The organism is Stakelama sediminis (genome assembly GCF_014199335.1).
GTDB lineage: Bacteria > Pseudomonadota > Alphaproteobacteria > Sphingomonadales > Sphingomonadaceae > Sphingomonas > Sphingomonas sediminis.
Genome location: NZ_JACIJI010000004.1, coordinates 56,984 through 167,586, shown reverse-complemented (window position 1 = coordinate 167,586; position 110,603 = coordinate 56,984). Strand labels below are relative to the sequence as shown.

The following is a 110,603-nucleotide window of genomic DNA, read 5'->3' as shown; positions in this document are numbered from 1 at the left end:
GGGCTGACCTGCGTCGAATATCTGCATGGCCATTCAAAGGCGATGCGGATCGTCGTGCTGACCGGCTATGCCAGTATCGCCACCGCTGTCGAAGCGATCAAGCTGGGCGCGTCGCATTATCTGGTAAAACCGTCGAACACCGACGATATCGAACAGGCGTTCGAGCGCGAAAAGGGCGATACCGACACCCCTCTTGCCGCCCGCACCACGTCGATCAAGACGCTGGAATGGGAACGCATTCACGAAACCCTGATCGCCACCAATTTCAATATTTCGGAAGCCGCGCGCAGGCTGGGCATGCATCGACGGACACTGGCCCGTAAGCTGGAAAAGCAACAGATTCCCTGAACTGTCGGCGCGTCTGCACCGGATCTGCACAGCATTTGCGCATATTATCCTGTGGGTAGAGCCCACCAACTCGACACCATCAAGCGACAAGCACCCCGACACTGAACGGGGAGTTTGCATGCAATTGTCACGACAGAGCGCGGGACGCGGTACCTTTTTGATGCGGATTGCAGGGGCCGCATTGCTGGTCGCATTGGCCGACTGGTTCTTTTATGGCGCGTGGGCAGGTGCAACGCTGGGCGGGTTCGCCTTTGCATGGATTGCCGCGATGCTGTTGCTCAATCCGGCGGTGCGGCGGCAGCGGCAACCCCGGATCGCGATCGGTGGGGCACTGCTGTTCGCAGGGGTTCTGGTCGATGCGCCCGGCCTGTTGAGCTGGGCCTTGTTCTGGACGGCGCTGGCATGTGCGGTGCTGCTGGTCCGGCATCGTTTCGACAATGCCGCCGACTGGATGATCCGGCTGTTTCTCCATGTCGTCACCGGATTGGTCAGCCCGATCCGCGACCTGATCCGGATCGGGCCGGTGCAGCGCCGTGCCGGAGCACCGCAGTTGGTCGCGATCCTGTCGGTGCTTGCCCTTCCACTGTTGGGTGGCGCGTTGTTTATAGCCCTGTTCGCAGGCGCCAATCCGCTGATCGCCCATGCACTTTCGGCAATCCGGTTACCGGGACTGGACACGGCCCTGTATCATCTGATGTTCTGGGCGCTAATCGCGGTGATGGTCTGGCCCAGCCTGCGTTCGTCACGGCTGGCGACCGGGATCGCACGTTGGCATTGGCCCTTCGCCGGTGCACGCATCACCACCGTTCCGGCGGGCAGCGTGCTGCTCTCGCTCATCACCTTTAACGGGCTGTTCGCGGTCGAGAATATCCTCGACATCGTCTTTCTGTGGAGCGGTGCGCCTTTGCCGGGCAATGTGACGATGGCAGATTACGCCCATCGCGGCGCCTATTCACTGATCGCCACCGCGCTGCTGGCCGCCTTGTTCGTGCTGGTCGCCCTGCGTCCGGGCAGCGAGAGCGCCCGTACTCCGCTGATCCGACGTCTGGTCGTGTTGTGGATTGCCCAGAACCTGCTGCTGGTCGCATCCAGCATCCTGCGAACCCTGGATTATGTCACCGCTTACGGCATGACCGAGTGGCGGATTGCGGCATTGCTATGGATGGGACTGGTCGCCACCGGACTGATCCTGATCTGCCGGCGACTGATCGCGGGGCTGTCCACGCGCTGGCTGATCAACGCCAATGTACTTGCGGCCGTAATCGTGCTGTCCGGCAGCAGTATCGTCAGCCTTGGCGGCATTGCCGCAGCGTGGAATGTCCGCCACAGCCGGATCGGCGGCACCGGCAGCACCCCTATCGACCTGTGTTACATGCACCGGCTCGGCGCGGCGGCGCTGATCCCGCTCATCCGGCTGGAACCGCGCGTAAAGGACGCCGCCATGCGTGACCGCATCACCTATCTGCGTAGCGATATCATGCAGCAACTGCGTGCGACACAGGCAGACTGGCACCAATGGACGTGGCGTGATGCACGACGGCTGAGCACCGCGGAAAAGCTGCTGGGTACACGTCCCGCCATGGCTGCGACAGCACCAGACGGGCGCGATTGCGACGCCACGATCCGCAAGCCGCAAGTGCCCGAACCTGTCGTCCAGGCCGCATCCCCATTGACGAACGGGAGCGGACAATGATCCTATGCCCCATGCCGCGCACCATATTGGTCGTCGATGACGATCCTCATATCCGCCAGCTTCTAATCTTCGCGCTTGCGAAAGCGGGGTTCGACACGCTGGAGGCAGAGGATGGCGAACAGGCGTTGTCCAGAGCGGACGAACATCATCCCGACCTGATCGTCCTCGACATCAATATGCCCAAAATGGACGGGCTGGAGGTATGCCGCCGCCTGCGGGCGAACAGCAGCGTGCCGATCTTCTTCCTGTCGTCGCGCGATGAGGAGATCGACCGGGTTCTCGGCATCGAACTGGGCGCGGACGATTATGTCGTAAAGCCCTTTTCCCCGCGCGAAGTGGTGGCGCGGATCACCGCGATCCTGCGCCGCGCGTCCGCCCCGCCGCCGCCCGATGTGCATGCATCCTCCATCGTCCGGCACGGTAAACTGCTGCTCGATCTCGACGGCTGGCGGGCCGAATGGGCGGGCTGCGAAGTGGTGCTGACCGTCACTGAAATTTCGATCCTGCGCACGCTGGCGGCAATGCCGTCAAAAGTGTTCAGCCGCGACGCGATCATCGACCGGTTGCGCGGCCCCGGCTTTGCGCTCACCGACCGCACCATCGACAGCCATGTCCGCAACCTGCGCTCGAAATTCGCGGCAGTCGGCGGCGATGACGTGATCGAAACCCGCACCGGCATCGGCTATCGCCTCGGTACGTGTTCGGGCGAATGATCCGCGTGCTCAAGGAGCGGGTCAAGCGCCACTGGCCACGGCTCCGGCTGCGTACCATTCTGTTCGCGACGCTGTTCCTCGTCGCCGCCCTTCCCGGTATCGGCGCGGTCTTCCTGCGCGTCTATGAAAACACGCTGGTCCGCCAGACAGAGGCCGAACTGGTGGCACAGGGCGCGGCACTGGCGGCAACTGCGCAGGCGATATGGCCCGGTGCACCGCCGATGACGATGCCGGCACGTGATGCCTTTCATCCCGAACCGCCCACTATCGACCTCAGCGAAACACCGATCCTGCCCGAACGGCCCGCGCCGGTAGCGACCGGCACGGCTCCCTCCCCCGACGCCGTTGCAGCCTATGCGAAGCTGCGCCCGATATCGGCGCGAACGCGACAAACGACGCTGGCGGCCATTATGCTGCTCGACGGTCAGGGCCGCGTCCTCACCGGGCCGGATGCCGGACGCAGCTATGCCGCCCTGCCCGAGATACGCGCCGCCCTTGCCGGACATCCCGAAACCGTGCTTCGCCGCAACGGCGCCTATCACGCCGTCTATCGCTTCGAATGGCTGTCGCGCGCCGCCGCGATCCGCGTGCATTATGCCCGGCCCGTCATCGTCAACGGCAAGGTGGTCGGCGTGATGCTGCTGTCGCGTTCGGCACGTGCGCTGTTCAAGGGGTTGTATGAGGATCGCGGCAAGATCGCGCTGGGCGTGCTGACCATATTTGCCATTCTGGTGGTACTCAGTGGCGTGCTGTCACGCGGCATTTCCCGGCCCATCGAGGCGTTGGCGCGCGCCACACGATCGGTAGCGGCCGGACGCGGCAATGTCCCCGAAGCGCCCCCCACCGCCGCGGTCGAGATTCAGGCGCTCTATGCCGATTTCGCGGCGATGGCGGCGGCAATCGAGCGGCGCTCGCATTATCTGCGCGATATGGCGCATGCCGTCAGCCATGAGTTCAAGACGCCGCTTGCCGGGATACGCGGTGCCATCGAACTGTTGCAGGATCACGATGCGACCATGGCACCGGAGGAGCGCCGACGCTTCCTCGCCAATGCCGATGCCGACGCTCAGCGCCTGTCGCTGCTGGTGACGCGACTGCTCGACCTCGCCCGTGCCGACATGGCGGAAGGGATGGAAGACGCGACAGGCAATGTCGCGGCGGTCGTTGCGCGACTGGCGGGATCAGCGCGCGATCATTTCGCCTCGGTCGACCTCGACATCCCCGATACGCTACCGATCGTCGCCGTTCCCGATGCAACGCTGGAAGCCGCGCTTTCGACGCTGCTCGATAACAGCCGAAAGGCAGGTGCGACCGCCGTGAAGATCACCGCGCGCGCCGATAAGGACGCCGTCACACTATGCGTCTCCGACAACGGCCCCGGCATCGCAGCGGGCGACCGTGCACGGATTTTCGAACCCTTTTTCACCACCCGGCGCAACAGCGGCGGCACCGGCCTGGGGCTGCCGATCATCGCCTCACTGCTGCATGCCAGCGGCGCGACCATCGCACTCACCGAAGCAGCGCAAGGTACCGCATTTGAACTACGGCTTCCGCTGCGCGACTGATCCAGGCACTAGGCCGTAAACCCATAAACGGCAGCATCGAGGTTTGAGTCAAAATGGCGTGGTGCAAGGAGGAAAGGCGCAGGAATATGTCAATATTTCCAGACTTTTCGACGCCGCACCAGGCCATTTTGGCCAAATCCCGCAGGGACGTCCAAATGGCTTCCATCTCGAACCGAACACCGCTTGCAAAGGCAAAGAGCCTTTGCCGCGCGGCGTTCGGCCCGATCTGTTCGCCATTTGGGCGCCTCGACGGTGCCGTTTATGGGTTTACGGCCTAGCCGGCGGCGGTCCAGTGCTGGGTTTTGCAGAAAAAGGCGATGCAGCCCTTTACCTTCAGGCCATTCTGCCCGTCGCGTTCAAGGATCGAGCGATAGGTTTTGCCCTCCTCCGGACTGTAGATGCGCCCCTTCCACTCATCGCCATCCTCGCTGAACCCGGTCAGGATCATCAGCCCTTCCAGCGGACGGTCGCGCAGTTTCGGATCGGGATTGTTGGTATCTTTCGGGTTCGGGCCGCGATCGGATTTCAGAATCTGCGTGATCTTGCCGCAAATCTGACTGCCGCAATGGCCGATGGTGACGATCGCCTTCCCGTCCTCGGTCTTCCACTTGCCGGTCACGGGCTGGGCAGCAAAAGCGGCGGCAGGCAGCATTGCCGTAGCGGCAGCCACCATCAGGGCACGAAAACGCATCATACTCTCCTCACTATATTTCTGGCGAATATGATGCGTTTCAACGTGTTATGCCACCTAAAAAGCATGACCCGTCTTCAACCGCCGCCCGGTCCCTTGCCCTCCATCGGTGCGCGGGTGGGCATAAGCTGCTCCTCGGCTCGCGGCCCGCTGGTCCAGTCGATACGATACAGATCGAACCGCCGGTCGGTCAGGTTACGCACCGTCCCTTCCGCACGCGCCCAGGTAAGGTCGGCCAGATTGACGTCGGCAATGGTCAGCGCCTCGATATTCTCGCTCGCCTCCGCCGCGATGCCGTCGCGCGCAAAGGGGAAGTCGCACGGTGTCAGGATCGCGCTCTGGGCATATTGAATATCCATATTCTCGACACCGGGCAGGTTGCCGACATTGCCGCTCATCACCACGAAACACTGGTTTTCGACTGCGCGGGCCTGCGCGCAATAGCGCACCCGCATATAGCCCTGCCGGTTGTCGGTGCAGAACGGCACGAAGATGATCCGCGCACCCTCATCCACCAGCTTGCGGGCCAGTTCGGGGAATTCGCTGTCGTAACAGATCAGCACGCCGACAGGTCCGATATCGGTCTGGATCACATCAACGCTGTCACCGCCCTTGATCTTCCACCAATAGGCTTCGTTTGGCGTCGGGTGCAGCTTCTCCTGCGCATGAACGGACCCGTCGCGCAGGCAGACATAAGCGACATTCTGAATATCGCCGTCATCGGTGCGCGTCGGGTGCGATCCGCCGACAATGTTGATGTTATAGCTGAGCGCAAGGTGGCTGAGTTGCTCGACCAGCGGCTGGCGCCATTCGGTCAGCCGGTCGATCGCCTCCGCAGGCGATAGTTTTTTCTTTTCGAACGACAGCAGCGACAGCGTGAACAGTTCGGGAAAGACGATGAAATCGCATTCATAACTCGACGCGACATCGATGAAATATTCCACATTATGAATGAATTCGTCGAAGTTCTTCACAGCGCGCGCCTGCAACTGACAGGTGGCGAGCCGCACGCTTTCGATATCGCGCGGCACGCGATGCGTCGGCGGCTCGTTCGGATCGACATATGGGTTGCGCCACACCATATGCGCGGCGAACGCCATCGACTGCTTATCCTCCGGCAGATAGTTTTCGAGGATGCCGATCGGCTCGAACCCGTTGGAAAGCTGAAACCCGATCACCGGGTCTTTGATCTTGCCCTCGCGCACCTGCTCGACATAATCGGCCGGGCCGTCAACCTTTGCACGGTTGCGACGATAATTGGGCATTCGTCCGGCAAAGACGATCCCCTTCAGTTCCAGCCGCTCGGCGAGCGCGCGCCGCGCCTCGTACAGCCGTTTGCCGATACGCAGGCCCCGCTGATTCTTGTCGACCGCAAGCTCGAACCCATACAGCCAGTCACCCGTCGGGTCGTGGCGGCTGCCGAAACCGTTGCCGGTAATCCCTTCCCAGTCATGCGGGGCAAGTGCGACATGTTCGTCGATGCGTGAAGAGGCGCAATATCCGACGACCTGTCCTTCATACAGCGCGACGAACTGGCCATCGGGAAAGTTGTTGATCTGACCCCGGATCATGCCCGGCGTGTAATTCTCCACCCCCGAATAGACCGCATAGACCCGCCCGATCAGCGCCAGAATGCCGGGAATATCGCCGGGTTTCGCAGTCCGCACTTCCAGCTTCGCCGGTGTTCGTCTCGACATAATGCTCCTCTTCGTGATTGCGCGTCACCAACATAAGCGCATGGGCGGCATTTGCGATCCGCCGACTCGGAATCAGGCGGGTTCGAGCAGTCGTTCCGCCTGTGCGCGCGCCTCATCGGTGATTTCCGCACCCGACAGCATGCGGGCGATTTCCTCGCGCCGGGCGTCCGCATCCAGCGGAGTGACACCGGTGCGCGTGACGACGCCGTCATTGCTTTTGGCGATCAGCAGGTGGCGGCGTCCCCGCGCAGCGACTTGCGGGCTGTGGGTCACAACCAGCACCTGATTGTCGCTGGCAAGGCGCGCCAGCCGCTCGCCGATGGCGCTGGCGACCGCACCGCCGACACCGCGATCGATTTCATCGAAGATCAGCGTGCGTGCGCCGCCCTTTTCGGCAAGCGCCACTTTCAGGGCGAGGATGAAACGCGACAATTCGCCGCCGGATGCGATCTTGATCAGCGGTGCGAAAGGGGCACCCGGATTGGTCGAAATCTCGAACGCCACCCGGTCGCTGCCCGATGCCGTCCATTGTTCTTCGGGCAACGTCTCGATGGTCGTCCGGAAACGCGCCGCATCCAGCTTCAGCGGTTTGAGTTCGGCAGCCACCGCCGTGTCCAGTCGTTCGGCAGCCGTAACCCGCGCCTTATGCAACGCTTCCGCCTGTGCGCGATAGTCAGCGTGCGCGGTCTCCGCCGCCTGCTGCAAGATATCGAGCGCGCCCTCCCCGCCTTCCAGCTCCGCCAGACGCCTCGTCAGATCCTCGGTTAGTGCCGGCAAGGCATCGGGTTGCACCTGATGCTTGCGTGCCAGCCCGCGCAACGCGAACAACCGCTCCTCATCCGCTTCCAGTTGCGCGGGATCGAAAGCCAGCGCTTCGGCGGCCTCGTCGACACGTTCCTGCGCGCTCACCCCCTCGATAATCGCGCGATCGATCGCGGCCAGCGCCTCGGTCAGTGCTGGATGATCGTCTGAAACGCGCTCCAATATCCGCGCCGCCTGACGCAGGCGTGCCAGCCCGCCATCCGATCCTTCGAGCAGGTCGGCAATGCCCTGCAAATCGCCGGCAATTTTTTCCCCGCGCTGCATCGCCGCGCGCCGCTCGGCCAGTTCCGCTTCCTCACCCTCTACCGGGGCAAGCGTGTTCAGTTCCCCGACCGCATGTTCCAGCCATTCGCGGTCCCGCTCCGCTTCCGCCTGACGCGCCCGCGCCTCGGCCAATGCCTGCTCCGCCGCCTGCCAGCTACGCCAGGCACCCGCAACAGCCCTGCCGTCGATGCGGCCATAGGTATCGAGCAAGGCGCGGTGCCCGCGCGCATTGAGCAGGCCGCGCTCGTCATGCTGGCCGTGAATTTCGACGAGATACTGGGCGAGGTCGCGCAGAAGCCCGGCGGAAGCGGGCTGATCGTTGACGAAGGCACGACTGCCGCCATCCGCCTTCACCACCCGGCGAATCATCAGCGGCTCGCCCGGTTCCTGCACGATGCCGTTGTCGTTCAGCCGCTCCGCCAGCACACCATCGGCCGCAGGGGGAACGAAGCTGGCAGTCACCACCGCCTGCTCCGCGCCATGGCGGACGAGTCCCGAATCGCCGCGCCCACCCAGCGCCAGCCCCAGCGCATCGAGCAGGATCGACTTGCCCGCCCCCGTCTCGCCGGTCAGCACGCCCAGTCCTTCGCTGAAATCGAGGTCCAGCGCCTCAATCAGCACCACGTCACGGATGGAAAGCGCGGTCAGCATCGCCGTCCCGCCCAAAAGCCGAATGCCTGTTCAGGCACCCTTGCCGTCGGCGGCATTCGCCGTCTCGGCAGGAGCATGTTCGCGAATCAGCTTATAGGCACGCTGATACCAACTGCTGCCGGGGTAGTTGGCGCCCAGCACCGCAGCGGCACGACGCGCCTGCTGCTTCATTCCGAGCGCCAGATAGGTTTCGGTCAGCCGCATCAGCGCCTCGGGCACCTGGGTGGTGGTCTGATAATTTTCGACCACCTTGCGAAAGCGCATCGAGGCGGCGATCCAGTCGCCCTGCTGCTCGTAAAAACGGCCGACTTCCATATCCTTGCCGGCCAGATGGTCGCGCACGAGATCGAGTTTCAGCCGCGCATCGGCGGAATAACGCGAATCGGGATAGCGGCGAATCAGTTCGCCGAACGCGGCTTCCGCCATCTGGGTGTTCTTCTGATCCCGGTCGACGTCGGGGATCTGTTCATAATAGCAAAGGGCAATCAGATAATAGGCATAGGGTGCATCCTGGCTGCCCGCATGCGCAGCGAGGAAACGCTGCGCCGACTGAACCGACTTCGTATAGTCACGGCCCATATAATAGCTGAAAGCGCTCATAATCTGCGCACGACGCGCCCAGACCGAGAAGGGGTGCTGGCGCTCCACTTCATCGAACAGCGCGGCGGCAAGGGCGTAGCGCCCCTGATCCAGCCGTTCCTTGGCGGCGGTATACAGGGTGCCGACATCGCGAGCGACATAGGGAAGATCGGCTGGGCCGGTCTTGCGTCCGGCACAACCGGCGGTGAACATGGCGCCGGCCAGTACGAGACCGAGGGCAAGTGAACGGGACGAAGTCATACGCATGGCGCGGACATTAGCCGAGGCCGGTCGTTTCGAACAATGGTTTTCGTACCCCTTTTTCACACAAGTTTTCCGGGGTCGCCGACAACACGATAAAAAGCTATTTTCGTTTCGAAACCCCTCACTCATTGCGGAGGATCGTTTGACCGCCACACTGCTTACCACGTACCGGGTCGAAAAACCGTGGGGCCGCCATCAGTTATGGCCGGGTTTCGCTGCCCCGGAAGCCGGTTCCGCACCAGTCGGGGAAATCTGGTTTCAGGAACCGGGTGAGGCAACGCAGGAACTGCTCGTCAAATATCTGTTCACCAGCCAGAAGCTGTCGGTGCAGGTCCATCCCGACGACGATGCCGCACGCGCGGCAGGCTATCCATGGGGAAAGGATGAGGCATGGCTGATCCTCGACGCCGCCCCTGATTCGACGATTGCGCTCGGCACGCTGACGCCGATGACATCGGAGGAACTTCGCGCCGCCGCGCTGGACGGGTCGATCGAGCACAAGCTCGACTGGAAACCGGTCCGGGCGGGCGATTTCATCTATTCCCCGGCGGGCACCGTCCATGCCATCGGCGCAGGCATCACGCTAATCGAGATTCAGCAGAATGTCGATCTGACCTATCGCCTGTACGATTATGGCCGCCCGCGCGAACTCCACCTCGATGCGGGCGTCGCGGTGTCCGATCCACGCCCGTTCACACCCGCCCCGTCGCCCGGCAAAATCGCACCGGGACGGACATTGCTATGCGAAGGCCCGAAATTCGTGGTCGAACGCTGGGCGGGGGGCAAACGACGCATCGCCCTGCCCGATGCGATGACGGGTTGGCTGGTACCGGTACGCGGCGCGGGTACGCTGGGCGGCATCCCATGGAAGGGCGGGGAATGCCTGTCGGTCACCGGTACGACCATATTGCATGCCGATGCAGGCAGCGATCTGCTGTTCGCCTATCCCGGCAACACCCGCCTGCCCGGCTGAAGGTCAGAACAGGAAGCCACCCATCCACAACCGGATCACCGCGATCACCAGCACGAACAGGTTGAGATTGCGTCCGCCGTTACTGCCCGACAGGGTTCCGATCCCCGCCCCCAGAACGGCGGCGGGGATAACAATATAGTTGAGCCAGCCGAGCAGCGGCACCAGCGCCACCAGACCCAATGCCAGGGCCACCAGCCCGACCAGTGCGGATACAAGATTGAACATGGGAAGATTGTAGTCCGTGTGTATTATTCATTCAATACACCAATATGGGATGCTTCGACGCATTAACCATGCCTCTCGCAGGGATATTTACCTGCCATGCAGCACAAGCGCCCTGACAAGACGGGGAGCACACCGGGGAATGACCCGAATCATCGCTATTATCGTGACAATCGCCGGGGCGCTGGCGCTGACGGGATGCGACGGCGCCAGCCATCGTGCCTCGTCCGGCAGCGCCAGCATTACCGTCGCCGAAACCGCCCTGACCGATAATCCGGGCATTGCGGCGGCGCTTCAGAACCCGGTGATGACCGATTCGAGCCTTTCCGATAAAAGCAACGACACCGCCATTCGCCCCCCCGACCGGCCCCGCGCCGATACCGTGCCCGCTGACCGCGCTGCGCCAGGACCGGAGGCGACCATCGACACCGCGCAGCTGATGAAAGCCCCTCCGCCGGTTACCTCGGGCACCTGTCACCAATGTCAGGTCGCCCGCAATTCGCTGACGCTGGGCGCGCTGGCTGCGCAGCAACCCGATGAGCGCGCCGCCGGTTGCGCGGCCGACCTTCGCTATTCGGCAAGCTGGACCCTGCACCTGCCGAAAGGCGCGCCGTTATTTCCAGATGCGCGCGTGACCGAAGCGGCGGGCACGGACAAGGGCGTCTGCGCGCTTCGGGTGGCAAGTTTCTGGACTGCCACGCCGATGAAAACCGTGCTCGACTGGTATTATACGCGTGCGAAAAATGCGGGTTATAACGCTGAACATCGGGCGATCGGGCAGGAACATATTCTCAGCGGCATGCGCAAAGGCGACGATAGCAGCTATGCCCTGTTCCTGAAGCCGCGCAGCGGCGGCGGGACCGAGATCGATCTGGTGGCCAGCGGCGGAAGCTGAACCTGAACCCCGAGCTTTTTCGGTTCAATTTTTCGTAAAGCTGCGCTAACCGGCAGGCCATGCCGAATTTTATCTATGTCATGCTGGGCGGCGCGTTCGGAGCGGCCGGTCGTTACGGAATCGGAGTGCTGATGGGCCGCCTGCTGCCGGGCTATCCCTGGGGCACGCTGGTCGCCAATCTTCTCGGCGGCTTCCTGATGGGTGCGCTGATCGGCATATTGGCGCGGATGAGCGGCGGGCAGGAAACACTGCGCCTGTTGCTCGCCATCGGTTTTCTGGGCGGCTTCACCACCTTCTCCTCCTTTGCGCTGGACAGCGTCACGATGATTGATCGGGGCGCCTGGGGAGCGATGATGCTCTATGTCGCGGTATCGGTCACCGGATCGATCCTTGCGGTGATTGCCGGGATGGCGGTTACGCGCCTTTCCGCATGACAGATCCAACCTCCGATGTCCGCCAGTTCACGGTCAGAGCGGAGGATGACGGCATCCGGCTGGACCGCTGGTTCAAGCGCCATCTGCCCGAGGCGAATTTCAACACCGTTTCGCGCTGGGCACGCACCGGTCAGTTGCGCCTCGACGGTGCGCGCGCCAAACCCGGCGACCATATTGCCGCCGGACAGGTCATCCGCGTACCGCCGGCCGAACCGGTAAAGAACCCCCGCCCGAAACGCGAACGCCCGGCGCTGAGCGCGGAGCAGGTCGAATTTGCGCAAAGCATGGTCCTGCACCACGATGCCGAAGCGCTGGTGCTCAACAAGCCGCCGGGGCTGGCAACGCAAGGCGGCACCAAGACGACCGAGCATGTCGACGGCCTGCTCGATGCACTGACCTTCGACCGCGACGACAGGCCCAAGCTGGTGCACCGGCTCGACAAGGATACCTCCGGCGCATTGCTGGTTGCCCGCACCCCGCGCGCAGCCGCGTTCTTCTCGAAACATTTCTCCGGGCGCAGCGCCAAGAAGATTTACTGGGCGCTGGTCGTCGGGATGCCGGAAATCGATGACGGCATGATCGACCTGCCGCTCGCCAAGCAACCCGGCACCGGCGGCGAGAAAATGCATGTCGATGAGGAAAACGGCCAGTCGGCGAAATCGCGCTATCGTGTGATCGAACGGGCGGGCAATCGCGCCGCCTGGGTCGCGCTGCAACCGCTGACGGGACGCACGCACCAGCTTCGCGCGCATATGGCGGCTATCGGCCACCCGATCGTCGGCGACGGCAAATATGGCGGGCAGGCGGCATTTCTGACCGGCGGTGTCAGCCGCAAGATGCACCTCCATGCGCGCCGCATCCGCATCGACCATCCCGATGGCGGCAAGCTGGATGTAACGGCACCCCTGCCCGACCATTTCGCCGAGACGATGGACACGCTGGGCTTCGACCCCGCGCTGGGCGATCCGGTCGATTTCACCGACGCCCCGCCGCCCGCCGGTCGCGAGCAAAAGAAGGCAAAAGCCCGTGCCCATGCCAAGGCAGTGCGCAAGGAACGTCGGGGCGAACGCCGCAGCCGCGGACGCGGATAGTGCATCCCAATCAAGCCTTTCACTGGCAGGATCGCGATGCCATCCGGGCCTTTGTGGAGGAGGTCGGATTCGGCACGCTGTTCGCCGCCACCCCGGACGGCCCGCGCGTCGTCCATGTTCCGATGGTGTGGGACGGGCCGGATGCGCTGGCTTTCCACATCGCACGCGGCAATGCGCTGGCCCGCCATCTCGAGGGCATCAGCGCGCTGTTCGTCGTCAACGGGCCGGACGCTTATGTCAGCCCTGACTGGTATAAAGCGGGGCCGAACGAAGTACCGACATGGAATTATGTCGCGGCGGAACTGGAAGGACAGGTCCGTCGTCTCGACCGCGAAGCACTGATTGCGCAGATCGACCGGCTGACCGCGCGCGAAGAAGCGCGGCTGAACAAGCAGCCTTGGACTCGCGCGAAGATGGAGCACCGGCGCTTCGATGCGATGCTGGACGCAATCATCGGCTTTCGCCTGGATATTCAGGCATGGCGCGGCACCATAAAACTGAATCAGAACAAGCCCGAAGCCGCACGACTTGCGGCGGCAAACACGCTTGAACAGCATGGCCGACGCGCCATCAGCCACTGGATGCGAACCCTGCCATGACCACCAAACTCGCCCTTTTCGATTGCGACGGGACGCTGGTCGACAGCCAGGCAAACATCTGCATCGCGATGGAGGCCGCGTTCGGCGATGCGGGCCTGCCCTGCCCCGACCGCGCCGTCATTCGCAGGATCGTCGGGCTGAGTCTGGTCGAGGCGGTGGCGCAATTGCTGCCCGATGCCGATACCGCGCTGCACACGGCCATCGCCGGGGAATATAAAAACCAGTTCGTAAAGCTGCGCAGCACCGGCGGGATGCTGGCCGAACCGCTTTACGACGGAATTGCCGACACATTGACCGCGCTGGAAGATCAGGGCTGGCTGCTGGGCGTTGCGACCGGCAAGTCGGATCGCGGGCTGAACATCATTCTCGACCATCATGGGCTGAAATCGCGGTTCGTGACGTTGCAGACCGCCGACCGCCACCCCTCCAAGCCGCATCCGTCGATGATCGAAACCGCGATGGCCGATGCCGGTGCCTCACCCGAAACCACGGTGATGATCGGCGACACCAGTTTCGACATGATCATGGCAGTGGCGGCGGGCGTGCACCCGCTGGGCGTTGCATGGGGCTACCACGCGCCTGACGAACTGGCCGAAGCGGGCGCGCGTCACGTCGCAGGCCATGCGCGGGAAATTGCCCCGCATCTGGAGGCCTTGTGAGCAACGATACCCGCAAGGCGCGCAACCGCTTTCTGGTCATCACGCTGGTACGTGTCGCCGGAACCGCAGGCGCGTTGTTCGGCCTGCTGCTGTTCGCACGCGCGCACGTTGTTGTAGACAAGGTGCTGGGCATCGCGATCGTACTGGCAGGGCTGTACATGATCGCCGTCGTCCCGCGCGCGCTGGCGCACAAATGGCGCAGCCCGCCCGAACCATGAAGCGCTTCTGGAAAAGCGTCACGATCACCCAGGTCGAAGGCAGCGGATACGGCATCGCGCTGGACGAGCGCCCGGTACGCACACCGGGCCGGGCGCTGCTGCACGTCCCCGCTCCCGCTCTGGCCGACGCGATTGCCGAAGAATGGCGCGCGGTAGCGGACGAACTCGATCCACGCGCGATGATCCTGACCGGGCTGTCCAATGCCGCGATCGACCGGGTCGCACCCGATCCTGCGACTTTCGCCGCAGGGCTTGCCGTCTATGGCGAGAGCGACCTGCTTTGCTATCGCGCGGACTCCCCCGATGAACTGGTGGCGCGTCAGCAGGCACTATGGGAACCGCATCTGGAATGGGCGCGCACCCGCTATGACGTGCATTTCGCCCGCGCGACCGGCATCATGCACGTCGCTCAGCCTGACGAAACGGTGACGCGCCTGGCCGAAGCAGTAATCGCGCGCAATTCCTTCACACTGGCCGCGCTGTCGCCGATCGTCTCGCTGACCGGATCGCTCGTCCTCGCGCTGGCATTGGCGGAAGGTGCCGCCGATGCCGATACGATCTGGACCGCCGCCAGTCTGGACGAGGAATTTCAGGCCGGACAATGGGGCCGTGACACGCTTGCCGAACAGGCCCGCGCCGACAAGCGCATTCAGTTCGACGCCGCCGTGCGCTTTCTGAAGCTGCTCGATCCGGATCGGTCCTAAGGTCAGGCTGCCTGCGGATGCGGCAGGCGTGCGGCCGCATATTCGCTGTCGACCAGCCCGATCAATTTCCGGTCGTCATGGTTCCACGGATGGAAGCCGGGCAGGAAGAAGGACAGCCACGCACCCAGAATCTTGCGCGCCATGCCGGGGTTGCCAAAGGCATAGCGGAACAGGCGCCATTTCACGCGCGCACCGGTCAGCCCGTCCTGCGCCAGCAGGTCCAGCATCCCTTCGGTCCGCTTGCGCAGGAAGCGCAGCGTGACCATCAGCATCACCAGCGACTTCACTTTCCATCGCTTCCACCGGCTCCAGTCGCGCGTAGCGTGCAGCCAGGTGTCATAGGCGACGCCCTTATGCTCAATCTCCTCGATCGCGTGCCAGCGCCACAGCTTTGCGGCTTCCGGGTCGGCACCCGCCAGGTGGCGCGGATTGTCGATCAGTTCATGCGCCAATATCGCGGTAAAATGTTCCAGACACATGGTCGCGGCCAGACTGCCGATGGCAGGGCGCGACCGGCTGTCCGCGATATCCTCTTCGACGCGCGCTTCCAGCCGGGAAATATCATAGCCCTGATCGGTGACATGCCGGTTAAAGGCGACATGCTCGCGCGTGTGCATCACTTCCTGTTTGATGAAAGCGGCGATTTCGCGGTCGAGCCGCGGCGGAGTGCCTTCCCGGAACCTGCGCACGCTGTCGATAAAAAAGCCCTCGCCGCGCGGAAAGGTCACCGACAAGGCGTTGTAGAACGCAGTGGCGACCGGATCGTCGTTCAGCCACCAGCGGCGATAGGCACCGTCCCGCCCGAACCGGCGATCCCGCGGCGTGATCGTCAGATCCGCAGGAGTCTTTGCGTTCGCCACCAATTTCCTCCAATAGGTAAAATACACTATCAGCAGCGCTGTAGATAAGATTACTTACATCAATGTCAATAGTACGCAAACGCCTCAGCCCGGAAGAATCGCGCATCGCCGCACTGGAGGCCGCGCGCGCGCTGTTGATAGAGGAAGGACCGCAGGCGCTGACCCTGAAGGCGGTGGCCGCCCGTATCGGGCGCACCCATGCCAATCTGCTCCACCATTTCGGCTCTGCCGCCGGACTGCAAAAGGCGCTGATCGCCAGCATGGCTGATTCTATCACCGCGAAGATCGGCGCGGCCGCGCTCAAGGCGAAACAGGAGGATCAGAACCCGCGAGAGGTCGTTGACCTGACCTTCGACGCTTTCGACAAGGAAGGCGCAGGCGCGCTGGCGAGCTGGATGATCCTGTCGGGCAATCACGATGCGCTCGACCCCATATTGGAGGCGATCCACCGGCTGGTCGACGATCTGGCCGACGAACATTCGGACCGAAAGATGCCGCTCCACGAAGAAACGCTGCAACTGGTGCTGATGGCGCTGGGCGATGCGTTGCTGGGCGCCCCGATGGCGCGTGCGCTGGGGCTGCCGCGCGACAAGGCGCGCGACCTTGCCTGCGCCTCGCTGTTCGCCTCCCGCCAGACGGAAACTCTCGGATAAGCGCGTACAGCACTGGCGAAATCGTCAGCGGTTGCTAGATAGCCCTCATGCATTTTCTCGATCAGGCCAAAATTTACGTGCGATCCGGGACCGGCGGCCCCGGTGCTGTGAGTTTCCGGCGCGAAAAATATATCGAATATGGCGGCCCCGACGGCGGTGACGGCGGCAAGGGCGGCGATATCGTGTTCGAAGCCGTGCCCGGCCTCAATACCCTGATCGACTTTCGCTATACTCAGCACTTCCGCGCCCAGCGCGGCAAGGGTGGCGCGGGTCAGAACAAGACCGGTGCCGGCGGCGACGATCTGGTCATCAAGGTGCCGGTGGGCACGCAGATACTGAGTGAGGACAAGGAACATGTCCTGCTCGACTTCACCAAAGCGGGCGAGCGCAAGATATTCATGCGCGGCGGCGACGGCGGACGCGGCAATCTGAGCTATAAAAGCTCGACCAACCGCGCGCCGCGTCAGCACGGCACCGGCTGGCCGGGGGATGAGGCATGGGTGTGGCTGAGGCTGAAGCTGCTGGCCGATGCCGGGCTGGTCGGCCTTCCCAATGCGGGCAAATCGACCTTCATCAACGCCGTCACCAATGCCAAGGCAAAGGTCGGTGCCTATGCCTTCACCACCACCCGGCCCCAATTGGGCGTGGTCCGGCACAAGAGCCGCGAATTCGTGCTGGCCGATATTCCCGGCCTGATCGAAGGCGCGGCCGATGGCGCGGGGATCGGCGACCGGTTTCTGGGTCATATCGAGCGCTGTCAGGTGTTGCTCCATCTGGTCGATGCGGAAGGGACGGACCCCGCAGCGGCTTATCGCGTTGTTCGCGATGAGCTGGAAGCCTATGGCGCAGGTTTAACCGACAAGGTCGAAATCGTCGCGCTGAACAAGGCGGACCTGCTTGACGACGAACTCACCGCCGCGCTGGGCGCCGAACTGTCGGCCGCAAGCGGTGCGGAAGTGTTTCCGATTTCCGGCGCCACCGGTCAGGGCGTCGATGCGGTGCTCGACCGGCTGATCGAGGCCATAGAGCCGCCGGAACAACTGAACGAAGACGACGATGGCGACACGCTGGAATGGTCGCCCGTCTGATATGGATTTGAACACAATAAAAGGAGGCCCGGTTTGAACGAAGCGGACCGCTTTTCGCCCGAACGCTGTCCCCGGCTGATTATCAAGGTCGGATCGGCCCTACTGGTCGGCAAGGACGGTGAAGTACGACGCGACTGGCTGCGCACGCTGGCTGCCGATATCGGCGAACGCAAGCGTGCAGGACAGGAAATCGTCATCGTCAGCTCCGGCTCGATCGCTATCGGCGCGCGTCGGCTTGGCCTGCCCGGCGGCGGGCGCAACAGCCTGGAAGATGCGCAGGCTTCTGCCGCGCGCGGCCAGATCGCACTGGCGCAGGTCTGGGCGGGCGTGCTTGACGAAGAGGCGCTGGATGCCGCGCAGGTGCTGGTGACGCTGGGCGATCTGGAGGATCGCAGGCGCTATCTGAACGCCTCGGCAACGCTCAATCGCCTGCTGTCGCTCGACGTCATTCCCATTGTCAACGAAAACGATACCGTCGCCACCGAACGCATCCGCTTCGGCGATAATGACCGGCTCGCCGCGCGCGTGGCGCAGGCCTGTGGCGCCGACGGGGTGATTCTGTTGTCCGATGTCGACGGTCTGTATGACAAGAACCCCACCCATTATGACGATGCAAAGCTGATCCCCGTCGTTCGCGAAATCGACGGCGAGATTGAGGATATGGCCGACACCCGCTCCGCGTCCGGCATGGGGTCCGGCGGCATGGTATCGAAGATCGAGGCGGCGCGCATCGCCACCACCGTCGGTGCTGACCTTGCCATCGTTTCCGGTAAGGCGATGAACGCGCTGCAACAGTTCGAACAGTCGGGGCACGGTACCGTATTCATCGGCGAAGGCACCGCGACGGCGCGCAAGGCGTGGCTGGCGGGCGGCCTGACCGATGAAGGCGTGATCGTCATCGATCAGGGCGCGGTCAAGGCGCTGGAACATGGCAACAGCCTGCTGCCTGCCGGGTGTCTGCGCATCGAGGGCGAATTTACCCGCGGCGACATGGTGTCGATCGTCGATTCGAAGCACAACAAGATCGCCCGCGGGCTGGTCGAATATGATTCCGATGACGCGATTCAGATCGTCGGTCGGCGCAGCGAGGATATTCCCCGCATTCTGGGCTATGCCCCGCGTTCCGCGCTCGTCCATCGCAGTCATATGGCGGTGCTGTGACAGGCATTGCGATGACGGGCGGCACCGGCTTTGTCGGCAGCCGTCTGATCGCACTGGCAAGACAGGCGGGATACACGGTCCGCGCCCTCACCCGGCGCCCTCAGCCCCCTCGCGTCGGGGTCGAATGGATCGACGGCTCGCTGGAGGACGCCCCTGCCCTCGCCCGGCTGACGGAGGGTGCGGACGCGGTGATACACGTTGCCGGCGTCGTCAATGCGCCCGACCGTGCGGGCTTCGAGCAAGGCAATATCGAAGGCACGCGTGCCATGCTGACCGCGGCGCACGAAACGGGTGTGCACCGCTATATTCAGGTGTCGTCGCTGGCCACGCGCGAGCCCGGCCTGTCCCGATATGGCTGGTCGAAGCACGAAGCGGACAAGCTGGTACAGGCATCCGGCCTGAACTGGACGATCGTTCGCCCGCCCGCAATCTATGGCCCCGGCGACCATGAACTGCTGGAGATTTTCCGGCTGGCCAAGCACCGGCTTGCACTGCTGCCTCCCACAGGGCGGCTGTCGGTCATTCATGTCGACGATTTGTGCCGCCTGTTTCTGACGCTGGTCGAAAGCGACCCCGGCCAGGTGATTTTCGAGCCCGATGACGGTGTTGCCAACGGATGGTCGCACAAGGCTTTCGCGCGGGCGGTTGGCAGAGCGCAGAACAAACGCGTGCTGACGCTTTCCCTGCCCAGATCCGCGATGCTGGCGGGCGCCGGGATCGACCGCATGATCCGGGGAAAGCAGGCGAAGCTGACCCGTGACCGGGTTTCCTATTTCTGCCACCCCGACTGGGTGAGCGCGCCTGCACGCCATCCCCCGCAAAGACTGTGGCAGCCCAAAATCGACACGCCGCAGGGGCTTGCGGACACGGCACGATGGTATCAGGACAACGGACTGCTATAGAGCGGTCGAAAAGCCGCCGCATTTGCTTGGCATCGGCGAACGACGCAATCGAAGAAGGACAGTTATGAGCGACCGGCAGGAAGTTTTCGACAAGGTCAAAGGCCTGATCGAACCGTTCAACAAAAAGGGCGTGGATCTGACGGAATCGACCAGTTTTGCGGGCGATCTGGAATGGGACAGCCTGACGGTGATGGATTTCGTCGCCGCCATTGAAGACGAATTCGACATCATCATCACCATGAACATGCAGGCCGAAATCGAAAATATCGGCCAGTTGGTCGATGCGGTAGAAAAACTCAAGGACGCCTGATGACCGAAGCCGGACAGACTGCCGACGCCCTCCCCATGGATTCGCAGGCCGTAGCCCCCGAACGCGACCTGATGAGCAAGTTCGACTCGCTGATCGCCGAACGGCAGGCGCTGCTCGATTCAGGCGTCACCGATCCTTTTTCGATCGTCATGGATCAGGTGAAGTCGCCCACCGTTGCGGTGATCAAGGGCAAGGAAACCATCCTGCTCGGCACCTATAATTATATGGGCATGACCTTCGACCCCGACGTTATTCAGGCGGGCAAGGATGCGCTGGAGCAGTTCGGATCGGGCACCAATGGCAGCCGGATGCTCAACGGCACCTTCCATGATCATATGGAAGTGGAACAGGCGTTGCGCGATTTTTACGGCATGTCAGGCGCGATCGTATTCTCGACCGGCTATATGGCCAATCTGGGGATGATCTCCACACTGGCGGGCAAGGGCGAATATGTCATCCTAGACGCCGACAGCCATGCCTCGATCTATGACGGTTGCAAGCAGGGCGTCGCCGACATCGTGCGTTTCCGCCACAATGACGTGAACGACCTCGACAAGCGGCTGGGACGCCTTCCCGCCGATGCGGGCAAGCTGGTGGTGCTGGAAGGCGTCTATTCGATGCTCGGCGACATCGCGCCGTTGAAGGAAATGGTCGCGGTCGCGAAAAAACACGGCTGCATGGTACTGGTCGACGAAGCGCATTCGATGGGCTTTTTCGGCCCCAACGGCCGCGGCGTCTATGAAGATCAGGGACTGGAAGGCCAGGTCGATTTCGTCGTCGGCACCTTTTCCAAATCGGTCGGCACCGTCGGCGGTTTCTGCGTGTCGAACCATCCTAAGTTCGAAGCGATCCGCCTCGCCTGTCGCCCCTATATCTTCACCGCCAGCCTGCCGCCCAGCGTCGTCGCGACCGCCGCGACCTCGATCCGCAAGCTGATGCACGCGCATAACAAGCGCCGGCATCTGTGGGAAAATGCCCGGCGTCTGCATGGCGGGCTGACGGAAATGGGCTTCCGCCTCGGAACCGAAACGCCGGACAGCGCCATCGTCGCGGTCATGCTCGACGATCAGGAGCAGGCCGCAGCGATGTGGCAGGCGCTGCTCAACGGCGGGCTGTACGTGAATATGGCACGACCGCCTGCAACACCGGCGGGTACCTTCCTGCTGCGTTGCTCCCTTTGCGCAGAACACAGCAGTGAGCAGGTCGACACCGTTCTCGGCATGTTCCGCGCAGCCGGGGAGGCAGTCGGAGTTATCCGGTAACACCCCATCTTTCCACGAGTCGCCGCTTGACGTAGAATTATCGGTGTAATGTTCGGACAAGCCGCATCACCAAGTGAATCCGATAAATGGCGCACCATCCTGATGGTGATGGTGGCCGTGCTCGGGGTGGCAGTGCTGGTCGGGCTGATCCTGATCCTGCGAGAGGCCGACCGGCAGCGCGATCGCGCACTTGCCTGGCAATCGCACAGCTATGAAGTGATGGTGCTTGCGCGATCGCTGTCGGAAACGACGGCGCAGGCCGAAGCGTCGCTGGGGCGCTATGTCATCAGCGGTGAACGGAGCATGGGCCAGATTTATTCGCAAGAATGGCAAAAGGCGGGCTTCCAGATCGACCGGCTGGCCATTGCGACCGATGACAATGCGAGACAGGAACACAAAGTCGGGTTGCTGCGCGACGCATTCACGCTACGCGGTCAGGAACTCGCCCGCGTTGCATGGTACACGTTGCACGGCAAAAATCGCGAAGCCTATGCTTTTTTCAACAGCGCCCGCGACACACCCGCGCTGCACGAACTGACCAAACGCCTCAACGACTTTATCACGGGCGAGAGAGAGCTGCTTCGCGAACGCAGCGACAAAGCCAATGCGGCGGTGGCGCAGTCGACGGAGATTGCAGGGGTGCTGGGTCTGTTCGGCCTTGCCCTCATCTTCGCGGCAATCGCACTTGCCTGGGGTATAGCCCGCGCACGCGCAGATCAGGCCATCGCTACCGCCGAAGCCGATGTCGAAAGAGCACGTGCGGAAACCCTGTCGGAAGCGGTTAAAGAGGCCACCCAGAAACTGCATGCGGAGGCACGCGAGCGCGTAGCCGCAGAGGCGCGCCTGCGACAGGCGCAGAAAATGGAGGCAGTGGGACAGCTTACAGGCGGCATCGCGCATGATTTCAACAACATGCTGGCGGTCGTTCTGGGCGGCCTTGACCTCGCCAAAAGACAGATGGATCGCGGCACCGGCGATCCGCGCCGCCACCTCGACAACGCCATGGAGGGCGCCAGCCGCGCCGCCGCACTGACCCGTCGTCTGCTTGCCTTTTCGCGTGCCGATGCGCTGACCCCGGAGGCGGTGGAGCCGAACGGCGTGATCGACGGCATGTTCGACCTGCTGGAACGCACGCTGGGCGAACAAATTGCCATTCATAAGCAGGTTCATGCCTGTGACTGGCAGATCTGGGCCGATCGCAACCAGCTCGAGAATGCGCTGGTGAATCTGGCCGTCAATGCGCGCGATGCGATGAACGGCTGCGGAACCCTTCGTTTCACGACCGATTGCGTGGTCTTGCAATCGGGAGAAGTCGGACAATGCCCGGCGGGCGAATATGTCTCGATCGCAGTGACCGATACCGGCTGCGGCATGACTCCGGAAGTTCTGGAGCGCGTGTACGAGCCGTTTTTCACCACCAAGCCGGTGGGCAAGGGAACCGGGCTTGGCCTCAGCCAGGTCTTTGGGTTCGTTCGTCAGTCTCAGGGGGAGGTCGCGATCCGTTCCGCGCCCGGCGAAGGTACGTGCGTGACCCTGTACCTGCCGCGTCACATCCCTATGGCGGCGGACCAGCAACCTCCTGCGTCGGCGATAAAGGCAATATCTCCGAAGCCGGGCGAAGATCTGGATATTCTGGTCGTGGAGGATGACCCCCGCGTTTTGACGGCAACGGTCGATGCGCTTACTGAACTGGGTCACCATCCCGTCGCCTGCATCGATCCGCTGAAGGCGCAGGAAATTGCCGCCACCATGCCGAAGCTCGATTGCATCGTCTCCGACGTGCTGATGCCGGGCAGAACCGGCCCGGAAATGGTGGAGGAAATGAAGAATATCTATCCCCGCGCCGCCGTGGTGTTCGTGACGGGCTATGCCGGAGAGGAGGCCGACCGGCTGAGCCTCGCCGGGCATATCGTGGTGCGTAAACCGTTTACGATGACGGCGCTTGCCGACGCCGTACAGGATGCGGTCCACAGCCCTCCGCGCTCTCCCGATCGCATGGCGGCTTCCGCCTGATGCCGACAGGGGCTGACGGCGCCGAATGAGGGCGGTATAGGGGCGTAACCCGGTCGCACGAACGGGCCAGTCATACGTCAAACAAGGCACGTTTTTCCGGATCATGAAGTCGATCGATCGCTATATGGCCCGGCTGATCGCAGTGCCGTTGATTTCGACGCTGCTGATTGCGGCAATGCTGCTGGTCCTCGACAGGATGCGCATCCTGTTCGACTTCGTGGCAACCGAAGGCGGACCGATCAGCGCGGTATTCCGGATGCTGGCCAATCTGCTTCCCGAATATCTCGGTCTGGGTATTCCCATCGGCCTGTTGCTCGGTACGCTGCTTGCCTTTCGCAAGCTTGCCACCTCCTCCGAACTCGATGTGATGCGCGCAGTGGGGATGAGCTATGGACGGCTGCTGTTCATCCCCTATTGCTTCGCTGTAGTGCTGGCGCTCGCCAATCTGGCGATTGTCGGTTTTGTGCAGCCGCGTGCGCGCTACGGTTATGAACAGCTTCGCTATGAATTGCGTTCAGGCGCATTGGGCGCGTCGATCAAGGTCGGCGAATTCACCAGTTTCGGCAAAAAAATCACGCTGCGCATCGAACGCAGCCAGAATGGCGGGCGCGATCTCAGCGGTATTTTCGTCTATACGACGCCCAAACCCGGCAACTGGGTCGCGGTAACGGCGGAAAAGGGCGAATTTCTTGCCACCGACGATCCCGACACCATCATCTTCCGCCTGACCAACGGGACGCTGGTGCATTACGCGCCCGGTTTCGTCGTACCGCGCGTGTTGAGCTTCACCCACCACGACCTGCCGATCCCGTTGCCCAAACTCTCCAGTTTCCGAAAACGCGGTGACCGCAATCTGGAACTGACACTGCCCGAACTGGTGCGTGTCGGCCATGACCCCCATGCGTCGGAGGAACTGCGCGATTCCAGTCGGGCCAATTTCCATTTCCGGCTGGTCGAGGCGGCGACGATCTTCCTGCTACCGATGCTGGCGCTGGCGCTGGGCGTGCCGCCGAAACGATCCACCTCCGCGCTGGGCGTGTTCCTCGCGCTGGTGATGATCATCACCTATCACAAGATCAACGAATATGCGGAATCGATCGGCAGTCTGGGCAGAATTAACCCGATCCTTGCCTTATGGGGCCCGTTCGTGCTGTTCGCGGGGCTGGTGTTCTGGATGTACTATACGATCGCCTATGTCCCCGGCGGCCAGCCGATCAGCGCGCTCGAACGCTGGTTCGCCAAACTGGGCAAGATGATCGGCAAGCTGATCCCCAAACGGAAGCGCGCGACATGAGGATTCCGAACTTCTTTCCCTCGCGCACCGTAGCTTTCTACATGGGGCGGATGTTCCTGATCCGCACCTTCGCGATTGTCGCGGGTCTGGTACTGATTCTGCAAACGCTCGACCTGTTGAGTGAATCGGGCCGGATCCTGGCCTATCCCGGCAATGGCGATCCGGAAGTCTGGCGCTATGTCAGTTTGCGCACGCCGCAGATCATTGCCTTCGTGCTGCCCTTTTCGACACTGCTGGGCACGATCATCACCCTGTCGACGCTGAACCAGAATAGCGAGATTGTGGCCTTGCGGTCTTCGGGCCTGTCCGCGCATCAGGTGCTGGCCCCGCTATTGCTGGCAGCGCTTGGCGTATCGGCGCTGTCCTTTACCTTCAACGACCGCATCGTCACGCGCGCAACCGCCACGCTGGATCAGTGGAAGGACGTCGATTACGGGCCGATTCCGATCGATCGCGGCGACCGGACCAATGTCTGGGTGCGCGACGGCAACGATTTGGTTGAGGCCGCACAGGTCCACGGCAAGGGCGATGCCGTGCAGTTGCATGGTATTACCATTTATCAGCGTCAGGGCGGGTCGTTGCACTCGATCGTCATGGCGGACAGCGGCAAACGCACCGGCAACGCCTGGACGCTGACCGATGCGCGTCAGTTCGACGTGGGCAGCGACAAAGCGCAAAAGATCGGAACCATTCGCTTTGGTGCGAACATCCGGCCCGACCAGTTCACGCTTGCCAATGTCGATGCCGCGGGCATGTCGTTCGGCGGGCTGTCGCAGGCGATCGGAGAGCTGGAAAGCGCAGGCAGACCGACGGGGTCGCTGAAGGCCGAACTATGGCACAAGATATCCGATCCGCTATCGGCACTGCTGATGCCGTTGCTGGGTGCCGTCGCGGCGTTCGGCGTGGCGCGATCGGGCAAGCTGTTCGTTCGCGCGGTCATCGGCATGATGCTGGGCTTTGCCTATTTCGTCGCAGATAATTTCGCGCTGGCAATGGGGGACATGGGTGCCTATCCGCCCTTTCTGGCGGCATGGGCACCGTTTCTACTGTTCCTGCTGATCGGCGAATCGGTGCTGTTCCGTACGGAGGAATAGACGTCCGCGGCTCGATTGATCACCGGTGCTGAACGGACACGTCCTGTTTCAGCCCCTGAAGAGCGACCACCTTGCCCGCCTTGCAGACCGCAACCGCCGCCAGCCGCATCCAACGGAACTGGCCTCGCACCGTTTCGATTTCCGCATCCATCGTAAACCCGCGACGATGACGAATGGCGTGCGCGCGCAGTTGCTCCATGATGTCCCGGTCCCCGGATCGGTACAGCCCGACAATATCTCTGCGATCAATCGGGCTGCCGCGCTCCAGTCCGAAAAGATCGTAAACCGCATCCGACCAAACCAGCCGGTTATCGCGCAGATCGCAGGACCATGTCCCGATCACGCGCCCTGACGGCATACTATCCGCAGCCTGATGATGCGCATTAAGCCGCACACCGCTCTCGGTCATCGGCCAGCTATGATATAGCGCCAGCGGCTCCGGTAAATTCAACGGCACGGCCCTTTTCAAAAAGCCGTTTCGCAATATCGCCGATCCGTTAAAAACCAATAACCCGATACATAGCTGCTACGGAGTTCATTGCTTCCGGCTGTTGCGCGCCGCATTGCCCAGAATACGCCGTGCCACGACCGACAACCCGGCATGGTTCGCACCGTGATAGGCCGAATCCGGCTCCAGCGCCGCCATCAGGCGACGATGCGCTTCGCCCAGTGAATGATAGGGCACGCTCGGCAGCAGATGATGCAATGCGTGGTAACGCAGTCCCACCGGCGCCCAGAGGAAGGGCAGCAGGCTGGGCGGCGGCACATTGACCGAGTCGAGATATTGCGCGGTCACGCTCATCGGCTCGCCGTCCTCGTCCCATTCATTTTCCCACAGATGTGCGGCCAGCGTGCGCACCTGATTGATGACGGCCACGCCCGCCGACACTGCCAGCAGGATGGCAAAGACGCGCAACGGCATCACACCGGTCGCAACCATTGTCAGCAACGCAATCGCCCAGATACTCGCGGCGGCCTCTTGCCAGTGCCAGATGCGCCGCAGGTCGCCTTCGGGTGCGCGGCGACGGAATTTCGGATTGACCGCCAGCCCCGAATAGGCCGCGACGACATGCGCGCGCAGCTTCGGAAATACCAGCGACAGCGGAGCCAATATGCCGAACCGGATCAGCAGGCCGAGCGGCGCCAGTGCGGAAATCAGGATGAACCCGACCGTCGATCCCGGCTTCATATGCGACAGCGGCAGATATTCGGGGTCCTGCACGGTGCCATAGCGCGTGCGGGCATGGTGCAGGTTATGGACACCTTCATACATGAAGGACGGCACCAGCAGCGGTATCCCCACCAGCAGGTTCCAGCCCATGCGGAACCCCGGCATGGTCGAATGCTTCATGTGCGTCAGTTCATGAATGAACAGCTCGGCACGATACAGCGCCAGCACCGCAATGACCGCCGACAATATCGCCCAGCCCGTCGGCAACAGGATCGCGCCGACCAGCCCGGCATAGCCGACCGTCGCCGAAGCGATCATGTCCGGCCAGTAAATTTCCGGCCGTGCCTTGTGCAGGTCGCGTGACTGTTCCGCCGCCAGCCGTAACATCGCCTTGTCATCGGCAATGGTCTGCAACCGCTGCGGAGCCGCGGCAGGTGCCTTGCCATCGGCCCGGCGCCGGTCAAAGGAAAGGGTGGTATCCATGTGCGAAGCCATTGCCTAAAGATAGTGGCATTATGGTGGCATACCAGAGGCGGTTTTGTCACATACCGCCACTTGACATCGCCCCGCCAAGGGAGGACGGAAATGCCTCCCTCCCCCAAGGCAGCAAGGTCGCAACCGCCCGTGTCCAATCCCCCGACCATCACCATCCGCCCGGTCGCCAGCAAGAGCGATCGCAAGAAATTCGTCGACCTTGCCTATCGCCTGAACAGCGGCGACCCGAACTGGGTGCCGCCGCTCAAGAGCGAGGCGATGGAGGCCATCGATCCGAAAAAGAACGGCTGGTTCAGCCATGCCGAGGCGCAATTGTTCCTCGCCGAGCGCGATGGACAGGTGGCGGGCCGGATTTCGGCGCATCTCGACACACTGGCGCTGACCATGCCGCCCGAACAGGGGTTCGGTCCCGGCGTCGGATTCTGGGGACTGTTCGACGCCGAAGATGCCACGATCGGTGCGATGCTGATCGCTCAGGCCGAGGACTGGCTGCGCGGCAAGGGCATGACACGTGCGCTGGGTCCGGTCAGCATGTCGATCTGGGAAGAGCCGGGCCTGCTGATTCAGGGCTATGACCATTCGCCGACGATCATGATGGGCCATCATCGCCCCGAACTGCGCGGCTGGATCGAGGGCGCGAACTATCAGCCGGTCAAGCAGTTGCTGACCTATGAACTGGACATCACCCAGGAATTTCCGCCGATCGTGCAGCGCATCGTCGCTGCCGGAGAGCGCAACAAGCGGATCAATATCCGCAAGGTCAACAAGTCGAAATTCGACGAAGAGGCGGCGATCATCCTCGCCATCCTGAACGATGCATGGTCGGATAACTGGGGCTTCGTGCCGCTGACCCAGCCGGAAATCGACGATGTCGGCAAGAAGCTGAAACCCATTGTATTCGAAGATCTGATCCGCATCGCCGAACTGGACGGCGAACCGGTCGCCTTCATGATCACGCTGCCCGACCTCAATGAAGCGATCAAGCCGCTCAACGGGTCGCTGATGCCGTTCGGCTGGGCCAGGCTGCTCTGGTGGCTGCGCAAGCCCAAATGCACGACCATGCGCGTGCCGCTGATGGGCGTGGTGAAACGGCTGCAATCGTCGCGTATGGCAAGCCAGCTTGCCTTTATGATGATCGAATATATCCGCCGCGCCGCCACCACGCGCTATCATGCCACGCGTGGCGAAATCGGCTGGATCCTCGACGACAACCAGGGGATGGTCGCCATTGCAGATGCCATCGAGAGCAAGGTCAATCGCGTCTATCAGGTGTACAAAAAGACGCTTTAGGACCAATCGCCATTCAGCCCTGATGGCCTGCAAATGGCGTCTTTGCGTGCTTCCAGTGCTCACGTACTGAAAGTACGCTGCGCGCCGGGTCACGAAAATCCACCATTTTCGTCACATCATCTTCTGAATGGTGATTGGTCCTAAGCCAGCGCCCCATCCTCCCCTTGAAGGGGAGGTGGCAGGCCACAGGCCTGACGGAAGGGTGTCGCGTCATGCGATGGCGCGATTCCTCTCAACTGGCAACATCCCCCGGTGCCTTGTGCCACCTCCCCTTACTGGGAAGGGTTGCTTATTTTAATCTGACCCAGGTGGGGGCGTGGTCGCTCGCCTTTTCCTTGCCGCGATAGGCTTTATCGACACCGGCATCGACGAAACGATCCGCCGCCTGCGGGCTGAGCAGCAGATGGTCGATGCGGAACCCTGCGTCCCGTTGCCAGGCACCTGCCTGATAGTCCCAGAAGGTCCATACGCCGCCCGCCGGAAACCGTGTACGCAGGCTGTCGGTCCAGCCCTGACTGACCAGCGCGCGATAGGCGGCACGCGATTGCGGCTGCATCAGCGCATCGGACGCCATCGCTTTCACTGAAAACACGTCATCGTCATTGGGAATGACATTATAATCGCCCGCCAGCACCACCGGCTTTTCCTCGGCAAGCACATGCTCCGCGCGTTCGGCCAGCCGCTCGAACCATGCAAGCTTATAGTCGAATTTCGGTCCCGGCACGGGATTGCCGTTGGGCAGATAGATGGACGCGACGATCAGGCCCTCGACTTCCGCCTCCAGATAGCGGCTGTGCGTATCGTCGGGATCACCATCCAGCCCGCGCTGCCGCTCGACCGGATTGGTGCCCCTGGCCAGCACGGCAACGCCGTTAAACCCCTTTTGACCGTGCCAGATCGCCCCATAGCCGGCATCACGAATTTCCTTTTCAGGAAAAGTGTCGTCGGAGGATTTCAGTTCCTGAAGACAGACGATATCGGGCTGTTCGGCATCCAGATACTCGATCAGGCGCGGCAGGCGCGCCTTGATCCCGTTGACATTATAGCTGACGATTTTGGGCATGGGGGCGGGTTTTATACGGCGAAGCTGGAACCGCAACCACATCCGGCGGCTGCGTTCGGATTATCGACACGAAACGCTGCGCCCCCCAGCGATTCGACGAAATCGACCGAACAACCGCGTACAAGATCAAGGCTGACCGGATCGACCACCAGCGTCACGCCGTCGGTTTCTGCCAGACTGTCGTCCGGTTCCGGCGCATCGGCCAGTCCGAACTGATATTGAAATCCCGAACAGCCCCCGCCTTCGACCGAAAGGCGAAGGATTGCGGGCTTGCCCTGCCGTTCGGCAATCGCGGCAACGCGTGCGGCCGCCGCAGGGGTCAGGCGGATATCGGATAGGGTGGTTTCAGCCATGATCCATACATAAGAAAAGCGGGCGTCGACAACAAGCCGCGCCCGCTCCCTCGCCTATACGGAGTAATCCGCGCCGACCTGACCCATCCGAATCAATCGGCGGCAGTGTCGCCCTTGCCGGGGCCACCCATTGCAAGCTGGCGGTTCTTTTCCGCGCGCGCCTGCACCGCAGCCAGATAGCTTGTGTCTTCGAGATAAGGTTTCGGGTTGACCGCATGGCCGTCAATCCGCACCTCATAATGCAGATGCGGCCCCGTCGAACGCCCCGTCGATCCCATCAGACCGATCAGTTCGCCGCGGTGAACCCGCGTATGATCCTTGACCAACACCTTCGACAAATGGCCGTACCGGGTCTCGATCCCGCGTCCATGGTTGATTTCCACCATATTCCCATATCCGCCCGCACGACCGGCACGATCGACCATGCCGTCGGCGGTGGCGTAGACGGGGGTACCCACGGCACCGGGAATATCCACGCCCGGATGCAGCGCTTTGGTGCCGGTGAACGGATCGGTGCGGACCCCGAAATTGCTGCTGAAGGTCACATGCTTGACCGGCTCGCTCGACGGAATGGAGATCACCGCCTGTTCCAGCGAGTCGAGCTTTTTCCATGCCTGAAACAGCTTACGGAACTGAACGCCTGCGGCTGCCTGCGCCTTTTCTTCCTTGATGCTGACCGGTTCATAGGGACCGCCCATCGCCGGAACCAGCCGGTTCGGGGACAGGCCCAGCTTTTTCAGATTGGCCGCCGTCTTGCTGTACCGTGCTTCGGCCTGCTGCCGCGCTTTGATCGCAAAGTTGACCTGACGGCTCTCGACGGCGTGAAACGGCGCCACTACGCTTCTGGCATCGCTGTTGGCCAATGCCAGCGGCCGTTCCTCGGAAATCTTTGCAAGCTGTTCGGGATTGCCGCGACCGGAAAGGACCGCTGCGATCATCGCCTGACGCTGCTCCACCTGAACGGCGTGTGCTGCCGCGGCCTTGCGCACGGCGGCAACGTCGGCCTGCATCGTTTTCACGCGTGAATGCATACGGGCAAGCTGCGCCTCGGGCGACTGGTCGCCGACCAGACCGCTTGCTGCGATCACACCTGCCGTCGCGGTTGCCGCGCCATAGGCGGAAAAACACAGCGTAATTCCCGCCACTCCGGTCATCAGCATCTGCGCCCCTCCGCTGATGCTGAACCGCCGAAGATCGCGACCGTCATGAAAGATAAAATCACGAGTTTTGAAAAAAGAACGGAACCCGGAAAGCCCCGATGCGTTAAGTGTCGAAATTGCGTTGCTGCTCATTATACCTCAGCGACCAATTTTTTGTTCGCAGCCGTCGTGTTCGTGCAGCTGCTTTCCGAACGAAAATGGACGCGCCCCCCGCGCCATTGAATGAACCCCCTTTGTGTTGACCGAATCCCTATTGGGCAAGCGCCTGATAGTATTCGCGCGTTAAACCGGCAGTCTGACGGGCTGAGTCGTTGAAGGGTGGCTTCAATTTTCCGCGGAAATACGTACTGACGAGGTATTGCCAATGGGGCTGCGGCACTTGGCAAGCGATGCTGCAACCGGATTCGAACCAGCGCGTACCGATTCCGACATGGCGAATCTCGTCCGTATAAATACGATTCAAAATAGCTGCCGTGGCGTGGTCTCCAGCATCCAGTACGCGCGCGACCGTGGCCGGAGTTACATCCAGTCCGCGCGCCTCCAGCACCATCGGCACTACCGCAAGCCGGGCCAGCGCATCGTGCGCGGTTGCCTCCGCTGCCTCCCATAATCCCGCATGGGCAGGCAGCGCGCCATAGCCGCTTCCCAGCGCCCGCAGCCGCCGGTCGAGCAGCGCGAAATGCATTGCCTCATCCCCCGCCACGGATAGCCAGTCATCGACGAACGCGCGGGGATATTCTCCGCCAAATCGCCCCGCCATGTCGAACGCCAGATCGATGGCGACGAACTCGATATGCGCGAGTGCGTGCAGCAACGCTATTCTGGCACGTTCCGACCCCGCCCGCCCGCGCTTGGGCATCCGGTTCGGCGGCAGCAATTCGGGGCGGTCGGGCCATGCCGGGCGATCGGGCATCGGCACATCGAACCGCCAGGCAAGGCGCCCCTGCCGCCACGCGCGCACCGTCTTGCGCGCTGCCATCACCTTTTCGAATGGCTCGGCGGTCAGCAGCACGTCGCGGATCGCCACCGCGACGCTTGGCGCTTCGGTCACAACGCCTTCACCGCCTCCAGCACGGTCTCAACATGCCCCGGCACGCGCACCTTGCGCCAGCTCCGGATCAGTTTGCCGTCCGCGCCGAACAGAAATGTCGACCGCTCGACGCCCATATATTTGCGCCCGTACATCGACTTTTCGACCCACACGCCGAACGCCTCCATCACCGCGCCCTCGGCATCGGTCGCAAGCGGCACGGTGAGGTCGTGCTTGGCGATGAACTTCTGATGTTTGGCAGGGGAGTCTTTCGAAATCCCAAGCACTTGCGCGCCTGCTTTCGTAAACTGGTCGAGCGCCGCACTGAACTCCTGCGCCTCGCGCGTGCATCCCGACGTATCATCCTTGGGGTAAAAATAGAGCACGAAAGGCTTGCCCGCATATCCGGTCAGGTTCGCTTTCGAACCGTCAGGCAGTTCGACCTCGATATCGGGGATCGCATCCCCTTCGGCGATTGCCATGATCGCTACTCCTCTTCTGCTTGCCGGACCGCGTTCCAGCATCGGCTGACCTCCTGCCGGGTGGCATCGAAAGACGCAAGCACTGCATCCCAGTCCGGCTGGTTCAGCGCGGCGGCAACCAGCCCGCGACTGGCCTCTGCCGGCGGCTGCGCATCGGGTGCGACCAGCCGCAATGTCACCAGCATCCGGGTAAGAAAGGCATATGCCTCACATAGCGTGGAAGGCAACAGATCGGCTGCGGTGAGCAGTTCGATCGCCTTGCCCAGATTGGGATCAAAGCCGGTGCGATACCGCAATTGCTGTACATGCACCGCAAATTCCAGATCGACCAGCCCGCCGTCGAGCAGCTTTGCATCCAGCGGCCCAACAGCCGGTTTATGGGCCCGCATCTCATCGCGCATCGTCACCGCATCCGCCGCGATGTCGCGATCCGGACGTGCTCCCGCCAGCACCGCATCGACGATTGCCCGGATCGCCTCACGCGCGGCATCGGACCCGAACACCGGCCGCGCACGTGTCAACGCCATATGCTCCCACGTCCAGGCGCTTTCCTGCTGATATTTGCGAAACCCCTCCAGCGACACCGCAAGCGGCCCCTGTGCCCCCGAAGGACGCAGCCGGGTATCGACCGGATAGAGCGGCCCCGCCGCCGTCGCGACCGACAAAGCGCCGCTGATACGTTGTGCCAGCCGATTATAATAAAGCACTGCACCAAGTGGCTTTTTGCCATCGGACTCGGCCATATGATCGCCGGTAAACAGGAAGATCAGGTCAAGGTCGGAGGCATGGGTCAGGACTCCGCCGCCCATCCTGCCCAGCGCCAGAACCACCAGTTCGCTGTCCGGCACCCTGCCGTGCGCACGCGCAAATTCGGCAATGGTGGCATCCGCGATCACCTGAATCGCGGCCTCCGCCACACGGGCATATCCGGCCGCGACAATCAGCGGGTCGCTGGCCGCCGCAATGATCTGCGCACCAAGCGCGAACCGCTTCTCACCGACCAGCTTGCGCACCCGGTCCAGCACAGCCTGATAATCGTCGCCTGCCTCTCCTTCTCTCATTTCCGCAATCAGCGCGGGAATGCCGGGCATCGGCTTCAGCGCGGTTGCGTCGATCAGCCCGTCGAGCAACTCGACCCGGCGCCCGAGCACATCGGCAAGCGTCGGCGCATGGCACAAAATGGCACTCAGCAGGTCCGCCAGACCGGGCTGCGCTTCGAGCAGACGAAAGAAGTTGATCGCACTGGGCAGCCGCGCCAGCAGCGTGTCGAGACGCCGCAATGCGGCCTGTGGGTCGGCGGACTGGCCGAACGCCTTCACCAGCCCCGGTAGCGCCGCCTCCAGTGCCGACTGGGCGGCGGCACTGCGCAGCGCGGGATAGCGTTGCGCGCGCCACTTTTCGATCAGCCGCACCGCCTGATCGGGCTCGGCAAAGGCCGCATCGGTCAGCTTTTCGGTCAGCCGGTCGGCATCCTGCGGCAGCGCAGCGCCGCCTTCGGGGTCGAGCGCGTCGTAAATCGTCCCTACCCGCTCGACCCGCGGCGCCAGAAGGTCCAGCAACGCCTTGCCGTCCTCCAGTCCATGAAGTTGCGCGACATTGTCGAGTGCTTCGGATTTTTCCGGCAAGATATGCGTCTGACGGTCATCGACCATCTGGGTGCGGTGCTCGATGGTCCGCAACAGGCGATAAATGTCTGCAAGGCTTTTGGCATCATCGCGATCGATCCACTGCGCATCGGCCAGCGCCGCCAGTGCATCCAGAGTTGCAGGCACCCGCAAATCCGGCTCGCGCCCGCCGTGGATCAACTGATGCACCTGCGCGAAAAATTCAATCTCGCGAATGCCGCCGCGCCCGCGTTTCAGGTCATAGCCCGGCCCGAACCTCTGCCCTTCGCTATGGTGATCGCGAATGCGCCGGGTGATCGAGCGAATTTCTCCGATGGTCCCGAAATCGAGCGACCGACGCCAGACAAAGGGACGAATGGCCGTCAGAAACTCTTCGCCCAGCCTCAGGTCACCGGCAGCCGCGCGAGCGCGAATAAAGGCAGCGCGTTCCCAGGGCAGCGCCTGCGATTCATAATAGGAAATGGCGGCCGAAACGGGCAGTGCGGGCGGTGTCGCTTCCGGCGAAGGACGCAGCCGCAAATCGACGCGCAGGACATAGCCTTCGCCGTCGCGGGTCTGCAAAATCTGGACGACACGCTGCGCGATCCGTCGCGCCGAATCCTCGACAGCTTCGCCTTCGCGGTGCGGCAGGGTATCCGGATCGTACAGCAGGATGGGATCGATGTCGGAAGAGTAATTGAGTTCGCGACTGCCTTGCTTGCCCAGCGCAATGGCGGTGAAGCCGCGCGGCTCGGCATCCGGCACCCGTTCCAGTATCGCCGTACGGATCGCGATATCCAGTGCGCGGTCGGCAAAATCGCTGAGTGTCGTGACGACGCGTTCGAACGGATAGCGCCCCGACAGATCGCCGAGCGCGACCAGCAGCGCAAGGCGACGACGCTCGATCCGCAACTGAAGAACCGGTGATTCCAACGCTTCCGGTGGACGGCACGCCTCCAGCGGATCGACAAGCGCATCGTCCAGCCGCTCGATCAGCGGCGCTTCCCGTACGATCAGATTGGCTAGAAACGGCGCGTGTTTTCGGGCGCGATCCAGTGCCGTTTCAAGGTCGTGCATGGTGCCTCTTTATTTCCGAAATTCACAACGCGCTCACTATTCATCAAAATGCGCAGGCAACAAATTCGGTTCTGGACCGTTCTATACTGCATGACAAAGATGTCATCTTCTCATGGCGACCACGCCCCCGGCAGCCCCGTATCGGTGGAAACTCCACGGGTCTATGACGGGCTGGGCAGCGCGTTGAGAGATGCCTATCGCCGGGACAAGGGGCTACCAAACGACATGATGGACTGCCTTGCCAGACTCGACGCTGCGTCGGGACATACTAAACTGTCCTGAACGTTTTTTACCTGTCGCGGCTCAGGTCGTCGACTTCGCCCATGATTGAATCCAGTGCACTCTTTTCGTCGGAGGGGCTCTCGCTCCTTGGGGCAAGTTGTCCGTCAGACAGTATATTATCGAGCGCCACCCGCCCGCGCGCCACGCGACTTTTAATCGTGCCAACGGCAACGCCGCAAATTTCGGCGGCCTCCTCATAGGCAAAACCACCCGCGCCCACGAGAATCAGTGCTTCGCGTTGCGGCTGGGGCAGGTGCAGCAGTGCACGCTGCATATCCGACAATTCGATATGCCGGTCCTGACTGGCAGGGGCCGCCAGAATGCGATCGGCAACCAGATCGTCCCACTCTCCACGGAAGCGCGCACGCCGCATCTGGGAAAGATAGAGGTTGCGCAAGATGATGAACGTCCATGCGCGCATATTGGTGCCCGCCTGAAACCGCTTACGCGCCGCCCAAGCCTTTAACAGCGTTTCCTGAACCAGATCGTCGGCAAGATCACGGCTGCCCGACAACGAACGGCCGAAAGCGCGCAGATGCGGAATGACCTGCGCCAGTTGTTGTTTGAACTCCGAATCCGGCAACGCGACATGTTCCCGGTCCCTGTCCTCACCGGACTGGCCAGCATCCCCCTGTTGCTCCGCGTTCTTCATGCCATCCCGTTCAAAAAATATACAAATCCGGCCTGCCATGCACACTGCGCCACGGCATCACATAGGACACCCCCGGCGAATTTGCCATAGATGCAGGTTCAGAAAACAAAAACGATGAAAAAATATGCGATCACGACGAGGACCAGCGATATCGCAAGGATATTGCGGGTCATGTGCGGGGTTGCCCCCGCACGCGCATCGTCGGTTTTCAGATGGATCGGTTCTTTGTCGTCCTCTGCCATACAGGTGTAACGATCCAGATCCGTTTTGGGTCCGTATCGAAATCCGGACCCGTCGCCTACCCCGCCGGAACCGTCGATTCGTCAAAGAACAGGGCCTGGCTGATCGCCGCCTTCACTGTCGAACGCTGGAACGGCTTGGTGATCAGGAACGTCGGTTCCGGCCGTTCGCCGGTCAGCAGACGTTCGGGGAAAGCGGTGATGAAAATAACCGGCACGTTGAACTGGGCCAGAATATCCTTCACCGCATCGATGCCCGAACTGTCGTCGGCAAGCTGAATATCGGCGAGCACCAGACCGGGACGATCCTCCATCGCCAGCGCCACGGCTTCATCACGCGTTACCGCCACACCGGTCACGTCATGACCCAGGTCACGCACGATCGTTTCGATATCCATCGCGATAATCGGCTCGTCCTCGATAATGAGGACGCGCGCACGCGTCTGCTTTTCGATTTCGCCCAGCGCTTCTTCCACCAGCCGCTCGACCGTGTCCGGCGATTCATCGATCAGATACGCCGTATCCTCAATCGTAAAACCTTCCATCGCGGTCAGCAGCAGCGCCTGTCGCGATGTCGGCGCCAGCCGCGCCAGCCGCGCGCGGGCAATCGCCTCGCCATCCTCAGCACTTTCAGCCTCACGCTTTTCCCATTCATCGGGATGGGTCGAACTCCAGATCCCCTGGAACATCCGATAAAGCCCCAGCCGGGGATCGACGTTTTTCGGGAATTCTTCCGGCGCAGCCACGATCGCCTCCAGCGCGGCGCGGACATAGCGATCGCCTTCCGACTGACTACCGGTGAGAGCGCGCCCATAGCGCCGAAGAAAAGGGAGATGGGGTGCGAGCTGCTGTCCTAACGACATGAGTTATTGTGTCTCCTCCGTGGATCGGGAACGCATCATACGGCCGATCCAGATGCATCTAAATAGCTGTTGGCGCCGATGGAAGAATGCCCTCCCCTCTTTTTGCACCATGCATGGAACCATCGAGGCGCTTTTTTGTTTCATTCTCTCTACAGGATTGGGATACAGCGCCACGAGAGCCGCCCGAACCTGATGTGTCTGGGCATGAATATTCGGTGACGATACCGATGGGTAAGGGGAATACAGTGCGATCGGACAACGATCGAAACGAGACAAAGCCAACGGTTGACGGCGACAACTCTGCGAAAAAGGATCGTAATGTCGGCGACGCCCTGCGTGCCGTATATCGCGAGGCGGTTGCTGAAGACGTGCCGGATGAAATGCTCGATCTGCTGAAGAAACTCGGCTAGTCCGCCGACATGGCCGAATCGGAAACACCGCGAACCGGGACGTCGTTCCGGGATAGTAGGCTGGCGCGGTTGCACACCGGTACAAAAGTCTTCCTGATCATTTCCGCCGCACTGTTGCCGCTGGCGCTGATCGCTCTTTTCGCAACGCTTCAGACTACGCGTATCGTCGATGTCGAATCGCGCGCGCGCCTGCGTGTTGCGGCATCCGAAGGCGCGCGATCGCTCGCCAACGAACTGGTGGGCGATATGACGGCTCTGCGCGTAGCGCTCGATACGCTGGAAGACGATCCCGATAATCGTCCCGGTTGCGCACGCGTTCAGGGCGTGTTTGCTCAGCAATATGCCGCCGGAACCCAGTTTGCCGTTCATGGTGTCGGCGGCAAATTACTGTGCGGAAACGCAATTCCCTATCCAATGCCCGTCCGACACCAGAATCAGCGATTTGGCGTTTCCATTATCGATGGAAAGGGCCTGCTGCTCTCCGTCCGCGGCACGCGTCCCGGCGCCTATGCGCTCGCCTTTTTCCCCACCGATTTTCTGGCGCGCGTTGCCCGTCCTTCCGGGTTCATGCCTCCGTATGCCGCGATGATCGAATATGATCATAGTCAGTTACATCTGGCCACCCTCACGCAGCGCGGACCGCTCGATCGGCGCGAGCAACTTGCCCTGCCGCTGGGCTTTGACGGCGTGAAGCTGAATATGGCGGTACGCTCGGCACCGATTACATCGCCGATGCTGGTATCCATGCTGCTGCCGTTACTGATGTGGGCGGCTGCGGCGGGCATTGCCTGGTTCGTCGTCGACCGGCTGCTGATCCGCCCCCTGCGAAAGCTGGGCCGAACGGTCAGCGCCTATCGGCCGGGCGAGGTCATCGAACTGCCGCTGGGCGCGCTCCCCGCAAAGGAAATTCGCGAGCTGAGCCTCAGCTTTCAGGATCTTACCCGTACAGTGCAGGCGCATGAATCCGACCTTGCGGAGGGTCTGGTACGGCAAACGCGATTGACCCGCGAGGTCCATCATCGCGTGAAGAACAACCTGCAGGTGATCGCCAGCCTGATCAATTTTCATGCCCGCAGCGCAAAAAACGGTCAGGTGACCCAAGCCTATGCAACGATCCAGCGGCGCGTGGACGCACTGGCGGTCGTCCATCGCTATCATTATGCGGAGATGGAGGATCATCGCGGGCTGGAGCTACGATCCGTCATCGGCGAACTGGCCTCCAACCTGCGTGCCACCGCCCCGACAGAAGCATCCAAGCTCGGCATCATGCTCGATCTCGACCCCTATCTGGTGTCGCAGGACACGGCCGTCGCAGTCGCATTCCTGCTTACCGAGCTGGTCGAACTGGCCATGCAGTGCAATCCGGCGGCAATCGTCAATATTTCCCTGAAACCCGGCGACCATGACAAGCAGGCGATGTTGCGCGTCAGTTCCGGTGCGCTGACCCCCGGCCCCGTCTTTGATGAAATGGAGGCAACGCGCTATGGCCGCGTATTGACCGGCCTCGCCCGACAGTTGCGGGCAAAACTCCATCGCGACCCGCTTGTAGGCAGTTACGAAATACCGATTGCCGTCAAAGGTCTCGCCTGAAGAAAAAACTTCAAATTATTTGGAACCACTGCCGTTGAGTGACGTTCTGAAGATCGGATAGTGACCTTTTGCCCCCCCGCTCTCGCTATCCACGACATGGGCCCGGAAGCGTCAACCCCTCCCCCCCGGTGACGCTTTCGGGCCTAAATCTTTCCGTCTAGTTCAAAATGCCCGCCGCAAGTTCAGGGAACGGGATGGCCGCCCATGCATTTAGTTTTTACCGAATAAGGATCGGCGGAGGATATTATGCGAAAAATTATGGCTGCAGCGATGATTGCCGGAACGTTGTTGGTTGCCGCGTGCAATACTGTCGAAGGTATGGGCAAGGATGTTTCCTCGGCTGGCGACACCGTGGCGAACACCGCCGATTCAGCAAAGTAACCACAAACAGAATTTCACACGGAAAGCGGGCCAGACGCTATCGCGTCTCGGCCCGTTTTTATGCGGCAGAGGCGTCGCTTGCTTCCCGGCGTTTCTTTTCCGTGAACCAGATGCCGATCATGCCGAGTTCGTAAAGCAGGATCAGTGGCACCGCGAGCAGGAATTGGGAGCCGATATCCGGCGGCGTCAGAATGGCTGACACCGCGAAGATTCCGACAATCGCATAGCGCCGTGCCGACACGAACTGAGCGCGCGTCACAAGGCCGGCGCGTTCCACCAGCATCATGAATATGGGCAGCAGGAACGCCAGTCCGAAAGCGAACAGGAACTGCATCACGAAGCTGAGATAATTGCCCACCGAAGGCAATGCATCCTGCTCGATCCCCCCCATATTGCCCTGATAGCTGAGCAGGAACTTCAAGGAGAGCGGGACGGCGACGAAATAGGCCATTGCCGCGCCCAGCAGGAACAGGATCGGCGTCGCGAACAGAAACGGCAGCAGCGCGCGCTTTTCCTTGCGATACAACCCCGGCGCGACGAACTTCCACAACTGGTTGGCGATGATCGGGAACGACACCATCAGCCCGGCGAAGAACGCCACCTTAACTCGCACGAAAAAAGCTTCGAAAATCTGGGTGAAGATAATCCGCTTCTGCCCGGCATGGACCAGCGGCTGCACCAGAAACGCAAAAATCTCTTCCGCAAAGAAATAGCAGATGATGAATGCCGCCACGACCGTCAGCACGGAAAACAGCAACCGCCGACGCAATTCGATCAGATGCTCGAGCAGCGGTGCCTTGCTGTCGTCAATTTCGTTGTCATCGCTCATTCGGTAGAACCGGGCTTGTCGCGTTCCGGCGTCGAAGATGGCGAGCGCTCGACGTCTGTACCCCCGTTGCCATTTTCCGACGTCGGCGCATCGGCATCCCGGATTACGGGCTGGGTAACCAGGTCCGGCCCCTTGTCGGCATCCGGCCCCTCCTGCGCCTGCGGCCTGGCATCTTCGTCCGTATCATGATCGGGTGCAGGCAGGGACGGCGACGGATGTTCGCGCATGATGCGCTCATTTTCCTGCGCCCATTTCTTTTCCATCTCGGCCAGTTCGGCCTCCCGCACCATCTCATCGAAACCGGCGCGGAACTGGCGGGTGACGGAACGGGCACGTCCCACCCAATAGCCGACCACGCGCATCGCCTTTGGCAGGTCCTTGGGACCGATAATCAGCAAAGCCACTATCGCCACGACCAGCAGTTCGGGCGATCCGATATCAAACATGCATTGCCCTGCCTTGGAACGCGCCGTGATGCGCGGTCAGCGGATCAGCGCTCTTCGCGCGTGCGTTCACTCTCACGATCAAAGCGTGCCTCGGACGTCGGCCGGTTTTCGATCCGCGACGGTTCACGCTTCTGCTCTTCCTCGTCGGACATGCCCTTTTTGAAGTTCTTGATGCCCTGCGCAACGTCGCCCATCATGTTGGAAAAGCGACCGCCACCCAGCAACAGCACTGCGACGACGGCGATAATGATAACTTGCCAAATACCCGGACTCATACCGAATCTCCTAGAAACACCCCCTATCTAGTCCTCTTCATCGTCATTTTCTAGCACGACCTGCTCCATCGCCAGATCAACGGGATCGAGCAGACCGGCCGCGCGCAAATCCTCCAGCCCCGGCAGGTCACGGCGGCTCGCCAGACCGAAATGAGCAAGAAACGAAGGGGTTGTGGCATAGGTGAGCGGACGCCCCGGCACTTCCCGCCGTCCGGCCGGACGGATCCAGCCCGCCTCCATGAGCACATCAAGCGTCCCTTTCGAAATCTGCACTCCGCGGATCGATTCGATTTCGGCACGCGTAACCGGCTCGTGATAGGCGATGATCGCCAGCGTCTCGGTCGCCGCTCGACTCAGCTTGCGGGGCTCTTCACGTTCGCGGCGCAGGAAATGAGCAAGGTCGCCCGCCGTCTCGAAATGCCAGCGCTCCCCGCGCCGGACCAGCGCGATGCCGCGTCCGGCATAGTCCTCTATTAGCCGGTCGAGCGCCGCGCGGACATCGCACTCGCCGACATGGGCGCGAATTTCCCCGACGGTCAGCGGCGCGTCGGCGGCGAACAGCACCGCCTCCACCGCACGCGTGACTTCATCCGCCGGTGTCATGCCCTGCCCTTCAGGTAGAGCGGCGCAAAGGCCGTTTTCTGGCGCAACTCGACCTTGCCCTGCCGCGCCAGTTCCAGCGCCGCCAGAAAGCTCGATGCCAGCGCCGACTTGCGATAGCCCGGATCGGCTCCATCGGGCAGAAACGTCTCGATGGTCGCCCAGTCGATTTGTTCGCCCAGCATCGCGGACACCCGTGCAATTGCGGTTTCCAGCGTCATCACCGGGCGCTGGCGCACGACATGCATCACCGGCCGCGTCCGCGCACTGACCCGGCCATAGGCGGCGATCAGGTCATAGATTTCCGCCTGCCACTGCACCTCGCGCACCGTCCGCAACCCCTCCGGCGCGCCGCGCGGAAACACATCGCGGCCCAGCCGGTCCCGCGCCATCAGCCGCGCCCCCGCCTCCCGCATCGCATTCAGCCGCTCAAGCCGCAGTTGCAGGCGCAGTGCCAATTCTTCGGGGCTTGGCTCGACTTCCGGATCGCGCGGCAGCAGCAGTGCCGATTTCAGATAGGCCAGCCACGCCGCCATGACGAGATAATCGGCCGCAAGCTCCAGCTTCAGCGCATGCGCGCCTTCGATATAGGAAAGATATTGCTCGACCAGTTCGAGGATCGAAATCTGTTTGAGGTCGACCTTTTGCGTCCGGGCAAGCGCCAGCAACAGATCGAGCGGCCCTTCCCAGCCGTCAATCTCCAGCGTCAGCGTATCGCTTTCCCCGTGCCCCTCATCCATCGGCCAAGGTTAAGCAGCCGTCAGGCGTGGCGGCAAGCCCGCGCGACACGACGCGCAACGAAAAAGGGCGCAGGAAGCATCCTTCCCACGCCCTCAATCTCAAAAAACGCGCGCTTATTCAGCAGCAGCGGTTTCCTTTGCCGGACGGGTGTCGCGGCGCTCGGCGATACGTGCCGACTTACCGGTACGACCACGCAGATAATAAAGCTTGGCGCGACGAACGACGCCCCTGCGTACCACGGTGATCGAATCGACGTTGGGCGAATAGAGCGGGAAGACGCGTTCCACACCTTCGCCAAACGAAATCTTGCGCACGGTGAACGACGATCCCATGCCCTTGTTCGCACGCGCGATGCACACGCCTTCGAAATTCTGGACGCGGGTGCGTTCGCCTTCGACGACCTTCACGCCGACGCGCAGCGTGTCGCCGGGACGGAATTCGGGAATCTGCTTCGCCTCGTTAAACTTGGCGATCTGCTCTGCTTCGAGCGTCTGGATGAGGTTCATTGACCTATTCCTCAATCTTTTGCCGCGCACCAGAGGGCGACAGGACCGGATCGCCACCATAGCGTTCCCACAAGTCCGGCCGCCTTAGCCGTGTATCTTCTTCCGCCCGTGCTTTTCGCCAGGCGTCGATTTTCGCATGATCCCCCGATCGCAGCACTTCAGGGATCGTGCGCCCTTCCCATGTAACAGGCCGGGTATATTGCGGATATTCGAGCAGCCCCGTTTCGAAGCTCTCATCCTCTCCGCTTGAAGCCGCGCCCATTACGCCGGGAAGCAGGCGAATGCAAGCGTCAAGTAGCACGAACGCGCCGATTTCTCCGCCCGACAGCACATAATCGCCGATCGAAACGGGTTCGATGGCACGGCCTTCGAAAATCCGCTCGTCAAAGCCTTCGAACCGGCCGCACAGCACTGCCACACCCGGCCCCGCCGCCAGTTCACGCACCCGTGCCTGGGTCAGCGGCTTACCCCGCGGCGTCATGGCAAGGACGGGAACGTCGCCGGAAACGCTGTCCACCGCCGCTGCCAGCACATCCGGCTTCAACACCATGCCCGCGCCGCCACCGGCGGGAGTGTCGTCGACGCTGCGATGCCTGTCGATCGCAAAATCGCGAATCTGCACGGTATCGAGCGACCAGCGCCCCTCGGCCAGCGCCCTGCCCGCCAGCGATATGCCCAGCGGCCCCGGAAACATCTCCGGGTACAAAGTGAGGACGGTGGCGGCGAAGGTCATTGTGTCCAGTTCTCTACCTTCAGCCTCGGCACATCATCGAAGTCGCGCTCGTTATTCGTCACCAGCGTCAGTCCCAGCGCCAGTGCATGCGCAGCGATCAACCGATCGAACCGCCCGCGCTGAAACGGAATGCGGCGATAGGCAAGCGCTTCCGCACGACCGAAGTCCAGAACCGGCACAATTGCGAAAAATGCTTCCAGCATCGCTGCCTCATCATCTTTGCGCAGACCGCGATATAATTCAGCGCAGGCAATCGACGAAATGACCGCCGTTCCGGGAACGCACTCCTCCAGCCGACGCGTGGCCGGACTTTCCGCATCCGCCAGAATGTAGATGCAGATATTCGTGTCGAGCAGGAAGCGTGGCTCAGTCACCTTTGAGCGATTTTCCTTCCCAATCGAGTTCCCGCGGTTCCATGATCCGCTGTTCCGGTGTCAGTGGTTTCAACCAGGGCATCGACCCTGCTACACCTGTCAGATTGATCCGCTTGTCCGTTCCAGCCACCGGTTCCACGATGTAGCGGCCATGCTCCTCGCGCACCGTCACCTCTACGCCCGCCGCGATACCTAAGGCCTTAGGCAGTCGTACCGCGACCGAATTTCCCGATTTGAAGGTTCGTGTGTGCCGCTCTTCGCCCATGCCATGCCTTTCGTATATACATCTCGTATATACTAGGTAATAAAGTCCGCAACAAGCACCAGCCGCGTTTCATCCCATTCGGGCACGGCATCCGCCGTCATCGGCACCATGAAACGTTTGCCGTCGGGGCGTTCGATCTCGATCACGTCGCCCGCGCCGAAATTATCGACCGCGACGACCATACCGACCACCGCCCCGTCCGGCGTTTCCACCGGCAGGTCGAGCAGGTCGACATGATAATATTCGCCCGCCTCCAGCGGCGGAAGTGCCGAACGCGGCACCGTCAGTTCGGTGCCGCGCAGTTTTTCAGCCGCCGTGCGATCGGTGACTTCGGCAAAGCGCGCAATCGCGCCGTTGCTGCCGTCACGTACCGATTTGAGCGTCAACGCACCGTCGTTAAACGCGCGATGACTGCGCAGATCGTCGGCAAAGACCTTCAGCCGGACTTCCCCCGTCACACCATGCGCGCCGGTGATGACGGCCAGCGTGACGGGTTTGTCCGTGGTCAAGGGATCAGCCCTCGGCCTTTTCCTCGGTCGCAGGGGTTTCCTCGGCGGTCGCCTCGGCAACCTGCTCGGCTTCGGCGGTCGGCTCTTCGGTCGCAGCCTCAACCTCGGCGGCCATGACCGCTTCGGCTTCGGCTTCCTGCTGCGCCTTCAGCTTTTCTGCACGCTCTTCAGCGCGTTCTTTGGCCTTTTCGCCCGGTTCTGCCTTGTTCGGGTTGTTGCGCGCTGCACGCTCACGGATGCCAGCGGCATCGAGGAAGCGGGCGACGCGATCGGTCGGCTGCGCACCGACGCTCAGCCAGTGCTTCGCACGGTCGCCGTCGAGCTGAACGCGCTTTTCGTCATCCTTGGCGAGCAGCGGGTTGTAGCTGCCGATCTTTTCGATGAAGCGACCATCGCGCGGGCTGCGACCATCGGCCACGACGATCCGGTAATAAGGACGCTTCTTGGAGCCGCCCCGCGACAAACGCATGCTGAGTGCCATAGTATCAATCTTCCTTCTTAAACGTCACCCCAGCGCAAGCCGGGATCTCTATCCATTCACCCGCCGCCAGCGATGCCAGCCTTTGCTGGCATGACGGACAGGGCCAACCGTCACTTCTTCTTGTTCAACATATTCTCGAAACCGGGGGGCAGCTTCGGCATCCCGCCACCGGGGCCGCCCAGACCGGGCAGATTGTCCATCTGCCCCATCGCCTCACCGACCTGCTGACCGCCCAGCGCATTGCCCAGACCGCCCATGCCGCCGCCGGGACCGCCCTTGCCGAGCATTGCCATCATGCCTTTGATACCGCCCATTTTCTTGAGCTTCTTCATCGCCTTCTGCATTTCCAGATGCATTTTCAGCAGGCGATTGACGTCCTGCACCGTTGTGCCGGAACCCTTGGCCACGCGGATCTTGCGCTTGGCGTTGAGCAGCGCGGGCTTTTCGCGCTCCTTGGGCGTCATCGACGTAATCATCGCATCCATGCGCAGCAGCAGCCGTTCATCGACCGCGCCCGACGCCATTGCCGCCTGCGCTTTCTTCAGACCCGGAATCATGCCCGCGATGCCGCCAAGACCGCCCATTTTGCGCATCTGCTGCAACTGGGCGCGCAGGTCGTTCATGTCGAACTGGCCTTTGGCGAGCCGGGTCGCCATGCGCTCGGCATCTTCCTGCTCGATCGCGGCAGCCGCCTTTTCGACCAGGCTGACGACGTCGCCCATGCCCAGGATGCGGCCCGCGACGCGCTTCGGGTGAAACGGCTCGATGGCATCGAGCTTTTCGCCCATGCCCGCAAACTTGATCGGCTTGCCGGTGACGGCCCGCATCGACAGCGCCGCACCGCCGCGCGCATCGCCGTCCATCCGCGTCAGGATCACGCCGGTCAGCGGCACCTGTTCGGAGAAACTCGACGCAACGTTGACCGCGTCCTGCCCCGTCAGCGAGTCGACGACGAGCAGGATTTCCGCCGGGTTCGCGACGTCGGCAATCGCCTTCATCTCGTCCATCAGCGCCTGATCGACATGCAGGCGGCCCGCGGTGTCCAGCATCAGTACGTCATGGCCCTGCAGCTTCGCCGACTGCATCGCGCGCCGCGCGATATCGACCGGCTGCTGCCCCTCGACGATGGGAAGCGTCGCCACCTCCGCCTGCGTGCCGAGTACCGCCAACTGCTCCTGTGCAGCAGGGCGATTGACGTCCAGCGACGCCATCAGCACCTTCTTGCCGTCGGTCTTCGACAACCGCTTGGCGAGCTTGGCGGTGGTGGTCGTCTTACCCGACCCCTGCAACCCGACCAGCATGATGACAGCGGGCGGCGTGACGTCGATTTCCAGCTCGGCAGTATCGGGGCCGAGCATGTCGATCAGGGCGTCGTTGACGATCTTGACGACCTGCTGCCCCGGCGTGACCGAACGCAGGACGTTCTGCCCGACCGCCTGTTCCGTCACCTTTTCGACGAACTGGCGGGCGACGGGCAGCGCGACATCGGCTTCGAGCAGCGCCACGCGCACTTCGCGCATCGCCGTGCGCACGTCCGCCTCGGTCAGTGCCCCGCGCCCGCGAAGCCGGTCGAATACGCCGCCTAATCTGTCGCTCAAGCTATCGAACATCTGCACTCCAATCCGTAGCATCCCTGCAAACGCAAAACACGCCGGCGGACGAAACCTCGTCGGCCGGCGTCGTCCCGTGGGACGGCATGTTTTCGTTTGCATTCGCTAACGTTGCGCTGCGCCATAGCCGCAATGCCGGTCAAAGGCAAGATGCAGCGGTTTAACCCCTTCTATACCGATATCGTGCGAAATGCCTCAATGCGGGTAATGTGGGGACCACGACCATGATGAGGGATGGAAATCGGACGGCGTTGCAGGACGACGCGGTTCCGGATGCATCGAGCCAGTTACTGAGCGGCGCCGTCAGCGTTGCCGCCATCCTGCTGTTCGTCGGCACTGGCAGTTCCGTGCTGTCCGCGACGATCAATCACTATTTCCGCGGCGGCGCAGCGGTCGATCAGACGATCATGATCGCCCTCATGCTCAATATCGCGCTGATCCTGTTCGGCTGGCGCCGTCACGGCCATCTTGCCCGCCGCATCGAAATCCACACCGCCGCCGAAGCCCGCGCGCAGCAGCTTGCCGCACGCGACCCGCTGACCGGCTTCCTCAACCGCCGCAGCCTTTCCGAAGAAGGAGCTGCGCTGCTCGCGCAGGCGCGCAAACGCGACAAGTCGATGGCGCTGATGCTACTCGACCTGGATCATTTCAAGACCGTCAACGACATGCACGGCCACGCCGTCGGCGACGCGCTGCTGCGTACCGTCGCGGTGGAGATTACACAGATCATGCCCGGCGGCGCGCTGACCGCACGGCTGGGCGGCGACGAGTTTGCCTGCGCCCTGCTGTTCGATGCCGACCATCCCGATACGATCGAGCGAATTGCCGAACGCCTGATCGCGCGCATGGCACAGGCCTTTGAAGCCGATACAGTGCGCTGCCATATTTCCTGTTCGCTCGGGATTGCGCGCTCGGATCGCGATTGCAGCAATATCGAAGCGCTGATGCGCTGCGCCGACATTGCCATGTATGCGGCAAAGAAGGCGGGTCGCAATCGCTTCACCTGGTTCGACCATTCGATGGAACGCGAACTGAAGGCGCGCAACGATCTGGAAAACGGTCTTCGCAGCGCCATCCCGCGCGGCGAGATCGTGCCCTATTTCGAACAGCAGGTCGATCTGGAGAGCGGCAGGCTGGAGGGGTTCGAGGTGCTGGCACGCTGGGACCACCCCACGCGTGGGCTGATCCTGCCCGAAGTCTTTATTCCGATTGCCGAGGAAACCGGCCTGATTGCCGACCTGTCGCTGTCGCTGATGCGGCAGGCGTTCACGGTGGCGCGCGACTGGGACGATTCGCTGCGGCTGGCGGTCAATATTTCGCCCTGGCAATTGCGCGATGCCTGGCTCGCACAGAAAATCATCAAGCTGCTGACCGAAACCGGTTTTCCGGCCCGGCGACTGGAAATCGAAATCACCGAAAGCGCGCTGTTCGAAAATCTCGAACTGGCGCAGTCCATTATCGGCAATCTGAAAAATCAGGGTACGACGGTCGCGCTGGACGATTTCGGCACCGGTTACAGCTCACTTGCCCATCTGCGTGCGCTGCCCTTCGACCGGATCAAGATCGACAAGAGCTTCGTCACGTCGATGAACGAAAGCCCCGACAGCGCCGCCATCGTCACCGCCATTGCCCGGCTCGGCGAGAGTCTGAACCTTCCTGTCACGGCTGAGGGTGTGGAGGATGAGGCACTCGATATCCGCCTGCGCGAAATCGGCTGCGCCCGCGCACAGGGCTGGTTCTACGGCAAGCCGCTATCGGTAATCGGCGCGCGGCGCCTGCTTGCCGAAAAAGGGTTGTTGCGCAGCAGACCAGCCGAAACGGTATCCGCCCCGCAGGACAATCTTACCAGTCAACGGCTGACCGGCTGAGCCAGGCGCTTTCGGCCGGCGTGGATTCCCGGCCCAGCGCGGCATTACGCCCCGGAAAACGCCCGAATTCGGTAATTACCGACGCATGCTGACGGGCAAAGTCCAGCGACTGTTCCAGTCCCGGTTCGGCAAAGCGTTTCAGGCTTTGCGCCTGCATGTCCGCGCGCTCCGAATGCATCAGCGGCATATAGAGAAAGGCGCGGCGGTCGGGCGGCAGCGCCTTGTCCCAGCCACGCTCGATCGCACGCTGCGTCAGATCCAGCGCCAGCGGATCCGCGGCAAAGGCCTCTGCTTCGCCGCGATGGATATTGCGCGAAAACTGGTCGAGCAGGATGACCGCAGCCAGCAGCGTTTCGGGGTCGTCGCGCCAGCCCGCCGCTTCTTCCGACAGCACGGCATCGCGCAAGCCCGAAAACCGCCGGACAATTTCGGTATCGAGCGTGTCGTCTTTGCCGAAATGCTGTTCGGGCGCGCATTCCTCGAACCAGAACGCCAATATCGCCCGCGCCTGTTCCCGCGCATCCTGTTTCGTCATGATTTGCTCCGATCCGCCATCCGCCCGCTGGTTTCTCCGTGGCGGCACTGGCATATGGGGAAGCATCCGCCTGAAAGCCAAGGGATACGCCATGCCGATCGATGCCACCCTGCCCTATGACGACGACAATATCTTCGCCAAGATCCTGCGCGGCGAAATTCCGTCGAAGAAAGTCTATGAAGACGATCATGCCTATGCCTTTCACGACATCAACCCGCAGGCGCCGCACCATATTCTGGTGATTCCGAAGGGGCGTTACGTGTCCTGGGACGATTTTTCGGTGAAAGCCTCCGACACCGAAATCGCCGGGTTCGTGCGGGCGGTGGGCAAGGTCGCGCGCGATGCGGGCTTTGTCGAACCCGGCTATCGCCTGCTCGCCAACACGGGACCGGATTCGCATCAGGAGGTTCCGCACCTGCACGTCCATATCTTTGCCGGAAAACCGCTGGGGCCGATGCTCACTCGATAAAGGGATTGCGCGCACGCGATTTGCGGTTAGGCTCCGGCCAATCGCAAATTTGCGGCATTCTGCCGCCCGCAATCTCCGGGGGTTTTCCTATATGGACTGGCGCGTAAAGCCATTAGACGCAATCCTAGCGACCGCAGAGAAGAAATCGCTCAAGCGAACACTCGGCGCCTTCCAACTGATGCTGTTCGGCATCGGTTGCATCATCGGCACCGGCATTTTCGTATTGACCGCCGCCGGCGCGCAAAAGGCCGGTCCCGGCCTGATGCTCGCATTCGTGATCGCGGGCGCGGTCTGCGTCGTCGCGGCGCTGTGCTATGCGGAAATCGCGGCCATGATCCCTGTCGCCGGGTCCGCCTATACCTATAGCTATGCCTCGGTCGGCGAATTTCTCGCCTGGACCGTCGGCTGGGCGCTGATCCTCGAATATGCGGTTGCTGCAAGCGCGGTTTCGGTCGGATGGTCGGGCTATTTCTCCGGCACCTTCCTGAACGAATTTTTCGGCGTCCATCTGCCACCCTGGCTGGCCGCGGGGCCGCTGGCGCTGGGCGGCGAAGCAGGCGGTTTCATCAACCTGCCCGCACTGGTGATCGCTCTGCTCGTCACCTGGCTGCTGATGATCGGCACCAGCGAGAGCGCGAAGGTCAACGCCATTCTCGTCGCGATCAAGGTCGTCGCACTGACGGTGTTCGTCGGCCTGACGCTCACCAGCCCCGATTTCAGCCCGGAAAAGTTCAACCCGTTCCTGCCCGCCGGCGTATTCGGCGGCATCGGCACCGGACTCGGCGCGGTTGGCGCAGCGGCAACGATCTTCTTCGCCTATGTCGGTTTCGACGCGGTATCGACCGCTGCTGAGGAAACGAAAAATCCGCAGCGCAACGTGCCCATCGGCCTGATCGGATCGCTGTTGTTCTGCACCGTCTTTTATGTGCTGGTGGCGGCAGGCGCGATCGGCACCATCGGCGGCCAGCCGATCATGGGACCGAACGGCATCCCCTTCCCCGCCGGGTCGGAAGAACTGGCGCGCCAGTGTGCGATGCCCGCCCATGCGCAGGCACTCGTCTGCTCCAAGGAAGCGCTGGCCCATGTGCTGCGTGAAATCGGCTTCTCCTGGTTCGGTAACGCCATGGGCGTCGCCGCCTTCCTGGCCCTGCCTTCGGTTATCCTCGTGCTGATCTTTGCGCAGACCCGCATTTTCTTCGTGATGAGCCGCGATGGCCTGTTGCCGAAGAAGCTGAGCACGATTCACCCGAAATGGCGCACTCCGCACATCATGACCGCCATCACCGGCGTCGTGGTCGCGATCGCCGCCGCGTTCCTGCCGGTCGGCATTCTGGCCGACTATGCCAATGCCGGTACGCTCTATGCGTTCATGATGGTCGCGGTGGCGCTGCTGGTGCTGCGGGTCAAGGATCCTCAGCGCAAGCGCAGCTTCTTCCTGAAGGGAGCGTGGGTGATCGCACCGCTGACGATCGCGGGCTGCATCTTCCTGTATGTCAACCTGCCGATCGAAGCGATTCTGGTGCTGCCCGGCTGGGGCATTATCGGCTTGCTCGTCTATTTCGGCTATAGCTATCATCGCAGCCATCTGGGCCGCGGCATCGTTGAGGTTGTCGACGATATCGAAGGCGATGAGGCGATGGTTCCGATCAAAGACTGATCGAACGATCCAATAAAAAGAAAGGCCGGAGGATCGCTCCTCCGGCCTTTTTTGTTGCCGCGTCGGGCGCTTGGCTCAGCCGAGCTTTTCAGCCATCAGCTTTTTCAGATCGACCTCTGGCCGTGCGCCATAGTGCGAAATGATTTCGGCCGCGCAGATCGCCCCCATGCGCAGCGAGTCCTCCACCGAATGCCCATGCGCCTGCCCGTGCAGGAAGCCTGCGGCGAACAGGTCGCCCGCCCCCGTGGTGTCGACCACCGCTTCGATCGGCTCGGCGGCGACCTGCGCACGCTCGCCATCCTTGATCGCGATCGCGCCCTTTTCGCTGCGGGTCACGACCAGCAGCGGAACCTGCGCTGCGATCTTCGCGACCGCCGCCTCGAAATCCTCGCTTTCGGCCAGTGCGTAAAGCTCATTTTCGTTGGCGAAGAGAATATCGACCTGCCCGTCGGCAATCAGCTTGCGAAAATCGTCGCCATGGCGCGAAATGCAGAACACGTCCGACAGGGTGAAGGCCACGCGCCGCCCCGCCTCGCGGGCAATCTCGATCGCCTTGCGCATTGCCGCGCGCGGTTCTTCGGGATCCCACAAATAGCCTTCGAGATAGAGGATTGCGCCGTCCTCGATCAGCTTCGGGTCCAGCGCTTCGGGCGGCAGGAACTGCGACGCACCCAGAAAGGTGTTCATCGTGCGCTGACCGTCCGGCGTCACGAAGATCAGACAGCGTGCCGTGGTCGGCGCGCCTTCGCGGGCGGGCGTGTCGAAATGGATGCCGACCGAACGAATGTCGTGCGCGAAAATCTCGCCCAGCTCATCCTGCGCCACCTGGCCGATAAAGCCGCACTGACCGCCCAGCGCTGCGATGCCCGCAATCGTGTTTGCCGCCGATCCGCCGCTGACTTCGCGGCCCGGTCCCATCTTGGCATAGAGCGCGTCCGCCTCTTCGGGCGAAAAGACGAGCTGCATCGAACCCTTGGCCATGCCTTCATCGACGATGAACTGGTCATCCGCCTGGGCAAGCACATCGACAATCGCGTTGCCGATCGCAACGACATCGTAACGGGGGGTGGTCACATGTTTCTCCTGAAATTCCGATGGACGGCCCCTAAGGGCGGCGGCGGCACGGCGCAAGCGCCGGTCGGTGGGCCGGACAGGCTGACCGGATGGACTTGGCCCTTGCGGACGCTGCCCCGCCATGCTGGAACGCAGTACGAAAAAAAATGCGATATCCGGGGTCAATGCGATGAAAGGGATTATTACCGCCTGTTGCGCCGGCATTCTGGTTGCAGGTTGCAGCAGCGGAAATATTATCCCGCCGCGCGCCGAACAGCCGCCGCCGCGTCAGACATACAGCACCGCCGGGCTGGAGCGGGTCATGGGCAAGGATGCCGATCAACTGGAGCGGTTGTTCGGCAGGCCCATTGCCGACGTCACCGAGGGTTATGGCCGCAAGCTGCAATTCGGCAGCGCGATCTGCGTGCTCGACGCCTATCTCTACCCCCCGGACGGCGGGCACGGACAGCCGACGGTGCGCTATATCGACACGCGTCAGCGCGACGGCAGTCCCATCGACCGTGCCAGTTGCGTGGCGGCCCTCACCCACAGCAAGGGCAGGCGCTAGGACGGATCGACATTCAGCCCTGATGGCCTGCAAAAGGCGGCTTTCCGCGCTTCCGGTGCTCACGTACTGAAAGTACGCTGCGCGCCGGGTCTCGAAAATCCACCATTTTCGCCACATCATCTTCTGAATGTCGATCCGCCCTACCATCAGAGGCGCATGGATGCCCAGCGTGCGGCGTCGGCGACGACCGGGTCGGCATCTTCACACAAGGCGACCACCTGCTCGCGAAATGCCGGGTCGCCGCTGTTTCCCGCCGCGATCAGGCAGTTGCGCACCATCCGGTTGCGCCCGATCCGCTTGATCGGGGAACCGCGAAACCGCTCGCGAAACGCCGCGTTGTCGAGCGCCAGCAGCTCCGCCAGTTTCGGTGCCGCCATGCCTTCCCTCGCTGCAAAGGCCTGATTGGCTGCGCTTTGTTGCGCAAACTTGTTCCACGGACACACCGCCAGACAATCGTCGCAGCCATAGATGCGGTTGCCGATCGCCTCACGAAACTCATCCGGTATCGGTCCGGCATGTTCGATCGTCAGATAAGAGATGCAGCGCCGGGCATCGAGCCGATAGGGCGCGGGAAAGGCATCGGTCGGGCACGCCTGCTGACATGCCGAACAGGAACCGCACCGGTCCCGTCCCGGCGCATCGGGCATCAGATCAAGGGTGGTGTAGATCGCGCCCAGGAACAGCCAGCTTCCATGCTCGCGGCTGACCAGGTTGCTATGCTTGCCCTGCCAGCCCAGCCCGGCGGCCTCCGCCAGCGGCTTTTCCATCACCGGCGCGGTATCAACAAATACCTTCAGCTCGCATCCGGCCTCCGCCACCAACCAGCGCGCCAGTGCCTTCAGCGCCTTTTTGACGACATCGTGATAATCCTTGCCCTGCGCATAGACGGAAATGCGCCCGACCTCCCCATCGTCCGCCAGCGCCAGCGGATCGCCTGTCGGGGCGTAGCTCATTCCCAGCGCAATGACGGAGCGCACATCGGGCCATAGCCCGGCCGGGCTTGCGCGATGATGCGCCCGTTCCTCCATCCAGATCATGTCGCCATGGCGCCCTTCGGCAAGCCATTGGTGCAGGCGCTCCCCCGCTTTCGGAGCAGCATCGGCGCGTGCGATGCCGCTGGCGACGAACCCCAGTTCCGCCGCCTTATCCTTGATCCGCGATTCCAATGGCTTGTGTTCACCCATCCCTCCCCGCTACCACAGGCGGGCGCGATTTGCGCGGCAGCTTTTTCCGGATGCCGCGACACGCAACAGGAGGGCATGTGGGGGATCAATACGCGCTCGAAGCGCACGGACTGGTCAAGATTTTCAGCGGCCAGCGGGTCGTGCAGGGCGTCGATATCGCCGTGCCGAAGGGCGCGATTTACGGCGTGCTCGGCCCCAATGGGGCGGGCAAGACGACGACCCTGCGGATGCTGCTGGGGATCATCGAACCGGACGGCGGCACACGGACCCTTCTTGGGAACGCCTATCCGCGCGATATCAGCGACCGGGTCGGCTATTTGCCCGAAGAACGCGGGCTGTATCCCGGCATGAAAGCGAAAGAGGCAATCGCATTCATGGGCGCGTTGCGCGGTCTCGACTGGAAAACCGGGCGCGAGCGCGCGGCGGTGATGCTGGAAGAGGCCGGACTGGGCCATGCCATCGATTCCAAGATCAAGAAACTGTCCAAGGGGATGGCGCAATTCGTCCAGCTCCTCGGTTCAGTCGTACATGAACCCGAATTTCTGGTCCTCGACGAACCTTTTTCCGGGCTGGACCCGGTCAATCAGGAACGGCTGGAAGCGCTGGTGATCAAGGAACGCGATCGCGGCGCGACGATCCTGTTCTCGACCCATGTCATGGCCCATGCCGAACGGTTGTGCGACCGGCTGGCGATCATCGCGGGCGGCAGGCGACGATTCGAAGGCACGGTTGCCGACGCCCGCGCGCTGCTGCCCATGCAGGTGCACTATACGCCGCATCACGACGGCGCGGGGCTGAAGGCACTGCTGCCAGCCGACGCGCAGCGCGAAGGCGAGGAATGGCGTTTCACCATGCCCGATGAAGGCGTGGAAACGCTGCTGGTCCGCCTGATCGAGGCTGGTCACGGCATTTCCGGTCTGTCGATCGAGCGCCCCTCGCTGCACGATGCCTTCGTCAAGATTGTCGGCCGCGAAGCCGCGGAGGAAATGGAATGAGCAACCTTACCCGAATGGTGCGCGACACCGCGACCGTCGCCCGTCGCGACTTCTTCGCCATGGTCGGTACGCCGACCTTCCTCCTGTTCCTGCTCGCGCCGCTGCTGATGATCGGGTTCGGCGCGGTCGGCGGCGTCGGCGGTGCGATGGTCGGCAAGAGCGCCGATGCCAAGGAGCGTATCTACGCGATTGTCGACGGCGCGACAGCGCAACGTTTCATGGCCGTCGACAAGCAGTTGCGCCCCTTATTCTCCGGCGACGCCAGGCCGCCGGAGCTGGAAATCGAATCCCCGGCCGCCGATCCCGCCGCACAGGCGAAAACGCTGCTGAAGCAGGACAAGCATGACGTTCCGGCGGTGCTCTATGGCTCGCTGGCGCAGCCGCAAATCCTGCAACGCAACAAGACCTCGCGCAGCGCGCGCTATCTCGCGCAGATCGCTGAACAGGTGGTGCGCGAACAAACCGACGGGCTGACCGGCCCGCTGAGCAAGCCCGACTTCGTGCAGATTGCACGGCAAGGCAGCTCGATCGGCGGTAAATCCGCCACCGGCTTCTTCGCCGTGACCGCGCTGTTCGTCCTCACCCTGATGCTGTCGGGCCAGACGGTCGGCACCATGGCGGAGGAACGGTCGAACAAGGTCATCGAAATCCTCGCCGCCTCGGTCCGGCTGGAAAGCGTGTTTCTGGGCAAGCTGATCGGCATGTACGGCGTAGCGATGGTATTCATCGCCTTTTGGGGCACGCTTGCGCTGCTGGTCGGATCGTTTCTGCCGCCCGATACCTTGGCAAGGATGGCGGCGATGCGTCCTGCCATCGGGTTGCCCGCCTTTTTCGCGCTGTTCTTCCTCTATTTCACCATGGCCTATCTGCTGCTCGGCACCGTATTTCTGGGCGTCGGCGCACAAGCCTCCACCCCGCGCGAAATCCAGATGCTGTCGCTGCCGATCACCATTTTCCAGATGGCGATGCTGGGGCTGGCATCCGCATCGGTGGCGGTTCCCGATCAGCCGGTGGCGCTGATCGCCGAAATCTTCCCGTTCAGTTCGCCCTTCGCGATGCTGGCCTATGGCGCACGGTCCGCCTCCTGGTGGCCGCATCTGCTGGCGATCGGGTGGCAGCTTTTGTGGGTAGCGCTTTCGATCACCATCGGCGCGCGGCTGTTCCGGCGCGGTGTATTGCAGTCGGCAGGCCCCAAATTCCGCTGGAAAGCACTGCTGGGCCGTACCTGACCGAACGACGTATTGACATTAGTGTCAATACGTCGTCTCCTCTTCGCAAATATACCGGAGAGGAACCATGGCAACTTCCGTGGACGCGCCAGCATCGCCTGCGGCCGTCGATCCGCTCGACGTCAGCCGCCCCGAATTGTATCGCGACGATTGCTGGCAGGAACCCTTTGCCCGCCTGCGTGCCGAAGCGCCGGTCTATCGCTGCGAGCATAGCGATTTCGGCCCGTACTGGTCCGTCTCGACCTATCGTCCGATTGTCGAGATCGAATCGCTTCCCGACATCTATTCCTCCGAAGCGGGCGGCATCGTGCTCGCCGATGTCGAGCCGGAAGCGGATGTCAAACTGCCGATGTTCATCGCCATGGACCGGCCAAAGCATACCGGCCAGCGCCGTACCGTAGCGCCTGCCTTCACACCTAGCGAAATGGCGCGGATGAGCGCCGACATCCGCCGCCGCACCGCCGAGATTCTCGACGAGCTGCCCGTCGGCAAGGGATTCGACTGGGTCGACCGGGTATCGATCGAGCTGACCACCCAGATGCTCGCCATCCTGTTCGATTTTCCCTGGGAGGACCGGCGCAAGCTGACCTTCTGGTCCGACTGGGCGGGCGATATCGAACTGGTGAAGACCCCCGAACTGCGCCAGCAGCGGCTGGAACATATGTTCGAATGCGGCGCCTATTTCCAGAATCTGTGGAACCGGAAAATCGGCAAGGAGCCGACCCCCGATCTGATCAGCATGATGATCCATTCCAACGCGATGAGCCACATGGATCAGTATGAATTCCTCGGCAATCTGATCCTGCTGATCGTCGGCGGCAACGATACCACGCGCAATTCCATGTCCGCCTATGCCTGGGGCCTGAACCAGTATCCCGACGAACGCGCAAAGCTGGAGGCAAACCCCGATCTCATCCCCAATGCGGTGAGTGAGATCATCCGCTGGCAGACGCCGCTTGCCCATATGCGCCGCACCGCGACGCAAGATGCCGAACTGATGGGACAGCATATCCGCGAAGGCGACAAGCTGGCGCTTTGGTATATCTCCGCCAATCGCGATGAGAGCGTGTTCGGGCCGGATGCCGACCGGATCGTCGTCGATCGCCCCAACGCACGACGGCATCTGTCCTTCGGCCACGGCATCCATCGCTGCGTCGGTGCGCGGCTGGCGGAACTACAGGTCGGCATTCTGCTGGAGGAAATGGCGAAGCGGCGATTGCGCGTGAACGTCACCGGCGAACCGACCCGCGTCGCGGCCTGTTTCGTCCACGGCTATCGCAGCCTGCCGGCGGAACTCAGTCGCTATTGACGGAAAAACTGCACAGCAGGTGCAACTTTTTACGGGTTTCGTTCGAATCTTGCGCAGGAGTATCTTTCAGTCGGGACCATCGCCATGCACAGCAATCGTCGCCAGTTTCTCGCCTATAGCGCCATCGGTACCGCCATGCTCGCCACCGGATTCGGCAGCACCGCCGCAAGCGCCAGAAAGCGCTATCCCGTCGCCCTGACCGATGCGCAATGGAAGAAACGGCTGACCGCCGAGCAATATTACATTCTGCGCAAGGCCGGGACGGAGCGTCCCTTTTCCAGCCCGCTCGACAAAAATTATGCAAAAGGCACCTATTTCTGCGCCGGGTGCCATCAGCCGCTCTATTCGTCAAAAACCAAATATGACAGCCACACCGGCTGGCCGAGTTTCTGGGCGCATCTGAACGGCGCGGTGCTGACCGGGCGCGACACCTCGCTCGGCATGGTGCGTACCGAGGCGCATTGCAGCCGCTGCGGCGGGCATCTGGGCCATGTATTCAACGACGGCCCGCCGCCGACCGGCAAACGCTGGTGCATGAACGGGGCGGCTATGCTCTTCAAAAAGACGTGAAACGCAAAAGGGCCGCTTCCCTCATGATCGGGAAACGGCCCTTCGGTCTTTCATGCACTGCTGCCAATGGGGCGGCGGCAATGCCGTATATCAGTCGTGAAACGCCATGGCGTGTTCGCGGTCCAGCCCGTTATCCAGAACCGGCTTGTCGGCATAGTTCGTGCCGTCGGCCACCTGCTGTGAATCGGGGCCCGCATCCGGATAGATGAAACCGTTGACCGGATAGGTGGTCGAACCCAGCGCGTCGATCGGGCCGTACCAGACCTTTACTTCGCTCCAGTCGTTGTCCGGCGATACGTCGACGGCGCGGACATTATATTCGATCTTGCCGCGCACCGACCAGTTGGCGTGCGTCAGGCGGACTTCGCGGTTGGAGACGATTTCGGAAACGACCGCGACATGGCCCAGCTTCATCTTGCCGACCGGCGCGAAGGACATGACCGCACCGACTTCCGGAGCATCACCGCGCTGATACAGGCCCTTGGCCTTGTTCCACCAGGTCAGCGCGTTTCCGTGGATATCGACACCGGAAACTTCACGCGCGAACGGAACACACTGCCAGAACTTGGCTTGGGCCGGCACGATGGTGGCCAGGCAAAGCGATCCCACCAGCGCGAAACGCGCTGCAAAACGTCCAAAATTCATGAACCCCCCACGGCTCTGAAATTATCTGATGCCCCCTGCTAAGCAGACTGCGCCGTGGGTTGGAACCCCTGCACACCGTTCATCGGAACCTTTTACGACGAAATGTGTTTCGCAGACGATGACTAGTCCGTAACGGCTTTCCAATCGAGGATCTGATCCACCGTTCCGGACGTTACAGAATGGTATCCGGGACGCGCCTTGGCATAAATTTGCCGCGCAATCCGATTCCCCCACGCGCCCTGATCGGCGAGTTCCCGGAAAAGCGGTGCCACGAATTTGCGCCTTCCCTGAGATGTCAGGAACTGCTGCGCCGACGCCACCGCAGGCTGATAGCGATTGCCGAGTGCGAGCATCAGCCATGCAAAGCGCACTTCGCTGTTACCGGTTTGCGAAAAATGAAACCGGCCATCCAGCGCCTGTAGCCGTTCGTGCGGCAGCATGCGCGGCAACTGGTTCAGGAAGCGCACGCGTTCCTGCGTGGTCACATCGTCGGGCACCGATGCAATCAGGCCGCCGTTGGCGAAATCCTGCGCCGCCATATCCATCGCCTTGAACGCCTGGGAATGGACATGCACGGCATTCGCCGGAATGCCCGGCTGATACGCCCATTGATCCAGCCCGATCCGGCTCGCCGTTTCCGGATCATCCTTGAAAAGATGGGCGCGAATATCCTTCAGGAAACCGGCAGTCGTCTGCGGCTCGAATGCATGGCGGTCGAAATAGCCGCGCAGATAGCGGTCGAACCGCTCCCGCCCCACCGCCGCCTCGATCGTGCGCAGGAAGGTCGCCCCCTTGTCATAGGCGATGCCGCTCATCCCGTCGTCCGGGTCGACATCGGGACCAAGGTTCAGGTGCAGTTGTGTCATCGGCGACTGCGGACCGCCTGCTTCATTCACTGCCTGCATCATGTCCGACCAGGCAAGGTCCGCCTCCATCGCCGCGCGCTCGCGGCCATAGAGTTTTTCCATGATCCGGTTCTCAAAATAACTGGTGAAGCCTTCATTGAGCCAGAAATCATTCCATGTCGCATTGGTGACCAGATTACCCGACCAGCTATGCGCCAGTTCATGCGCGATCAGGCTGACCAGACTGCGGTCGCCCGCAATCGCGGTCGGCGTGACGAAAGTCAGACGCGGATTTTCCATCCCGCCAAAGGGGAAGCTGGGCGGCAGCACCAGCAGGTCATAGCGGCCCCAGCGATAGGGGCCGTACAGGCTTTCCGCCGCATCGACGAATTTCTCCAGCCCCGCAAACTCATAGGCCGCCTTGTCGAGCATCGCCGGTTCAGTCCAGATACCGGTGCGCGGCCCCGTCGCCTGAAATTTCAGGTCGCCGACCGCAAGCGCGATCAGATACGGTGCGACCGGCTTGTCCATACGAAAGCGGAAACGGCGGCGATTGCCCGCCACAGCCTCCCCCTCCGGCGTCAGCATCTCCGCGCTCATCACTGCGGTCAGCGGTTCGGGTACGGTAATCGACGCATCCCAGGTCTGGCGAATGCCGGGGCTGTCCTGGGTCGGTATCCAGCTACGGTTGAGGATCGGCTCTCCCTGACTGAACAGATAGGGATATTGTTTTCCCGCAGTCTGTTCGGGGGTCAGCCATTGCAGCGCCACCGCGCCGGGCGACGTCTGATAGGTGATCCGTACCTGCCGCGTATTGTCGAGCGCGACCGTCAGCGGCGCGCCATGCATACTGTCCTGTGCGCCGAGCTTCCACGGCAGCACCTTACCATGCCCGTCAGTCACCGACGCGATCTGCAAGTCCTTCGTATCGAGAACGATCCGCCGCGCGCCCTGCGCTGCCTGCACGTCCAGCGTCGCCGTTCCGCGCAACACATGGGCGCTGAAATCCGCCGCCAGATCCAGCGCGACATGCGTGACCCGCGCCTGTGACGGCACGGCATAGCTGTGCACGTCCTCCGCATCCTGTGTTTCCAGCACCGGCGAAACGGCCGGTGCGGACTCGTCGGTCTGTTCCGAAATGGACTGCTGACTCGACGCGCCGGAACACGCCGCCAGCGCGCCCGCCAGCATAGCGGCGCTGATCTTTTTCACTGTCATGAACGTTAACTACCTGAAAACCCCTGAACCATGGATGGATGGTAGCCAGATCCCGCCGCATCGGTAAAGGCATCTCGTCAAATCCCCGTTGCTTCCCTAGAAGTGGGGTATGCGCATCCTGTTTCCCGCACTTTTGCTGCTGCTTTCCGCCTGCAACAATGTTCAGCCGATCGGCAACGATACCGACACCGTTCAGGGTAATTTCGCCGACACCACCCTGTCGCCCGGCACGCGACCGATACGCATCGGCGAAAACGGCCCCGGCTTTGCCGCCTGCGCGATCAACGGTACCGTTGCGACCCTGCCCGACAACGGCACGTTGCCGCTGCGCACCGCGCCGTTCAGCGACGCAAAGCAGATCGCCGTGCTGCAACCGGGCCGCAAACTGTTCATCTGCACCCGCTCGATGGATCAGCGCTGGCTGGGTGTCGTCGTCCGCCCCGCAACAGGAGAACCGGATCAGGATTGCGGCGTTTCGGCACGACTGGACAGCCCGCGCGACTATGCCGGCCCCTGCGCCTCCGGCTGGGTCGCCAATGCCTTTGTGCAGTTCACGGCGGATTAGGCCCGGCAGTTACAGCCGAAACCAACTGTTGCGCAAAAACCGCGCACCACTATCGGATTGATGCGCCTCACTCGGTTCATCGCAACCTTTGTTGCATCGCAGCACCTTTTATGGTCCGATGTTGAATGCCGGACGACGGACGGTTCAGCATTCTGTTAACCAGTTTCGTCCATAGTATCCGGCAGGCTATACCGGGGGGTGGAGCAGGTTATGAGTTCTCGAATGAAACCAGCGGAAGGCGCCATGACGCTTGCTGAAATGAAGGAGTTTGCAAGCTTCAGCGCAGCGACCCAGCGCTATATCCGCAGGTCGCTCGATATCGGTCTGGATCGCGACGATGCGCTGGAACGCTGGTCGCGCGACGTGGTGGAAGCGGCCAGCATCCGTGCTCAGGCCCGCATCTATGACCGCCTTCCCGATCTGCGCGCGATCATTCCCGACGACAGCGGCCTGGATGCCATCGAGCCGTTCATGGCGCCGCTGATCACCGTTTCCGCATTCGATCTGGGACAGGGTCGGTTAACCACCTTTTCGGCCTATCGCTTTCTGTATGAGCGGCTGGTCGGGGCAGAGGTCCGGCCATGGCTTCCTGCGGCGTTCTGCGCGGCGGCGGCTTTACCGCACCTTCATCCGGACCTGCGGCGCAAGTTGCTGCAATCGATCAGCGAAGCCGCCGCGACGGCGGCAGGCTGGTCGGGTCGGCAACCCGCCTTCTTCCCTGCCTGGGTGGAGAAGGTCGATGCCAACGCCTTGCCGAACTAGAGCGGTTTAGGGCAAGCCAGTCCTGAGAGTCTGTTTGGAAGTTCGCATTTCAGGCGAATTTCCATGTACGGTATCGGGCCGGTGCCGGTTTCTCAGATGAACTCTAACGACATACACGACCACCAAACGCTCCGCGTCTGGCCTGATCGAGGTGGAGGTGATCGTGATGCGCCCGATTATAGTCGGGCGACAGCACGGTCGAAAACAGGCCGCATGCCCCGTCGCGCACGGTGTGCAGAAATTGTGCCTTCACGCCCTTCCCGCCCCAGTCACCCGTGACCGTGATCCGCGTGCCGTCCTTCAGCACGAACCCCGCCACGTCGATCGCATCGGCGGTGGCATGTTTGCTCCACGGGCCGGTGGCGCGGCCATAGAGACGACGGCAGCTATAGGTTCCATAGTGAAGCATGCGCCCGACCGGACTGCCGAAATAGCGTTGCGCGGCTGGTTGCAGCACATTCCATTGCCACATCAGCAATCCGGCTGCGACCGGGCAGGACATCCGCGCTTCGGATGGTGAAAGGGCGATAGCATCCGGGCCACCGGGATGCAGGCGCACGCCGTCCGCATAGCTGCATCCTCCCTTACCCGCAGGGGAAAGGGCAGAGTAGCGGACACCCGCCTTGTCCAGCAGCGCCCGACATTCGGCGAAATCCGTATCCAGCGCCGCCAGTTTCCGACCGGTGAACAATCCGGTATGCTGGCCAAGGTCGAGCGGCGTCCATGGTACGTCCTGCGGCCGATTGCGTAGGAACGCGTACAACGCGAACCCGATCGCCAGCAACATCAGTATCCCCGCCAGTCCCTTGATCGCCCTGCGCAGGAGGATCATCCGCGCCGCACCCGCTCCAGCCGCTCGGCCGTTACCGGATAGCCAAGATCGTCGGGAATGCAGAGATAGGCGCCGTCCTCCCGGCTTTCCTGCCAGGGCGTGATCGTGCGCACCGGATGGGCATGGGCGTCCGCAACCGCATCGGCGTGGCTGTCGAACAAAGCCAGCCGTTCCAGATTGCGGCGGGTCGGATAAATAACCGAAAGCTGTTTCCGATCCGCCGCCGCCAGTGCATCTTTTGCGCTGGTCCAGAACAGCCGGACCGTCTCACTGCCATCCGCTTGCGGATTTTGTGCCGTCTCGCCTGGCAATTTGGTAATGAAGAAATGCGTATCGAAAACCCGGCTTAGCTCAAGGTCGGGACGCCAGCGTGCAAACGGCGTCAGCGCCGAAAGGTCGATATGGGCATCGTGCGCAAGCACTTCGCCCAGCGGTGCACCATCAAGGAGTTTTGCCCGCATCCCGGCAATTTCACCCTGCGAGAGCAACGGCGTTATCGCAGGGGCAAGCCCCGCTTCCTCAATCGTCTCGCGGATAGCGGCGATACGTGCAGCCGCATCGGACATTTGCGGCGCGAGAATTTCCGCCAGCGCATGATCGCCCGGATCGATACGCCCGCCCGGAAACACCGCAGCACCCGCGGCAAACGCCATGGTCCGGGCCCGCTCCACCATCAGCAGGTGCGGCGGCGCCTGCCCCCGCTCCCGCATAAGGATCAGGGTTGCAGCCGGTATCGCGTTGTCGGTCATAGCTATTGTGGAAAAGCGCTTACCCCGGCAAGGTTCCGGGCTTACTTCGCCTTGTTCGCCGTCTTCGCCACGGTGTTTCCGGCCGAAGCGACATCCTTGCCGACTCCTTCCACGGTGTTGCAGGCCGCCAGCGCAAAGGCGCCGGTGAGCAGTATGACGGTAAGGACGCGCATTCCTTCATTCTCCATCTGAAACGACCCGCCTTCTCTACCTGTTGACGGGAGCGAGGCAAGGCGGATTTATCCAACGCAGGCAGCGCTGAAACAATGCTGAAAACTAAGGGAATGGTGGAGCCGAGGGGAGTCGAACCCCTGACCTCTGCAGTGCGATTGCAGCGCTCTCCCAACTGAGCTACGGCCCCATCCGGTTCCCGGACCTGGCCGGGGATCGCTCCATTACCCACAGTTTCGGGCCGATGCAACCATGATTGCGTCAGGCCCGCGGCCTGTCGCGCCGGGCGGTTCAGATATCGCCGGAGAAGGTGTCGCAGGCGCGCGGATCGCCCCTGTTCAGCCCGGTACGCAGCCATTTCATCCGCTGCTGCGAGGTGCCGTGGGTAAAGCTGTCGGGCATCACCCTGCCCTGCGCCTCACGCTGCAGGGTGTCGTCACCGATGGCGTTGGCCGCACGCATCCCCTCTTCGACATCGCCGGGATCGAGCCGGTCGCGATTCTGCGCCGCCCATACCCCGGCATAGCAATCCGCTTGTAATTCCAGTCGTACCGACAACCGGTTGCCCTGCACCGCGTTCAGCCGTTGCTGCTCATCATGCACCTGACCCGAAGTGCCCAGCAAATCCTGAACGTGATGGCCCATTTCGTGCGCGATGACATAAGCCTGCGCAAAATCGCCGCCCGCGCCATAGCGCGATTTGAGTTCGTCGAAAAAGCTGGTGTCGAGATATACGCCGTCATCGGCAGGACAATAAAACGGCCCCATTGCCGATTGCGCGGCGCCACAACCCGACTGCGCGCCGCCGCGATAGAAATTGATCGTCGCGGGCGTATAGCGCGGCCAGCCCGGTTCCTTTGCGAACAACGCTTCCCACGTCATGTCCGTCGATTGCATCACGCGGCAGGCGAACAGTTCTTCCGCCGTGTCGCACGCTTTCGGCGCGCCGCCTGTCGCCTGCTGCTGCCCGACGGATGCCGGACCGACGCCCTGCATGGCATCCTGCGTCCCGCCACCGCCGCCCATCACGAACCAGCCGATCGCGACGACGGCCAGAATGATAATCGTCCCCGCTCCCATTTTTCGACCGAGCAACATCGGCAGAAGCGACAGCAGCAGATTGCCGCCGCCTCCGCGACCTGCGCGCCCGCCCGAACCTAGGTCACGCGCATTTCGGGTGGGATCGAGATCGTCGAGGCGCATGGAATTCTCCCGTCCGCAGGCAGTGTCGCAGACATCATGCGTCATGTTCACGTCATAATATAGTTTTTTTGCCGCCGCTGCTTGATGCAGCGCACAACAAGCGCCACTTGCTTGGTCATGGCCGATATGGAACCCCGCTCGCGCCGGCACAGCCGCGATGCCCTGCCGCTTCCCGATTGTGTTGCACTGGTTCTGCAAGGCGGCGGCGCGCTGGGTTCCTTTCAGGGCGGCGTGATTGAGGCGCTGGCGGATATCGACGTTTCGGTCGACTGGGTCGCCGGCATCTCCATCGGTGCGATCAACGCGGCTATCTTTGCCGGAAACCCAGCCGAACGCCGGGTGGAACGGCTGGAAACATTCTGGGAAACCGTCACGGCGGCGCTCCCCAGTTTCCCCCTGCCGCCACAGGATATTTTCCGCGAAATCGCGCATGAATGGTCGGCGGGCATGGTGCTCGGCACTGGCGTCCCCGGCTTTTTCGCGCCGCGCCCCTTCCCGCCGATGCTCAGCCCGCCGGGCACCTGCGACGCGCTCAGCTTTTACGACAGCGCACCGCTGGTCGAAACGCTGGACAAGCTGGTCGATTGGGACTTGCTCAATGACGGCCCGGTCCGGCTGTCGGTCGGCGCGGTCGATATCGAGTCGGGCAATTTCCGCTATTTCGACACGCATGAGATGCGCCTCGACGCACGCCATATCATGGCGTCGGGCGCACTTCCCCCTGGACTACCGCCGGTCGAAATTGACGGGCGATATTACTGGGACGGCGGGCTGGTTTCGAACACCCCGCTTTCCCATGTTCTCGACAATCAGGATGCACCTATGCTGGTGCTTCAGGTGGATCTGTTTTCCGCCAATGCCGATATGCCGCGCACAATCATGGATGTGATGGCCCGGGAAAAGGAAATTCGCTTTTCCAGCCGTACCCGGCAGGTGTCGACCGAACGGCTGAAACTGCGCCAGGAACGCGAAGCGATCCGCAAGGTACTCGACAAGCTGCCTCCCGATCTTGCCGACGATCCCGACGTTGTCGCCCTGCGCGCACAGGCACAGGAACGGCCCGTCAGCATCGTCCAGCTCATCTATCGCGCCAATGCCTGGGAGGGCGGTAGCCGCGATTTCGAATTTTCCGCGCGCACCATGAACGAACACTGGATGGCCGGGCACACCGCCGTGCGCGAAACCATGCAGAATGCACGACTGCTCGCCAGCAATATACTGGACGGCCATACTGCCGCCTTCGACCTGACCCGCCGCTGACAAAGGAGAATGCAATGTTTCTGAAGGGCAAGAGCGTCATCGTCACCGGATCGACTTCCGGCATCGGCCTCGCCTACGCCAAGGCGTTCGCGGCTGAGGGCGCGGCGGTGATGATCAACGGATTCGGCGATGAGGATGCGATCGAAAAGGAACGCGCCGCGCTGGCCAACACCAGCGGAGCCAAGGCGCTGTATGATGCCGCCGACATGACCAAGCCGGACGAGATCGAGGCAATGGTCAAACGCTGTCATGACGAACTGGGCGGCCCCGATATCATCGTCAACAATGCCGGCATCCAGCATGTCGCGAAGATCGAGGATTTCCCGCCCGAAAAATTTGAAGCGATCATCAAGATCAACCTGACCTCGGCCTGGTACATGATGCGCGCGGCCGTGCCTTATATGAAGAAAAAGGGCTGGGGCCGCATCCTGTCCACCGCATCTGCGCACAGCCTGGTCGCCAGCCCCAACAAGACCGCCTATATCATGGCCAAGCACGGCATTGCCGGTCTGACCAAGACGGTTGCGCTGGAAACCGCGACCGACGGCATCACCGTCAACTGCATTTCGCCGGGCTATGTCTGGACGCCGCTGGTCGAAAAGCAGATTCCCGATACCATGTCCTCGCGCAACATGACGCGCGAGCAGGTGATGAACGACGTTCTGCTGGAAGCGCAGCCGACCAAGGAATTCGTCCAGCCGGAGGAAGTCGCCGCGCTTGCCGTTTTCCTGTGTCGCGATGAAGCCAAGGCGATCACCGGCGCCAACTATTCCATCGACGGCGGCTGGACAGCGGCATAAACCTCTTGCCAATTCTCCCCCTGAGCGTCGAAACTGACCTGCCCAGGGGGAGATGAAAATGATCCGTTCACTATTGCTGGCAGGCGCGGCTGCCGCACTCTCCATTGGTGCTCCTGCAAGTGCCGATGAAGTTCATGACGCCACGACCGAAGAGATGCCGTCGCTGCTGACGCTCTACAAGGATCTGCACGCGCATCCGGAACTCAGCCTGCATGAGAACGCCACCGCGGCGAAGCTGGCTGCGGCTGCGCGTGCAGCCGGTTTTACCGTGACCGAACATGTCGGCGGCACCGGCGTCGTTGCGGTGCTGAAAAATGGCGACGGGCCGACGCTGATGATCCGCACCGACATGGACGCGCTGCCGGTGACCGAAGAAACCGGCCTGCCTTACGCATCGAAGGTTCGCACCACGACCGCAACCGGGGTGGAAACCGGCGTCATGCACGCCTGCGGCCATGACACCCATATGGCGACCTGGGTCGGCACGCTGCGTAATCTGGCGGCGATGAAGGATGACTGGTCGGGAACGCTGGTGATGGTCGCCCAGCCTGCGGAGGAAATCGGCAAGGGCGCACGCATGATGCTGGCCGACGGCCTCTTCACGCGATTCCCCAAGCCGGATTTCGCCCTCGCCTTTCATGATGCGGCGAATATGCCTGCGGGCACCATCGGCATTCATTCGGGCTATGCGCTCGCCAATGTCGATTCCGTCGATATCGTGGTGAAGGGCATCGGCGGACATGGCGCCTATCCCAACGCGACCAAGGATCCGATCGTGCTCGCGTCGCGAATTGTCGGCACGTTACAGACGCTGGTCAGCCGGGAAACAGACCCGCAATCGCCCGCCGTGGTGACCGTCGGCAGCTTTCAGGCCGGCGCCACGCACAATGTCATTCCGGACAAGGCGACGCTGCTGCTCACCGTGCGCAGTTATAGTGACGAGACGCGCAAAAAGCTGCTCGACGGCATTGCCCGCATCGCCCGTGGCGAGGCGGTGGCAGCCGGGATGCCGAAGGACAAGATGCCGGTGGTGACGGTGAAGGACGATTATACGCCCGCCACCTACAATACCGAGCCTTTGTCGGGGGAGATGATGCTCCTGTTCGCCAAACGCTTCGGCGACGACCATGTCATGCAGATTCCAGCCACCATGGGCGGAGAGGATTTCGGCCAATATTATCGCGCCGACAAATCCATGCAGAGCCTGATCTTCATGGTCGGCGGCGTACCGAAAACGCAGTGGGAGGCGTTCAAGAAGGGGGAACTGGAACTGCCGCCTCTACATAGTGCGCACTGGGCACCCGATGCCGTCGCGGTCATCAGCACCGCCACCGAGGCGATGACGGCCGCCGCACTCGATATCCTGAAGAAGCAGAAGAAATAGACCGATTTCTATAGCCCGTCGCCCTCCTCCCGGCTGGCGACGGCGTCCTCCTTCTTTTCCGGGCGGATATAGATGGAGGATAGTCTGGGCATATCGTGACGCAGGCGCTGTTCGATTGTTTCGATCAGCGTTTCCGCCTCTCCCATGGCCAGCGCATCGTCGAAATCGGCGCTGACCGCGACGAAGATCGTTTCGGGCGATGTATGGATGGTACGCACGTGATTGACGCCGGAAATGCCGGGATGGGCCGCGACAATGCGCCGGATCGCCTCAATCACTTCCGGATCGGCAGGTTCGCCGATCAGCAGCCCTTTCGCTTCGCGCGCCAGCAGGATCGCCACCAGCCCCAGGATGCCGCCGATGACGATAGAGGCGATCCCATCCATCCATGGCGCGTTGAAATAATGGCTTGCCCAGACACCGATTGCCGCCACCGCCAGTCCGGCCAGCGCGGCGCTGTCTTCGAACAGGACGATGAAGCTGCTGGGGTCTTTCGAATCGCGGATGGCACCCCACCAGCTACTTCTGCCCTTGGCCTGCGCAAACTCCCGAACCGCGACGGTCCAGCTACTGCCTTCCATCAGCGCGGCAACGCCCAGCACGATATAGTTGATGAGCGGATCGCGCAGCGCCTCCGGCTCCTGCACATGCACCCAGCCTTCATAGATGGAGAAGCCCGCACCGATCGCGAAAATCAGGATCGCGACGACGAAACTCCAGAAATAGAGTTCGCGGCCATAGCCGAAGGGGCGGCTGCTGTCAGGCGGGCGTTTGGCACGATGCTCGCCATAGAGCATCAGCACCTGATTGCCGCTGTCGACGACCGAGTGAAATCCCTCGGTCAGCATGGACGACGAGCCGGTTATCCCGGCTGCCACGAATTTGGCGACGGCAATGCCCAGATTTGCCGCCAGCGCGGCGTAGAGCACAATATGCTCGCGCCAGCCCTGCGGCGTGCCCCCGTCCGTCATTTAACCGCCCCTGTGTTTAGCCCGATGCCTCTTTCGCGCTCAATCCCCCGACTTGTGCACCGGCTGTGTGCTCGCCGGAGGATCGGACGCATCCATCGACTCGTTCAGTTCCTCGTCGAGGTCGCGCTGCTCCTGCTCCTTGTCCGCCGCATCCGGTTCGGGCGGCGTGACGGAAATGCTGTCGGTCGCACGTTCGTCGATCACCTGTTCGCGTTTGTCGTCTGCCATATCGGTTCTCCCGTTGTTGCAGAGTCAACGGCCCGCGCAGTGCGGCGTTCCCGACAAATGCGAAAGGCCCGGCAGGTTTCCCCGCCGGACCTCAGCTCCCACGCTCAAAAGGCGCGATCAGTTACGGCCGTTACCCATCAGGCGCAGCAGGAACAGGAACATGTTGATGAAGTCGAGATAGAGGTTCAGCGCCCCCATGATCACGACCTTGCCCATCATGTCCGTACCCGCGACATGGGCATACATGCTCTTGATCTTCTGCGTGTCATAGGCGGTCAGCCCTGCGAAAATCAGCACTCCGGCGAACGAAATCACCAGGTTCAGCGTGCTCGACTGCACGAACAGATTGATCAGCATCGCCACGATCAGGCCGACCAGCCCCATGATGAGGAAGGTACCCATCGCCGACAGGTCTTTCTTCGTGGTGTAGCCATAGAGGCTAAGCCCCGCGAAACCGGCGGCGGTCGCGAAGAATGCCTGCGCGATCGACGTGCCCGAATAGACGAGGAAAATCGTCGACAGCGACAATCCCATCAGCACCGCGAACGCCCAATAGAGCATTTGCAGGGTCGAGGTTTGCATCCGCGCCTGACCGAAGCTCATCGCAAACACGATCGCCAGCGGCGACAGCATGATAACCCATTTCAGGATACCGCCATGGATGAACACCTGCGCGGCGGGCGAGGTGATGCCGCCCATCGAAAACAGCATCGCGACGATGCCGGTGAGCAGGACGCCGGAGGCCATATAATTATAGACCGAAAGCATGTAGGACCGCAGCCCCGCGTCGTACGCTTGCGCTTGTGCGCCAGCGCCCGTCGCAAATCGAGCGGCGGTCGTCCGGGGATCAGACCAGTTAGCCATCATAAACTCCTTTGCCCGGCAACGATGCCGGATAAAGCGAATATCGCGATTAGTTCGCAGTTTTTCAAGCAAAACCGGATCGAATTTCCAGCCATGAAGGGTTAAGGATTACCGGGTTATGCATCGTCTTTTTGTCGGACTGCGCCCGCCCGCCGCGATGCGCGACCTGCTGATGCCGCTGATGGCCGGTATCGACCATGCGCGCTGGCAGTCGCCCGAGCAACTGCACATTACCCTGCGCTTCATCGGTGAAGCGGAGCGTCCGCTGGCCGAGGATATCGCCCTGGCACTGGGCAATGTGCGCTTTCCCGCGCTCGATCTGGCACTTGCGGGCGTCGGACAATTCGACAGCAAGGGCCGTCCCAATGCCGTCTGGGCAGGTCTGGCCCCGCATGACGCCATCACGCAGCTGCATCGCAAGATCGACCGGGCGCTGGTACGACTGGGGCTGGAACCGGAACGCCGCGCCTATCTTCCGCATATCACGCTGGCGCGCCTCAACCGCAGCGCCGGGCCGGTCGACCGGTTTCTCGCCGAAGCTTCACCGCTTACCTCGCCACCGATACGCTTCACCCACTTCCTGCTCTACGAAAGCACGCTGGGCAGCGAAGGCGCCAGCTACGAAGCGGTCGCCCGCTATCCACTGGAGGACAGCGACTAACGCGCCACCGCAACACGCAGCCCGTTTCTCGGCGCCCAAATCGTCATCCCAGCGCAAGCTGGGATGACGTGTTTTGGTCAACGAATCAGCGGTTTATCGTTTTGAGCGCAAAAATTGCCCTGCAGGTCCGATGGATGAAACAATAAGAAGCAATGCGCCAGCAAGAAAAGGTCTGATAATAATGCTCCAGAACAATGCCTTCGTAGTCATGGCATCATGAGAAAATCCATCACTTGCCATTAACCAGTATATGAGAATCAATCCCAATAAAAATGATAGAATAGAAGCTATTCTGGCTCGAAAAATTCCTACGAAAAATGCAATAATAACGCTTGAATACAAAATGCCGATAAAATCCCCCGCGTGAGATTGATCGCTATTTTGGATGAAAAGACTGATAGCCGCGCCTTGGACAAAACTCGCAACACCCCAAGCGAAAAGGACGGTGAAAATTAGTGCTTCGAATATTCGCCTTCCTGTCGACATTTTCCTCTCCCGCAGCGAAGCAATCTCCGGCCAATGCAGGAGATTGCTTCGTCCGGCTATGCCGGACTCGCAATGACGAACGCAACGATCAGGTAGCGCGCCTCCGTCACTCCACCGTGACGCTCTTGGCCAGGTTGCGCGGCTGATCGACATCGGTGCCCTTGGCCACCGCGACGTGATAGGCGAGCAACTGCACCGGCACGGCATAGACCAGCGGCGCGATCAGCGGATGGACCTTGGGCATGGTGATGGTGGCCAGACACCCGTCGCCCGCCGCCTGAATGCCGTCATAGTCGGAAATCAGCACCACCTTGCCGCCGCGCGCCTGCACCTCCTGCATATTGCTGACGGTTTTTTCGAACAGCGGCCCCGACGGCGCGATGACGATGACGGGGACGTTTTCGTCGATCAGCGCGATCGGTCCGTGCTTCATCTCGCCCGCAGCATAGCCCTCGGCATGGATATAGCTGATTTCCTTGAGCTTCAGCGCCCCTTCCAGCGCGAGCGGATAATCGGTGCCGCGCCCCAGATAGAGCACGTCGCGCGCACCCGCGATGGTACCCGCCATCGCCTCGATCGATTCGTCATAGGCAAGGGCCGCGTTGAGCGCGGCGGGCGCTTCGGCAAGATGCTTGACGACCGCCTTTTCCTCCGCAGGCGACAGCTTGCCCTTGGCCCGCGCCAGATTGGCGGCGAGCGCTGCCAGCACCGCAAGCTGGCAGGTAAAGGCCTTGGTCGAAGCGACCCCGATTTCCGGCCCGGCATGGGTGGGCAGCAACAGGTCGGCCTCGCGCGCCATGGTGCTGGTCGGCACGTTGACGACGGCGGCGATCTTCTGACCCTCTTCCTTGGCATGGCGCAGCGCTGCGAGCGTGTCGGCGGTTTCCCCCGACTGGCTGATGACGATCATCAGCCCGCCATCCTCCATCACCGGCGCGCGATAGCGAAACTCGCTGGCGACATCGATATCGACGGGCACGCGCGCGAACTGTTCGAACCAGTATTTTGCGACCATTCCGGCGTAAAAGCTGGTGCCGCACGCGACGATGGTCACGCGGCTGATCGTATCGAGATCGAAATTGGGCACGGGCAGCGTCACCCGGTCTTCCAGCCGTTGCAGATAGCTGCGCAGCGTCTGGGCGACGACGATCGGCTGCTCGTAAATCTCCTTCTGCATGAAGTGGCGGTGATTGCCCTTGTCGATCAGCGCGCCGGTGACGCCCGAAATGGTGATCGGGCGTTCGACCGGATTATTGTCCTTGTCGAAAATCTCCGCGCCGTCTCGCGTCGCGATCACCCAGTCGCCTTCTTCCAGATAGGAAATTTTCTGGGTCAGCGGTGCCAGCGCCAGCGCATCCGACCCCAGATAGGTCTCGCCATCGCCATAGCCGACGACCAGCGGCGACCCCAGCCGCGCGCCGATCAGCATGTCGGGATGCTGACGGAACAGAATGGCGAGCGCGAACGCCCCGTGCAGACGCGGCAGCACCTCTTTGACCGCATCGGCGGGCGACATACCGCCCTCGACCTTTTCGCTCACCAGATGGGCGACGACTTCGGTATCGGTTTCGCTGTCGAAATGGCGGCCACGACCCTGCAATTCCTCGCGCAGCGCCTTGAAATTTTCGATAATGCCGTTGTGGACCAGCGCGACTTCCTTCGTCGCATGCGGGTGCGCGTTGCTGGTGGTCGGCGCACCATGCGTGGCCCAGCGGGTATGCGCGATGCCGACATGCCCCGGCAGCGGTTCGCCATGCACTTCGCGGACCAGATTGGCGAGCTTGCCCTCCGCCCGGCGACGTTCGAGCACGCCGTCATGGATGGTGCAGACCCCGGCGGAGTCATAGCCGCGATATTCCAGCCGCTTGAGCCCGTCGACCAGCCGGTCCGCCACGTCTTCGTTACTGATGATGCCAACAATGCCACACATGAATGCGTGCTACCTTTCGACCCGTGAAGATTGCGTCAAAACGCTATGCAACAGCATGGAAATACATAACAGGGGCTGAACGCTTCCGCCTGCAAAAACGCAGCCACAGGAACATAGCGCACCCCCTTGATCCGTCACCCCTTCTTACGCGCCAGCATCCGTTCGCGAAAGCGTTTGGCCCAGCCGGGTTTCGCCTCCTGCGGCGGACGGACAAGGCACAGCGCATCGGCCTCCACATCGCGCGTCACCACTGATCCGGCGGCAACCAGCGCGCCGTCGCCGATGGTGACGGGTGCGACCAGCGCGGAGTTGGAGCCGATAAACGCCCCCTCCCCGATCACCGTCCGGTATTTGAAATAGCCGTCATAATTGCAGGTGATGGTACCCGCGCCGATATTCGCACCCGCGCCGACCTGCGCATCGCCCAGATAAGTCAGGTGGCTTGCCTTCGCGCCCTTGCCCAGCACCGCCTTTTTCATCTCGACGAAGTTGCCGACCTTCGCATCTTCCTCCAGCACCGCGCCGGGGCGCAGCCGGGCATAGGGACCGACCGAGGCACCGCCGGCGACGCGCGCGCCCTCCAGATGACTGAAGGCGTGGAGGACGACATGATCGGCAACCTCCACACCGGGGCCGAACACCACATTGGGTTCGATCACCACATCGCGGCCGACCTGCGTGTCATAGGCGAACCACACCGTTTCCGGTGCGATCAGAGTCGCACCATCGGCCATCGCCTGCGCCCGGCGCGCCTGTTGCCAGCGATGCTCGGCATAAGCGAGCTCGGCACGGCTGTTGATGCCGATAACCTCATCCGCATCGGTTTCGATCACCTGCGCCCGGTCGCCGTCGGCCAGCGCCAGCATGACGATATCGGGCAGATAATATTCGCCCGCCGCATTGTCATTGCCGACCCGGTCGAGCAGCGGCCACAAATCGGCGGCGCGCACCGCGGTGACGCCCGAATTGCATAGCGTGACGGCCCGTTCTGCGGCATTCGCATCCTTAAATTCGACCATCTTGGCAATCGCGCCCTCATCGTCCGCGATGATCCGGCCATAGGCCTTGGCATCATCGGGGCGGAAGCCCAGCACGGCGATACGCGGTGCGCCCTCCCCCTCCAGCGCACCGGCCAGCCGGGTAATGGTTTCGGGTTTCAGGAACGGCGTATCGCCGAACGCGACGATCACCGTGCCGTCGAAACCGGTCAGCGCGTCCTTCGCCATCTGCGTGGCGTGCGCGGTGCCGAGTTGTTCGGACTGAAGCGCCAGATCGACGTTGCGCTCCGCCACCGCCGCCTCGATCTGTTCGCGTGCCGAGCCGATAACGACCACGCGCTTCGCCGCACCCGCCGCATCGAAACTGTCGATCAGGTGGAGCAGCATCGGTCGCCCGGCAATGGGATGCAGCACCTTGTGCAGATCGGACTTCATCCGCGTGCCCTTTCCGGCGGCAAGGATGATCGCGGCAATCGGCGTGGACGGCATCATGGTCTCCATCAGGCGGTGTGAGCGGCCCGTGCCTGCCACGATATGGTTGCCATTTCCACAAGCTTGCGGGCAAAGACGGCGCCATGTCCGACTTTCCCTTCGCCATCATCGGCTTCGACCTTGACGGAACACTGGTGGATAGCAGCGGCGACCTGACCAGTTCGGTCAATATCGCGCTTGCCGAACTGGGCCGCGCCCCGGTGTCACGCGAACAGGTGCTGACCTTTATCGGCGGCGGATCGCCCCGGATGCTGCGCCGCGCGCTGGAGGCAACCGGCGGATGTCCCAATACCGGCTTCGACGCGCTCTACGACAGGATGATCGACTATTACGCAGCGCATATCGCGTTGGAGACGCACGCCTTTCCCGGTGTGGAAACGGCCCTCGATACGCTGGCAGCACGCGGGGTGACACTGGCCGTGGTCACCAACAAACCCGAACACCTCGCCGACAAGTTGCTACGCGAACTGGGCCTGCGCGACCGCTTCGCCTGCCTGATCGGCGGCGATTCGCTGGGCGAGGGCAAACGCAAACCCGACCGCGCGCCGATTGACGCGATGGTCGAACGCTGCGGCGGCGGCAAGGCGGCATTTGTCGGCGATTCGGACTTCGACACCCGCGCCGCGCGCAATGCGGGCGTGCCATGCGTGGCGGTCAGCTTCGGCTTTGCCCATGGCCCGGTCGCGGAACTGGGTGCCGACGCGGTAATCGACCGCTATGCCGACCTGATACCTGTGCTCGAACGCTTGAGTTGAAGCCGCTCAGTTCTCGATCAGCGCATTGGAATTGACGTTGTACCCGTATAGCGCCGCCTTGTGGTCGGTGATGTGATAGACGAAGGTTTCGTTCGCTTCGCCGCGCGCATATTTGGCGTGATAGTTGAGGGTGATCAGGTGGCGGCCATTGTTCCAGGCATCGTTCCACCCCTGCGTCTCGCCCGACTGAAACGCGCCCAGCTTGCGATGGACGGCATCGAGCAGCTTGACGAAATCGCCCTGGCTGGTGGCGGCCTTCATCCCCGGCGCGGTCGCCTTGTAGATCGCTTCCGACTGTCCGGCATTCAGCATGGCGTGAAACTGCTTCGTCGCCTGTTCGGCCACGGGCACATCTTTGCCCATGCTGCATGCGGCCAGCGCCCCGGCCATGACGAGCGCCGCAAAACCCCGAAACTGCATATCCTTACCCCCTGTTTCGGCCGAGATTGCCGCCGATTTGCACGTAAGTCCAGTCAGTTCGGGCGATGGCCCTTGCGCCACTTGGTCCACAAATGCCGGGCCAGCATCGCGGGCGGCATCCGCAACCAGTGCGAGCGGATGAAAAAGCCGTGCTCGACCCATTTGGGCCGCACCTGCCCCCAGCCGTCGCGGGCGAGCAGGCGCTTCTTGAACAGCGCATCGACACTGTCGCGGGTGCGCCAGTCCTGCGGAATCGCGGTACCGTACAACGCATTGGCCAGCCTTGCCGCACGCCGGACATGGCGGTGCAGACCGTGCAGGCGGGCACGCTCCTCCAGCCCCTGCGTGCCGAACCCGCTCAACATGCAGTGAATGTCCCACAGGTTGCGCATCCCGCCCGCCAGATCGCCATCGGCCAGCAGATGCGCGACCGCGTGACAGATCATGTCCTGCGGATTGAGGACGCGCAGCCCGTTTGCCAACGTCACGCTGTCGCGGATCATCGCATCGGCATCGGGCGTAATCTGCGCGGTCAGCGGCAGGATGGTGTGATGCACGTCGATCATCCGGTCGCGTTCGCGATGGATCAGCGGCGGCAGTTCGTGCATCCATTGCCGGTAATAGGCATCGTCATAGGGATCGGGCTTCACCCATTCCCAGCCCGCCTCGATCAGCGCATGTTCAACCGTTTCGATCCGGTCGCGCGGGACGAGGATGTCGAGATCGCCGATCATCCGCCCCTGCCCCGCGCTCATATCGGCGGCGACATAGGCGGTGCCCTTCAGCAGCACGACCGGCACGTTGAGAGTGACAAGCGCGCGACGGCACGCCTCCGCCTCCCACAATGCCAATATGCGCCCCTGATCGGTGGATGCACGCGCGTCGGTCAGGATGCGCTGCGCCGCTTCCGAGATGCCCTGTCCATCGAGCCGATGGGCCAGCGTGCCGATCAACTGCTCCGCCCGCGCCGCGGCGATCAGCGCGTTCCACGTCGGCGCATCATATCCGGTCGCCTGCGCCGGATCGCGCAGCGTGGCAGCGAGCAGCGCACCGCTCATACGATCTCGCTCCACAACCGCTCGACCATCGCCAGTGCGGTTTCGGTGTCGGGATAGTCGATGGCGCGGGCGGGGGTGTTCTTTACCAAACTGGTGAGTACGTCAAATCCCGTTTCACCCATTGCGACAAAATTGGTCGATGCCTGAGTCAACCGCACAAATGCCTCCCCCGGCAGCACCGGCCGCTCATCGGCGGCATGGCCGAAACCGGGGAACAGGATCAGCGCCGGTTTCGCGGGATCGCGCATCGCCTGAATCGCGCGCGCATGGGGGACAAGATGGCGGATATCGCCCTTCGGCGTGTCGGGTTGCAGCGGCCCGAACCGGCCATCGGGACACGCTGCCTCCATCACCCCGATCGCCTGATTTTTCAGGCTGATCAGCCGGGGAAAGCCATGCACCAGCCCGGTCGCGGGGTCGACCAGCGCGAATTCGTCGCCCATCAGCCGCCAGCCGCGCGTCATCAGCAGTGCGGCCAGCGTCGATTTGCCCGCGCCCGACATACCCGTCATCACCAGCGCGCGGCCGTCACGCTCGACCGCAGAGGCGTGGAGCAGCAGATAGCGCCGCTGGGCGAGCGCCATTTGCAGGTTCATTCCCATTTCGGCGGCCAGCAACCCCAGCCGCAGCGGCAACGGTGCTGCGTCGGGCAGGTAATAATCGCCGCCGATCATTACCGAGGGCCGCACGAAACGCCGCCAGAACCGCGCCGCGAACAGCCGCACGCTGAAATCGGGAATATCGTCGTCGGGTTTGGGATAGTCGCGATACAGATGCTCAAGCGCGGCCACGGGCGCGCGCCAGTCGGAACCGACGCGAAAGCCCACCGGCCCGATCCGTACCGCAAACACATGCCTCATGCGCGCTCGACCAGCCCCGCTTCCTCCAGTTCGGCCAGCCGCGCCGTCAGCGCCCCGGCCTCGCCATCGGCCAGATCGTACTGCGCCGCCAGCCGGTCAAGCAACTGCTGAACCGTCGCGTCCCCCTGTTCCAGCGCGGTCAGGATTTCGGGCACCGGCGACGCAACCAGATGCGTGCGCCCGGATGCACGGTGATAAATGGCAGTCATGGTGTCGAGCGGCTCCAGCCGCATCGTGTCAGGCGCCGCCGCGCGATAGCGTACCACGCCCACGCGCCCGCACCGTCAGCCGCGCGGCATTTGCAGCGAGGCGAAGCAGGTAAAGCCGCTATTCCCCGACTGAAGCCGGCGGATATACTTCATATAGGCCTGATTGGACTCATAGGTCGTCCCCGGCAATTGCCCGCCGTGCAGCGCGCGCTTCACATCCTCGCCCTTGAAGGGCATTGGCGGCGGCGGGAAGGCTCCCGGCGTTCCGGCAGGCACCAGCGACCCGTCGGGCGCGACATAGCTGCCTGCTCGCCCCGGATCGGGCACGGGAATTTCACAGGTCGAAACCGACGCGGCGGTCTGCGCCAGCGCCGGACGGATCGAAACGACCGCCGCGGTGCCGACGGCACCCAGCATCAATGCCCGGCGACGGTCAAGCTGCGGCCCGGTGGGCGGCGTTTGCGGCGTGCGGTCTTCTTCCATAATGCCATCATTCTGCCCCGAAACGGGTTTCGCAATGGTAAAAGACAGTTAAAGCCATCAAACGGCTCTACCGTTTATCCCCGTTCTGCGTCTAAACGGGACGGCAATGGAGCATCTTTTCACTTGGCGGGTCATTATAGCCCTGGGGCTGAGCGCGATCTGTGCGCTGATCGGCCTGGCGCTGGGCGCATCGACGGCATCGGCGCTGATCGCCCTGATCGGCGCGGGAGCCGCCGTGCTGGTCGCAGCACCCTCGCCGGACCTGCCCGGCATGGAGTCGGTCCGCGCGCCCCTTCCTCCGCCTCCGCCGCAGGAACCGACCGATCCCCCGGCAAGCGAGATACTGGAGGCGGTCGCAGAACCCGTGCTGATCGTCGCCCATAACCGGGTATTCCGCGCCAACAGCAGCGCCTGCGCCCTGTTGGGCAGGCATATCGTCGGGGAGGATGTACGCCTTGCCATCCGGCATCCTGCGGCGGCGGAACATCTGCTCAACACCGATCCGGGGCGGAGCATGGACCCCATCCATCTGGTCGGACTGGGCACGCGGGAACAGCGCTGGGAAATGCGCGTCCATCAGGCGGGCGCAAAAATCCGCATCGTCCATCTGATCGAACGCACCGGCAATTACGCCGCCGAACGGATGCGGGTCGATTTCGTCGCCAATGCCAGCCATGAACTGCGCACGCCGCTCGCTTCCATCCTGGGCTTTATCGAAACGCTGCGTGACGGCGCGGGGGAAGAGGCGGACACCCGCGAACGATTCCTGAAGGTGATGTTCGATGAAGCGGTGCGGATGCAGCGGCTGATCGACGATCTGATGAGCCTGTCACGGATCGAGGCGGAAAAATATCGCGCGCCCGACGCAGAGGTCGATCTCAATGCCGTGATCGAAGAGGTTTGCGCCGAGTTGCGGGGTTCTCACGATCCGCGCGCAAACGATCTGGATTGCCGGTCCGGCAAATGTCCGAAGATTCGCGGCGACCGAGCGCAGCTTTCGCAACTGCTGCACAATATCATTGGCAATGCGATGAAATATGGCCGCCCCGATACTCCGATCCGAATCACGCTGCGGGCGGACGGCGACACTATGGCGCGCCTGAGCGTCGCGGACGAAGGCGAAGGCGTCGACCCCGATCATCTGGTCCGCCTTACCGAGCGATTTTATCGCGTCGATTCGGGTCGCAGCCGCGCAATGGGCGGCACCGGGCTTGGCCTCGCCATCGTCAAGCACATCGTCGAACGGCATCGCGGGCGGCTGGATATCGCCAGCACCCCCGGCAAGGGCACCACCGTCACCGTGCTGCTTCCGCTGGCAATGTCATCGCAGCGTAACGCAGATGAAACACATAGCCCTGAAATCACCTCCTGAACGGCGAATCCGGACGCGACATTGTGCAGGAATTTTCATGGCGCACATCCGGCTCTTTCCTCATGACGGTCGGGTCGGATAGGATGCCACGACACGATATGGTCCACGGCGTGGGAATATCGACGGATCAAGAACGGGCCGACATGCCCGAATGGACAGGCAGTAATGATGGAACATACGGTAAAAGCGTTCGACGACGATATCGGGGAACTGCGCGGCCTGATCGCGCATATGGGCGGGCTCGCCGAATCGGCTATCGAAGCGTCGATGGTCGCGCTGCGCCGCCACGATCTGGAAGCGGCGCAACGGATTATCGACGGCGACAAGGAAATCGACGCTCTGGAAACCGAGGTCGAAAAGCTGGCCATCCGCCTGATCGCCCTGCGCGCGCCGATGGCCGACGACCTGCGTGAAGTGGTCGCGGCGCTGAAAATCGCGGGCGTTGTCGAACGGATCGGCGATTATGCGAAGAATATCGCGCGTCGCGTGCCCGCCATCGACGATCGCGGTCATATCGAGCCGCTGTCGCTGCTGCCCGCCATGGCCAGCATGGCGACCGACATGGTGCATGACGTTCTCGACGCCTTTGCCGCGCGCGATCCTGAAAAGGCGGTGCATGTGTGCGAACAGGACCGCGCGGTCGACGATTTCTACAACTCGATCTTCCGCACCCTCGTGACCTTCATGATGGAAAATCCGAAAAGCATCAGCCAGGCCGCGCACATGCTGTTCATCGCCAAGAATCTGGAACGCGTCGGCGACCATGCCACCAACGTCGCGGAGATGGTCTATTATGCCGCCACCGGCGAATATATGGGCGAGCGTGAGACCGGCGACACCGTACCGATTATGGGAAACTGATATATGCACCATGCACGCATGCTGCTGGTCGAGGACGATCCCGCACTGGTCGAGCTGCTGACCTATCATTTCAAGCGGGAGGATTTCGACGTCCGCCATACCGTGGACGGCGAAGAGGCGCTGCTGATGGCCAAGGAAGCGGCTCCCGACATCGTCCTGCTCGACTGGATGGTCGAAGGACTGTCGGGGATCGAGGTCTGCCGCCGCCTGCGCCGCATGAACGAAACCGCCAATGTGCCGATCATCATGCTGACCGCGCGCGGCGAAGAGGAAGACCGGGTCCGGGGGCTGGAAACCGGTGCCGACGATTACGTCACCAAGCCATTCTCTCCGCGCGAACTGGTCGCACGGGTCGGCGCCGTACTGCGCCGCGTGCGACCGGCGCTGGCCGGTGAGCAGCTCAATTATGGCGATATCGAAATGGATACGGTCGGTCACAAGGTCCGGCGCGGCGGCGAGACGATTCCGCTCGGCCCCACCGAATTTCGCCTGCTCCGGCATTTCCTTGAACATCCCGGCTGGGTGTTTTCACGCGAACGCCTGCTCGACGCAGTATGGGGGCATGATTCCGATATCGAATCGCGCACGGTCGACGTGCATATCCGCCGCTTGCGCAAGGCCATCAATTCCAATGGCCGCCCGGATGTCATCCGCACCGTGCGATCGGCAGGATATGCCCTTGATTCCAATTAATAAAATATCGAATCGAGTTTATCGGGAAAGTTTTGCGCAGTCGGGCGTTCTTGTTGTCGCGGCCTCAGAAACGCCGCCGTAACAAATCAGGAGAACCCCCGATGAAGTTCGCAGCATTGGTGGCAGCGGCGCTGATGACCAGCGCGCCTGCTTTTGCAATGGCGCAGACATCGACTCAACCGATGCAAACGCAAGACGATTCGATGGCAACGCCCAGCGGCGCCATGCAGGCTACCCAGACCCAGGGCGGGATCATGCCCGCCACACCGCCGATGAGCCAGCAGCCGACGGCGGATCAACAGGTGATTTTCAAACCGTCCGAATCGCCGGATCAGGCATTTCCGCCGCCTCCGCCCAAGGCCAGCTATCCGATCTGCAAAAAGGGTCAGACCGACGGCTGCCGTCAGCGCGGCGGTCGTTAAGCAACGAATTTCAGGGCGCGTCGAACGGTTCGGCGCGCCCTTTTTCTGTATCTTCACCCAGCATCCCCAAATGCGTTCGAGTCTTCGTGTATTGCTCAGGTAACACTCTGGTGTTATGGTCATGCAATACAGGGAGGATGGGATGTATAGCGAAAGCGAACTGGATCAGGCGGTCGAAGCGGGCATCGTCCCGCGCGAAACAGCGGACGCGTTTCGCAATCACGTTGCATCGCTGAGGGCGGCTCCAGCCGTCGATGAGGAGCATTTTCGCCTCCTGTCGGGCTTCAACGACATCTTCGTCGCCATTGCGATCGCTCTGATGCTTGCCGCTGTCGCGCAGATCGGTGCGATTGTCGGTCCCTGGCTGGGCGGGCTGGGCGTGGCGGTTTCGGCATGGCTGCTCGCCGAATATTTCACCCGTCAGCGCCGCATGGCATTGCCCAGCATCCTGTTGCTGCTCGCTTTTGTCGGTGGCGTGGCGGCGACGATGATCGGCACGATGGTGTCGCTGGACCCCGACCTTCCAGACCGTATCAACGCGCTGATCCTCGCCGGAATCGGGCTGATGAGCGCCGGTGCCGCCTGGTTGCACTGGCGTCGCTTCATGGTGCCGATCACGCTTGCCGCGGGCGCGGTGGCGCTCACGGGTGTCGTGGTGGCGCTGTCTGTCGCGGCCGTTCCGGCCATCGGCAACTTCGTCTGGCCGGTGCTGCTGATCGCCGGACTGGTGGTTTTCGGTTTCGCCATGCGCTGGGACATGTCCGACCGGCAGCGCGAAACCCGCCGGGCGGACGTTGCCTTCTGGCTTCACCTCGCCGCCGCACCCATGATCGCGCATTCGATCTTTCAGATGCTGGGCGTGTTCGACAAGAATATCGGCCCCGCAGTCGCGGTACTGGTGCTCGGCCTCTATGTGGTGTTCGGGTTCGTCGCACTGGCGGTCGACCGCAGGGCGCTGCTCGTTTCCAGCCTCGTCTATGTGCTCTACGCGCTCTATGCCCTTTTCACCCGGGCAGGCGCGCTGGAACTCAGCACCGCCTTTACCGCGCTGGTGATCGGCTCGGCATTGCTGACGCTGTCGGCCTTCTGGCACCCGATGCGGGCACGGGTCGTGGCATTGCTGGGCGGCCTGAAGGATCGGCTCCCGCCCGTACAGATGCCCGCCGCCGCATAAACAAACCATTCCCCGCCTGCCCTGAACCCTCGACAGGCGAAGGACGGAGGCTTCGGGCGCCACACCCGGAGCCTTTGTCGTTTTCAGTCCGCCACCAGCTTCATCAGCCTGCGTTCGACCGGAGCGAGTACGGGACCGAGTTCGTGACCGCGCTTCAATACCATGCCCGCTTCGTTGATCAGCGCCCACATCCCCTGACGATTGCGCAGGGCCGGCCGTTTCTCGATACGGTATTCCGGTCGCTCGGCGGCACGGCGAAAGGCGGCAAAGATCGCCGCCTCGCGGCCCAGATCGATGGCATAGTCTTTCCAGTGTCCGGCCGCGACCATGCGTCCATAGAGGTCAAGAATACGCATCAGTTCGGGCCGTTCGAAACCGACCTGCCCTGGCTGACGTCCTCCGGGAAATTGCGCGATCGTCCCCATCAGGCGCGGTCGCGACGCTCCGTTTCCTCACGCTCGGCCAGCAATTCGTCCAGCCGCTTGCGCATCGTTTCCAGCTCACAGCGCATCAGTTCAAGCTGCTGAGTCGCCGGATCGAACACCTCGCTGCAGGGCGTTCCATAGGGCACGAATTGCGGCTTTGACGCACCGCCCTGCACCACCGTCGGGCGTGCGGGAATGCCGACCATCGTCGCGCCTTCGGGCACGTCGCGCGTAACAACGGAGTTCGCCCCGATGCGCGCGCGCCTGCCAACCGTCACCGGCCCGATCACCTGCGCGCCCGACCCGACGATCGCCCCGTCCAGCAGCGTGGGGTGGCGTTTGCCGCCGACACCGCTATCGGGGCTGGTGCCGCCCAGCGTGACATGCTGGTACAGCGTCACGTTATCTCCGATCTCAGCGGTTTCGCCGATCACTGTAAAACCGTGATCGATAAAGAAATTGCGCCCGATCGTCGCACCGGGATGAATGTCGTTGCCGGTCAGGAAGCGCGACAGGTGATTGACCGCCCGCGCCAGGAAATACAGCCGCCAGCGGAACAGCCGGTGCGCGATCCGGTGAAAGCCAAGCGACCAGACACCCGGATATAACAGGATTTCCATGCGTGAACGCGGCGCAGGATCGCGCGCCTTGATCGAATCCAGATAGTTCACAAGCCGCCGGAACATGGGCGCTCCCTTTTTACCGTCGGATGAATTTAGGAGATGCGGACCGCAAATTCCAGCTTTGGCCATTTTCGTCCTGTCAGCCCTGCCTTCCCGTTGAACATGTCGATTACTTCGTCCAAATTTGATCGATTTAGTCGATCAATAAAAACGAGGCTTCCCATTTCCCTTGGACCACCCGGCTACCTATATCCGGCTTCGAACCAACACCTGCCAGGAGGAATATTTATGGCGAAGATCGGAGATACGCTGAAGCCCTTCACGACTCAGGCCTATAAGGAAGGCAAGTTCGTCGAAGTGAGCGACGGCGACGTAAAGGGCAAATGGGCCATTTTCTTCTTTTATCCGGCCGATTTCACCTTTGTGTGTCCGACCGAGCTGGAAGATCTGGCCGGCATCTATCCCAAGCTTCAGGAAATGGGCGTCGAGGTATATTCGGTATCGACCGACACGCATTTCAGCCACAAGGCATGGCATGACAGCTCGCCCGCGATCGGCAAGATCAACTATTACATGCTGGGCGACCAGAACCACACCATTGCCGAGAATTTCGACGTCCTGCGCGAAGGTCAGGGTCTCGCCGACCGCGGCACCTTCGTGATCGATCCCGATGGCGTGATCCAGGTTATGGAAATCACCTGCGAAGGCGTTGGCCGCAACGCGACCGAACTGCTCCGCAAGGTGAAGGCCGCTCAATATATTGCCGCGCATCCGGGTGAAGTCTGCCCGGCCAAGTGGGAAGAAGGCGAAGAAACCCTCGCACCCTCGCTCGACCTCGTCGGCAAGATCTGATCCCAAGCCCCCTTGGGTCCCTCACGGCCCGGGGTGGTTCCCGCCGCCCCGGGCCGTATTGTATCTGAATACAGGAGTTTTCCATGCTCGACGCCACTATGACGCAGCAGCTCAAAACCTATCTCGCCAATATCCGCGAGCCGATCGAGCTCGTCGCCAGCCTGGGCGACGATGCCAAATCGCGCGAGCTGGAAACGCTGCTCAACGAAATCGCCGCACTGTCGGACAAGATCGAAGTCGTGCGTGCCGACGACAAGCGCGCGCCCAGCTTCATGATCCGCCGCACCGGCACCGATATCGGTGTGCGCTTCGCCGGTATCCCGATGGGCCATGAATTCACGTCGCTGGTGCTCGCCCTGCTGCAGGTCGGCGGCCACCCGTCCAAGACCGCACAGGAACTGATCGAACAGATCAGGGATATCGAGGGCGATTTCGAATTCGAAACCTATTTCTCGCTGTCCTGCCAGAACTGCCCCGACGTGGTGCAGGCGCTCAACCTGATGAGCGTGCTCAACCCCAATATCCGCCACACCGCGATCGACGGCGCATTGTTCAAGGATGAGGTCGACAGCCGCAAGGTGATGGCGGTGCCGTCGGTATTCCTGAACGGAGAACCCTTTGCTCAGGGCCGCATGGACCTCGAACAGATCGTCGCGAAGATCGACAGCGGCGCGGAAGCCAAGGCGGCCGAAAAGATTGCCGGTAAAGATCCGTTCGACGTGCTGATCGTCGGCGGTGGCCCTGCGGGTGCTGCATCGGCCATCTATGCCGCGCGCAAGGGCATTCGCGTCGGCGTTGCGGCCGAACGTTTCGGCGGTCAGGTGCTCGACACCATGGGCATCGAGAACTTCATTTCGGTTCCCTATACCGAAGGGCCGAAGCTCGGCGCGCAACTGGAACAGCACGTTAAGGAAAACAATGTCGACGTGATGAACCTGCAACGTGCCGAAAAACTTATCCCGGCGCAAACAGAGGGCGGCCTGCACGAGGTGACACTGGCTAACGGTGCATCGCTGAAGGCGCGCACGGTCATCCTGTCCACCGGCGCACGCTGGCGGCAGATGAATGTGCCGGGCGAGGACGAATATCGCAACAAGGGCGTGGCCTATTGCCCGCACTGCGACGGTCCGCTGTTCAAGGGCAAGCGCGTTGCCGTGATCGGCGGCGGCAATTCGGGCGTCGAAGCGGCCATCGACCTGGCGGGTATCGTCGCGCACGTCACACTGATCGAGTTCGATAGCCAATTGCGTGCCGATGCGGTGCTTCAGCGCAAGCTTGGCAGCCTGCCCAATGTGAAGATCATCACTTCCGCGCTGACCACGGAGGTTCGCGGCGATGGAGAGAAGGTCGTCGGACTGACCTATAAGGACCGTAATGACGGCACGCTGCACGAGGTCGAACTGGAAGGTATTTTCGTCCAGATCGGTCTGGTGCCCAACACCGAATGGCTGAAGGATGCGGTTGCGCTGACCAAACATGGCGAGATCGAGATCGATGCGCGCGGAGAAACCTCGCAACCCGGCATTTTTGCCGCCGGTGACGCGACCACCGTACCGTACAAACAAATCGTCATCGCGATGGGTGCGGGATCGACTGCGGCGCTTTCGGCCTTCGACTATCTGATCCGCCTGCCCGCCGAGGAACTGACCGAAGCGGCATGACTCCCGGATCGCTCCTGCCCCTGATATCGGGGGCGGGAGTTGCCGGAATGACAAAATAGATTACATAGCGGCTGCGTCATCGACGGAGACGATCACTGACTACCTATCTCCCCACGATCAAACAGCTCCAATACCTCGTCGCGTTGCAGGATGCCGGGCATTTCGGCCGCGCGGCAGAAGCCTGTTTCGTCACCCAGTCGACCCTGTCGGCGGGCATTCGTGAGCTGGAAACCCTGATCGGCGTGACACTGGTCGAACGCACCCGCCGGGTCGTGCGCTTCACGCCGCTGGGCGAGAAAATCGCCGACAAAGCACGCAAGGTGCTGCGCGAGGCCGACGAACTGGGCGACATGGCACGCGCCGCCGGGCGCCCCCTGTCGGGTGAAATGCGGATGAGCGTCATCCCCACCATCGCGCCGTTCATGTTGCCGCACATCCTGCCGCGGCTGCGTGCGGATTATCCCGACCTCAAGCTGTTTCTGCGCGAAGAGCCGAGCGCCGCGGCGTGCGAAGGGTTGCAGCATGGCCGTACCGACTGCGTACTGCTGGCGCTGCCCTATGCCTGTGGCGATGTCGAAATCGCACCGCTGTTCGACGACAAGCTGCTGGTCGCCTTTCCAGAGGGCGAAACGGAAGGATCGCGCGAACCTGTCGTCGCGGAGGACATTGACGAGACCCGGCTATTGCTGCTGGAGGACGGGCATTGCCTGAAAGACCATGCGCTGGCGGCGTGCAATCGCCCCGAACTGCGCGGGCAGGCGTCGATGCTGGGTACCTCGCTCCACACCATCGTGCAGATGGTCGATAACGGGCTTGGCGTCACCATGCTGCCGCAAATGGCGGTCGATGCGGGCATCCTGAAAGGCACCCACATCACCGCGCGCCCGCTGGACGCCGAACGCGCCTCTCGCAAGATTGCGCTGATCTGGCGCAAGGCGTCTCCGCGCGAGCGTGATTTCCGCCTGCTCGCGGACGTACTCTCCTCGATGCACTGAACGACGAGCACGGCACGACAATCCGTCGGGTGCAACCTTTTGCGCGGCCAACCGTAGCTATGGTGTGCCTAAGCGCACCAGTGCCCCGTTTCAAACCGACGATATGGAGAAGTTGATGTTGAAGAAACCGACCATCCTGTTCGCCGCGCTCGCAGCGTCCGTAAGCCTTGCCGCGTGTTCGACGACGACCAGCGCCAGTTCCGATATGGGATCGACCAGCACCGCCGGCTCCTCGACTCCGGCACCGTCGCCTACCCCCACGCCCAGTCCGACCCCGGCCCCGGTAATGGTCGGCGGCGCTGAAATGAGCCCTTCGATGAACATCGTCGAGAACGCATCCAAGGCGAGCAACCTGACCACGCTGGTATCGCTGGTCAAAGCTGCCGGACTGGTCGAAACGCTGTCCGGGCCCGGCCCCTTCACGGTGTTTGCGCCGACCGACGCTGCGTTCAGCCGCCTGCCGCCGGGAACCGTCGATACGCTGGAAAAACCGGAAAATATGGCCGCGCTCAAGAAGATCCTGACCTATCATGTCGTGTCGGGAAGCTACACCACCGACCAGCTTAAACAGATGATCAATCAGGGCGGCGGCACCGCCACGCTGAACACGGTAGAGGGCGGACCGCTGACGCTGTCGCTGACCAACGGCAACGTGACGCTGACCGATACCAGCGGCAACAAGGCCTATGTCAGCCCGACCGAGCAGAATGTCACGCAGTCGAACGGCATGGTGCAGGTCATCAACGGCGTGCTGGTGCCGAAGCTGAGCGCTTCCGCATCGGGCAGCGCCACCGGCCAGTAAACCCGACTGAAAGCTGAAGATGGGCTGCGGTGACCGAGACGTCGCCGCAGCCTAGGCCGTAAACCCATAAACGGCACCGTCGAGGCGTCCAAATGGCGAACAGATCGGGCCGAACGACGCGCGGCAAAGGCTCTTTGCCTTTGCAAGCGGCGTTCGGTTCTAGATGGAAGCCATTTGGGCGTCCCTGCGGGATTTGGCCAAAATGGCCCGGTGCGGCGTCGAAAATTCTGGGAATATTGACATATTCCTGCGCCTTTCCTCCTTGCACCACGCCATTTTGGCCCAAACCTCGATGCTGCCGTTTATGGGCTTACAGCCTATTTTGTGTCCCAGCGTTCGGCGGCGCTGTCATCACAGGCGCGTGCTTCCACCCAGCGCGATTCACCGCCCTGCCATTCGCGTTTCCAGAACGGCGCGTCGGTCTTCAGCCGGTCGATCAGATAGGCACACGCCTCCAGCGCATCGGCGCGATGGGCGGACGCCGTGCCGACGAACACGATCCCATCCCCGACCGCCATCGGGCCGACACGATGGACGATCGTCGCAGCGGCAAGCGACCAGCGTTCGGCCGCCTGTTCGGCCAGCCGGGTCAGCATCCGCCCGGTCATGCCGGGATATTGTTCGAGTTCCAGCGTCGTGACACCGTCATCGCCGCGTACCAGCCCGGTAAAGCTCGCAATGCCGCCGACTCCGCTTTGCGCCAGCGCCCTATGCTCCGCCGCGATGTCGAGCGGCGCTTCCTGAACGCTAACGCGGATCATCCGCCCGTTACCGGCGGAAACAGCGCCACTTCCCGCGCCGAACCCAGCGGCACGTCGAGCGACACGAATTCCTGATCAAGTGCGGCACGCAATCTGCCGGGGTCGGCAAAGGCCTCGGCATAGCCCTCCCCTTGCGTCGCCAGCCAGCCGACCAGTTCCGCCACGGTCGTCACCGATGGGGGCGGAGCGATCTCCTCCTGCGCCTTGCCCACTGCCTCTCGCACCCAGGCGAAATAGAGGATGGTGAGCACCTTTCAGGTGTCCATGTGACGCAGGCCGACGCGCAGATAGTCCCAGCCGGTAATCAGTGTCAGCATCGCCGCCCCCCAGAGTGCCACCAGCGCGGCGACGCCCAGCCAGTACCAGGTCGGCAATGCTCCGGCGAGGATCAGCCCGCCCAGCGCCAGCAATTGCAGCGTCGTCTTCCATTTGGCGAGGCGAGAAACCGGCATCGACACCTGAATCCCGCCCAGAAATTCGCGCAGGCCCGATACCATGATCTCGCGCAGCAGGATGATCAGCGCGGCGATCAGGTTCAGCCCCTCGATATCGCGCGTCGCCACCAGCATCAGGACGACCGCGGCGACCATGATCTTGTCGGCGATCGGATCAAGGAAGATGCCGAGTTTGGATACCGTGCCCTGCGCGCGTGCCAGATAGCCGTCGAAATAATCGGTAATACCCATCAGGCAGTAGATTGCGAACGCCACCGCATAGCCCGCGGGCCAGTGCGGCCACCACAGAAACCCGACCAGCAGCGGCACCGTAAAGATTCGCGAAAGCGTCAGGATGTTGGGCAATGTCAGCATGGCTGTCCCCATCTACTGTCCGCAAGTCGCTTTCGCCAGTCCTGCGATACCGGAAATTGCCATTGTGTCCGAATGCGTTGCTCGGCTATGGCGACCGGACCGGTCACCACTCGGGCTGTTGTTTGATGTTGAATGCCCTCGGTCTGCTCAAGGAGCGCCGATTTCTCCCGCTGTTTACCACACAGTTTCTGGGCGCCTTCAACGATAATCTGTTCAAGACGTCGATGGTGCTGTTCGCCACCTATCAGGTGTTCAACAATCCGGCCGTCGAATCCAATTTCAACGCGCTGGCCACCGGCCTTTCGCTGATCCCCTTCTTTCTGTTGTCGGCACTATCCGGGCAACTGGCTGACACCACCGACAAGGCAAAGATCATCCGCTGGGTAAAAACGGCAGAGATCGGCATCATGCTGTTCGGCGGTACCGGGCTGATGCTTGCCAGGGCGGGATACCACAGTATCGGCATCGGCATGATGCTGGGCGCGGTACTGTTTCTGGGCGTGCACTCGACCTTTTTCGGACCGATCAAATATGCGATCCTGCCCCAGCATCTCGATGAGGATGAAGTGCTGGGCGGCACCGGACTGGTCGAGGCGGGCACCTATCTCGCCATCCTGCTCGGCACGGTGATTGCCGGCTGGATTTCGGTCGAAGGTGCCTCGATCCTCGTGCTGTGCGTCGCAGGCATCGGCTGGATCATGGGGCGACTGGTGCTGCCCGCGCCGCGTGTGGGGCCGGAACTGGCGATCAATTTCAATCCCGTCACCTCTTCCTGGCGGTTGATTTCCGCAACCATGCATATTCGCCGATTGTTTCTGGCAATTTGCGCGATCAGCTTTTTCTGGACGATCGGTGCGGTGCTGATCGTCGTCTTTCCGCCGCTGGTCAAAAACGTGCTGACCGCCGATGAACGCGTCGCCAGCCTGACCATCGCCATTTTCTCGGTCGGCGTGGCAATCGGGTCGGTGATCATCAATTCGATGCTGAAGGGCAAGATTTCCGCGAAATACTCGCCCGCTTCCGTGATCGCGATGGGGATTTTCGTGGTCGCCTTTTCAATCGAGGCGCGCAATTTCACACCGGCGCCCGACGGCCATCTCTATTCGGTCATGGATTTTCTGACGCACCCGCAATCGGTGCTGGTGATGCTGACGCTGATGGCGATTGCGATTACCGGCGGAATGTTCGTGGTGCCGCTCTACGCCTTCCTCACCACTACCGTGACCAAGGATCAGACCGCGCGTACCGTGGCAGCGAACAATGTCGTCAATTCAGGCGCGATGGTGCTGGGCGCATTGCTCGTCATCGTGCTGGCCGCGCTGCATGTCAGCAACGCCGATATGTTGCTCGCCGTGGCGGCCATGTGCCTGATCGCAGCGTGGATTGCGCAAAAGCTGCACCGCGCCTGCGATTGAGGCGTTTTCGGGTTTCAGACCGCCACCCCCACCTCATTTTTAGCTGTTTCAGATCACCTACCCCACCTCCCCGCCCGGCCACCAATGATACCCATAGGATATGGTGGCGAGGCGGGGCGGGTGGTCTGCGCTTTCGTTACATAAAGAACGTATAGAAACAGACGAAGAAGGCGACGAAGCTCAATACGAACAACTTCCAGTCATTATCGTCGTCGGTGGCACGCACGGTCGGTCGCAGCGCGTTGCGCTTGTCGCGGATACGCAGACTCTCCCGAAACGGATGGCGGCCTCTGTTTTGAATGCGTTCGGGACGTAAGGGGATATCGTGAACTGGCATAACGTCATGTTTAACGCTTCGTTTACGATTTCGTCTCCTCCTCGCCTTTGGTTAAGCGCGTCCCAATGCGGGACCGCCGTCTGCATACCGCAGCGCACAACAGGATATGCATGACGAAGCACGAAATTTGGCATATAATGCGCTGATACTTCCGGCCGGATTGCAATAATTACAAAGGCGGGAAGAGGAAGGAGAGAGGCGATGGACCGCATGAGTCCGAAAGTGGAGCAATGCCCCTTCGCTACCCTGCTCATGATGAGCGGCGTGGCGATGCTGCTCACCGCCATATTGGTGTTGCTAGTAAAATAAGGCCCGACCCGCATCAGCGCGGATCAGGCCCGGCGTAACGCCTATTCGAATTCCATGATGACCGCGTCGACGGCCAGGCTGTCGCCTGCTTCCGCGTTCAGCGACTTCACCGTCCCCGACTTCTCCGCGCGCAGGATGTTTTCCATCTTCATCGCTTCGACCACCGCCAGCGGCTGACCGGCCTCCACCGCGTCGCCCTCGCCCACTTCGATCCGGGTGACGAGGCCCGGCATCGGGCAGAGCAGGAACTTGCTCATGTCCGGCGGCACTTTTTCGATCATATGCTCGGCCAGCTCCGCGATACGCGGGCTGAGCACACGTACCCCATGGCTGGCGCCGCGCGTCGTGAAGCGCCAGTCGGTGCGGCGACGCTCGACCCGCACGGCAAGCGGATTGCCGTCAAAGACCGCCTCGACCAGCCGCTGACCCGGCTTCCATTCGACATCGACGGCGATTTCGGTGCCGTCTACCGCAACATTGCCGTTTTCCACCGTGACACGGTGATCCGTCTTGCCGATGCGCACCACCCAGTCCTGCCGCGTCAGCGCCTCGTCGAAACGCGGCGACAACTGCCCGTCGATCAGGCCGTTGCGCGCGGTTTCGATACTCGAAAGCTTGGCTGCCAACGCCGCGAGTCTGGCCAGCAGCGCATCATCGGCAGGCGCTCCGTGAAAGCCTTCGGGATATTCCTCTGCAATGAAGCCGGTGGTGATATTGCCCTCGCGGAAGCGGTCGTGCTGCATCAGCGCCGACAGGAAATCGACATTGTTGCCCAGCCCCTCCAGTTCGAACCGGTCGAGTGCCGCGACCTGCGCATCGATCGCCTCGATTCGCGTCGGCGCCCATGTCACCAGCTTGGCGATCATCGGGTCATAGAACATCGACACCTCGCCGCCCTCGGCCACGCCGTCGTCGACGCGGATATAAGTCCCACTCTCCCCGTTCGTGTCGAGCGAAGTCGAGACACGCTTCTCGACGTCGCTCGAAGCGAACGGAGCTTGATGGAAACGCGCCTCCGGCGGGCGATAGCGGACCAGCCGCCCGGTCGAGGGCAGGAAGTTGCGATAGGGATCCTCGGCATAGACGCGGTTTTCGACCGCCCAGCCGTGGATTTTCACATCGTCCTGCGTCATCGCCAGCTTTTCGCCGTAGGCAACGCGGATCATCTGCTCGACCAGATCGAGGCCGGTAATACACTCGGTCACCGGGTGCTCGACCTGCAACCGCGTGTTCATTTCGAGGAAGTAGAAGCTTTCGCCCGTCGTATCCGCGCCCGACACGATCAGTTCGACCGTGCCCGCGCTGTAATAGCCGACCGCTTTCGACAACGCGACCGCCTGCTCACCCATCTTGCGGCGCATTTCGGGGCTGACGAAGGGCGACGGCGCTTCCTCCACCACCTTCTGGTGGCGGCGCTGGATCGAGCATTCGCGCTCGTTCAGATACAGCGTATTGCCGTGCTGATCGCCCAGCACCTGAATCTCGATATGGCGCGGGCTTTCGATGAACTTCTCGATGAACACGCGGTCGTCGCCGAAGCTCGCCAGCCCCTCGCGCTTGGTCGCCTCGAACCCTTCGCGCACGTCCTTTTCGGACCAGGCGAGCCGCATCCCCTTGCCGCCGCCGCCGGCGGACGCCTTCATCATCACCGGATAGCCGATATCGTTGGCGATGCGCACCGCATGGTCGGTATCGTCAATCTCTCCGACATGGCCGGGCACGACATTGACGCCCGCCGCCTTGGCCAGTTTCTTCGACTCGATCTTGTCGCCCATCGCCGCGATGGCTTTGGGCGGTGGCCCGACAAAGGCAATGCCCGCATCGGCGCATGCCTGCGAAAAACTCTCGCGCTCGGACAGGAAGCCATAGCCGGGATGGATGCAGTCCGCCCCCGTCGCCTTCGCCGCATCGAGGATCAGCTCCGCCTTCAGATAGCTTTCCGCCGCCGGAGCGGGGCCAAGCCGCACGCTTTCATCCGCCATCAGCACATGCGGGCTGCGCGCATCGGCATCCGAATAGACCGCAACAGTGGCGATCCCCATCCGCTTCGCCGTGCGCATGACGCGACAGGCGATTTCACCACGATTGGCGATCAGGATTTTCTTGAACATCAAGGATTCTTCCGTTTGAAGATGAATAATAAGCTTGCTGCCATCCAGATAATCAAGCAGGCGACTGCGCTTAGCTTGGCAGAATGCTCATACGTCTGGAGACAGGATTCAAAATCCACCGGCACGGGTGAGTCGATGCAGTCAAAGCCCGCCGTTCGGTATGAAACCCATGAAAACACTAGCCCGAGCAGTAAAACGATACTTGCAGTCACATAGGCTACGACAGCAAATTTTCCGCGTTTCACTCCGCCGCCTCCACCTGCCGCGTGCCGCCACATCCGGCCCGCATCGGCTCCTCGCTCGTCATCGGCCGTAGCCCCAGCTTCGCCAGCATCGCCGCGTCCGCATCGTCGCCCGCATTCGCCGCCGTCAGCAGCTTGTCGCCGGTGAAAATGCTGTTCGCGCCCGCCATCACGCCGCCCTCGGTGCCGGGGCACCACGCAGCAGGCCTTCGGTACTCAAATCCTCGTCGATATCGGGCCAATGGATGCCGAAGCCGGCGCCTGCCTTTTCCCAATGCGCACGCTGTTCCGGTGTCGCGCGCAGCAGGCGCGGATACCAGGCAATCGGCACCGAAATGCTGCGTCCGTCCATCAGGTCGACGATCAGGCTCGCTTCGTCGAAGCGCACGTCGAGAACGCGCTCGTCGGTGACTTTAGCCGAAATATTCATGCCATGCCTCCAGCAACCGGTCGCGGTGCTCCTCGACCATCGTTACAATGCCATTTATCTCATGCGCGCGGAAGCCGCGGCTTTTTGCGACTTCGACTTGTTCAAGCCAGATCTTGATCGTGGCCTCGCCGCGATCAACATGAACATGCGGGGGTTCGTTCGGCTCATGGCTGTAGAAATAGAAGCGAAACGCACCGATCCGCAGAACGGTTGGCATATCACTCCGCCGCCTCCACCATCTTCGCCTCACACGCCCGCATCGGTTCCTCGCTCGTCATCGGCCGTAGTCCCAGTTTCGCCAGCATCGCCGCGTCCGCATCGTCGCCCGCATTCGCCGCCGTCAGCAGCTTGTCGCCGGTGAAGATGCTGTTCGCGCCCGCCATGAAGCACAGCGCCTGCGTCGCTTCCGACATGCTCTCGCGGCCCGCGCTCAGGCGGACCATCGAGCGCGGCATGGTGATACGCGCGACCGCGATGGTGCGGACGAACTCGATATCGTCGATCTTCGCCATCGGCGTATCGGCGAGCATGTCGCCCAGCGGTGTGCCCTTTACCGGCACCAGCGCGTTGACCGGCACGCTTTCGGGATGGCGCTCCAGCGTCGCCAGCGCGTGGACGAAGCCGACGCGATGCGCGCGCGTCTCGCCCATGCCGACGATGCCGCCCGAACAGACGTTGATGCCCGCCTCGCGCACGTTCGACAGCGTGTCGATCCGCTCCTCGAAACTGCGCGTCGAAATGACGTTCTCGTAATTCTCCGGCGCGGTGTCGATATTGTGGTTATAGTAATCGAGCCCCGCTTCCTTGAGCTGCGCTGCCTGTGCTGGCGTCAACATCCCCAGCGTCATGCAGGTTTCCATCCCCATCGCCGACACGCCCTGCACGATCTCGACAATCGCGGGCATGTCGCGGTCCTTCGGGTTGCGCCAGGCCGCACCCATGCAGAACCGCTTCGACCCCGCATCCGCCGCCTGCGCCGCCTTTTGCAACACTTCGCGCGGGTCCATCAGCTTGGTCGCCTTGACCCCGCTATCGGCGGACGCGCTTTGCGAGCAATAGCCGCAATCCTCCGGGCAGCCGCCGGTCTTGATCGACAACAGCGTGCAAAGCTGCACTTCGCCCGGCGCATGATGTTCGCGATGCACCGTCTGCGCCCGGTACAGCAGTTCGGGAAACGGCAGATCGAACAGTTCCGCGATTTCCGCGCGCGTCCAGTCGGTACGGACCTCCGGCTCGGACGGGGTGAAACCGTGGGTCGAAATCTCGTTCATTCAGCAGCCTCCACAAGGTCGTCGCGCGCGGCGGCATAGCGGGCCAGCGCGTCGGCATAAAAGGGCGCGGCGCGGCGTTCATGCTCGCCCGCGGAAATATGGGTTACGGCATCGGCCACGCGCCGCACAATGGGTGTTTCGAGCGCGGCAAGCGGTTCGACCGCAATACCGATGGTGAACAGCACCGCGCCGGTTTCGGGCAGGCGGCGCAGCGTCTGACGCTCGCAGCGCAGGAACAGCGCCCGCCCGGCATTATCCGCCGTAACATGCGCGAAGCGGGTCGCGGGATCGTCGGTCGGCAGATAGCGCCAGTCATCGCTCGCCACGATGAACCAGTTGGCGCGCCCGAAGATCGCCCCCGCCTTCAGCGTCGCGAAGAAATGATCGACCCCCGCCGCCAGTTGTTCGGCATAGCCATGGATCGGCGCGTGAATGGCGGTGAGCGGCCTGCCCATCTTGTCCGCCAGCCGCCAGTCGGTCGGAAAACCCAGCGCTGCCGCGATCAGCCGGTACTGCCCGTCCGCGCCGGGGGCGAGCAAACACAGATCCTCCCAATGCGTCCGCGCCGCCGCGGCAAGGTCAGGCGCGACGAGCAGGGCGCACAATTCCGCCACCGCCGCTTCGCCTTCGGGAAGCACCGCCACGCTATCGGGATGCGCGTCGAACACCGCCGCACGCGCGTCGCGGTCGCATTCGCCTTGCAGCCAGTCGTTTTCGGCCACGCGCACCAGCCCCATGCGCAGGGCGCCACCGCCGCGCGCATGGCGCATCAGCGCCCCGACCGAAAAGCCCAGAGTCATTGCGTGGCCCTCACTCCGCCGCCTCATCCATCGGCGGCATATTGTGGCCGAGCAGGCGGAGCACTTCGGCCGCCGCCTCGACCAGATTGGTGCCGGGGCCGAAAATGGCCTGCACGCCCGCATCGCGCAGGAAATCGTAATCCTTGGGCGGAATCACGCCGCCCGCGATCACCTTGATATCGCTGCGCCCCTTTTCCTTGAGCAGGCGGATCAGTTCGGGGATCAGCGTCTTGTGCCCGGCGGCGAGGCTGGAGGCGCCGATCACGTCGACATCGCGTTCCAGCGCCAGTTCGACCGCCTCTTCCGGTGTCTGGAACAACGGCCCCGCCGTCACGTCGAAGCCCAGATCGCCGAATGCGGAGGAAACGAGATTCGCGCCGCGATCATGCCCGTCCTGCCCCATCTTGGCGACGAACAGGCGCGGCTTGCGACCGATGCGGCGCTCGGTGGCGTCCACCCCGTCCTTCAGCGCCAGCCACTTTGCGTCGTCGCCATAGGCACCGCCATACACGCCCTGCACCGGCACCGGCATGGTGTCGTAGCGACCGAACACATCCTCCATCGCGCTGCTGATCTCGCCCAGCGTGGCGCGTTCGCGCGCGGCATCGACGGCCAGCGCGAGCAGGTTGCCGTCGCCCTTCGCCCCTTCGCGCAGGGCATCGAGCGCGGCCCCGCACTTTGCCTCATCACGGGTTTCGCGCACCCGCTTGATGCGGGCAATCTGGCTGTCGCGTACCTTGTGGTTATCGACGTCGAGGATTTCGATTTCCTCATCCTGTGCCGGGCGGAACTTGTTGACGCCGACAATGGTGTCCTCGCCCCGATCGACGCGTGCGGCACGCGCCGCAGACGCTTCCTCGATCATCTTTTTGGGCCAGCCGGCGGCAACCGCCTTCGCCATGCCGCCCTCCTCCTCGACCCGGTCGATGATCGCCTGCGCGGCATCGACCAGTTCCTTGGTCAGCGCCTCGACATAATAGCTGCCGCCCAGCGGATCGACGACGTTGGTCATCCCCGTTTCTTCCTGCAGAATGATCTGGGTATTGCGGGCAATGCGCGCGGAGAAATCGGTGGGCAGCGCAATCGCTTCGTCCAGCGCATTGGTATGCAGGCTCTGCGTGCCGCCCAGCATCGCCGCCATCGCCTCGATCGTCGTGCGGATAACGTTGTTATAGACGTCCTGCTCGGTCAGGCTGACCCCGCTGGTCTGACAGTGTGTGCGCAGCATCTTCGACCGCTCGGCCTTTGCCCCCAGCTTGGTCATGGCGTTGTACCAAAGCGTACGCGCGGCGCGCAGCTTCGACACTTCCATGAAGAAGTTCATTCCGATTGCGAAGAAGAAGCTCAAACGGCCTGCAAAAGCATCGATATTCAGCCCGCTGGCGACACCCGATTTCACATATTCAATGCCGTCGGCGATGGTGAAGGCAAGCTCCTGCACCTGCGTCGCACCGGCCTCCTGCATATGATAGCCGGAGATCGAAATACTGTTGAACTTCGGCATGTTGGCCGACGTATATGCAAAAATATCTGAAATGATCCGCATGCTGGGCTGCGGCGGATAGATATAGGTGTTGCGGACCATGAACTCCTTCAGAATGTCATTCTGAATCGTGCCCGCAAGCTGGTCCGGCTTCACCCCCTGCTCTTCCGCTGCGATGATGTAAAATGCCAGGCACGGGATCACCGCACCGTTCATCGTCATCGACACGCTCATCTTGTCGAGCGGGATCTGGTCGAACAGGATTTTCATATCCTCGACGCTGTCGATGGCGACGCCCGCCTTGCCGACATCGCCGGTGACGCGCGGATGATCGCTGTCATAGCCGCGATGCGTGGCAAGGTCGAACGCGACCGACAGCCCCTTCTGTCCCGCCGCCAGATTGCGCCGGTAAAAGGCGTTGGACTCTTCCGCCGTGGAAAAGCCCGCATATTGCCGGATCGTCCAGGGGCGTCCGGCATACATGCTGGCCTTTACTCCGCGCGTATAGGGCGCGAAACCAGGGAGGCCGGGGTCAAGCTCGGCGGTATCCTCCGCCGTGTAGAGCGGCTTGACGTCAATCCCCTCCGGCGTATGCCAGATCAGGTCGCGGCCCTTCACTTCCTTGTCGGCAAGCGCTTTCCAGTCGGCGGTGGTCGGTTTGTCGGTCATGTCAGTGCGCGCCCTTCGGCGTCTCCATGATTTCGGTAAGCTGCCCGCCCATATCCTTCGGGTGGACGAAGAAGATCATCGTGCCGTGCGCACCGATGCGCGGTTCGCCCAGCACACGTTTGCCCTGCCCTTCGAACCATGCCTTGGCTTCGTGGATGTCGGGCACTTCGTAACAAATGTGATGTTGACCGCCCAACGGGTTCTTTTCCAGCCATTTTCCAACGGCGGAATCGGGCTCGGTGGGTTGCAGCAGTTCGATCTGCGTTCCCGCCGTGCCGTTTGCGCCGGGCGTATTGACGAAGCAAACACGCACCTTTTGGGACTCCAGCACGAACGGTTCGGTGATGTCGCTCGCGCCCATCACGTCGCGGTAAAAGGCAATCGAGGCGTCAAGGTCAGGCGTCGCCACGCCGACATGGTTCAGTCGTCCCAGTTTCATCGCTTACTCCTCTCCCGACACGCTAACAGGCCGGAACCTGCGACTGCCCTTGCAGGAAATAATCCCCGCCGCGCAGTGCGTAATGTTCGGTGAAATCGCTGGTCCCGGTATAGTGCACGTCGAAACTCTTGTCGGGAACGATATTGGTAATCGCGCCCGTCAGGCTGATCTTGGTCGTACCGAGGATCGACCCTTCGTTGCTATAGGTCAGCGGCGCGGTCGCCACCACCGCCGGCCCGCCGGCACCCAGCGCCGTCAGTGTGAAATTACCGCAGGTATAGCCCTGATTGGTGCCGCCGCGTTCGGCATAGATCACCGGCGTTGGCCCGAATTTATCCGATACGCGCCATGCGGTCGGCGGCTGTCCCCAGTCCGATCCCTGCACCGCGCCGGGGTGGCGCTGCACGACCGTGAATCCGTCCCCCTGCGGCGCGAGATAATAGACGCCCAGCGACCCGGCACAGGCATGGCAGCCATCGGGAATGCTCGCCTCGGTCAGCAGGATCGCCTGATCGCCCTGCCAGAACAGCTTCACCGGCTTGATATCGCGCTGATCGCCATTCACGGTCCGGGTAATCCCGCTCGTCTTGCCGAACACCGCTTTGGTCGCAAGGGCAAGCTGATCGGCGGGTGCCATCGCCTTCACGCCCGTTACCGGCGAGGGCGTCGCACTGGCGACCGGCGTCGGCGCGGTCTGCCCGGCGGGCGTCGCACCGTCGCGGTGATACCACAGCAACAATCCGCCCGCGATCAGCAGCGCAATCACGCCAACCGCAACCGCGACGATCCATCCGCGCCTTCTGCTATCCTCGGACCGAATCCCGGTCATTGCCTTACTCCAACTATCTATTATTCAGCGATCATTGCGAAAGAGCCAACCGGATTGCTTCGCTCCGCTCGCAATGACGTCAACACGTCCCATACCCGCAACCATCAAGCCGTTATCCGTTCGGCACTATCACAACGGAATATTGTCATGCTTCTTCCACGGGTTTTCCAGCGCCTTGCCCCGCAGTTTGCGCAGGCCCAGCGCGATCCGCCTGCGCGTCGAGTGCGGCATGATCACCTCGTCGATAAAGCCCTTTGACGCGGCGACGAAGGGGTTGGCGAAGCGCGCTTCATATTCGGCGGTATGTTCGGCAATCTCCTCCTCGGTCTTGCCGCGGAAGATGATTTCGACCGCACCCTTGGCCCCCATCACCGCGATTTCGGCGGTGGGCCAGGCATAGTTGAGATCGCCGCGCAGATGCTTCGACGCCATCACGTCATAGGCCCCGCCATAGGCCTTGCGCGTGATGACGGTGATCTTCGGCACCGTCGCCTCTGCATAGGCAAAGAGCAGCTTCGCCCCGTGTTTGATGATGCCCGAATGCTCCTGCCCGACGCCCGGCAGGAATCCCGGCACATCGACAAAGGTGACGATCGGAATGTCGAATGCGTCGCAGAAGCGCACGAAGCGCCCCGCCTTTTTCGAGGAATTGATGTCGAGGCACCCGGCCAGCACCATCGGCTGATTGGCGACGATGCCCACCGTGCGCCCCTCGATCCGCCCGAAACCGGTGATGATGTTGCCGGCGTGCGCGGGCTGCACCTCGAAGAAATCGCCCTCATCCACCGTTTTGCGGATCAGCTCATGCATATCATAGGGCTGATTGGCATTGGGCGGGATCAGCGTGTCGAGACTGTGTTCCAGCCGGTCCCACGGATCGACACAGGGGCGTTCGGGCACCGGCTCGCGGTTGGAGGCAGGTAGGAAGTCGATAAAATCGCGCGCGGCGAGCAGCGCCTCGATATCGTTTTCGAACGCCACGTCCGCGACCGAGGATTTGGTGGTGTGAGTGACGGCGCCGCCCAGTTCCTCCTGAGTCACTACTTCGTTGGTCACCGTTTTCACCACATCGGGGCCGGTGACGAACATGTAGGAGCTGTCCTTCACCATGAAGATGAAGTCGGTCATGGCGGGCGAATACACTGCCCCGCCCGCGCACGGCCCCATGATCAGCGAAAGCTGCGGAATGACGCCGGAGGCGTTGACGTTGCGCTGAAACACCTCGGCATAGCCGCCGAGCGAGGCCACGCCCTCCTGAATCCGCGCACCGCCCGAATCGTTCAGGCCGATCACCGGCGCGCCGACCTTCATCGCCATATCCATGACCTTGCAGATCTTCTGCGCATGGCGTTCGGACAGCGATCCGCCGAACACGGTGAAATCCTGACTGAAGACATAGACGAGGCGACCGTTGATCGTGCCCGATCCGGTCACCACGCCGTCACCGGGGATCTTCTGATCCTGCATCCCGAAATCGACGCAATTATGCTCGACATACATGTCGAGTTCCTCGAACGATCCTTCGTCGAGCAGCACTTCCAGCCGCTCGCGCGCGGTCAGCTTACCCTTGGCATGCTGCGCCGCGACCCGGCGTTCACCCCCACCGGCACGCGCGCCCGCACGGCGGCGTTCGAGTTCGTCGAGAATATCGGGCATCCTGCTCCCCGTTCATGGCTGTTCAGCCTTCCAACTCTCAATCTTTCGCACCAGACGCAAATGTAGAGTTGCAAACTTGCGGATGCCAGGTTTGCAAACTATCCCGATGCCATGACCGCCCCCCCACCCCGCCGCATCTTCGCCGGGCATCGCGTGCGTCAGTTGCGCGAGCGGCTTGGCCTGTCGCAACGCACGCTGGCGAAACGGCTGGGGATATCGGTCAGCTATCTTTCGCAGATCGAAAATGACGGGCGGCCGATCACGGCCGCAGTGCTGATCGCGCTCGCCAACGCCTTTCCGTCCGAATGGGGCACGGTGGATGCTGAGGAAGATACCGGCCTGCTGGTCCGCACCGCCGATGCCGCGTCCGACCCCACTGTGGGAGCGGAGCCGATGCCGGAGGACGCGGTGCGCCGCGCCTGCGCGCAGCAGCCGCTGCTCGCACGGCGGCTGGTGGCGCTGCACGATGCCTATCGCCGGACGCAGGACCAGCTTGCGATGTTCGACGATCGCTTCGCCAGCAGCGGCGGCGAAGGCGGTGCGCCGCTACCATGGGAAGAGGCACGCGACTGGTTTCATGCCGAGGGTAATTATGTCGATGCGCTCGACCGTGGGGCGGAGGCGCTGTCGGTCCATGCCGACACGCTGATCGAACGGCTGGGCGATGCCCATGGCGTGCGCGTGGTGGCGCAGGAAAGCGCCGACCATGCCCAGCGGCGGTTCGACCCGCAGAGCCGCACGCTGGCCGTCGATCCGTCACTCGCGCCCGAAAGCCGCCGTTTCCTGCTCGCACACCAGCTTGTGCGGCTGGAACTGGCCGACCGGATCGAGGCGGTGATCGACGCCGCGCCATTACGCTCGCCCGAAGCACGCAAACTGTTGTCGGTGGGGCTGGCCAATTATGCCGCGGGGGCGTTGCTGATGCCCTATGCCGCGTTTCGCGCCGCCGCGCGGGAGGTGCGGCACGATATCGACCGTCTGCGCCAGCGTTTCGGCACCAGTTTCGAACAGACCTGCCACCGCCTCTCCACGCTGCAACGTCCCGGCGCGCAGGGGGTGCCGGTATTCTTTTGCCGGGTGGACATGGCGGGCAACATTACCAAGCGGCATTCGGCGACGCGGATGCAGTTCGCCCGCTATGGCGGCGCCTGCCCGTTATGGATCGTGCATGAGGCCGTGGCGATCCCCGACCGCATTCTGGTGCAGCTTGCCGAAACGCCCGACGGCGTGCGCTATGTCTCGATGGCGAAGGGTCTGGTGAAGCCGACCGCCAGCTATTTGCGGCCCGCCCGGCGCTATGCGGTAGCGCTGGGGTGTGAGGTCGAGCAGGCGGGCGATTTCATCTATGCCGACCAGTTGGAGCTGGGCGGCGCGCATTCGGCGACGCCGATCGGCGTGTCCTGCCGCATCTGCCCGCGCGACAATTGCGATCAGCGCGCCTTCCCGCCCGCCGGCCGCCGGCTGGAGGTGGACCCCGACCGGCGACTGACAGTACCCTATTCCTTTCGTTAGAACGTTGCGCGCACTCCGGCATAGCCCGCCCTCGGGCTGCCTGCGGTACTGAAAATCTCCTGATAGCGCTCGCCCAGCAGGTTCTCGACCCGTCCATAGAGCGACAGGTGGTCGGTGAGCTTATAGTTCACCGCGAAGTTCAACAGCGCATAGGATTGCAGCGACACCCGCACCGGCACATAGCTGGGATCGGTATAGGCAAGATCGTCCATCCGGCCATTATACCGCACCGTCAGCGTACCCGAAAACCGCTTGTCCGGGCTGAACGCGGTTACATTGATGCTGCCGATATTGCGCGGGCGGCGTACCGCTTCCTGCCCTGCATCATCGGTGGCGTCGAGCCATGTATAGGCAAGGTCGATACGCAGCAGGTCGATGGGCTGCACGCCTGCGAACACCTCAACCCCCTTTTGATGGGTGCGGCTGTCGGCGTTGACCGAGGTCGCCAGATAATCGGGCGGCAGATAGCTGGTGATGATCTCATCGGTTAGCACGCTTTTGAAGAAGGTCGCGCCGATCCGGCCCTTGCCGCCCGCCAGTTGCTGATCGACGCCGACCTCCCAGCCGGTCGATTTTTCCGGTTTCAGGCCGGGGTTGCCGATATAGCGCCCGTCAACATAGCCATAGAGTTCGTAAAATCCCGGCTCCTTCACGCCTGTGCCCCATGCCGCATGAATCCGCGTTCCGGTGGCAAAGCGATAGCCGCCCTGCACGCGATAGGTGGTGTCGTCGGCAAAGTCGGAATTAAGATCGTGGCGCACCGATGCGCCCAGTGCCAGCGCATCGTCCATGTTGAACTGATATTGGGCGACCAGCCCCAGATTGTCGACGTGGCGCTTGCCCCCGAACGCATACGGCCCGGCGACGGTGTTGCGAAACTCCTCGCGCTCGGCATCGACGGCAGCGGTAAGCTGGTGGTGGATATGATCGTCGCCGAACCGGATCGAACTGACGAACGACCCCTTATAGCGGGTACCGTGATCGCCCGACGACAGCGCGCCGTCGCTGAAATTGCGCCGGTCGGTATCCGCAATCTGTGCCGACAATGCGTTGGTCCAGCGGCCGCCGAGCGAGGACAGCTCCGCCTTCACCAGCCCGTAAAAGCCCTGATTGGTGTAATATTGCCCCGGCGTGTCGATGGTGTAGCCAAAGGTCGGGCTGGTCGGATCACTATCCGTATTGTTGGTGTCGGCATCGGTATAGCTGTAGCGGCCGACCGCCGTCAGGGTCAGCGTGTCGCTGGGTGTCCAGATCAGCTTTGCATTGGCACCGCCCAGGCTGGAGCCGACATTGCGCGTGCCCCCGACCGCGGTGGGATAGCCGTCGGTGCGATATCCGGTCGCCGACAGCGCATAATCCAGATTGCCGGTCACACCGGCAACGCGCGCGGCGACACTGGCCGTCCCCTGCGACCCGCCCTCGGCACGCACCGTCACGCCCGGCGCCTCGGCCCCGGTCAGCGTCACGATCTGCACCACACCGCCGATTGCGTCGGAACCGTAGAGCGAGGATTGCTGCCCGCGCAGCACCTCGATCCGCATGTCGGGATCGGCGAGCAGCGTGCCGAAATCATATTCGCCGTAGAAAGGATCGTCGGCTTCGATCCCATCGATCAGCACCAGCGTCTGATTGCTTTCCGTCCCGCGCAGGCGGATCTGGGTGAAGCCGCCGACACCGCCGGTACGGTTGACCGCGATACCGGGCACATCGCGCAGCACGTCGGATACGATGCGGGTCTGACGTTCCTGCAACTGGGCAGCGTCGATGACGGTGATGGAGGCGGGAATGTCCGCCACCTGCTGCGCATCGCCGGAGCGCGATGCGGTGACGAGTATCTCACCCGCATCATCGTTGGCGGGCGTGGTATGCGCCAGCGCCGGAACGGCGGCGGTCAGCGCGGAAATCGAAACAAGGGTTTTCAACATCGGGACAATCCCCCGGCGCCTGGTGCGACAACCGGTGGGGGTACAGATGCCCGGCGCATGTCGCGGCCACGGCGCCAAAGGCCCATGCGACATCCACCGCTGCGGCCCCCGCCGCTCCAGTTCGTCGCTCAGACGGAAAACAGCACCGTGCCCTGGCCAGTCCCTGAACCAAAGCAAGAGCGACTCCGCACCGGCAGGTCTCCTGGCTCGCGGGTCACGGCACGATCGCCCAGCCTTCCCGGACCGTATCGGGTCCAGTGGCCGCTCCCGCCAGGGGAGCATGGGCCATCGCGCTCACCGCTTACAGTTGCAGGGACAGCCGCGGATTTGGGCGATAATTCGCCCGCACCGCATTCCCTCTTAGCCTTGTTGCCAAGGCACCGGCGCGAAATTCCGGCGGTCAGTCTTGCGACCGGCCGCCGGACGCGGCTCATAACAGGCTTATGCGCCCATTCAAGCCGGGAAATGCACCTGCCCGCTCACCAGATATGCACGCGCTTGTCGGGCGGCAGATACAATGCGGCACCCGGCTGGATATTGAACGCCTTGTACCAGGCATCGAGGTTACGCACCGTTTCCGCGCGATAATGCGCGGGCGAATGCACATCGGTCGCGATCCGCTGACGCAACGCCTTGGGCCGCATTTTCGACCGCCAGGTCTGCGCGAAGGAGAGGAAGAAGCGCTGGTCGCCGGTCAGCCCGTCGATCACCGGTGCAGGCTTGCCGTTCAGCGACGCCAGATAGGCAAGGTGCGACGCGGTCAGCCCTGCGACGTCGGCGATATTCTCACCCAGCGTCTGCTTGCCGTTGATATGCACACCTGGCAGCGGCTCATACGCGTCATATTGCTTGATCAGTGCCGCGCCCTGCTCCTCGAAATGCTTCAGGTCGCTGGGCGTCCACCAGTTGCGCAACCGTCCGTCGGAATCGAAATCGGCACCCAGATTGTCGAAACTGTGACTGATTTCATGCCCGATCACCGCACCGATCGCGCCGTAATTGGCGGCCGCATCGCGATTGGGATCGTAAAAAGGCGGTTGCAGGATCGCAGCCGGGAAGTTGAGCGCATTCTGCATCGGCAGGTTGAGCGCGTTCACCGTCTGCGGCGCCATCCACCATTCATTCTGCTGCGGCGTCTGGTTCAGCTTGGCGAGCTGATGGTGATATTCATACAATTCGGCGCGGTGCAGATTGCCGACCGGGTCGTCGGCACGGATCACCAGCGAGGAATAATCGCGCCAGCTTTCGGGATAGCCGATGCCGACATGCATGGTATCGATCTTTTTCAGCGCTTCTTTCTTGGTCGCAGGCGCCATCCAGGTCAGGTTTTCGACGCGCTTGTGGAACGCGGCGAGAATGCCCTTCACCATGTGCTGAATGTCCGCCTTGGACGAAGCCGGGAAGAAATCGCGCGCGTAAATCTTGCCCACCGCATCGGGCATATTGCTGTTCAGGCTGGCGATTGCGCGCTTCTCCCGCGCCTGCTGTTCAGGCGTCCCGCTCAGCGTGTGGCTGAAAAATTCGAAATGCGCCTGATCGAATGCCTTGGGCAGCACCTGCGCGACATCGTCGATCTGATGGAAGGCAAGCCAGTCCTGCCAGTCCTGCAACGGCTCACTGGCGACCAGTTTGGCCGATCCGATCACCGCCTGCGGCTGCCAGACAATGAAATCCTGACGATTGCCAAGCCCCGCCGCCTGCCAGAAGGCGTCCCAGTCGATCCCCGGCGCCTTTTTCGCAAAATCGGCGCGCGTCCAGGGATTGTTCGCCTTATGCGCGTCCTGGCTCTCGACGATGCTTTCATGCGTCTGGGCGATCTTGGTTTCGAGGTCGAGCACATGTTGCGCACGCGCCTGCGGATCGCTCATCCCCGCCAGCGTGAAGACCTTGGCGATATAGGCCTTATATTCGTTGCGGATCTGAACATTGTCCGCGTCGGAAGAGATGTAATAGCTCTTGGCCGGCAGCCCCAGCCCGCCCTGCAACAGATAGGGCCAGTTCTGGTCGGGATGGTCGAACGCCTTCGTCACGAAAATGCCGAACAGGTTGGTCGTGTCGAAATTGGTGGCGTTGATCGGATCGACATCGGCACGGACATTCGCACCCAGCATCTTCGACAGCGCCGCCTTGTCCGACAGTGCCGCAATGGCGTCGAGTTCGGGCTTCAGCGGCTGGATACCGCGCTGATCGATACCCTTGGTATCCATGAACGCCTTATAGTAATTGGCGATCCGGCCCGTATCGGTATCGGCGGCCGCATTCGCCTTGATCGCATCCTCGACGATCTTGCGGTTCTGCGCCTCGGTCTTCTGGAAAACCTTCAGGAAGATGCCGGTCGAGGAACGGTCGGCGGGGATGACCGCATTCTTGTTCCAGGTGCCGTTGGCATAGTCATAGAAATCCTTGCCCGGCGGCACCGCCTTGTCCATGCCCGCAAGATCGATGCCCAGCGTCGGCTTGCTCGCTGCGGTGGCGGTGGTGGCATTGCCGTTCGAGGATTGCTGGGAACAGCCGGCGACCGCGAGCAGCGCGGCAGAGGCGAGGAAAAGGGCGGATGTACGCAAGAAGTATCTCCTGAAACCAGTTGATGCCCCGCGGGCATACACCGGCTTCCCCGCTTGCGCCAGCCGCCCCGAAATCGCCGTTACGCGTCCTCGCCCAGCGTGCGGATGATCGCCGAGAAATCGAGACCGGCATTCCCGGCTTCCGCGAATTTCTCATACAGTTCGCGTGCGCGCTCGCCCATCGGGGTGTCGGCATGGGCACCCGCCGCCGCCTCCATCGCCAGCCGCAGATCCTTCAGCATCAGGCCCGTGGCGAACCCGCCTTGGTACTCCTTGTCCGCCGGGCTTTGCGGGCCGACGCCGGGCAGCGGGGCATAGCTTGTCATCGACCAGCTCTGGCCCGACGACACGCTGGAAATGTCGTAAAAAGTCTGCGGATCGAGACCCAGCTTCTTCGCCAGCATGAACGCCTCGCAGGTCGCGATCATCGTCGCGCCGAGCAGCATGTTGTTGCAGATTTTCGCGGTCTGGCCGGTGCCGTTGCCCCCGGCATGGATCACCGCCTTGCCCATTTCCTCCAGAAACGGTTGCGCGCGCTCGAATCCTTCCCGCGTGCCGCCGACCATGAAGGTCAGCGTGCCCGCCTGCGCCGCGGCGATCCCGCCCGACACCGGCGCATCCACCGCCGTCAGCCCCTTGGCCGACGCGGCATCCGCCACCCGGCGTGCGGTCTCCACATCGATGGTCGAACAGTCGATCAGCACGGCAGCGGTATCTGCAACCCCGAACACGCTTTCGGTATAGACCTGCTCGACATGCTTGCCCGCGGGCAGCATGGTGATGACGGCTTCGGCCCCCTCGGCAGCCTCGGCGGCGCTGTCGACGGGCAGGCATCCGGCCTCTTTCGCTTTGGCCAGCGCTTCTTCCGACAGGTCGAAAGCGCGCACGTCATGGCCCGCCTTCGCCAGATTGGCGGCCATCCCGCCGCCCATATTGCCCAGTCCGATAAACCCTACGCGCGCCATTCTTCTATCCTCTCATGATATCGTCATGCCAGCAAAACCGGCATGTTCAGTCGCGAGCATCCTGGCATTCGCCAGGGTCACGCCCTGTTATTTCCCCGTCCACTTGCCGGGACGTTTCTCCACGAACGCCGCCATGCCTTCCTTCTGATCGGCGCTGCCGAACAGGCCGTGAAACAGGCGGCGTTCGAACTGCACGCCCGCGCTCAGCGTCGTTTCATAGGCGGCGTTGACCATTTCCTTGTTGGCGATCGCTGCCAGCGGCGCCATCTCCGCAATCGTCGTCGCGGTCTTCATCGCCTCTTCGACCAGATCGGCGGCGGGCACGATCCGGCTGACCAGTCCTGCGCGCTCGGCCTCTTCGGCATCCATCATCCGGCCGGTCAGGCACATTTCCATCGCCTTCGCCTTGCCGACCGCGCGCGTCAGCCGCTGCGAACCGCCCATGCCCGGCGTCACCGCCAGCTTGACCTCCGGCTGCCCGAATTTCGCGGTATCGGCGGCCAGAATGAAGTCGCACATCATCGCCACTTCGCAGCCGCCGCCCAGCGCATAACCCGCAACCGCCGCGATGATCGGCTTGCGCGTGCGGGTGAAGCGATCCCATCCGGCGAAAAAGTCATGCCCGTACATGTCGGCAAAACCCTGATGCTGCATCTCCTTGATGTCGGCACCGGCGGCAA

General features: G+C 62.3%; 120 protein-coding genes, 1 tRNA gene, 1 pseudogene and 1 riboswitch (2 of these 123 running past the window's edge). Of the genes and pseudogenes, 52 read left to right on the top strand and 70 right to left on the bottom strand.

Annotated features, from left to right (window positions below; genetic code table 11):
• The 4 genes from FHR23_RS11860 to FHR23_RS11845 all read left to right on the top strand — a co-directional run.
• A protein-coding gene (locus tag FHR23_RS11860) for a response regulator transcription factor (protein ID WP_184004219.1) crosses the window boundary here: on the top strand, positions 1-348 show its 3' portion. 183 nt of this gene lie to the left of the window's left edge; the window shows 348 of its 531 coding nt (coding positions 184-531); its start codon lies beyond the left edge, outside the window; its stop codon occupies positions 346-348.
• Positions 349-466: 118 nt separating this feature from the next.
• Complete coding sequence (locus FHR23_RS11855; protein ID WP_184004217.1) at positions 467-2,041, top strand: DUF4153 domain-containing protein; 1,575 nt, start codon at positions 467-469, stop codon at positions 2,039-2,041.
• Entirely contained in the window at positions 2,038-2,754 is a 717-nt protein-coding gene (locus FHR23_RS11850; RefSeq protein WP_246359853.1) for a response regulator transcription factor, read from the top strand. The genes FHR23_RS11855 and FHR23_RS11850 overlap by 4 nt, the downstream gene beginning before the upstream one ends.
• Positions 2,751-4,319 (top strand): sensor histidine kinase, encoded by a 1,569-nt coding sequence (locus FHR23_RS11845; RefSeq protein WP_184004215.1) that lies wholly within the window; start codon positions 2,751-2,753, stop codon positions 4,317-4,319. The genes FHR23_RS11850 and FHR23_RS11845 overlap by 4 nt, the downstream gene beginning before the upstream one ends.
• Positions 4,320-4,593: 274 nt before the next feature.
• Here FHR23_RS11845 and FHR23_RS11840 read toward each other — a convergent pair whose 3' ends face one another.
• The 4 genes from FHR23_RS11840 to FHR23_RS11825 all read right to left on the bottom strand — a co-directional run bounded on the left by FHR23_RS11840 (position 4,594) and on the right by FHR23_RS11825 (position 9,290).
• Positions 4,594-5,010, bottom strand: coding sequence for a DUF2147 domain-containing protein (locus FHR23_RS11840; protein WP_184004414.1), 417 nt, complete (start codon positions 5,008-5,010; stop codon positions 4,594-4,596).
• Between the two features lie 77 nt (positions 5,011-5,087).
• Positions 5,088-6,707, bottom strand: coding sequence for a bifunctional GNAT family N-acetyltransferase/carbon-nitrogen hydrolase family protein (locus FHR23_RS11835; RefSeq protein WP_184004213.1), 1,620 nt, complete (start codon positions 6,705-6,707; stop codon positions 5,088-5,090).
• A 72-nt stretch (positions 6,708-6,779) separates the two neighbouring features.
• A complete protein-coding gene (gene recN / locus FHR23_RS11830; RefSeq protein ID WP_184004212.1) occupies positions 6,780-8,444 on the bottom strand; it encodes a DNA repair protein RecN in 1,665 nt (554 codons plus the stop codon).
• 30 nt (positions 8,445-8,474) lie between these two features.
• A complete protein-coding gene (locus tag FHR23_RS11825; protein WP_184004211.1) occupies positions 8,475-9,290 on the bottom strand; it encodes an outer membrane protein assembly factor BamD in 816 nt (271 codons plus the stop codon).
• A 139-nt stretch (positions 9,291-9,429) separates the two neighbouring features.
• Here FHR23_RS11825 and FHR23_RS11820 point away from each other — a divergent pair, with 139 nt between their 5' ends.
• Complete coding sequence (locus FHR23_RS11820) at positions 9,430-10,260, top strand: class I mannose-6-phosphate isomerase (protein WP_184004209.1); 831 nt, start codon at positions 9,430-9,432, stop codon at positions 10,258-10,260.
• A gap of 3 nt (positions 10,261-10,263) precedes the next feature.
• Here the strand turns inward: FHR23_RS11820 and FHR23_RS11815 are convergent, their stop codons facing one another.
• Positions 10,264-10,485 (bottom strand): hypothetical protein, encoded by a 222-nt coding sequence (locus tag FHR23_RS11815; RefSeq protein WP_184004207.1) that lies wholly within the window; start codon positions 10,483-10,485, stop codon positions 10,264-10,266.
• Between the two features lie 139 nt (positions 10,486-10,624).
• Here FHR23_RS11815 and FHR23_RS11810 point away from each other — a divergent pair, with 139 nt between their 5' ends.
• Genes FHR23_RS11810 through FHR23_RS11780 form a run of 7 tightly spaced genes read left to right on the top strand, consistent with a single transcriptional unit; the run spans position 10,625 to position 15,082 of the window.
• The gene (locus FHR23_RS11810; RefSeq protein ID WP_184004205.1) at positions 10,625-11,377 is read left to right on the top strand and encodes a hypothetical protein; all 753 of its coding nucleotides are present in this window, start codon (positions 10,625-10,627) and stop codon (positions 11,375-11,377) included.
• Positions 11,378-11,436: 59 nt separating this feature from the next.
• Complete coding sequence (locus tag FHR23_RS11805) at positions 11,437-11,811, top strand: fluoride efflux transporter FluC (RefSeq protein WP_184004203.1); 375 nt, start codon at positions 11,437-11,439, stop codon at positions 11,809-11,811.
• Entirely contained in the window at positions 11,808-12,902 is a 1,095-nt protein-coding gene (locus tag FHR23_RS11800; protein ID WP_184004201.1) for an RluA family pseudouridine synthase, read from the top strand. Before FHR23_RS11805 ends, FHR23_RS11800 begins: the two co-directional genes overlap by 4 nt.
• Positions 12,902-13,501, top strand: a complete 600-nt coding sequence (locus FHR23_RS11795; RefSeq protein WP_184004199.1) for an FMN-binding negative transcriptional regulator — start codon at positions 12,902-12,904, stop codon at positions 13,499-13,501. The genes FHR23_RS11800 and FHR23_RS11795 overlap by 1 nt, the downstream gene beginning before the upstream one ends.
• Positions 13,498-14,160 (top strand): HAD-IA family hydrolase, encoded by a 663-nt coding sequence (locus FHR23_RS11790; RefSeq protein WP_184004197.1) that lies wholly within the window; start codon positions 13,498-13,500, stop codon positions 14,158-14,160. The genes FHR23_RS11795 and FHR23_RS11790 overlap by 4 nt, the downstream gene beginning before the upstream one ends.
• Complete coding sequence (locus FHR23_RS11785) at positions 14,157-14,378, top strand: hypothetical protein (protein WP_343043126.1); 222 nt, start codon at positions 14,157-14,159, stop codon at positions 14,376-14,378. The genes FHR23_RS11790 and FHR23_RS11785 overlap by 4 nt, the downstream gene beginning before the upstream one ends.
• Positions 14,375-15,082 (top strand): ATP12 family chaperone protein, encoded by a 708-nt coding sequence (locus FHR23_RS11780; RefSeq protein ID WP_184004409.1) that lies wholly within the window; start codon positions 14,375-14,377, stop codon positions 15,080-15,082. The genes FHR23_RS11785 and FHR23_RS11780 overlap by 4 nt, the downstream gene beginning before the upstream one ends.
• Before the next feature lie 2 nt (positions 15,083-15,084).
• On the opposite strand, the gene FHR23_RS11775 is transcribed toward FHR23_RS11780, so the two are convergent.
• Positions 15,085-15,942: a metal-dependent hydrolase gene (locus FHR23_RS11775; protein ID WP_184004195.1), complete on the bottom strand. Its 858-nt coding sequence runs from the start codon at positions 15,940-15,942 to the stop codon at positions 15,085-15,087.
• Positions 15,943-16,004: 62 nt separating this feature from the next.
• Here FHR23_RS11775 and FHR23_RS11770 point away from each other — a divergent pair, with 62 nt between their 5' ends.
• From FHR23_RS11770 to lptG, 9 genes are all read left to right on the top strand, one after another.
• Complete coding sequence (locus tag FHR23_RS11770) at positions 16,005-16,595, top strand: TetR/AcrR family transcriptional regulator (RefSeq protein ID WP_184004193.1); 591 nt, start codon at positions 16,005-16,007, stop codon at positions 16,593-16,595.
• Between the two features lie 47 nt (positions 16,596-16,642).
• On the top strand, positions 16,643-17,683 hold the full coding sequence (gene obgE / locus FHR23_RS11765; RefSeq protein WP_184004191.1) for a GTPase ObgE: 1,041 nt from the start codon (positions 16,643-16,645) through the stop codon (positions 17,681-17,683).
• Positions 17,684-17,716: 33 nt separating this feature from the next.
• Positions 17,717-18,844 carry a glutamate 5-kinase gene (proB, locus tag FHR23_RS11760; protein ID WP_184004189.1) on the top strand — a complete coding sequence of 376 codons (1,128 nt, stop codon included), beginning with the start codon at positions 17,717-17,719 and terminating at the stop codon, positions 18,842-18,844.
• On the top strand, positions 18,841-19,746 hold the full coding sequence (locus FHR23_RS11755; RefSeq protein WP_343043125.1) for an NAD-dependent epimerase/dehydratase family protein: 906 nt from the start codon (positions 18,841-18,843) through the stop codon (positions 19,744-19,746). The genes proB and FHR23_RS11755 overlap by 4 nt, the downstream gene beginning before the upstream one ends.
• A gap of 64 nt (positions 19,747-19,810) precedes the next feature.
• Entirely contained in the window at positions 19,811-20,056 is a 246-nt protein-coding gene (locus FHR23_RS11750) for an acyl carrier protein (protein ID WP_184004187.1), read from the top strand.
• Entirely contained in the window at positions 20,056-21,318 is a 1,263-nt protein-coding gene (gene spt / locus FHR23_RS11745) for a serine palmitoyltransferase (RefSeq protein ID WP_184004185.1), read from the top strand. Before FHR23_RS11750 ends, spt begins: the two co-directional genes overlap by 1 nt.
• Positions 21,319-21,366: 48 nt before the next feature.
• Complete coding sequence (locus tag FHR23_RS11740; RefSeq protein WP_184004183.1) at positions 21,367-23,331, top strand: ATP-binding protein; 1,965 nt, start codon at positions 21,367-21,369, stop codon at positions 23,329-23,331.
• Between the two features lie 103 nt (positions 23,332-23,434).
• On the top strand, positions 23,435-24,625 hold the full coding sequence (gene lptF, locus FHR23_RS11735) for an LPS export ABC transporter permease LptF (RefSeq protein ID WP_184004181.1): 1,191 nt from the start codon (positions 23,435-23,437) through the stop codon (positions 24,623-24,625).
• On the top strand, positions 24,622-25,719 hold the full coding sequence (gene lptG / locus FHR23_RS11730; RefSeq protein WP_184004179.1) for an LPS export ABC transporter permease LptG: 1,098 nt from the start codon (positions 24,622-24,624) through the stop codon (positions 25,717-25,719). The genes lptF and lptG overlap by 4 nt, the downstream gene beginning before the upstream one ends.
• 19 nt (positions 25,720-25,738) lie before the next feature.
• Here lptG and FHR23_RS11725 read toward each other — a convergent pair whose 3' ends face one another.
• Both FHR23_RS11725 and FHR23_RS11720 read right to left on the bottom strand, forming a co-directional pair.
• The gene (locus tag FHR23_RS11725; protein WP_343043124.1) at positions 25,739-26,176 is read right to left on the bottom strand and encodes a hypothetical protein; all 438 of its coding nucleotides are present in this window, start codon (positions 26,174-26,176) and stop codon (positions 25,739-25,741) included.
• Positions 26,177-26,254: 78 nt separating this feature from the next.
• Positions 26,255-27,373: a fatty acid desaturase family protein gene (locus FHR23_RS11720; protein ID WP_184004177.1), complete on the bottom strand. Its 1,119-nt coding sequence runs from the start codon at positions 27,371-27,373 to the stop codon at positions 26,255-26,257.
• 141 nt (positions 27,374-27,514) lie between these two features.
• Here FHR23_RS11720 and FHR23_RS11715 point away from each other — a divergent pair, with 141 nt between their 5' ends.
• Complete coding sequence (locus tag FHR23_RS11715) at positions 27,515-28,675, top strand: GNAT family N-acetyltransferase (protein WP_184004175.1); 1,161 nt, start codon at positions 27,515-27,517, stop codon at positions 28,673-28,675.
• 289 nt (positions 28,676-28,964) lie between these two features.
• On the opposite strand, the gene xth is transcribed toward FHR23_RS11715, so the two are convergent.
• The 6 genes from xth to FHR23_RS11685 all read right to left on the bottom strand — a co-directional run bounded on the left by xth (position 28,965) and on the right by FHR23_RS11685 (position 35,444).
• The gene (gene xth / locus FHR23_RS11710; RefSeq protein WP_184004173.1) at positions 28,965-29,738 is read right to left on the bottom strand and encodes an exodeoxyribonuclease III; all 774 of its coding nucleotides are present in this window, start codon (positions 29,736-29,738) and stop codon (positions 28,965-28,967) included.
• Positions 29,739-29,749: 11 nt separating this feature from the next.
• A complete protein-coding gene (locus FHR23_RS11705; protein WP_184004170.1) occupies positions 29,750-30,091 on the bottom strand; it encodes a HesB/IscA family protein in 342 nt (113 codons plus the stop codon).
• 92 nt (positions 30,092-30,183) lie between these two features.
• Positions 30,184-31,251 (bottom strand): M23 family metallopeptidase, encoded by a 1,068-nt coding sequence (locus FHR23_RS11700; RefSeq protein WP_281377234.1) that lies wholly within the window; start codon positions 31,249-31,251, stop codon positions 30,184-30,186.
• 250 nt (positions 31,252-31,501) lie between these two features.
• A complete protein-coding gene (locus FHR23_RS11695; RefSeq protein WP_184004166.1) occupies positions 31,502-32,302 on the bottom strand; it encodes a DUF455 family protein in 801 nt (266 codons plus the stop codon).
• On the bottom strand, positions 32,299-32,763 hold the full coding sequence (locus FHR23_RS11690; RefSeq protein WP_184004164.1) for a peroxiredoxin: 465 nt from the start codon (positions 32,761-32,763) through the stop codon (positions 32,299-32,301). Before FHR23_RS11690 ends, FHR23_RS11695 begins: the two co-directional genes overlap by 4 nt.
• A gap of 5 nt (positions 32,764-32,768) precedes the next feature.
• The gene (locus FHR23_RS11685; RefSeq protein WP_184004162.1) at positions 32,769-35,444 is read right to left on the bottom strand and encodes a bifunctional [glutamine synthetase] adenylyltransferase/[glutamine synthetase]-adenylyl-L-tyrosine phosphorylase; all 2,676 of its coding nucleotides are present in this window, start codon (positions 35,442-35,444) and stop codon (positions 32,769-32,771) included.
• Positions 35,445-35,543: 99 nt separating this feature from the next.
• Between FHR23_RS11685 and FHR23_RS11680 the strand changes: the two genes are divergently transcribed.
• Positions 35,544-35,726 (top strand): hypothetical protein, encoded by a 183-nt coding sequence (locus tag FHR23_RS11680; protein WP_184004160.1) that lies wholly within the window; start codon positions 35,544-35,546, stop codon positions 35,724-35,726.
• A gap of 7 nt (positions 35,727-35,733) precedes the next feature.
• Here the strand turns inward: FHR23_RS11680 and FHR23_RS11675 are convergent, their stop codons facing one another.
• A complete protein-coding gene (locus FHR23_RS11675; RefSeq protein WP_184004158.1) occupies positions 35,734-36,378 on the bottom strand; it encodes a sigma-70 family RNA polymerase sigma factor in 645 nt (214 codons plus the stop codon).
• A 298-nt stretch (positions 36,379-36,676) separates the two neighbouring features.
• Positions 36,677-37,480, bottom strand: coding sequence for a response regulator (locus tag FHR23_RS11670; RefSeq protein ID WP_184004156.1), 804 nt, complete (start codon positions 37,478-37,480; stop codon positions 36,677-36,679).
• 245 nt (positions 37,481-37,725) lie between these two features.
• Here FHR23_RS11670 and FHR23_RS11665 point away from each other — a divergent pair, with 245 nt between their 5' ends.
• From FHR23_RS11665 to FHR23_RS11655, 3 genes are all read left to right on the top strand, one after another.
• Positions 37,726-37,890: a NepR family anti-sigma factor gene (locus FHR23_RS11665; protein ID WP_343043123.1), complete on the top strand. Its 165-nt coding sequence runs from the start codon at positions 37,726-37,728 to the stop codon at positions 37,888-37,890.
• A 69-nt stretch (positions 37,891-37,959) separates the two neighbouring features.
• Entirely contained in the window at positions 37,960-39,480 is a 1,521-nt protein-coding gene (locus FHR23_RS11660; protein ID WP_343043122.1) for a sensor histidine kinase, read from the top strand.
• 246 nt (positions 39,481-39,726) lie between these two features.
• On the top strand, positions 39,727-39,861 hold the full coding sequence (locus FHR23_RS11655) for an entericidin A/B family lipoprotein (RefSeq protein ID WP_184004152.1): 135 nt from the start codon (positions 39,727-39,729) through the stop codon (positions 39,859-39,861).
• 58 nt (positions 39,862-39,919) lie between these two features.
• On the opposite strand, the gene tatC is transcribed toward FHR23_RS11655, so the two are convergent.
• The 12 genes from tatC to ffh all read right to left on the bottom strand — a co-directional run bounded on the left by tatC (position 39,920) and on the right by ffh (position 47,230).
• The gene (tatC, locus tag FHR23_RS11650) at positions 39,920-40,690 is read right to left on the bottom strand and encodes a twin-arginine translocase subunit TatC (protein ID WP_184004150.1); all 771 of its coding nucleotides are present in this window, start codon (positions 40,688-40,690) and stop codon (positions 39,920-39,922) included.
• Positions 40,687-41,136, bottom strand: a complete 450-nt coding sequence (gene tatB / locus FHR23_RS16610) for a Sec-independent protein translocase protein TatB (protein ID WP_246359851.1) — start codon at positions 41,134-41,136, stop codon at positions 40,687-40,689. The genes tatC and tatB overlap by 4 nt, the downstream gene beginning before the upstream one ends.
• 44 nt (positions 41,137-41,180) lie before the next feature.
• Positions 41,181-41,411, bottom strand: a complete 231-nt coding sequence (locus tag FHR23_RS11640) for a twin-arginine translocase TatA/TatE family subunit (RefSeq protein WP_184004148.1) — start codon at positions 41,409-41,411, stop codon at positions 41,181-41,183.
• A gap of 27 nt (positions 41,412-41,438) precedes the next feature.
• Positions 41,439-42,014 carry an SMC-Scp complex subunit ScpB gene (scpB, locus tag FHR23_RS11635; protein ID WP_184004146.1) on the bottom strand — a complete coding sequence of 192 codons (576 nt, stop codon included), beginning with the start codon at positions 42,012-42,014 and terminating at the stop codon, positions 41,439-41,441.
• Positions 42,011-42,751, bottom strand: coding sequence for a segregation and condensation protein A (locus FHR23_RS11630; RefSeq protein WP_184004144.1), 741 nt, complete (start codon positions 42,749-42,751; stop codon positions 42,011-42,013). The genes scpB and FHR23_RS11630 overlap by 4 nt, the downstream gene beginning before the upstream one ends.
• A 114-nt stretch (positions 42,752-42,865) precedes the next feature.
• Positions 42,866-43,258, bottom strand: a complete 393-nt coding sequence (gene rplS, locus FHR23_RS11625) for a 50S ribosomal protein L19 (protein ID WP_184004142.1) — start codon at positions 43,256-43,258, stop codon at positions 42,866-42,868.
• Between the two features lie 4 nt (positions 43,259-43,262).
• A complete protein-coding gene (gene trmD, locus FHR23_RS11620; protein ID WP_184004140.1) occupies positions 43,263-43,991 on the bottom strand; it encodes a tRNA (guanosine(37)-N1)-methyltransferase TrmD in 729 nt (242 codons plus the stop codon).
• Complete coding sequence (locus tag FHR23_RS11615) at positions 43,988-44,365, bottom strand: PIN domain-containing protein (protein WP_184004138.1); 378 nt, start codon at positions 44,363-44,365, stop codon at positions 43,988-43,990. Before FHR23_RS11615 ends, trmD begins: the two co-directional genes overlap by 4 nt.
• A complete protein-coding gene (locus FHR23_RS11610; protein ID WP_184004136.1) occupies positions 44,358-44,630 on the bottom strand; it encodes an AbrB/MazE/SpoVT family DNA-binding domain-containing protein in 273 nt (90 codons plus the stop codon). The genes FHR23_RS11615 and FHR23_RS11610 overlap by 8 nt, the downstream gene beginning before the upstream one ends.
• 32 nt (positions 44,631-44,662) lie before the next feature.
• Positions 44,663-45,139, bottom strand: a complete 477-nt coding sequence (rimM, locus tag FHR23_RS11605) for a ribosome maturation factor RimM (protein ID WP_184004134.1) — start codon at positions 45,137-45,139, stop codon at positions 44,663-44,665.
• Between the two features lie 4 nt (positions 45,140-45,143).
• On the bottom strand, positions 45,144-45,620 hold the full coding sequence (rpsP, locus tag FHR23_RS11600; protein ID WP_184004132.1) for a 30S ribosomal protein S16: 477 nt from the start codon (positions 45,618-45,620) through the stop codon (positions 45,144-45,146).
• A gap of 110 nt (positions 45,621-45,730) precedes the next feature.
• Positions 45,731-47,230: a signal recognition particle protein gene (gene ffh, locus FHR23_RS11595; protein WP_184004130.1), complete on the bottom strand. Its 1,500-nt coding sequence runs from the start codon at positions 47,228-47,230 to the stop codon at positions 45,731-45,733.
• A gap of 227 nt (positions 47,231-47,457) precedes the next feature.
• On the opposite strand from ffh, the gene FHR23_RS11590 reads away from it, so the two are divergent.
• Positions 47,458-49,098, top strand: coding sequence for a putative bifunctional diguanylate cyclase/phosphodiesterase (locus FHR23_RS11590; protein ID WP_246359863.1), 1,641 nt, complete (start codon positions 47,458-47,460; stop codon positions 49,096-49,098).
• On the opposite strand, the gene FHR23_RS11585 is transcribed toward FHR23_RS11590, so the two are convergent.
• Positions 49,073-49,633, bottom strand: coding sequence for a DUF924 family protein (locus FHR23_RS11585; protein ID WP_184004126.1), 561 nt, complete (start codon positions 49,631-49,633; stop codon positions 49,073-49,075). The genes FHR23_RS11590 and FHR23_RS11585 overlap by 26 nt on opposite strands.
• A gap of 91 nt (positions 49,634-49,724) precedes the next feature.
• Here FHR23_RS11585 and FHR23_RS11580 point away from each other — a divergent pair, with 91 nt between their 5' ends.
• Together FHR23_RS11580 and FHR23_RS11575 are read left to right on the top strand one after the other, a co-directional pair.
• Complete coding sequence (locus FHR23_RS11580; RefSeq protein ID WP_184004124.1) at positions 49,725-50,102, top strand: histidine triad nucleotide-binding protein; 378 nt, start codon at positions 49,725-49,727, stop codon at positions 50,100-50,102.
• 91 nt (positions 50,103-50,193) lie between these two features.
• Positions 50,194-51,759 carry an amino acid permease gene (locus FHR23_RS11575; protein ID WP_184004122.1) on the top strand — a complete coding sequence of 522 codons (1,566 nt, stop codon included), beginning with the start codon at positions 50,194-50,196 and terminating at the stop codon, positions 51,757-51,759.
• Positions 51,760-51,834: 75 nt separating this feature from the next.
• On the opposite strand, the gene FHR23_RS11570 is transcribed toward FHR23_RS11575, so the two are convergent.
• Positions 51,835-52,833: a PfkB family carbohydrate kinase gene (locus FHR23_RS11570; RefSeq protein WP_184004120.1), complete on the bottom strand. Its 999-nt coding sequence runs from the start codon at positions 52,831-52,833 to the stop codon at positions 51,835-51,837.
• Between the two features lie 169 nt (positions 52,834-53,002).
• On the opposite strand from FHR23_RS11570, the gene FHR23_RS11565 reads away from it, so the two are divergent.
• Complete coding sequence (locus FHR23_RS11565) at positions 53,003-53,380, top strand: hypothetical protein (RefSeq protein WP_184004119.1); 378 nt, start codon at positions 53,003-53,005, stop codon at positions 53,378-53,380.
• Positions 53,381-53,526: 146 nt separating this feature from the next.
• Here the strand turns inward: FHR23_RS11565 and queG are convergent, their stop codons facing one another.
• On the bottom strand, positions 53,527-54,564 hold the full coding sequence (gene queG, locus FHR23_RS11560) for a tRNA epoxyqueuosine(34) reductase QueG (RefSeq protein WP_184004117.1): 1,038 nt from the start codon (positions 54,562-54,564) through the stop codon (positions 53,527-53,529).
• A 50-nt stretch (positions 54,565-54,614) separates the two neighbouring features.
• Here queG and FHR23_RS11555 point away from each other — a divergent pair, with 50 nt between their 5' ends.
• The 4 genes from FHR23_RS11555 to msrB all read left to right on the top strand — a co-directional run bounded on the left by FHR23_RS11555 (position 54,615) and on the right by msrB (position 58,667).
• Positions 54,615-55,559: an ABC transporter ATP-binding protein gene (locus FHR23_RS11555; RefSeq protein WP_184004114.1), complete on the top strand. Its 945-nt coding sequence runs from the start codon at positions 54,615-54,617 to the stop codon at positions 55,557-55,559.
• On the top strand, positions 55,556-56,788 hold the full coding sequence (locus FHR23_RS11550) for an ABC transporter permease (protein ID WP_184004112.1): 1,233 nt from the start codon (positions 55,556-55,558) through the stop codon (positions 56,786-56,788). Before FHR23_RS11555 ends, FHR23_RS11550 begins: the two co-directional genes overlap by 4 nt.
• 67 nt (positions 56,789-56,855) lie before the next feature.
• Entirely contained in the window at positions 56,856-58,097 is a 1,242-nt protein-coding gene (locus FHR23_RS11545; RefSeq protein ID WP_184004110.1) for a cytochrome P450, read from the top strand.
• An 84-nt stretch (positions 58,098-58,181) separates the two neighbouring features.
• Positions 58,182-58,667: a peptide-methionine (R)-S-oxide reductase MsrB gene (gene msrB, locus FHR23_RS11540; protein ID WP_184004108.1), complete on the top strand. Its 486-nt coding sequence runs from the start codon at positions 58,182-58,184 to the stop codon at positions 58,665-58,667.
• A gap of 90 nt (positions 58,668-58,757) precedes the next feature.
• On the opposite strand, the gene FHR23_RS11535 is transcribed toward msrB, so the two are convergent.
• Positions 58,758-59,312, bottom strand: a complete 555-nt coding sequence (locus FHR23_RS11535; protein ID WP_184004106.1) for a CHAP domain-containing protein — start codon at positions 59,310-59,312, stop codon at positions 58,758-58,760.
• Between the two features lie 122 nt (positions 59,313-59,434).
• Entirely contained in the window at positions 59,435-61,375 is a 1,941-nt protein-coding gene (locus FHR23_RS11530; protein WP_184004104.1) for a M1 family metallopeptidase, read from the bottom strand.
• A gap of 109 nt (positions 61,376-61,484) precedes the next feature.
• Here FHR23_RS11530 and FHR23_RS11525 point away from each other — a divergent pair, with 109 nt between their 5' ends.
• On the top strand, positions 61,485-61,940 hold the full coding sequence (locus FHR23_RS11525) for a hypothetical protein (RefSeq protein ID WP_184004102.1): 456 nt from the start codon (positions 61,485-61,487) through the stop codon (positions 61,938-61,940).
• Between the two features lie 210 nt (positions 61,941-62,150).
• Positions 62,151-62,702: a hypothetical protein gene (locus FHR23_RS11520; protein WP_184004100.1), complete on the top strand. Its 552-nt coding sequence runs from the start codon at positions 62,151-62,153 to the stop codon at positions 62,700-62,702.
• Positions 62,703-62,805: 103 nt separating this feature from the next.
• Here the strand turns inward: FHR23_RS11520 and FHR23_RS11515 are convergent, their stop codons facing one another.
• The 5 genes from FHR23_RS11515 to ypfJ form a co-directional block, all read right to left on the bottom strand.
• Entirely contained in the window at positions 62,806-63,534 is a 729-nt protein-coding gene (locus tag FHR23_RS11515) for an extensin-like domain-containing protein (RefSeq protein WP_184004098.1), read from the bottom strand.
• Complete coding sequence (locus FHR23_RS11510; protein WP_184004096.1) at positions 63,531-64,283, bottom strand: NUDIX hydrolase; 753 nt, start codon at positions 64,281-64,283, stop codon at positions 63,531-63,533. Before FHR23_RS11510 ends, FHR23_RS11515 begins: the two co-directional genes overlap by 4 nt.
• Positions 64,284-64,324: 41 nt before the next feature.
• On the bottom strand, positions 64,325-64,456 hold the full coding sequence (locus FHR23_RS11505; RefSeq protein WP_184004094.1) for an entericidin A/B family lipoprotein: 132 nt from the start codon (positions 64,454-64,456) through the stop codon (positions 64,325-64,327).
• A 112-nt stretch (positions 64,457-64,568) separates the two neighbouring features.
• Positions 64,569-64,644 (bottom strand) — tRNA-Ala (locus FHR23_RS11500).
• 101 nt (positions 64,645-64,745) lie between these two features.
• Positions 64,746-65,657 carry a KPN_02809 family neutral zinc metallopeptidase gene (gene ypfJ, locus FHR23_RS11495; RefSeq protein WP_184004092.1) on the bottom strand — a complete coding sequence of 304 codons (912 nt, stop codon included), beginning with the start codon at positions 65,655-65,657 and terminating at the stop codon, positions 64,746-64,748.
• A gap of 117 nt (positions 65,658-65,774) precedes the next feature.
• On the opposite strand from ypfJ, the gene FHR23_RS11490 reads away from it, so the two are divergent.
• The 3 genes from FHR23_RS11490 to FHR23_RS11480 are packed head-to-tail and all read left to right on the top strand — an operon-like array spanning position 65,775 to position 69,101.
• Positions 65,775-66,917 (top strand): patatin-like phospholipase family protein, encoded by a 1,143-nt coding sequence (locus tag FHR23_RS11490; RefSeq protein WP_184004090.1) that lies wholly within the window; start codon positions 65,775-65,777, stop codon positions 66,915-66,917.
• Positions 66,918-66,931: 14 nt separating this feature from the next.
• Positions 66,932-67,717, top strand: a complete 786-nt coding sequence (locus FHR23_RS11485; RefSeq protein WP_184004088.1) for a 3-hydroxybutyrate dehydrogenase — start codon at positions 66,932-66,934, stop codon at positions 67,715-67,717.
• Positions 67,718-67,775: 58 nt separating this feature from the next.
• On the top strand, positions 67,776-69,101 hold the full coding sequence (locus FHR23_RS11480) for an amidohydrolase (protein WP_221227507.1): 1,326 nt from the start codon (positions 67,776-67,778) through the stop codon (positions 69,099-69,101).
• 8 nt (positions 69,102-69,109) lie between these two features.
• On the opposite strand, the gene FHR23_RS11475 is transcribed toward FHR23_RS11480, so the two are convergent.
• The 3 genes from FHR23_RS11475 to FHR23_RS11465 form a co-directional block, all read right to left on the bottom strand.
• On the bottom strand, positions 69,110-70,072 hold the full coding sequence (locus FHR23_RS11475; protein ID WP_184004084.1) for a cation diffusion facilitator family transporter: 963 nt from the start codon (positions 70,070-70,072) through the stop codon (positions 69,110-69,112).
• 39 nt (positions 70,073-70,111) lie between these two features.
• Complete coding sequence (locus FHR23_RS11470; RefSeq protein WP_184004082.1) at positions 70,112-70,300, bottom strand: hypothetical protein; 189 nt, start codon at positions 70,298-70,300, stop codon at positions 70,112-70,114.
• A gap of 117 nt (positions 70,301-70,417) precedes the next feature.
• On the bottom strand, positions 70,418-71,164 hold the full coding sequence (locus FHR23_RS11465) for a Bax inhibitor-1/YccA family protein (protein WP_184004080.1): 747 nt from the start codon (positions 71,162-71,164) through the stop codon (positions 70,418-70,420).
• A gap of 118 nt (positions 71,165-71,282) precedes the next feature.
• Here FHR23_RS11465 and thpR point away from each other — a divergent pair, with 118 nt between their 5' ends.
• Positions 71,283-71,825 carry an RNA 2',3'-cyclic phosphodiesterase gene (thpR, locus tag FHR23_RS11460; RefSeq protein WP_184004078.1) on the top strand — a complete coding sequence of 181 codons (543 nt, stop codon included), beginning with the start codon at positions 71,283-71,285 and terminating at the stop codon, positions 71,823-71,825.
• Positions 71,826-71,918: 93 nt separating this feature from the next.
• Here the strand turns inward: thpR and FHR23_RS11455 are convergent, their stop codons facing one another.
• From FHR23_RS11455 to glmU, 3 genes are all read right to left on the bottom strand, one after another.
• Positions 71,919-72,311 (bottom strand): hypothetical protein, encoded by a 393-nt coding sequence (locus FHR23_RS11455; RefSeq protein WP_221227506.1) that lies wholly within the window; start codon positions 72,309-72,311, stop codon positions 71,919-71,921.
• 106 nt (positions 72,312-72,417) lie between these two features.
• A complete protein-coding gene (gene glmS / locus FHR23_RS11450) occupies positions 72,418-74,241 on the bottom strand; it encodes a glutamine--fructose-6-phosphate transaminase (isomerizing) (protein ID WP_184004074.1) in 1,824 nt (607 codons plus the stop codon).
• A gap of 134 nt (positions 74,242-74,375) precedes the next feature.
• The gene (glmU, locus tag FHR23_RS11445) at positions 74,376-75,740 is read right to left on the bottom strand and encodes a bifunctional UDP-N-acetylglucosamine diphosphorylase/glucosamine-1-phosphate N-acetyltransferase GlmU (RefSeq protein ID WP_184004401.1); all 1,365 of its coding nucleotides are present in this window, start codon (positions 75,738-75,740) and stop codon (positions 74,376-74,378) included.
• 74 nt (positions 75,741-75,814) lie between these two features.
• Between glmU and gph the strand changes: the two genes are divergently transcribed.
• On the top strand, positions 75,815-76,486 hold the full coding sequence (gph, locus tag FHR23_RS11440) for a phosphoglycolate phosphatase (RefSeq protein WP_184004072.1): 672 nt from the start codon (positions 75,815-75,817) through the stop codon (positions 76,484-76,486).
• 6 nt (positions 76,487-76,492) lie between these two features.
• Here the strand turns inward: gph and FHR23_RS11435 are convergent, their stop codons facing one another.
• The 5 genes from FHR23_RS11435 to FHR23_RS11415 are packed head-to-tail and all read right to left on the bottom strand — an operon-like array spanning position 76,493 to position 79,516.
• On the bottom strand, positions 76,493-76,906 hold the full coding sequence (locus FHR23_RS11435) for a hypothetical protein (RefSeq protein ID WP_184004070.1): 414 nt from the start codon (positions 76,904-76,906) through the stop codon (positions 76,493-76,495).
• A 53-nt stretch (positions 76,907-76,959) separates the two neighbouring features.
• Positions 76,960-77,964 carry a nucleotidyltransferase domain-containing protein gene (locus tag FHR23_RS11430; RefSeq protein WP_184004068.1) on the bottom strand — a complete coding sequence of 335 codons (1,005 nt, stop codon included), beginning with the start codon at positions 77,962-77,964 and terminating at the stop codon, positions 76,960-76,962.
• Positions 77,961-78,824, bottom strand: coding sequence for an HprK-related kinase A (locus tag FHR23_RS11425; RefSeq protein WP_184004066.1), 864 nt, complete (start codon positions 78,822-78,824; stop codon positions 77,961-77,963). Before FHR23_RS11425 ends, FHR23_RS11430 begins: the two co-directional genes overlap by 4 nt.
• A complete protein-coding gene (locus FHR23_RS11420; RefSeq protein WP_343043120.1) occupies positions 78,821-79,090 on the bottom strand; it encodes an HPr-rel-A system PqqD family peptide chaperone in 270 nt (89 codons plus the stop codon). Before FHR23_RS11420 ends, FHR23_RS11425 begins: the two co-directional genes overlap by 4 nt.
• An 18-nt stretch (positions 79,091-79,108) precedes the next feature.
• Complete coding sequence (locus tag FHR23_RS11415) at positions 79,109-79,516, bottom strand: hypothetical protein (RefSeq protein ID WP_184004064.1); 408 nt, start codon at positions 79,514-79,516, stop codon at positions 79,109-79,111.
• Between the two features lie 106 nt (positions 79,517-79,622).
• On the opposite strand from FHR23_RS11415, the gene FHR23_RS11410 reads away from it, so the two are divergent.
• The 5 genes from FHR23_RS11410 to FHR23_RS11390 all read left to right on the top strand — a co-directional run bounded on the left by FHR23_RS11410 (position 79,623) and on the right by FHR23_RS11390 (position 84,038).
• Positions 79,623-80,888, top strand: a complete 1,266-nt coding sequence (locus tag FHR23_RS11410) for a sensor histidine kinase (protein ID WP_184004062.1) — start codon at positions 79,623-79,625, stop codon at positions 80,886-80,888.
• A 165-nt stretch (positions 80,889-81,053) separates the two neighbouring features.
• Complete coding sequence (phoU, locus tag FHR23_RS11405) at positions 81,054-81,749, top strand: phosphate signaling complex protein PhoU (RefSeq protein ID WP_184004060.1); 696 nt, start codon at positions 81,054-81,056, stop codon at positions 81,747-81,749.
• A 3-nt stretch (positions 81,750-81,752) separates the two neighbouring features.
• Positions 81,753-82,442, top strand: a complete 690-nt coding sequence (phoB, locus tag FHR23_RS11400) for a phosphate regulon transcriptional regulator PhoB (protein WP_184004058.1) — start codon at positions 81,753-81,755, stop codon at positions 82,440-82,442.
• Between the two features lie 101 nt (positions 82,443-82,543).
• Complete coding sequence (locus tag FHR23_RS11395; RefSeq protein WP_184004056.1) at positions 82,544-82,864, top strand: hypothetical protein; 321 nt, start codon at positions 82,544-82,546, stop codon at positions 82,862-82,864.
• Between the two features lie 142 nt (positions 82,865-83,006).
• Positions 83,007-84,038, top strand: coding sequence for a hypothetical protein (locus tag FHR23_RS11390; RefSeq protein ID WP_184004054.1), 1,032 nt, complete (start codon positions 83,007-83,009; stop codon positions 84,036-84,038).
• An 83-nt stretch (positions 84,039-84,121) separates the two neighbouring features.
• Here FHR23_RS11390 and FHR23_RS11385 read toward each other — a convergent pair whose 3' ends face one another.
• On the bottom strand, positions 84,122-84,463 hold the full coding sequence (locus FHR23_RS11385) for a DUF2794 domain-containing protein (RefSeq protein WP_184004052.1): 342 nt from the start codon (positions 84,461-84,463) through the stop codon (positions 84,122-84,124).
• Entirely contained in the window at positions 84,463-85,149 is a 687-nt protein-coding gene (gene epsC, locus FHR23_RS11380) for a serine O-acetyltransferase EpsC (RefSeq protein ID WP_184004050.1), read from the bottom strand. Before epsC ends, FHR23_RS11385 begins: the two co-directional genes overlap by 1 nt.
• A gap of 225 nt (positions 85,150-85,374) precedes the next feature.
• Between epsC and ahpC the strand changes: the two genes are divergently transcribed.
• The 3 genes from ahpC (at position 85,375) to FHR23_RS11365 (ending at position 88,594) form a co-directional block, all read left to right on the top strand.
• Positions 85,375-85,938 (top strand): alkyl hydroperoxide reductase subunit C, encoded by a 564-nt coding sequence (gene ahpC / locus FHR23_RS11375; protein WP_184004048.1) that lies wholly within the window; start codon positions 85,375-85,377, stop codon positions 85,936-85,938.
• An 83-nt stretch (positions 85,939-86,021) separates the two neighbouring features.
• Entirely contained in the window at positions 86,022-87,599 is a 1,578-nt protein-coding gene (gene ahpF / locus FHR23_RS11370) for an alkyl hydroperoxide reductase subunit F (RefSeq protein WP_184004046.1), read from the top strand.
• A gap of 95 nt (positions 87,600-87,694) precedes the next feature.
• Positions 87,695-88,594: a hydrogen peroxide-inducible genes activator gene (locus FHR23_RS11365; protein WP_184004397.1), complete on the top strand. Its 900-nt coding sequence runs from the start codon at positions 87,695-87,697 to the stop codon at positions 88,592-88,594.
• Between the two features lie 90 nt (positions 88,595-88,684).
• On the opposite strand, the gene FHR23_RS16775 is transcribed toward FHR23_RS11365, so the two are convergent.
• Positions 88,685-88,918, bottom strand: a complete 234-nt coding sequence (locus tag FHR23_RS16775) for a hypothetical protein (RefSeq protein ID WP_343043119.1) — start codon at positions 88,916-88,918, stop codon at positions 88,685-88,687.
• Between FHR23_RS16775 and FHR23_RS11360 the strand changes: the two genes are divergently transcribed.
• The gene (locus FHR23_RS11360) at positions 88,911-89,396 is read left to right on the top strand and encodes a fasciclin domain-containing protein (protein ID WP_343043118.1); all 486 of its coding nucleotides are present in this window, start codon (positions 88,911-88,913) and stop codon (positions 89,394-89,396) included. The genes FHR23_RS16775 and FHR23_RS11360 overlap by 8 nt on opposite strands.
• A 317-nt stretch (positions 89,397-89,713) precedes the next feature.
• On the opposite strand, the gene FHR23_RS11355 is transcribed toward FHR23_RS11360, so the two are convergent.
• Genes FHR23_RS11355 through pgsA form a run of 3 tightly spaced genes read right to left on the bottom strand, consistent with a single transcriptional unit; the run spans position 89,714 to position 90,966 of the window.
• A complete protein-coding gene (locus FHR23_RS11355; protein ID WP_184004044.1) occupies positions 89,714-90,157 on the bottom strand; it encodes a molybdenum cofactor biosynthesis protein MoaE in 444 nt (147 codons plus the stop codon).
• Positions 90,154-90,408: a molybdopterin converting factor subunit 1 gene (gene moaD / locus FHR23_RS11350; RefSeq protein WP_184004042.1), complete on the bottom strand. Its 255-nt coding sequence runs from the start codon at positions 90,406-90,408 to the stop codon at positions 90,154-90,156. The genes FHR23_RS11355 and moaD overlap by 4 nt, the downstream gene beginning before the upstream one ends.
• Before the next feature lie 3 nt (positions 90,409-90,411).
• The gene (gene pgsA / locus FHR23_RS11345; RefSeq protein WP_184004040.1) at positions 90,412-90,966 is read right to left on the bottom strand and encodes a CDP-diacylglycerol--glycerol-3-phosphate 3-phosphatidyltransferase; all 555 of its coding nucleotides are present in this window, start codon (positions 90,964-90,966) and stop codon (positions 90,412-90,414) included.
• Positions 90,967-91,091: 125 nt separating this feature from the next.
• Between pgsA and FHR23_RS11340 the strand changes: the two genes are divergently transcribed.
• Positions 91,092-92,381, top strand: a complete 1,290-nt coding sequence (locus FHR23_RS11340; RefSeq protein WP_184004038.1) for an MFS transporter — start codon at positions 91,092-91,094, stop codon at positions 92,379-92,381.
• Between the two features lie 136 nt (positions 92,382-92,517).
• Here FHR23_RS11340 and FHR23_RS11335 read toward each other — a convergent pair whose 3' ends face one another.
• From FHR23_RS11335 to FHR23_RS11285, 11 genes and pseudogenes are all read right to left on the bottom strand, one after another.
• Positions 92,518-92,718: a hypothetical protein gene (locus FHR23_RS11335; RefSeq protein ID WP_184004036.1), complete on the bottom strand. Its 201-nt coding sequence runs from the start codon at positions 92,716-92,718 to the stop codon at positions 92,518-92,520.
• Between the two features lie 350 nt (positions 92,719-93,068).
• On the bottom strand, positions 93,069-95,138 hold the full coding sequence (locus FHR23_RS11330; RefSeq protein ID WP_184004035.1) for an acetyl-CoA carboxylase biotin carboxylase subunit: 2,070 nt from the start codon (positions 95,136-95,138) through the stop codon (positions 93,069-93,071).
• Between the two features lie 241 nt (positions 95,139-95,379).
• Positions 95,380-95,550 (bottom strand): annotated as a pseudogene (locus FHR23_RS11325) (biotin synthase BioB); the annotation flags it as partial.
• Complete coding sequence (locus tag FHR23_RS11320) at positions 95,550-95,810, bottom strand: DUF2442 domain-containing protein (protein ID WP_184004032.1); 261 nt, start codon at positions 95,808-95,810, stop codon at positions 95,550-95,552. The pseudogene FHR23_RS11325 and the gene FHR23_RS11320, both read right to left, overlap by 1 nt.
• The gene (locus tag FHR23_RS11315; RefSeq protein ID WP_184004031.1) at positions 95,794-96,027 is read right to left on the bottom strand and encodes a DUF4160 domain-containing protein; all 234 of its coding nucleotides are present in this window, start codon (positions 96,025-96,027) and stop codon (positions 95,794-95,796) included. The genes FHR23_RS11320 and FHR23_RS11315 overlap by 17 nt, the downstream gene beginning before the upstream one ends.
• A 1-nt stretch (position 96,028) precedes the next feature.
• Positions 96,029-97,081, bottom strand: a complete 1,053-nt coding sequence (gene bioB / locus FHR23_RS11310; protein WP_184004028.1) for a biotin synthase BioB — start codon at positions 97,079-97,081, stop codon at positions 96,029-96,031.
• Positions 97,078-97,881, bottom strand: a complete 804-nt coding sequence (locus FHR23_RS11305) for a heme-dependent oxidative N-demethylase family protein (protein WP_184004026.1) — start codon at positions 97,879-97,881, stop codon at positions 97,078-97,080. Before FHR23_RS11305 ends, bioB begins: the two co-directional genes overlap by 4 nt.
• A 10-nt stretch (positions 97,882-97,891) precedes the next feature.
• A complete protein-coding gene (scpA, locus tag FHR23_RS11300; protein ID WP_184004024.1) occupies positions 97,892-100,033 on the bottom strand; it encodes a methylmalonyl-CoA mutase in 2,142 nt (713 codons plus the stop codon).
• A 1-nt stretch (position 100,034) separates the two neighbouring features.
• On the bottom strand, positions 100,035-100,472 hold the full coding sequence (gene mce / locus FHR23_RS11295; protein ID WP_184004022.1) for a methylmalonyl-CoA epimerase: 438 nt from the start codon (positions 100,470-100,472) through the stop codon (positions 100,035-100,037).
• Between the two features lie 22 nt (positions 100,473-100,494).
• Positions 100,495-101,301 (bottom strand): hypothetical protein, encoded by an 807-nt coding sequence (locus FHR23_RS11290; protein ID WP_184004020.1) that lies wholly within the window; start codon positions 101,299-101,301, stop codon positions 100,495-100,497.
• A gap of 129 nt (positions 101,302-101,430) precedes the next feature.
• Entirely contained in the window at positions 101,431-102,957 is a 1,527-nt protein-coding gene (locus FHR23_RS11285) for an acyl-CoA carboxylase subunit beta (RefSeq protein WP_184004018.1), read from the bottom strand.
• A 111-nt stretch (positions 102,958-103,068) separates the two neighbouring features.
• Here FHR23_RS11285 and FHR23_RS11280 point away from each other — a divergent pair, with 111 nt between their 5' ends.
• Complete coding sequence (locus FHR23_RS11280) at positions 103,069-104,469, top strand: helix-turn-helix domain-containing protein (RefSeq protein WP_184004016.1); 1,401 nt, start codon at positions 103,069-103,071, stop codon at positions 104,467-104,469.
• Here FHR23_RS11280 and FHR23_RS11275 read toward each other — a convergent pair.
• The 4 genes from FHR23_RS11275 to FHR23_RS11260 form a co-directional block, all read right to left on the bottom strand.
• Positions 104,466-106,394 (bottom strand): TonB-dependent receptor plug domain-containing protein, encoded by a 1,929-nt coding sequence (locus FHR23_RS11275; protein WP_246359850.1) that lies wholly within the window; start codon positions 106,392-106,394, stop codon positions 104,466-104,468. The genes FHR23_RS11280 and FHR23_RS11275 overlap by 4 nt on opposite strands.
• A 175-nt stretch (positions 106,395-106,569) precedes the next feature.
• Positions 106,570-106,794, bottom strand: a riboswitch (cobalamin riboswitch).
• 79 nt (positions 106,795-106,873) lie between these two features.
• Positions 106,874-108,958: a M13 family metallopeptidase gene (locus FHR23_RS11270; RefSeq protein ID WP_184004014.1), complete on the bottom strand. Its 2,085-nt coding sequence runs from the start codon at positions 108,956-108,958 to the stop codon at positions 106,874-106,876.
• A gap of 80 nt (positions 108,959-109,038) precedes the next feature.
• Positions 109,039-109,923 (bottom strand): 3-hydroxyisobutyrate dehydrogenase, encoded by an 885-nt coding sequence (gene mmsB / locus FHR23_RS11265; RefSeq protein WP_184004012.1) that lies wholly within the window; start codon positions 109,921-109,923, stop codon positions 109,039-109,041.
• 87 nt (positions 109,924-110,010) lie between these two features.
• Positions 110,011-110,603: the 3' portion of an enoyl-CoA hydratase gene (locus FHR23_RS11260; RefSeq protein ID WP_184004010.1), read on the bottom strand. The gene runs 184 nt beyond the window's last position; only the last 593 of its 777 coding nucleotides appear in the window; the start codon falls outside the window, past its right edge; the stop codon is at positions 110,011-110,013.

Excerpts from the sequence above, each read along its gene's own strand:
- trmD (WP_184004140.1), bottom strand. The coding sequence starts at position 43,991 with ATGACCTTCGCCGCCACCGTCCTCACTTTGTACCCGGAGATGTTTCCG.
- FHR23_RS11690 (WP_184004164.1), bottom strand. The coding sequence starts at position 32,763 with ATGGCAATCGCCGAAGGGGATGCGATCCCCGATATCGAGGTCGAACTG.
- FHR23_RS11545 (WP_184004110.1), top strand. The coding sequence starts at position 56,856 with ATGGCAACTTCCGTGGACGCGCCAGCATCGCCTGCGGCCGTCGATCCG.
- FHR23_RS11280 (WP_184004016.1), top strand. The coding sequence starts at position 103,069 with ATGACCGCCCCCCCACCCCGCCGCATCTTCGCCGGGCATCGCGTGCGT.
- FHR23_RS11790 (WP_184004197.1), top strand. The coding sequence starts at position 13,498 with ATGACCACCAAACTCGCCCTTTTCGATTGCGACGGGACGCTGGTCGAC.
- FHR23_RS11850 (WP_246359853.1), top strand. The coding sequence starts at position 2,038 with ATGATCCTATGCCCCATGCCGCGCACCATATTGGTCGTCGATGACGAT.
- FHR23_RS11315 (WP_184004031.1), bottom strand. The coding sequence starts at position 96,027 with ATGCCAACCGTTCTGCGGATCGGTGCGTTTCGCTTCTATTTCTACAGC.
- epsC (WP_184004050.1), bottom strand. The coding sequence starts at position 85,149 with ATGTTCCGGCGGCTTGTGAACTATCTGGATTCGATCAAGGCGCGCGAT.
- FHR23_RS11555 (WP_184004114.1), top strand. The coding sequence starts at position 54,615 with ATGCCGCGACACGCAACAGGAGGGCATGTGGGGGATCAATACGCGCTC.
- glmU (WP_184004401.1), bottom strand. The coding sequence starts at position 75,740 with ATGGAGACCATGATGCCGTCCACGCCGATTGCCGCGATCATCCTTGCC.
- FHR23_RS11780 (WP_184004409.1), top strand. The coding sequence starts at position 14,375 with ATGAAGCGCTTCTGGAAAAGCGTCACGATCACCCAGGTCGAAGGCAGC.
- lptF (WP_184004181.1), top strand. The coding sequence starts at position 23,435 with ATGAAGTCGATCGATCGCTATATGGCCCGGCTGATCGCAGTGCCGTTG.
- FHR23_RS11800 (WP_184004201.1), top strand. The coding sequence starts at position 11,808 with ATGACAGATCCAACCTCCGATGTCCGCCAGTTCACGGTCAGAGCGGAG.
- FHR23_RS11530 (WP_184004104.1), bottom strand. The coding sequence starts at position 61,375 with ATGACAGTGAAAAAGATCAGCGCCGCTATGCTGGCGGGCGCGCTGGCG.
- FHR23_RS11465 (WP_184004080.1), bottom strand. The coding sequence starts at position 71,164 with ATGGCTAACTGGTCTGATCCCCGGACGACCGCCGCTCGATTTGCGACG.
- FHR23_RS11840 (WP_184004414.1), bottom strand. The coding sequence starts at position 5,010 with ATGCGTTTTCGTGCCCTGATGGTGGCTGCCGCTACGGCAATGCTGCCT.
- FHR23_RS11330 (WP_184004035.1), bottom strand. The coding sequence starts at position 95,138 with ATGTTCAAGAAAATCCTGATCGCCAATCGTGGTGAAATCGCCTGTCGC.
- FHR23_RS11385 (WP_184004052.1), bottom strand. The coding sequence starts at position 84,463 with ATGGGGACGATCGCGCAATTTCCCGGAGGACGTCAGCCAGGGCAGGTC.
- FHR23_RS11815 (WP_184004207.1), bottom strand. The coding sequence starts at position 10,485 with ATGTTCAATCTTGTATCCGCACTGGTCGGGCTGGTGGCCCTGGCATTG.
- FHR23_RS11520 (WP_184004100.1), top strand. The coding sequence starts at position 62,151 with ATGAGTTCTCGAATGAAACCAGCGGAAGGCGCCATGACGCTTGCTGAA.
- mce (WP_184004022.1), bottom strand. The coding sequence starts at position 100,472 with ATGAAACTGGGACGACTGAACCATGTCGGCGTGGCGACGCCTGACCTT.
- FHR23_RS11575 (WP_184004122.1), top strand. The coding sequence starts at position 50,194 with ATGGACTGGCGCGTAAAGCCATTAGACGCAATCCTAGCGACCGCAGAG.
- spt (WP_184004185.1), top strand. The coding sequence starts at position 20,056 with ATGACCGAAGCCGGACAGACTGCCGACGCCCTCCCCATGGATTCGCAG.
- FHR23_RS11535 (WP_184004106.1), bottom strand. The coding sequence starts at position 59,312 with ATGAATTTTGGACGTTTTGCAGCGCGTTTCGCGCTGGTGGGATCGCTT.
- FHR23_RS11685 (WP_184004162.1), bottom strand. The coding sequence starts at position 35,444 with ATGCACGACCTTGAAACGGCACTGGATCGCGCCCGAAAACACGCGCCG.
- FHR23_RS11305 (WP_184004026.1), bottom strand. The coding sequence starts at position 97,881 with ATGACTCTGGGCTTTTCGGTCGGGGCGCTGATGCGCCATGCGCGCGGC.
- ahpC (WP_184004048.1), top strand. The coding sequence starts at position 85,375 with ATGGCGAAGATCGGAGATACGCTGAAGCCCTTCACGACTCAGGCCTAT.
- FHR23_RS16775 (WP_343043119.1), bottom strand. The coding sequence starts at position 88,918 with ATGTTCATCGAAGGGCTCATTTCAGCGCCGCCGACCATTACCGGGGCC.
- FHR23_RS11505 (WP_184004094.1), bottom strand. The coding sequence starts at position 64,456 with ATGCGCGTCCTTACCGTCATACTGCTCACCGGCGCCTTTGCGCTGGCG.
- FHR23_RS11410 (WP_184004062.1), top strand. The coding sequence starts at position 79,623 with ATGGAGCATCTTTTCACTTGGCGGGTCATTATAGCCCTGGGGCTGAGC.
- FHR23_RS11395 (WP_184004056.1), top strand. The coding sequence starts at position 82,544 with ATGAAGTTCGCAGCATTGGTGGCAGCGGCGCTGATGACCAGCGCGCCT.
- msrB (WP_184004108.1), top strand. The coding sequence starts at position 58,182 with ATGCACAGCAATCGTCGCCAGTTTCTCGCCTATAGCGCCATCGGTACC.
- FHR23_RS11835 (WP_184004213.1), bottom strand. The coding sequence starts at position 6,707 with ATGTCGAGACGAACACCGGCGAAGCTGGAAGTGCGGACTGCGAAACCC.
- phoB (WP_184004058.1), top strand. The coding sequence starts at position 81,753 with ATGCACCATGCACGCATGCTGCTGGTCGAGGACGATCCCGCACTGGTC.
- FHR23_RS11275 (WP_246359850.1), bottom strand. The coding sequence starts at position 106,394 with ATGTTGAAAACCCTTGTTTCGATTTCCGCGCTGACCGCCGCCGTTCCG.
- FHR23_RS11750 (WP_184004187.1), top strand. The coding sequence starts at position 19,811 with ATGAGCGACCGGCAGGAAGTTTTCGACAAGGTCAAAGGCCTGATCGAA.
- FHR23_RS11700 (WP_281377234.1), bottom strand. The coding sequence starts at position 31,251 with ATGCTGATGACCGGAGTGGCGGGAATTACGCTGTGTTTTTCCGCCTAT.
- pgsA (WP_184004040.1), bottom strand. The coding sequence starts at position 90,966 with ATGCTGACATTGCCCAACATCCTGACGCTTTCGCGAATCTTTACGGTG.
- FHR23_RS11475 (WP_184004084.1), bottom strand. The coding sequence starts at position 70,072 with ATGACGGACGGGGGCACGCCGCAGGGCTGGCGCGAGCATATTGTGCTC.
- obgE (WP_184004191.1), top strand. The coding sequence starts at position 16,643 with ATGCATTTTCTCGATCAGGCCAAAATTTACGTGCGATCCGGGACCGGC.
- FHR23_RS11855 (WP_184004217.1), top strand. The coding sequence starts at position 467 with ATGCAATTGTCACGACAGAGCGCGGGACGCGGTACCTTTTTGATGCGG.
- FHR23_RS11285 (WP_184004018.1), bottom strand. The coding sequence starts at position 102,957 with ATGCCCGATATTCTCGACGAACTCGAACGCCGCCGTGCGGGCGCGCGT.
- FHR23_RS11740 (WP_184004183.1), top strand. The coding sequence starts at position 21,367 with ATGTTCGGACAAGCCGCATCACCAAGTGAATCCGATAAATGGCGCACC.
- FHR23_RS11720 (WP_184004177.1), bottom strand. The coding sequence starts at position 27,373 with ATGGATACCACCCTTTCCTTTGACCGGCGCCGGGCCGATGGCAAGGCA.
- ffh (WP_184004130.1), bottom strand. The coding sequence starts at position 47,230 with ATGTTCGATAGCTTGAGCGACAGATTAGGCGGCGTATTCGACCGGCTT.
- queG (WP_184004117.1), bottom strand. The coding sequence starts at position 54,564 with ATGGGTGAACACAAGCCATTGGAATCGCGGATCAAGGATAAGGCGGCG.
- FHR23_RS11565 (WP_184004119.1), top strand. The coding sequence starts at position 53,003 with ATGAAAGGGATTATTACCGCCTGTTGCGCCGGCATTCTGGTTGCAGGT.
- FHR23_RS11845 (WP_184004215.1), top strand. The coding sequence starts at position 2,751 with ATGATCCGCGTGCTCAAGGAGCGGGTCAAGCGCCACTGGCCACGGCTC.
- FHR23_RS11655 (WP_184004152.1), top strand. The coding sequence starts at position 39,727 with ATGCGAAAAATTATGGCTGCAGCGATGATTGCCGGAACGTTGTTGGTT.
- FHR23_RS11610 (WP_184004136.1), bottom strand. The coding sequence starts at position 44,630 with ATGGGCGAAGAGCGGCACACACGAACCTTCAAATCGGGAAATTCGGTC.
- FHR23_RS11550 (WP_184004112.1), top strand. The coding sequence starts at position 55,556 with ATGAGCAACCTTACCCGAATGGTGCGCGACACCGCGACCGTCGCCCGT.
- FHR23_RS11455 (WP_221227506.1), bottom strand. The coding sequence starts at position 72,311 with ATGTCGACAGGAAGGCGAATATTCGAAGCACTAATTTTCACCGTCCTT.
- FHR23_RS11355 (WP_184004044.1), bottom strand. The coding sequence starts at position 90,157 with ATGATCCGCGTTAGCGTTCAGGAAGCGCCGCTCGACATCGCGGCGGAG.
- bioB (WP_184004028.1), bottom strand. The coding sequence starts at position 97,081 with ATGAACGAGATTTCGACCCACGGTTTCACCCCGTCCGAGCCGGAGGTC.
- FHR23_RS11640 (WP_184004148.1), bottom strand. The coding sequence starts at position 41,411 with ATGAGTCCGGGTATTTGGCAAGTTATCATTATCGCCGTCGTCGCAGTG.
- FHR23_RS11490 (WP_184004090.1), top strand. The coding sequence starts at position 65,775 with ATGGCCGATATGGAACCCCGCTCGCGCCGGCACAGCCGCGATGCCCTG.
- FHR23_RS11290 (WP_184004020.1), bottom strand. The coding sequence starts at position 101,301 with ATGACCGGGATTCGGTCCGAGGATAGCAGAAGGCGCGGATGGATCGTC.
- FHR23_RS11480 (WP_221227507.1), top strand. The coding sequence starts at position 67,776 with ATGATCCGTTCACTATTGCTGGCAGGCGCGGCTGCCGCACTCTCCATT.
- FHR23_RS11335 (WP_184004036.1), bottom strand. The coding sequence starts at position 92,718 with ATGCCAGTTCACGATATCCCCTTACGTCCCGAACGCATTCAAAACAGA.
- FHR23_RS11415 (WP_184004064.1), bottom strand. The coding sequence starts at position 79,516 with ATGGAAGAAGACCGCACGCCGCAAACGCCGCCCACCGGGCCGCAGCTT.
- FHR23_RS11525 (WP_184004102.1), top strand. The coding sequence starts at position 61,485 with ATGCGCATCCTGTTTCCCGCACTTTTGCTGCTGCTTTCCGCCTGCAAC.
- FHR23_RS11390 (WP_184004054.1), top strand. The coding sequence starts at position 83,007 with ATGTATAGCGAAAGCGAACTGGATCAGGCGGTCGAAGCGGGCATCGTC.
- tatC (WP_184004150.1), bottom strand. The coding sequence starts at position 40,690 with ATGAGCGATGACAACGAAATTGACGACAGCAAGGCACCGCTGCTCGAG.
- FHR23_RS11590 (WP_246359863.1), top strand. The coding sequence starts at position 47,458 with ATGAGGGATGGAAATCGGACGGCGTTGCAGGACGACGCGGTTCCGGAT.
- mmsB (WP_184004012.1), bottom strand. The coding sequence starts at position 109,923 with ATGGCGCGCGTAGGGTTTATCGGACTGGGCAATATGGGCGGCGGGATG.
- thpR (WP_184004078.1), top strand. The coding sequence starts at position 71,283 with ATGCATCGTCTTTTTGTCGGACTGCGCCCGCCCGCCGCGATGCGCGAC.
- FHR23_RS11320 (WP_184004032.1), bottom strand. The coding sequence starts at position 95,810 with ATGAATATTTCGGCTAAAGTCACCGACGAGCGCGTTCTCGACGTGCGC.
- rplS (WP_184004142.1), bottom strand. The coding sequence starts at position 43,258 with ATGAACCTCATCCAGACGCTCGAAGCAGAGCAGATCGCCAAGTTTAAC.
- phoU (WP_184004060.1), top strand. The coding sequence starts at position 81,054 with ATGATGGAACATACGGTAAAAGCGTTCGACGACGATATCGGGGAACTG.
- FHR23_RS11510 (WP_184004096.1), bottom strand. The coding sequence starts at position 64,283 with ATGACCGACAACGCGATACCGGCTGCAACCCTGATCCTTATGCGGGAG.
- xth (WP_184004173.1), bottom strand. The coding sequence starts at position 29,738 with ATGCCCAAAATCGTCAGCTATAATGTCAACGGGATCAAGGCGCGCCTG.
- FHR23_RS11425 (WP_184004066.1), bottom strand. The coding sequence starts at position 78,824 with ATGAGGCATGTGTTTGCGGTACGGATCGGGCCGGTGGGCTTTCGCGTC.
- recN (WP_184004212.1), bottom strand. The coding sequence starts at position 8,444 with ATGCTGACCGCGCTTTCCATCCGTGACGTGGTGCTGATTGAGGCGCTG.
- scpA (WP_184004024.1), bottom strand. The coding sequence starts at position 100,033 with ATGACCGACAAACCGACCACCGCCGACTGGAAAGCGCTTGCCGACAAG.
- rpsP (WP_184004132.1), bottom strand. The coding sequence starts at position 45,620 with ATGGCACTCAGCATGCGTTTGTCGCGGGGCGGCTCCAAGAAGCGTCCT.
- ahpF (WP_184004046.1), top strand. The coding sequence starts at position 86,022 with ATGCTCGACGCCACTATGACGCAGCAGCTCAAAACCTATCTCGCCAAT.
- tatB (WP_246359851.1), bottom strand. The coding sequence starts at position 41,136 with ATGTTTGATATCGGATCGCCCGAACTGCTGGTCGTGGCGATAGTGGCT.
- FHR23_RS11360 (WP_343043118.1), top strand. The coding sequence starts at position 88,911 with ATGAACATCGTCGAGAACGCATCCAAGGCGAGCAACCTGACCACGCTG.
- FHR23_RS11705 (WP_184004170.1), bottom strand. The coding sequence starts at position 30,091 with ATGGCTGAAACCACCCTATCCGATATCCGCCTGACCCCTGCGGCGGCC.
- FHR23_RS11430 (WP_184004068.1), bottom strand. The coding sequence starts at position 77,964 with ATGAGCGGTGCGCTGCTCGCTGCCACGCTGCGCGATCCGGCGCAGGCG.
- FHR23_RS11435 (WP_184004070.1), bottom strand. The coding sequence starts at position 76,906 with ATGCAGTTTCGGGGTTTTGCGGCGCTCGTCATGGCCGGGGCGCTGGCC.
- gph (WP_184004072.1), top strand. The coding sequence starts at position 75,815 with ATGTCCGACTTTCCCTTCGCCATCATCGGCTTCGACCTTGACGGAACA.
- FHR23_RS11680 (WP_184004160.1), top strand. The coding sequence starts at position 35,544 with ATGTCATCTTCTCATGGCGACCACGCCCCCGGCAGCCCCGTATCGGTG.
- lptG (WP_184004179.1), top strand. The coding sequence starts at position 24,622 with ATGAGGATTCCGAACTTCTTTCCCTCGCGCACCGTAGCTTTCTACATG.
- ypfJ (WP_184004092.1), bottom strand. The coding sequence starts at position 65,657 with ATGCGCCTCGACGATCTCGATCCCACCCGAAATGCGCGTGACCTAGGT.
- FHR23_RS11585 (WP_184004126.1), bottom strand. The coding sequence starts at position 49,633 with ATGACGAAACAGGATGCGCGGGAACAGGCGCGGGCGATATTGGCGTTC.
- FHR23_RS11485 (WP_184004088.1), top strand. The coding sequence starts at position 66,932 with ATGTTTCTGAAGGGCAAGAGCGTCATCGTCACCGGATCGACTTCCGGC.
- FHR23_RS11515 (WP_184004098.1), bottom strand. The coding sequence starts at position 63,534 with ATGATCCTCCTGCGCAGGGCGATCAAGGGACTGGCGGGGATACTGATG.
- FHR23_RS11630 (WP_184004144.1), bottom strand. The coding sequence starts at position 42,751 with ATGGATGAGGGGCACGGGGAAAGCGATACGCTGACGCTGGAGATTGAC.
- glmS (WP_184004074.1), bottom strand. The coding sequence starts at position 74,241 with ATGTGTGGCATTGTTGGCATCATCAGTAACGAAGACGTGGCGGACCGG.
- scpB (WP_184004146.1), bottom strand. The coding sequence starts at position 42,014 with ATGACACCGGCGGATGAAGTCACGCGTGCGGTGGAGGCGGTGCTGTTC.
- FHR23_RS11825 (WP_184004211.1), bottom strand. The coding sequence starts at position 9,290 with ATGCGTATGACTTCGTCCCGTTCACTTGCCCTCGGTCTCGTACTGGCC.
- FHR23_RS11675 (WP_184004158.1), bottom strand. The coding sequence starts at position 36,378 with ATGAAGAACGCGGAGCAACAGGGGGATGCTGGCCAGTCCGGTGAGGAC.
- FHR23_RS11340 (WP_184004038.1), top strand. The coding sequence starts at position 91,092 with ATGTTGAATGCCCTCGGTCTGCTCAAGGAGCGCCGATTTCTCCCGCTG.
- FHR23_RS11770 (WP_184004193.1), top strand. The coding sequence starts at position 16,005 with ATGTCAATAGTACGCAAACGCCTCAGCCCGGAAGAATCGCGCATCGCC.
- FHR23_RS11670 (WP_184004156.1), bottom strand. The coding sequence starts at position 37,480 with ATGTCGTTAGGACAGCAGCTCGCACCCCATCTCCCTTTTCTTCGGCGC.
- FHR23_RS11470 (WP_184004082.1), bottom strand. The coding sequence starts at position 70,300 with ATGGCAGACGACAAACGCGAACAGGTGATCGACGAACGTGCGACCGAC.
- FHR23_RS11580 (WP_184004124.1), top strand. The coding sequence starts at position 49,725 with ATGCCGATCGATGCCACCCTGCCCTATGACGACGACAATATCTTCGCC.
- FHR23_RS11805 (WP_184004203.1), top strand. The coding sequence starts at position 11,437 with ATGCCGAATTTTATCTATGTCATGCTGGGCGGCGCGTTCGGAGCGGCC.
- FHR23_RS11810 (WP_184004205.1), top strand. The coding sequence starts at position 10,625 with ATGACCCGAATCATCGCTATTATCGTGACAATCGCCGGGGCGCTGGCG.